Source organism: Paenibacillus sp. EKM301P (assembly GCF_011800295.1).
Lineage (GTDB): Bacteria > Bacillota > Bacilli > Paenibacillales > Paenibacillaceae > Paenibacillus > Paenibacillus polymyxa.
Genome location: NZ_JAALFM010000014.1, coordinates 1 through 92059, shown reverse-complemented (window position 1 = coordinate 92059; position 92059 = coordinate 1). Strand labels below are relative to the sequence as shown.

General features: G+C 47.0%; 78 protein-coding genes and 3 riboswitches. Of the genes, 46 read left to right on the top strand and 32 right to left on the bottom strand.

All coding sequences use genetic code 11. The features are described 5' to 3' along the window. Positions 1-234 precede the first annotated feature (234 nt). Positions 235-393 (bottom strand): hypothetical protein, encoded by a 159-nt coding sequence (locus HFD99_RS22200; RefSeq protein ID WP_016818883.1) that lies wholly within the window; start codon positions 391-393, stop codon positions 235-237. Positions 394-687: 294 nt separating this feature from the next. On the opposite strand from HFD99_RS22200, the gene HFD99_RS22195 reads away from it, so the two are divergent. From HFD99_RS22195 to HFD99_RS22175, 5 genes are all read left to right on the top strand, one after another. Then, a complete protein-coding gene (locus HFD99_RS22195) occupies positions 688-2019 on the top strand; it encodes an extracellular solute-binding protein (protein ID WP_025363800.1) in 1332 nt (443 codons plus the stop codon). A 231-nt stretch (positions 2020-2250) separates the two neighbouring features. After that, positions 2251-3141: a carbohydrate ABC transporter permease gene (locus HFD99_RS22190; protein WP_025363801.1), complete on the top strand. Its 891-nt coding sequence runs from the start codon at positions 2251-2253 to the stop codon at positions 3139-3141. A gap of 5 nt (positions 3142-3146) precedes the next feature. After that, positions 3147-3980, top strand: coding sequence for a carbohydrate ABC transporter permease (locus tag HFD99_RS22185; RefSeq protein ID WP_375761834.1), 834 nt, complete (start codon positions 3147-3149; stop codon positions 3978-3980). A gap of 30 nt (positions 3981-4010) precedes the next feature. Continuing rightward, the gene (locus HFD99_RS22180) at positions 4011-5807 is read left to right on the top strand and encodes a sensor histidine kinase (protein WP_025363803.1); all 1797 of its coding nucleotides are present in this window, start codon (positions 4011-4013) and stop codon (positions 5805-5807) included. Continuing rightward, a complete protein-coding gene (locus HFD99_RS22175) occupies positions 5788-6972 on the top strand; it encodes a response regulator (RefSeq protein ID WP_025363804.1) in 1185 nt (394 codons plus the stop codon). The genes HFD99_RS22180 and HFD99_RS22175 overlap by 20 nt, the downstream gene beginning before the upstream one ends. Before the next feature lie 72 nt (positions 6973-7044). On the opposite strand, the gene HFD99_RS22170 is transcribed toward HFD99_RS22175, so the two are convergent. Then, the gene (locus tag HFD99_RS22170; protein ID WP_123796664.1) at positions 7045-7950 is read right to left on the bottom strand and encodes a LysR family transcriptional regulator; all 906 of its coding nucleotides are present in this window, start codon (positions 7948-7950) and stop codon (positions 7045-7047) included. 161 nt (positions 7951-8111) lie between these two features. Here HFD99_RS22170 and HFD99_RS22165 point away from each other — a divergent pair, with 161 nt between their 5' ends. From HFD99_RS22165 to HFD99_RS22140, 6 genes are all read left to right on the top strand, one after another. Then, complete coding sequence (locus tag HFD99_RS22165; protein WP_123796665.1) at positions 8112-8702, top strand: flavin prenyltransferase UbiX; 591 nt, start codon at positions 8112-8114, stop codon at positions 8700-8702. 28 nt (positions 8703-8730) lie between these two features. Then, positions 8731-10149 (top strand): non-oxidative hydroxyarylic acid decarboxylases subunit C, encoded by a 1419-nt coding sequence (locus tag HFD99_RS22160; RefSeq protein ID WP_025363806.1) that lies wholly within the window; start codon positions 8731-8733, stop codon positions 10147-10149. 41 nt (positions 10150-10190) lie between these two features. Continuing rightward, a complete protein-coding gene (locus tag HFD99_RS22155; protein ID WP_016818874.1) occupies positions 10191-10415 on the top strand; it encodes a non-oxidative hydroxyarylic acid decarboxylases subunit D in 225 nt (74 codons plus the stop codon). Between the two features lie 71 nt (positions 10416-10486). Next, positions 10487-10948 (top strand): pyridoxamine 5'-phosphate oxidase family protein, encoded by a 462-nt coding sequence (locus tag HFD99_RS22150; protein WP_031462682.1) that lies wholly within the window; start codon positions 10487-10489, stop codon positions 10946-10948. Between the two features lie 163 nt (positions 10949-11111). Continuing rightward, positions 11112-12272, top strand: coding sequence for a serine hydrolase domain-containing protein (locus HFD99_RS22145; protein WP_123796666.1), 1161 nt, complete (start codon positions 11112-11114; stop codon positions 12270-12272). A gap of 172 nt (positions 12273-12444) precedes the next feature. After that, positions 12445-14781 carry an Ig-like domain-containing protein gene (locus HFD99_RS22140; RefSeq protein WP_123796667.1) on the top strand — a complete coding sequence of 779 codons (2337 nt, stop codon included), beginning with the start codon at positions 12445-12447 and terminating at the stop codon, positions 14779-14781. A gap of 80 nt (positions 14782-14861) precedes the next feature. Here the strand turns inward: HFD99_RS22140 and sdaAA are convergent, their stop codons facing one another. Continuing rightward, positions 14862-15761 (bottom strand): L-serine ammonia-lyase, iron-sulfur-dependent, subunit alpha, encoded by a 900-nt coding sequence (sdaAA, locus tag HFD99_RS22135; protein ID WP_123796668.1) that lies wholly within the window; start codon positions 15759-15761, stop codon positions 14862-14864. Beyond that, the gene (gene sdaAB, locus HFD99_RS22130; RefSeq protein WP_016818869.1) at positions 15751-16440 is read right to left on the bottom strand and encodes an L-serine ammonia-lyase, iron-sulfur-dependent subunit beta; all 690 of its coding nucleotides are present in this window, start codon (positions 16438-16440) and stop codon (positions 15751-15753) included. The genes sdaAA and sdaAB overlap by 11 nt, the downstream gene beginning before the upstream one ends. Positions 16441-16651: 211 nt before the next feature. After that, positions 16652-16766, bottom strand: a riboswitch (glycine riboswitch). Positions 16767-16980: 214 nt separating this feature from the next. On the opposite strand from sdaAB, the gene HFD99_RS22125 reads away from it, so the two are divergent. The 7 genes from HFD99_RS22125 (at position 16981) to HFD99_RS22095 (ending at position 25638) form a co-directional block, all read left to right on the top strand. Further along, complete coding sequence (locus HFD99_RS22125; RefSeq protein WP_123796669.1) at positions 16981-18585, top strand: DUF6359 domain-containing protein; 1605 nt, start codon at positions 16981-16983, stop codon at positions 18583-18585. 331 nt (positions 18586-18916) lie between these two features. After that, on the top strand, positions 18917-19948 hold the full coding sequence (locus HFD99_RS22120; RefSeq protein ID WP_123796670.1) for an ABC transporter ATP-binding protein: 1032 nt from the start codon (positions 18917-18919) through the stop codon (positions 19946-19948). Beyond that, the gene (locus HFD99_RS22115; protein ID WP_090891398.1) at positions 19926-20852 is read left to right on the top strand and encodes an ABC transporter ATP-binding protein; all 927 of its coding nucleotides are present in this window, start codon (positions 19926-19928) and stop codon (positions 20850-20852) included. The genes HFD99_RS22120 and HFD99_RS22115 overlap by 23 nt, the downstream gene beginning before the upstream one ends. 14 nt (positions 20853-20866) lie before the next feature. After that, on the top strand, positions 20867-21835 hold the full coding sequence (gene opp4B / locus HFD99_RS22110; RefSeq protein WP_167441003.1) for an oligopeptide ABC transporter permease: 969 nt from the start codon (positions 20867-20869) through the stop codon (positions 21833-21835). A 37-nt stretch (positions 21836-21872) separates the two neighbouring features. Further along, complete coding sequence (locus tag HFD99_RS22105) at positions 21873-22772, top strand: ABC transporter permease (RefSeq protein WP_017427176.1); 900 nt, start codon at positions 21873-21875, stop codon at positions 22770-22772. 43 nt (positions 22773-22815) lie between these two features. Then, the gene (gene opp4A / locus HFD99_RS22100) at positions 22816-24636 is read left to right on the top strand and encodes an oligopeptide ABC transporter substrate-binding protein (protein ID WP_123796671.1); all 1821 of its coding nucleotides are present in this window, start codon (positions 22816-22818) and stop codon (positions 24634-24636) included. 42 nt (positions 24637-24678) lie between these two features. Then, positions 24679-25638, top strand: coding sequence for a LysR family transcriptional regulator (locus HFD99_RS22095; protein ID WP_025363816.1), 960 nt, complete (start codon positions 24679-24681; stop codon positions 25636-25638). A gap of 27 nt (positions 25639-25665) precedes the next feature. Here the strand turns inward: HFD99_RS22095 and HFD99_RS22090 are convergent, their stop codons facing one another. From HFD99_RS22090 to HFD99_RS22075, 4 genes are all read right to left on the bottom strand, one after another. Next, a complete protein-coding gene (locus HFD99_RS22090; RefSeq protein WP_019685912.1) occupies positions 25666-26316 on the bottom strand; it encodes an amino acid ABC transporter permease in 651 nt (216 codons plus the stop codon). A 14-nt stretch (positions 26317-26330) separates the two neighbouring features. Beyond that, entirely contained in the window at positions 26331-26990 is a 660-nt protein-coding gene (locus HFD99_RS22085; protein WP_019685913.1) for an amino acid ABC transporter permease, read from the bottom strand. 71 nt (positions 26991-27061) lie between these two features. Continuing rightward, the gene (locus tag HFD99_RS22080; RefSeq protein ID WP_025363817.1) at positions 27062-27892 is read right to left on the bottom strand and encodes a transporter substrate-binding domain-containing protein; all 831 of its coding nucleotides are present in this window, start codon (positions 27890-27892) and stop codon (positions 27062-27064) included. Between the two features lie 42 nt (positions 27893-27934). After that, positions 27935-28672, bottom strand: coding sequence for an amino acid ABC transporter ATP-binding protein (locus tag HFD99_RS22075; protein ID WP_274597397.1), 738 nt, complete (start codon positions 28670-28672; stop codon positions 27935-27937). A gap of 328 nt (positions 28673-29000) precedes the next feature. Between HFD99_RS22075 and HFD99_RS22070 the strand changes: the two genes are divergently transcribed. Then, positions 29001-29468, top strand: coding sequence for a cupin domain-containing protein (locus HFD99_RS22070; RefSeq protein ID WP_016818857.1), 468 nt, complete (start codon positions 29001-29003; stop codon positions 29466-29468). A gap of 89 nt (positions 29469-29557) precedes the next feature. Here the strand turns inward: HFD99_RS22070 and HFD99_RS22065 are convergent, their stop codons facing one another. From HFD99_RS22065 to HFD99_RS22055, 3 genes are all read right to left on the bottom strand, one after another. Then, a complete protein-coding gene (locus HFD99_RS22065) occupies positions 29558-30223 on the bottom strand; it encodes a class D sortase (protein ID WP_044787800.1) in 666 nt (221 codons plus the stop codon). A gap of 111 nt (positions 30224-30334) precedes the next feature. Continuing rightward, on the bottom strand, positions 30335-33883 hold the full coding sequence (locus tag HFD99_RS22060) for an LPXTG cell wall anchor domain-containing protein (RefSeq protein ID WP_123796672.1): 3549 nt from the start codon (positions 33881-33883) through the stop codon (positions 30335-30337). A 235-nt stretch (positions 33884-34118) separates the two neighbouring features. Beyond that, positions 34119-34199, bottom strand: a riboswitch (cyclic di-GMP riboswitch). 50 nt (positions 34200-34249) lie between these two features. Beyond that, the gene (locus HFD99_RS22055) at positions 34250-35131 is read right to left on the bottom strand and encodes an AraC family transcriptional regulator (protein WP_016818854.1); all 882 of its coding nucleotides are present in this window, start codon (positions 35129-35131) and stop codon (positions 34250-34252) included. A 594-nt stretch (positions 35132-35725) separates the two neighbouring features. On the opposite strand from HFD99_RS22055, the gene HFD99_RS22050 reads away from it, so the two are divergent. Next, positions 35726-36982 (top strand): DUF445 domain-containing protein, encoded by a 1257-nt coding sequence (locus HFD99_RS22050; protein WP_016818853.1) that lies wholly within the window; start codon positions 35726-35728, stop codon positions 36980-36982. A 33-nt stretch (positions 36983-37015) separates the two neighbouring features. Further along, positions 37016-37396: a TIGR02328 family protein gene (locus tag HFD99_RS22045; RefSeq protein ID WP_016818852.1), complete on the top strand. Its 381-nt coding sequence runs from the start codon at positions 37016-37018 to the stop codon at positions 37394-37396. Between the two features lie 99 nt (positions 37397-37495). Here HFD99_RS22045 and HFD99_RS22040 read toward each other — a convergent pair whose 3' ends face one another. Then, positions 37496-38170, bottom strand: coding sequence for an NAD(P)H-dependent oxidoreductase (locus HFD99_RS22040; protein ID WP_045245241.1), 675 nt, complete (start codon positions 38168-38170; stop codon positions 37496-37498). Positions 38171-38354: 184 nt separating this feature from the next. Here HFD99_RS22040 and HFD99_RS22035 point away from each other — a divergent pair, with 184 nt between their 5' ends. Continuing rightward, a complete protein-coding gene (locus HFD99_RS22035) occupies positions 38355-38765 on the top strand; it encodes a winged helix-turn-helix transcriptional regulator (protein WP_016818850.1) in 411 nt (136 codons plus the stop codon). A 69-nt stretch (positions 38766-38834) separates the two neighbouring features. Here HFD99_RS22035 and HFD99_RS22030 read toward each other — a convergent pair whose 3' ends face one another. The 5 genes from HFD99_RS22030 to HFD99_RS22010 form a co-directional block, all read right to left on the bottom strand. Further along, complete coding sequence (locus HFD99_RS22030) at positions 38835-40082, bottom strand: stalk domain-containing protein (protein ID WP_016818849.1); 1248 nt, start codon at positions 40080-40082, stop codon at positions 38835-38837. A gap of 248 nt (positions 40083-40330) precedes the next feature. Continuing rightward, positions 40331-41080: a YcnI family copper-binding membrane protein gene (locus HFD99_RS22025; protein ID WP_123796673.1), complete on the bottom strand. Its 750-nt coding sequence runs from the start codon at positions 41078-41080 to the stop codon at positions 40331-40333. A gap of 31 nt (positions 41081-41111) precedes the next feature. Continuing rightward, positions 41112-42830 (bottom strand): copper resistance CopC/CopD family protein, encoded by a 1719-nt coding sequence (locus HFD99_RS22020; RefSeq protein ID WP_123796674.1) that lies wholly within the window; start codon positions 42828-42830, stop codon positions 41112-41114. A 254-nt stretch (positions 42831-43084) separates the two neighbouring features. After that, on the bottom strand, positions 43085-44935 hold the full coding sequence (locus tag HFD99_RS22015; RefSeq protein ID WP_039268785.1) for a bifunctional diguanylate cyclase/phosphohydrolase: 1851 nt from the start codon (positions 44933-44935) through the stop codon (positions 43085-43087). A 283-nt stretch (positions 44936-45218) separates the two neighbouring features. Beyond that, complete coding sequence (locus HFD99_RS22010; RefSeq protein WP_025363828.1) at positions 45219-45812, bottom strand: DUF5317 domain-containing protein; 594 nt, start codon at positions 45810-45812, stop codon at positions 45219-45221. A gap of 202 nt (positions 45813-46014) precedes the next feature. On the opposite strand from HFD99_RS22010, the gene HFD99_RS22005 reads away from it, so the two are divergent. The 5 genes from HFD99_RS22005 to nfsA all read left to right on the top strand — a co-directional run bounded on the left by HFD99_RS22005 (position 46015) and on the right by nfsA (position 51569). Then, a complete protein-coding gene (locus HFD99_RS22005; protein WP_123796675.1) occupies positions 46015-47244 on the top strand; it encodes a multidrug effflux MFS transporter in 1230 nt (409 codons plus the stop codon). 113 nt (positions 47245-47357) lie between these two features. Further along, entirely contained in the window at positions 47358-47708 is a 351-nt protein-coding gene (locus tag HFD99_RS22000; RefSeq protein ID WP_017427194.1) for a metal-sensitive transcriptional regulator, read from the top strand. A gap of 55 nt (positions 47709-47763) precedes the next feature. Continuing rightward, positions 47764-47964, top strand: coding sequence for a copper ion binding protein (locus tag HFD99_RS21995; protein WP_017427195.1), 201 nt, complete (start codon positions 47764-47766; stop codon positions 47962-47964). 117 nt (positions 47965-48081) lie between these two features. Continuing rightward, positions 48082-50538, top strand: coding sequence for a heavy metal translocating P-type ATPase (locus HFD99_RS21990; protein WP_031462699.1), 2457 nt, complete (start codon positions 48082-48084; stop codon positions 50536-50538). A gap of 287 nt (positions 50539-50825) precedes the next feature. Continuing rightward, positions 50826-51569, top strand: a complete 744-nt coding sequence (gene nfsA, locus HFD99_RS21985; protein WP_013369076.1) for an oxygen-insensitive NADPH nitroreductase — start codon at positions 50826-50828, stop codon at positions 51567-51569. Positions 51570-51745: 176 nt separating this feature from the next. On the opposite strand, the gene HFD99_RS21980 is transcribed toward nfsA, so the two are convergent. The 5 genes from HFD99_RS21980 to HFD99_RS21960 form a co-directional block, all read right to left on the bottom strand. After that, entirely contained in the window at positions 51746-52591 is an 846-nt protein-coding gene (locus tag HFD99_RS21980) for a TatD family hydrolase (protein WP_123796676.1), read from the bottom strand. Further along, positions 52584-53540: an ABC transporter ATP-binding protein gene (locus HFD99_RS21975; RefSeq protein WP_123796677.1), complete on the bottom strand. Its 957-nt coding sequence runs from the start codon at positions 53538-53540 to the stop codon at positions 52584-52586. The genes HFD99_RS21980 and HFD99_RS21975 overlap by 8 nt, the downstream gene beginning before the upstream one ends. A gap of 45 nt (positions 53541-53585) precedes the next feature. Then, positions 53586-54362: an ABC transporter permease gene (locus tag HFD99_RS21970; RefSeq protein WP_044787782.1), complete on the bottom strand. Its 777-nt coding sequence runs from the start codon at positions 54360-54362 to the stop codon at positions 53586-53588. Then, complete coding sequence (locus HFD99_RS21965) at positions 54359-54652, bottom strand: MTH1187 family thiamine-binding protein (protein WP_016818835.1); 294 nt, start codon at positions 54650-54652, stop codon at positions 54359-54361. Before HFD99_RS21965 ends, HFD99_RS21970 begins: the two co-directional genes overlap by 4 nt. 418 nt (positions 54653-55070) lie before the next feature. Continuing rightward, on the bottom strand, positions 55071-56114 hold the full coding sequence (locus tag HFD99_RS21960; RefSeq protein WP_123796678.1) for an ABC transporter substrate-binding protein: 1044 nt from the start codon (positions 56112-56114) through the stop codon (positions 55071-55073). Between the two features lie 195 nt (positions 56115-56309). Continuing rightward, positions 56310-56419: riboswitch (TPP riboswitch) on the bottom strand. Positions 56420-56688: 269 nt separating this feature from the next. On the opposite strand from HFD99_RS21960, the gene HFD99_RS21955 reads away from it, so the two are divergent. The 3 genes from HFD99_RS21955 (at position 56689) to HFD99_RS21945 (ending at position 60781) form a co-directional block, all read left to right on the top strand. After that, complete coding sequence (locus tag HFD99_RS21955) at positions 56689-57123, top strand: pyridoxamine 5'-phosphate oxidase family protein (RefSeq protein WP_016818833.1); 435 nt, start codon at positions 56689-56691, stop codon at positions 57121-57123. 218 nt (positions 57124-57341) lie between these two features. Next, positions 57342-59444 carry a bifunctional 2',3'-cyclic-nucleotide 2'-phosphodiesterase/3'-nucleotidase gene (locus HFD99_RS21950; RefSeq protein WP_123796679.1) on the top strand — a complete coding sequence of 701 codons (2103 nt, stop codon included), beginning with the start codon at positions 57342-57344 and terminating at the stop codon, positions 59442-59444. 275 nt (positions 59445-59719) lie between these two features. Next, positions 59720-60781, top strand: coding sequence for an EAL domain-containing protein (locus HFD99_RS21945; RefSeq protein WP_123796680.1), 1062 nt, complete (start codon positions 59720-59722; stop codon positions 60779-60781). Between the two features lie 149 nt (positions 60782-60930). Here the strand turns inward: HFD99_RS21945 and HFD99_RS21940 are convergent, their stop codons facing one another. After that, positions 60931-62022 carry a hypothetical protein gene (locus HFD99_RS21940; RefSeq protein WP_123796681.1) on the bottom strand — a complete coding sequence of 364 codons (1092 nt, stop codon included), beginning with the start codon at positions 62020-62022 and terminating at the stop codon, positions 60931-60933. A gap of 272 nt (positions 62023-62294) precedes the next feature. Between HFD99_RS21940 and HFD99_RS21935 the strand changes: the two genes are divergently transcribed. Beyond that, positions 62295-63995 carry a glycoside hydrolase family 13 protein gene (locus HFD99_RS21935; protein ID WP_107735161.1) on the top strand — a complete coding sequence of 567 codons (1701 nt, stop codon included), beginning with the start codon at positions 62295-62297 and terminating at the stop codon, positions 63993-63995. Positions 63996-64066: 71 nt separating this feature from the next. Here the strand turns inward: HFD99_RS21935 and HFD99_RS21930 are convergent, their stop codons facing one another. Beyond that, positions 64067-64834: an HAD-IIB family hydrolase gene (locus HFD99_RS21930; protein WP_123796682.1), complete on the bottom strand. Its 768-nt coding sequence runs from the start codon at positions 64832-64834 to the stop codon at positions 64067-64069. A gap of 161 nt (positions 64835-64995) precedes the next feature. Next, positions 64996-65793 (bottom strand): delta-lactam-biosynthetic de-N-acetylase, encoded by a 798-nt coding sequence (gene pdaA, locus HFD99_RS21925; RefSeq protein WP_016818827.1) that lies wholly within the window; start codon positions 65791-65793, stop codon positions 64996-64998. Between the two features lie 268 nt (positions 65794-66061). Between pdaA and HFD99_RS21920 the strand changes: the two genes are divergently transcribed. The 6 genes from HFD99_RS21920 to HFD99_RS21895 all read left to right on the top strand — a co-directional run bounded on the left by HFD99_RS21920 (position 66062) and on the right by HFD99_RS21895 (position 76725). After that, complete coding sequence (locus HFD99_RS21920) at positions 66062-67084, top strand: methionine ABC transporter ATP-binding protein (protein WP_016818826.1); 1023 nt, start codon at positions 66062-66064, stop codon at positions 67082-67084. Next, on the top strand, positions 67081-67746 hold the full coding sequence (locus HFD99_RS21915) for a methionine ABC transporter permease (protein WP_107735164.1): 666 nt from the start codon (positions 67081-67083) through the stop codon (positions 67744-67746). The genes HFD99_RS21920 and HFD99_RS21915 overlap by 4 nt, the downstream gene beginning before the upstream one ends. 480 nt (positions 67747-68226) lie before the next feature. Next, positions 68227-71736, top strand: a complete 3510-nt coding sequence (locus tag HFD99_RS21910; protein ID WP_185093997.1) for an S-layer homology domain-containing protein — start codon at positions 68227-68229, stop codon at positions 71734-71736. 160 nt (positions 71737-71896) lie between these two features. Beyond that, positions 71897-75037, top strand: a complete 3141-nt coding sequence (locus tag HFD99_RS21905) for a hybrid sensor histidine kinase/response regulator (RefSeq protein ID WP_123796683.1) — start codon at positions 71897-71899, stop codon at positions 75035-75037. A 158-nt stretch (positions 75038-75195) separates the two neighbouring features. Then, positions 75196-76347: a response regulator gene (locus tag HFD99_RS21900; RefSeq protein WP_025363840.1), complete on the top strand. Its 1152-nt coding sequence runs from the start codon at positions 75196-75198 to the stop codon at positions 76345-76347. Between the two features lie 225 nt (positions 76348-76572). Next, positions 76573-76725: a hypothetical protein gene (locus HFD99_RS21895; RefSeq protein WP_016818821.1), complete on the top strand. Its 153-nt coding sequence runs from the start codon at positions 76573-76575 to the stop codon at positions 76723-76725. A gap of 163 nt (positions 76726-76888) precedes the next feature. On the opposite strand, the gene HFD99_RS21890 is transcribed toward HFD99_RS21895, so the two are convergent. After that, positions 76889-78658 carry an alpha-glycosidase gene (locus HFD99_RS21890; protein ID WP_123796684.1) on the bottom strand — a complete coding sequence of 590 codons (1770 nt, stop codon included), beginning with the start codon at positions 78656-78658 and terminating at the stop codon, positions 76889-76891. Between the two features lie 150 nt (positions 78659-78808). Here HFD99_RS21890 and HFD99_RS21885 point away from each other — a divergent pair, with 150 nt between their 5' ends. Genes HFD99_RS21885 through HFD99_RS21865 form a run of 5 tightly spaced genes read left to right on the top strand, consistent with a single transcriptional unit; the run spans position 78809 to position 83331 of the window. Beyond that, positions 78809-79483 (top strand): response regulator transcription factor, encoded by a 675-nt coding sequence (locus HFD99_RS21885; RefSeq protein ID WP_167441002.1) that lies wholly within the window; start codon positions 78809-78811, stop codon positions 79481-79483. Further along, positions 79483-80913, top strand: a complete 1431-nt coding sequence (locus HFD99_RS21880; protein WP_123796685.1) for a sensor histidine kinase — start codon at positions 79483-79485, stop codon at positions 80911-80913. The genes HFD99_RS21885 and HFD99_RS21880 overlap by 1 nt, the downstream gene beginning before the upstream one ends. 59 nt (positions 80914-80972) lie before the next feature. Then, entirely contained in the window at positions 80973-81890 is a 918-nt protein-coding gene (locus HFD99_RS21875; RefSeq protein WP_019685946.1) for an ABC transporter ATP-binding protein, read from the top strand. Continuing rightward, complete coding sequence (locus HFD99_RS21870; protein WP_039276671.1) at positions 81887-82603, top strand: ABC transporter permease; 717 nt, start codon at positions 81887-81889, stop codon at positions 82601-82603. Before HFD99_RS21875 ends, HFD99_RS21870 begins: the two co-directional genes overlap by 4 nt. Further along, positions 82603-83331 (top strand): ABC transporter permease, encoded by a 729-nt coding sequence (locus HFD99_RS21865; RefSeq protein WP_123796686.1) that lies wholly within the window; start codon positions 82603-82605, stop codon positions 83329-83331. The genes HFD99_RS21870 and HFD99_RS21865 overlap by 1 nt, the downstream gene beginning before the upstream one ends. A 106-nt stretch (positions 83332-83437) precedes the next feature. On the opposite strand, the gene HFD99_RS21860 is transcribed toward HFD99_RS21865, so the two are convergent. After that, positions 83438-84394 carry an L-lactate dehydrogenase gene (locus tag HFD99_RS21860; protein ID WP_016818814.1) on the bottom strand — a complete coding sequence of 319 codons (957 nt, stop codon included), beginning with the start codon at positions 84392-84394 and terminating at the stop codon, positions 83438-83440. 538 nt (positions 84395-84932) lie between these two features. Between HFD99_RS21860 and HFD99_RS21855 the strand changes: the two genes are divergently transcribed. The 3 genes from HFD99_RS21855 (at position 84933) to HFD99_RS25825 (ending at position 86949) form a co-directional block, all read left to right on the top strand. Continuing rightward, complete coding sequence (locus tag HFD99_RS21855) at positions 84933-85748, top strand: MerR family transcriptional regulator (RefSeq protein WP_123796687.1); 816 nt, start codon at positions 84933-84935, stop codon at positions 85746-85748. A 146-nt stretch (positions 85749-85894) separates the two neighbouring features. Then, positions 85895-86716, top strand: a complete 822-nt coding sequence (locus tag HFD99_RS21850; protein WP_107735171.1) for a serine/threonine protein kinase — start codon at positions 85895-85897, stop codon at positions 86714-86716. 113 nt (positions 86717-86829) lie between these two features. Next, complete coding sequence (locus HFD99_RS25825; RefSeq protein ID WP_013369112.1) at positions 86830-86949, top strand: hypothetical protein; 120 nt, start codon at positions 86830-86832, stop codon at positions 86947-86949. A gap of 175 nt (positions 86950-87124) precedes the next feature. Here HFD99_RS25825 and HFD99_RS21845 read toward each other — a convergent pair whose 3' ends face one another. The 3 genes from HFD99_RS21845 to HFD99_RS21835 form a co-directional block, all read right to left on the bottom strand. Beyond that, positions 87125-87304 (bottom strand): hypothetical protein, encoded by a 180-nt coding sequence (locus tag HFD99_RS21845; protein WP_080561121.1) that lies wholly within the window; start codon positions 87302-87304, stop codon positions 87125-87127. A 91-nt stretch (positions 87305-87395) separates the two neighbouring features. Next, positions 87396-88943 (bottom strand): gluconokinase, encoded by a 1548-nt coding sequence (gene gntK, locus HFD99_RS21840; RefSeq protein WP_123796688.1) that lies wholly within the window; start codon positions 88941-88943, stop codon positions 87396-87398. A gap of 238 nt (positions 88944-89181) precedes the next feature. Then, complete coding sequence (locus HFD99_RS21835; RefSeq protein ID WP_123796689.1) at positions 89182-89877, bottom strand: GntR family transcriptional regulator; 696 nt, start codon at positions 89875-89877, stop codon at positions 89182-89184. A gap of 193 nt (positions 89878-90070) precedes the next feature. On the opposite strand from HFD99_RS21835, the gene map reads away from it, so the two are divergent. Continuing rightward, the gene (gene map / locus HFD99_RS21830) at positions 90071-90817 is read left to right on the top strand and encodes a type I methionyl aminopeptidase (RefSeq protein ID WP_013369117.1); all 747 of its coding nucleotides are present in this window, start codon (positions 90071-90073) and stop codon (positions 90815-90817) included. A 388-nt stretch (positions 90818-91205) separates the two neighbouring features. Here map and HFD99_RS26105 read toward each other — a convergent pair whose 3' ends face one another. Next, positions 91206-91472, bottom strand: coding sequence for an SDR family NAD(P)-dependent oxidoreductase (locus HFD99_RS26105; protein ID WP_103042123.1), 267 nt, complete (start codon positions 91470-91472; stop codon positions 91206-91208). 391 nt (positions 91473-91863) lie between these two features. Further along, on the bottom strand, positions 91864-92059 hold a 196-nt coding region (locus tag HFD99_RS25820; RefSeq protein ID WP_238797260.1), incomplete at its 5' end, for a hypothetical protein.

Below are 92059 nucleotides of genomic sequence, written 5' to 3'. Positions count from 1 at the left end.
GCCGATGGTACTTGGACCGCAGGGTCCTGGGAGAGTAGGACGTTGCCAAGCAACAAGTAAAGAGGACCATGATCTTACTGAGATCATGGTCCTCTTTTGTATAACCGATTTATTTATCGGTCACCTGAACGGCTCATGCCATGCCTTTGGTTAGAAGTACTACAATACTCTGGTTGTTCCTTGTATAGTGCTGCTTGATGTGCTGTTTTAACTGAGATCCAGCACTGTGCGATGTTAATCTATTTCAACCTCTTCTGTCTGGAGGACACTTAAGGCTTGAAGTTTACGGGTAATTTCCTTTTGCCACTTTGTATCTCCGACTTGTACGGCAAGATTGAGAAGATCCAAATAATCATCGATATGCAGGGAGGTTTTACTAAAAGCTTCTTTCACTGCGGTCCTGCCTCCTTTAAAGTCTATGTGTATTTATCATTTAATAATGATAATCATTATCAAATAAAGATCTTATTCATATTATGCCTGTCTTCTAGATAAATTGCAAGTTATGATATGAATGAATTTTGAAGCACGCAAATGAGGGCTTAAAAAAACAAACCCTTCTCCTTAAGTTCACGCATTGTTCACGTCTTTTCTATGTAACATAATGAAAAGAACAAGCGGGCATTGAGTGTCCACCGACTAGGAGGATAAATTGCGCAATGCTTCAACCAGAGGAGGAAAAGGAACATGAGCAGAGTAAAAATGAAAGCGTTTGCCGTTGTGGCGGCGGGCGCCTTGGCATTGACGCTGGCAGCTTGTAATAACGGACAGAGCGCAAGTCCGGGAAATTCAGGGGAAAAGGGTGGAGGCAATGTAATGAAGGATGTGACGATTACCTTTCAAAACATCAATCCTGATCCGAGCACCCCTTCATACAAAATGATAAAGCAGATTGTAAGTCAATACGAGCAGGATCATCCTCATGTCAAAATTGAATTGGATTCGCTAAATACAGATCAGCAGAAGCTCAAGCTGAAAACACAAGCAGCAGCGAAGGAAGTACCGGATATTACGATTGTAAATCCGGCTGCACAGATGAAGCCATTCGTAGATGCCGGGCTACTGGCACCATTAAATGATGTAGCTGATAAAGAGGGGTTAAAAGATACGTTTCAGGATGGCCTTCTTAACTACTATAGCTTCGATGATAAGCTTTACGCTTTTCCGGATGGTAACAATATAGAAGTGGTCTTTTACAATAAAGAACTGTTCGAGCAGGCGGGAATTCAAAAGTTGCCGACCACCTTTGATGAGCTGATAACAACGGTGAAGACACTGAAGGCAAAGGGAATTACTCCAATTGCTATTGGGGAAAAGGATTCATGGACCGGTTCCCTCCTTTTTATGAATATTCTGTTGCGTACAAATGAAGGACCAAATTTCCTCAATGATGTGCTGGATGGCAAAAAGACGTTTAACGACCCGGCTTTTGTGGAAGCTGTGGATGCATTTCAGGAATTGGTGCAGGCCGGGGCTTTCCCTGATGGAGCTACATCTATTGACTATAATGCAGGCGGTAATATTTTTAAAACAGGGAAAGCTGCGATGTATATTATGGGCACCTGGGAAACAGGTTCTATTGATGCCTCCCCAGTAGCGGGTAAGGTCGGAGCGTTTCAATTCCCTACGGTGAATGGCAAAGGGAATGTGAATGAGTATGTCATTGCGCCGGGTAGCGCGTTTGCGGTATCTGCGAATAGTGAACATTTACAGGAGACGAAGGACTTTCTGCACTATTTTATTACAGAGATGCCCAAGATTCAGTTTGATCTGAAGAATGCAATTGGCAGCGGTCAGAAAATGAAAGGCGATCTGAAGGAAGCGGGTTATTCCGAGTTAGCCATTAGTCTCAATGAGCTGTTCAAAAATGTAAAAGGAGGGGACCTTGCTTTTGATAATACGATGAATCCGGCTATTGCACAGGCGCATCTAAGTAGCATTCAAAACCTGTTTGTACAACAAGAAGACTCTGCGCAAGTTGCGAAGGAACATCAGAACACTTTTGAAGCGAATAAATAATTGAGAATTTTGCAAACATCCAATAGGTGACTTCCAATGAAGAATGTATAGATCGAAATGGCCTAGTTCGTCTAGATATTGCACTTTGGAGCGACTGGAATCGAATTTTACGAAATCCTGGAGTAGCAGACTTGAGGGGAGGGAGCGAAAGTTCCCTTCCCTGATTCGGAATCACATATGGCTAAGCATTCCCAGAAAGATGCTCCGAATCAACACAAAGGAGATTAGAGCATGAATGTACTGAAGGTGCCGGCACGCACGATTGCCGTTTTCGTGCTGCCCTGCCTGTTGCTGTATACCTGTATGGTATTTGTTCCGATTTTGGTATCTGTGTATTGCGGGTTGCTGGATTGGAACGGGATTGCAGAGGCGAAGTTTGTGGGGCTGACTAATTTTAAGCGTATTTTTACGGCCGATCCAGTGTTCTGGCCGTCCGTGAAGCGAACGATGATGTTCGCTGTATTTTCCATGCTGGAAATTCCGCTCTGTCTGCTGCTGGCCATTTTACTCAATCGTTATGTGCGTAAGGCAAATACACTGGTAACGATGTATTTTCTGCCGGTCATTCTATCGGTGGTTATTATTGGCCAGTTGTGGAAAACGATCTATAATCCGGCCTCGATGGGTGGGATGTTGAATGGTATATTGATGGCGGTCGGACTGGAAAGCTGGACACGCTCTTGGCTGACAGAACCGCAGATAGCAATGTATGCTCTATATTTTGTATCGTTGTGGCAATATTTTGGCTACCATTTGCTTATCCAGTTTACTGGGGTACAAAACATACCCAATGAGCTGTATGAAGCAGCTAAAATTGATGGAGCAGAAGGATTCAAAGCAGACCGTTACATTACGTTGCCACTCATTGTGCCTATTTTCAAAATATCTATTGTATTAGCCTTTATCGGGTCCTTGCAATCGTTTGATTTGATCTGGGTGATGACGGGGGGAGGACCAGCCCATGCGACGGATACAGTATCCACGTATATGTACAATATGTCCTTTTTATCTATGAAATACGGGTATGGCAGTGCATTGGCTTCGTTTCTCGTAGTAATCTGCTTGTCATTTACAATTGTGATAAATTTTGTTTTCAAACGAATCGAAAATAAGGTAAGCTAAAGGGGATGGGACTGTTGAACGCTTTGAAAAAAATGGGGGTTTTCTCCCTGTTGGCCGTCTTAGTGGTCACCCAGCTGTATCCACTCTTTTGGCTGCTGACCTATTCGTTGAAGACGAATGAAGAGATATTAAGTTCAAGCTTCTTTGCACTCCCTCAAGTGCCCCAGTGGCACAACTACCAGGAAGCCTATGAATCAGGGAGCTACTTGCGTTATTTAGGAAACAGTGTGCTGGTGACCGGGGTTACAATGATGTTTGTCATTGTATTAAGCTCGATGACTGCTTATGCAATTACACGTTTTCGCTGGCGTTTCGGGGCTGTTGTGCTGACATTGTTTTTGGTCGGGATGATGATCCCCATGCAAGCTACACTGCTACCGCTGATGGTGATGTTTAAAAACGTCCATATTCTGAATACGTATTTCTCGCTGATTTTACCCTACATTGCTTTTCAGACACCGATTGCGGTCTTCATCCTATCCGGCTTTATGCGGTCCATTCCCCACGAAATTGAAGAATCCGCCTACATTGACGGAGCGAGCATCTATCGTATCTTCCGCAGTGTAATCTTACCCATCTCGATTCCGCCTATCATGACAGTGTGTATTTTAACTTTCATTAACATCTGGAATGAATACATTATGGCTGCCACCTTTATCTCGTCCGAAAAGCTAAAAACTCTCCCTTTCGGCGTATATACGTTCGTCAGCCAGTATTCTGTGAACTACGGCAACATTGGTGCTTTTTTAGTCATGGGAGCCTTACCGGTCATTATTATTTATTTTGTCCTGTCCGAAAAAATCACCAAGGGCATGGTTGCAGGAGCGGTTAAAGGATAGGCGGCCGATGCGAAAGGAGCGCACAGAGGTATGATGCGCCGTTTTCAATCCATTCAATACCGCTTGTTTGTTCTGTTCCTATTGAGCATGTCCAGCATTGTGCTGGCGGTCAGTCTATTATTTTACAACCGTACTACGGTGCAGTTCCATGATAAGATCAGTGAGCTTGCGCGTAAAAATGTATCTCAGACGGCAGGATTGTTCGAATTGCTACTCGACAGCTATAACAGTCTCTCCAAGTCGATCAGCAACAATATGGATTTGGTTCGTCTGCTGACGACAGATCATAGTGATTTACCTGCTGTCAATTACATCAACGAACGTACGATTACGAATATCCTTGGAGCCATCTACTATTCGCGCGAGGATCTAATCGGCATTCATGTCATCACAGACACAGGCAAGGTATACAATTATGGGAATTATATGAATGTCATTGATACTCATTACGAGCATACGGAATGGTACAGGGAAATTCGAAGGTCGGCAGGCAAAATTGCATGGCTGGGTGTTTATCCTCACTCTGTCATCGACCAAGTGGAAACCAGGCCTGTGTTTGCATTTGGACGGCAGCTCTATGATCTGGATGAACACAAGCCGATTGGTATTGTTCTATTTGAGGCTGAACCGCGTTCAATATTGTCCGCTCTCCACAATTTACGGCTGAGCACTAATAGTCAGGTCTATCTGTTGGGCCATGAAAATCGAATTGTATCGGCTACTTCTTCTGATCCACCACCAGATTTGCGAAATCTAGAGCCACAGGTCCCGGAGGAGGATGTAATTGTAGATCGGAATAATGAGAAAGTTGTAATCGCTTCCAAACTTCCGTTTGCCGATTGGTCGGTGATTAGTGTGACACCCAGCGAGGATCTAAATGTGGAACTGGCTCAAACTCAAAGGTACTTATTTATCGTGGCACCTATACTCATTATGGTATCGGCGCTAATTGCGTCTATCGTCTCCAGGGGCATCTCCCTTCCGCTCAAACGAGTTATTCGGGAAATGAAACGGGTAGAGACAGGCAATTTCCGCCACACGGTAAACATCGAATCCTATGAAGAAATCAACCAGTTGGCTACCTCTTTCAACCATATGGTAAGGCAGATTGCAGAACTGATTGAGTTGGTGCGTATATCATCGGTTAGCGAGAAAAATGCGGAGCTACACGCTCTGCAGACGCAGGTTAATCCACATTTTCTGTACAATACGCTGGATATGATCTATTGGATGCTGGATGAAAAGGGGCAGGATCAGCTCGGTGAGGTGGTTCTCTCCTTATCCCATATGTTCCGTTACAGCAGTCACTGGGAAGAGGGAGCCGATGTGAGCCTTCGGGAAGAAGTAGAGCAGGTCGGTCACTACCTCACCATTATCCAGGCTCGGCTGGAGGGCAGGGTATCTGTTGACGTCCACATTGAAGAACGATGGCTGGATATCCGTTTACCTAAAATGACCTTACAGCCGTTGATTGAAAATGCGGTGAAACATGGGCTGGAGCCTCTTCATGCAGATACAGGTGGCACACTGCTCGTCAGAGCGGAGGAGTATGGCGGTGTATTGAGCCTGCACATCATCGACAACGGTGTAGGGATGGAATATGAACGATGGGGGGTGGTCCAGGTCGCTTTGGCAGAACCCGGCAAACAGGCGGGCAGCGGGCAGGCGGGAGGCATCGGCCTGCAAAACCTAAATTTACGGCTACGGCACATGTTCGGAGAAGAGTACGGCCTACGGATCTCCAGCGCACCAGGGGCCGGAACGACAGTCACTGTAAGTGTGCCTCTGCCACAGAAGGAGGAGAAACATGAATATTCTGATAGCTGACGATGAGAATATGATTCGACAGGGGATTCGGCGTACTATTGGCCAAGCACTACCAACCTGCGGCATTCATCTCGCTGCTTCCACCGAGGAAGCAGCAGGCATTCTGGCGGAGCATCCTGTAGATATTGTATTGACCGATATCCTCATGCCCGGTATGGATGGTCTGGAATTCATGCGCATTTCCAAGCGAAAGCATCCTCATCTGCAGTGGGTTGTCATTTCGGCCCATTCCGACTTCCAATATGCGCAAAGAGCAGTAAAGCTGGGTGCCAAAGACTACCTGTTAAAGCCGATAGGTAAAAAGAAGCTACTGGAATGCATTGAAATGTTAGCAGCCGAAGCGCTTGTGGCCTCGCAACAGGCGAACGAGGGCAGGCTTCTTAAATCCAATATGGTTTATTTGCGTGAAGCTGTTTTCCAGCGTTATGCGCTCGGACTGGATACGGGTAAGCTGGATATACAGCCCTTCGTCGAAAATTATCCAGAATTCCATCTTTTTATGGTTCGCATGGAACCTGATCACAAGCAGACGCATTTGGAGCATTTTATGATTGAAAATGTACTGTCCGAGCTCATTGAGGCTGGAGGCAGTGGCTTTGTCGTTAGTCTAGACCGCCATAGTCTGCTGGGGATTGCAAGGTTAAGGGATGAAGCAGAGGCTGCACGGCTAGAGACGTTGCTTGAATCCCATTTGAAGCGTTATGTCAGAGTGCCTCTGCAAATTACACGTTCAGGTGTTCACCACAATTTCTCATCCATACCTGAAGAGGTAGCGCGACTAAGACGAACACCAGAGGAGATTGCAGCCGCAGCAGCGGATACAGGAGAATGCCTCCGCAAGGGTATGCATACGGTTGATGTAGCATTGCAATATATTCGGGCACACTTTACAGAGGAGCTGTCACTGGAAAAAGTGGCCTCAATCGTATTTTTAAATCCGGTGTATTTCAGCCAGTTATTCAAGCAAAAGACGGGACAAGGCTATAAGGATTACGTTATTTCCTTGCGTATGGAAGAGGCAAAGCGGCTGCTAAATGATCCTCATCTGCGGCTGGCTGATATTTCCGAGCGGATTGGATATCAAGATATGAGGCATTTTACACAGGTATTTCGGCGCAAATGTGGAATGACTCCGACCGAGTATCGGCATCAAGGAGTTAAATAAGTTGGTATCAACGACCGAATGAAGGAAGTTCATACAGCATCAGACTGTTTCAGGAGTAGAGCGGTAGAGCATCTACTCGGGAACAGTCTTTTTCGTGTCTCCAGCTTGTAGCAGTTCAACAAATTTGCGAGCTGCATTGGATAAATAACGATCCTTGCGCCATACGACGGCAGGCTGTGTGAAAGGGAATGGCTCCTTAATGGAGAGTGTGCGAAATCTGTCCCCGTATTCTTGTCCCAAGCCAGCGTCTGGAATAATGGTAATTCCCATGCCTGTGGAAACGAGCGAGAGAATGGTCGATATTTCTGGACAGTCCAATACGACGCGCGGAATAAGATGGTGTTCCTGAAATTTGCGGATGACGGTTTCGTATAGTCCGTATCCTTCTGTTCGGCGTCCCAACAAGAGGTCATAGCTGGCAGCTTCCTGTAATGTAATTTCCCCACTGGGATGGCGATCTGCCCATTCACACGGAAGAACCGCAACAAAAGAAACGCCCTCCAGTTCAATCGTATGGTACGATTTGTCGTCTACCGGAAGCAGCAGCAGGGCCAGATCGACTTTATTTTGATGCAGCAGCTCTTCCAGATGATGTGTGTCTCCGTGTCCTATTTTAACGTATACCTCTGGATAAACCTGATGAAAGTGACTGAGTTGTTCAGTAATCAGAGACATGCAGGCGGATGACGTGCCTATGGCAAGTGTGCCGGTTACTCTGTTTTCAAACTCCCCAATTTCTCTACAGGTGTCCTCCATTTCAGCCAATAATCGTTTGGCGCGTGTATACAGTGTATATCCGGCCTCGGTAACTTCCCACTTCTTTCCTTCACGGTAAATCAGCTTTACACCAAGCTCGTCCTCCATATTTTTGAGTTGTTGACTCAGTGGAGGCTGGGCCATGTTGAGCGTTCTGGCGGCCTTGGTGATTTGCCCTTCCTCCAGGATGACGCAAAAGTATTGCAGATGCTTCAAGTCCACTGGGGATTCCTCCTCATTTCTAAACAACGCTTCGATTTAAATACTTTTAAAGTATGCATTACATATATTATATATATTTTTCGTGTGCAGGGAACGGGCGTATAATTTTTGACAGTAATGCATGGGTGAACATAAAACGATGGGATGGAAGGAGGGGACATATGAAGAAAATCATTGTAGGAATATCGGGAGCGACAGGGTCAATCTTTGGTATCCGTATATTGCAACAATTACGGGAGGCTGGAGTCCAAAGCCATCTGGTGCTATCCCCGTGGGCTATTGCCAACATTCCCTATGAGACAGGCTACACGGTGAAGGATGTGGAGGCAATGGCGGATACAGTCTACTCGTATAAGGATCAGGCCGCACGTATTTCTAGCGGCTCCTTCCGGGTAGATGGTATGGTCGTCGCTCCTTGCAGTATGAAGACTCTTGCCTCTATTCGTATCGGTATGGCGGACAACCTGCTTACCCGATCAGCGGATGTGATACTGAAGGAGCGAAAGAAGCTGCTGCTCATGACCAGAGAAACACCATTAAGCAGTATCCATCTGGAAAATATGCTGGAGCTGTCACGTATGGGCGTGATGATCCTGCCGCCGATGCCTGCCTTTTATAATCATCCTGCAAGTATCGAGGAATTAGTGGATCATATTGTTTTTCGCGCATTGGATCAGTTCGGTATTGTCACAACCGCAGCCAAACGCTGGGATGGGATGAAGCAGAATGACTCCAGGCTGCACCAGAATTGAGAAATCGAAAGACGAAGGAGAATGAATGATGGCTTATAAAGACTTTCGCGATTTTCTACACACCTTGGAAAAGGAGGGACAATTACTCACGATCAGCGATGAGGTAAAGCCGGAGCCGGACCTCGCAGCAGCTAACAGAGCATTAAACAATCTTGGAGATAAGACGCCTGCTCTCTTTTTCAACAACATCTATGGATATACGGATGCTCGTATTGCAATGAATGTGATGGGCTCCTGGCCCAATCATGCCCTCATGATGGGAATGCCCAAAAATACGCCGCTCAAGGAGCAGTTTTTTGAATTTGCCAGACGCTATGAACAATTTCCGGTGCCAGTGAAGCGGGAAGAAGCCGCTCCTTTTCATGAAGTCGAAATTACGGAGAATATTAATTTGTTTGATATTTTGCCGTTGTTTCGTTTGAATCAGGGGGACGGAGGGTTTTATTTGGATAAAGCAATTCTAATTTCACGCGATCTGGATGACCCGGACACCTACGGTAAGCAAAATGTCGGCTTATACCGGATGCAGGTGAAAGGCAAGAACCGTTTGGGCATCCAGCCTGTACCACAGCATGATATTGCGATCCATATCCGTCAGGCTGAGGAGCGTGGCGAAAATCTGAAGGTGGCTATTGCCCTGGGATGTGAGCCTGTGATTACAACGGCTGCTTCTACGCCGCTGCTGTACGATCAATCCGAATATGAGATGGCGGGCGCCATTCAGGGCGAGCCTTATCGTGTGGTCAAAGCGAAGGATGCAGATCTGGATCTGCCTTGGGGAGCCGAGGTCATTTTGGAAGGCGAAGTGTTAGCAGGTGAACGTGAGTATGAAGGTCCATTCGGTGAATTCACAGGTCACTATTCCGGCGGTCGCGCGATGCCAGTCATTCAGATTAATCGTGTATATCACCGCAAACAGCCTATCTTTGAGCATCTGTACATCGGGATGCCTTGGACGGAAACGGATTATATGATCGGTGTGAATACAAGTGTACCGTTGTTTCAGCAGCTTAAGGATGCTTTTCCTAATGAAATCGTAGCTGTTAATGCCATGTATACGCATGGGCTGGTCGCTATTATTTCCACGAAAACCCGGTATGGCGGCTTTGCGAAGGCTGTGGGAATGCGTGCGTTAACGACTCCGCATGGATTGGGGTATTGCAAGCTGGTGATTGTGGTGGACGAGGAGGTCGATCCGTTCAATCTGCCGCAAGTCATGTGGGCTTTATCCACCAAGCTTCATCCAAAGCATGATGCTGTCATTGTTCCTGGCTTGTCTATTTTACCGCTTGACCCCGGCTCTGATCCGGCAGGTATGACGCACAAAATGATACTGGATGCGACGACACCTGTAGCACCGGATATTAGAGGCCATTACTCGCAGCCGCTCGATTCCCCGCTGGGTGTAGCGGAATGGGAGAAAAAGTTGAGCCAAATGCTTCGCTAAATATTTTTAAAAACAAAGAAAAATTAAAGGAGTGCTGACAGATGCATATTTGTCCCCGTTGTGAGTCCAATCGTTCAGAAGTCGTTTCCCATTCGCCGGTTAAAGGTGCCTGGGAGGTTTTGTTGTGCCCTGTATGCCTGTTCACATGGCGAACCTCAGAACCGGATAGCATTACTGATCCAGCAAAGTATAAATCGGCGTTCAAGGTAAACCCCCAAGATATTCCGGATGCTGCTCATGTTCCTCCTATTCCAGAGCGGATATAGGGTCGTTCGTAAGTAGCCGTAATTTATGGTATTTTGAAGTTATAGGCCAAATGTAAAGGGGATTATACTTCATGCAGACGCCAAGGATCGGTAAGGAACTGTTCACGCTGCTGAACGGCAAGGAGTTGGAGCACAAGCAACAGGAAGCAATGATGCTGTTGACGGTTACGGAAGATCAGTGGCCGCACATAGCAATGATTAGCGTGGGTGAGATTGTAGCGCTGGACGAGGAAAATTTACGTCTGGCACTGTGGCCCGGTACGACCACGACGGGCAACATAATCCGTACGGGGAAGGCGACGCTCGCGGTCTTCACCGGCGGGCAGGCGCATTATGTGCGGTTGTCGCTAGAACATCTGTCCGCTTTGCGTGAAGCCAAGCATGTGCGTGAGCGATTTGCGGCACGGGTTTTCGCAGCTAGAGAAGATTCGGCTCAATATGCGGATATCTTGACAGGTGTCACAATTCGCCTCAAGGAGCCGGAATCGGTGATCAATCGCTGGAAAGAGACGGTGGCAGAGTTGTTGGTATAAAGCTATCTGATGATGACAAATCATCTTTGTAATTACCAAGTTTACCGTTAAAATAGATGCAAGGGAATAAGCGCTTACAAGGAGTCAGGTTGAGCTTGTTGGAACAGGAATTAGAGCGTGAGGGGAAGCTTGTTTCTTTTGAAGGAAAATAGAAGGGATGAAAATGTCTCGTTTTGACAAGGTAGATCAGCTATTGCAACGATTCTTAGCGAATGGACCGGCAGGGTGTGGTTGTGCCATTGCACAAAATGGTCAAGTGTTGTATGAAGGTTATCATGGATATGCTGATGTGGAAACTCGGAAACCGATTACTGAAGATACCGTGTATCGCCTGTTTTCCATGACAAAGGTTGTTGTATGCGCGGCTGCCCTTATGCTGTACGAACGCGGACAATTTTTATTGAATGAGCCTTTGTATGAATATTTACCTGAGTATCGTGATTCGTATGTATTCAAAACTGCTCCTAACGGGTACACCTACATGGATAAGGCGGATAACCCTATTTTAATTAAGCATATATTCAATATGAGTGCGGGGCTTCCTTATGCTTCCGAGTTTTCAGAAACAGGAAAAGCTATGCACAAGGTCATTACAGCTTTAAAGGAAAAGCAAGGGAAATATGACCTGCGTACAGAAATTAAAGCGCTTTCTAAAGTTCCGCTTGCATTTGAACCGGGAACACGATGGTTATACGGATATGGACATGATCTTGTTGCAGGTCTAATTGAAGTCATTTCAGGTAAATCATTAGGACAATTTTTGAAGGATGAAATCTTTGATCCACTTGGAATGAACAATACAGGTTACCGTTATCGTGGAGATATTGAATCGCGGATGGCCTCCATGTATCAACGGACAGACGCCGGAAAACTTGAAAAAATTGAAGGTTTCTTGGATGAACATCATCAGCCAGATGCTATATATGAAGGTGGAGGCGCAGGCTTATATTCGACAGTCAAAGAATACCTGACATTTTCACAAATATTGTCAAATGGCGGCATGGTAGACGGTGTGAGGCTATTGGGGAGAAAAACCATTGATTTAATGCGCACAAATCATCTGAGTACAGCCCAACTATCGGATTTCACCAATTCATACCATACAGGTTATGGCTATGGACTGGGCGTGCGTACGTTAATGGATAAAGCGGCTGGTCATGCAAACAGCTCGATTGGGGAATTTGGCTGGACGGGAATGGCAGGCACATGGGTTTCTATAGATCCGAGCGAACAGTTCTCCGTCGTTTATATGCATCAGCTTGATCCCAATATGGAAGAGTATCACCATTTGAGAATACGTGCAGCAGCTTATAGCTGTTTGTAAAAGTAAGGGTATATTTAACGATTTGATCTTCGGTAATACCGATTCTAGTTAATAAGGACCAAATTTTCTTTAAAGTCTAAACTATTCTTTTCCATATGACGACATAAAACGTAGGTGTAGGGATTTTGCGAAATCCTCAATTTTTAGCATTGAAATGGGAGGGAATTAGATTTTGAAGAATAGATGGTCCGGATTTCTGGCGTTGGTCATCCTGATTTCAAGTTTTACATCATATGCAGGGTTTGCATCTGCAGCAGATGCGGTGCTTTCCAAGATTGTCCTTTCCTCCAACGAGGTAACTTTGCAGCAGGGAGATACGGCTGCGCTGACGGCTACGGCTGTTTTTAGCGATGGGACGACCTCGAATGTAACCGTAAGCACGGATTGGAAAAGTGATAATACAGCTATCGCTACAGTGTATAACGGTACGGTTTCAGCCAAAGCTGAAGGGGAAGCGACCGTGGTAGCGACCTATAAAGAGAAGGTACAATCGGTTCAGGTACATGTTACGAAAAAGGTTAAGGCGCTGACATCCAATGTACAAAGCCTGAACTTACGTTCGAGCGGCACAGGACAGATTGATTTGACAGCGACTTATAGTGATAATACGACAGCTCAGGTTTCAGGTGATGCGACCTGGACCTCGGATAACCAAAAGGTAGCGACTGTAGTTAACGGATTGGTTACTGCTCAGGGAGCAGGTACAGCTAATATTAAGGCTGTTTATGGTCAACAGACTGTAACGATTGCTGTACAGGTAGAGCAGGTTAAACGTCTCGATGTCAGTTCATCAGAGGTTTCTCTTTTGTTGAAGGATACAGAGAAGGTTAAATTGACAGCAACGTTCCCGGATGGATCGGTACAGGACGTGACAGAGTCTGCTGAGTGGAGCTCCAGCAATGCAGCTGTGGCAGATGTACTGAAAGGCACTATTACCGGCTATAGCGCGGGTAAGGCGACGATCACAGGTAAATATGGCACGATGTCCGCTACGATTGCGGTGGATGTAGATCAGACGAATAAGCTGAAAGCCAGCGAAACCAATATTTTCCTACGTTTGGATGAATCTAAAAAAATTCAGGTATCTGCTGTCTACCCGGATGGAACTGTAACGGATATCACAGATAAAGCTACTTGGGCATCAAGCGATGAAAAAGTTGCAACGGTGAATAAAGGAACGATTATGGCCATTGGAGCGGGTTCAGCTACAGTGACTGCTAAGTATGGAGATAAGACAGTTTCGATCAAGACAGATGTCGAAACCTCTAGATTTCTGGATTTGAGCGAGGACAAGCTGAGCTTGAACGCCAAGGAATCCAAAAAGCTCAAGCTGACTGCAACGTACGTAACAGGTACGGAAGAAGATATCACAAGTAAGGCAGAGTGGAAATCCAGCAATGAAGATATCGCTTTTGTCAGCGCGGGGGAAGTCACAGGTTATAAAACAGGTGAGGCTACGATCACAGCTTCTTATGGCGGCAAAACAGCTACAGCTACAGTATCCGTAAATGTGCCTGGTGATCTGTCTCTGTCCTCCAAAACGGCAACGATTGATATTAATGAGGACTATACTGCAACTCTGACGGCTACTTATGCGGATGGACGCAAGGAAGACGTGACACAGGATGCGGAGTGGGCTTCAAGCGCGGAAGATATTGCTTCTGTGTCCAAAGGAACGATTACGGGTAAAGCAGCCGGTAAAGCGGTTATTACAGCGACCTATAACGGCAAAAAACTGACAATTAACGTACAAGTGGGCCTTGTGGACCGTCTGGAAACAGACTCGCGTGTAATTGCGCTTGGTGCTCAAGAAACAAAGCAGCTGAAAGTAACAGGCGTTAAGAGTGGTGGCACAAAAACAGACGTAACCAAGGACGCCACTTGGACTACTAGTAATGTAAAAGTAGTTGAAGTTAGCGAAGGTTTGATTAAAGCGAATGCAAGCGGTAAGGCAACGGTCACTGCTTCATATGGCAAGCAAACCATTACGTTTACGGTAGAAGTGGACGTAGCGCAAAAGATTGAAGCGGATGCCATTGCGTTATCACTAAAATCCGGGGATCAAAAAACGATTGCGATTGTAGTTAAATCCAGTGATGGCAAAGAAAAGGATGTTACAACCCTAGCTGAATGGAAAACGTCCAACTATAAGGTAGCCACCGTCAAAAAGGGTCAGGTTACCGCGGTCAGCTACGGTAAGGCTAACATTCAGGCGAAGTTTGGCGGTAAGGTGATTAGCGTACCTGTTGATGTTGATACGCTTAAATACCTGCAAACGGACGAAGTCGCCTTGACTTTGAAGGCAGGGCAGCTGGCCAAAGTTACGGCTACAGCCACGTATAAGGATGAGTCGGAGAAGGATGTTTCCAAACCTGCTGTCTGGTCCTCGTCCAGAATTATTGTTGCGACCGTCAAAGACGGCAACATTAAGGCACAGGGCAAGGGCAAAGCTGTAATTACAGTGAAATATGCAGGTAAAATGACGAAGGTACAGGTAACCGTTCAGTAATCTGTTAAAATGAAAAGAAAAAGAGCAAGCATACGTCTAGAGACGATATGCTTGCTCTTTTATTTTTTAAAGCTTAGAAGCTACGATTTATTCTTCTTGGTTGATGTGTTGCGTGTCAGTGATTCGGTCAAACGCTTGCCAGTGGGTGTCTGGGCCAAGCCGCCTTTGGCGGTCTCGCGGTGATTCGACGGCATCGCGCTGCCGACTTCAAGCATTACGTCAATGACTTCGTCAGACGGAATGGCGCTGCGCACACCCGCCAAAGCCATATCCGCTGCGGCAAGTGCGGTCACGGCTCCCAGCCCGTTGCGCACGATGCACGGAATCTCGACGAGTCCGGCGACGGGGTCGCAAATCAGACCGAGCGTGTTCTTGAGCGCTAGGCCTACGGCGTGAACGGCCTGCTCAGGTGTGCCGCCGCGTAGCTCGACCATAGCTCCAGCGGCCATCCCGATGGCTGAGCCAATCTCAGCCTGACAGCCTCCCTCCGCGCCGGAAATGAAGGAATTGTTGGCGATGACGTAGCCAATGGCTCCGGCTGCGAACAAGCCGTGCACCATATGCTCATCATCCCAGCCGAACCGCTCCTGCGCACTAATGAACACACCGGGGATGACTCCACAAGAGCCAGCAGTGGGCGTAGCCACAATACGCCCCATGGACGCATTAACCTCCGACACGGAGAGCGCATAAGCCATGGCGAGTGCAGAGGCGTCGCCGGAGCAGGTTTCTCCTGCCCGCAGATACTCGGCCAGACGCTTGCCATCACCGCCCGTTAATCCACTGCGGGATACGGTGTCTTGCGTCTGACCACGATGAACGGCCTCCTTCATGACTTCATAATAATCAGACATTTGGCGGAAGATTTCTTCTTCCGTTGTATTCGTCTCTTGTACCTGCTCTTGAATCATCAGGCGGCCAATCGTGGTGGATTCCTCCGCGCATATGGCGCTGATTTCATGCAGATGGCTAAATCGCATCAGATTCAGCTCCTTTTTTCAAATTAATCATTTTAATTTCGTACATATGTGGTAAGGATCGTAGTTTTGCGATCAGTTCAGCCGTAGGAGGACTGTCCGTTTCGATGGCGGTAAGTGCTTCTCCATCTCGGCCTTTGCGATCCACATGCATATAGGCAATGTTAATGTCGGCAGCGCCGAGTGCTGAAGTCACCGCACCTAATGTGCCGGGCTTATCCGAGTGAAGAAGCACCAACGTAGCCAGCTCCCCGGTCAGGTTGACTCGGAATTCGTTGAGCTGCTGGACATGGATGCTGCCGCCGCCGATGGAGGAGCCCAGCAGTGTGCGCTGATCCTCACCCTTCCACAGTTCAAAACGGACGGTATTTGGATGGGGCGCGGGTAGTCCGCTGACGGCAAACTCCACGGCCATTCCAGCCTGCTCCGCCCATTGCTCGGCATCTGGAATTCGGTGGTCGTCTGTATCGTAATTGAGCAGGCCTGCGATGAGTGCTAGGTCTGTACCGTGTCCTTTGTAGGTGTCGGCGAAGGAGCCGTACAGTGTCATGCGGGCACGGTCCGGCTGCATCCCGAGCCAGTGACGGGCAACGCGTGCAAGCCGCACCGCGCCTGCAGTGTGTGAACTGGAAGGTCCGGTCATGGCCGGACCGATAATGGAAAATACATCTTTGAAACGCATGGTGTGGCCCCCTGTATGTTCTAGTACCATAGTATATGGTATTTCCGCGTTTGTGCGCAGCTATGACGGTTCCTAATGCTGACGTACAATGTGAGCGCAAAAAAGGACAGGATAAGGAAGTTTCCCTTATCTCTGTCCTCGTTACCTGAGAGTTTCGTGCGGTGTCCTTACCGCCTTACCCCTTGGGTGGCTTGCGCTCTCTCCAGAGTTGCGTCAGATGACGATACATGGACCTGAGAGATTATCCGCCAGCCGGGTGCTGACGTCTTGCTCCTTCGGTGCCGCCAGCGTGTAAGCCCCTGGACAGACTCTCCCGTCATCTTCATTCGCGTATACCGTTCTACATATCTTTCTTAGCGTAATGTATGCCGTGCTCGGTGTCAATCGCAGGTTTCAATTTTTACATAAACAGGCGAGTTTCCGATAAAAAAGATTAAAATTTACATAATTATGGATGAAATCAGGAAGGAATTAGAAGATTGACAGCTAATCTGATAGAGGACAAGTACATTTATGGAATTATAGGAGGGATATTGACGTATGGTAAAAGGCTTGCGGTTCACAGGTTCACGCTTGAAAGGGGTGCTGCATCTAGCAGCGATCGTATCGCTGTTGATTGGGATCCTCGTTCCATTCGGTCAGGTCAAGGCAGAGGGAGCATTGACAGTAGACGAAGCACTTCAGCGCCAAGGCAGTGGAGGTACAGTGACGGTGGAAGGCTACATCGTCGGACATGCTACCGGATCGAAAACAGCTAATTTTTCTGCTCCGTTTGCGAATGATTTTAACGTACTGATTGCCGACCAGGCCAATGAACGTAGCACGTCTAATCTATTGGATGTGCAGCTGACATCTGCGTACAGAGGGCAATTTGGGTTAACAGGTCATCCTGAACTGGTCGGCAGCAAAATTCGCGTGACAGGTACGCTTGGTGCCTACAATAATTTTGGTGGAGTAAAAAGTCCAAGCGCTGTGGAACTGGTGAGTGGAAGCGAGCCGGGGGAACCAGGTGAACCTGGCGAACCTGAACCTGGCAACCCGGGTCAACCCGGTACTACACTGCCGGATGGAAAAGGCAAAAAGGTGCTGTTCGATAATACGCACGCACAGACGGCTGGTGCAGCAGATTGGGTCATTGAAGGCGCCTTCTCCGACTTTGCTAATGGATTACGTAATGTAGGCTTTACTGTGGATCAATTGAACCGCCCTATTCCTTTTACTTATGGAGAACAGGCCATAACCTATGATAAGCTGCGCCAATATGATGTGTTCATCATCGGTGAAGCGAATGTGGCCTTTAAGGCATCCGAGCAGGCTGCCCTGCTGCAATATGTGAATAACGGGGGAAGTGTCTTCTTCATCTCCGACCATTATAATGCCGACCGTAACAAAAACCGTTGGGATTCCTCCGAGGTTATGAATGGCTACCGTCGTGGAGCCTATACTAATCCGGCCAAAGGCATGACTGCAGAAGAAGCTGCATCGCCGGCGATGCAAGGATTAACAAGCTCCGATTGGCTGGCGACCAACTTTGGTGTTCGTTTCCGTTATAATGCGCTTGGCGATGTAAATGCTACGGACATCGTAGCCGCAGATCAATCCTTCGGCATTACCAAGGGTGTACGCTCGATTGCCATGCATGCGGGATCTACGCTGGCTATTATTGATCCTACCAAAGCCAAAGGAATTGCCTATATCCCGACAGGTACAAAAAAATGGGGCAATGCAGTAGACCAAGGAGTCTATAACGGCGGAGGCCGTGCGGAAGGTCCTTATGCTGCGATCTCCAAGGTGGGTCAAGGCAAGGCAGCATTTATCGGTGATTCTTCCCCTGTAGAAGATGCTACTCCGAAATATGCGCGTGAGGAAAACGGACAGTCGAAAAAGACATATGATGGTTTTAAGGAAGTAGACGATGCCACCATCCTAGTGCAAACGGTTCAATGGCTTGCGTGGAAGCAGGACTATACGAAATTATCCGATGTGGCAGGTTTAACGCTGGATCAACCGACGAAGCTGCTGCCGTTTGAAGAGCCTGCGGCTTCCACAGAACCGCAACCGGAGCCTTGGTCTGCTCCAGCAGCAGGCTACAAATGGTACGATCCAAGAACGTTCAAGCCGGGCTCCTATGGAGCGGCTTCGTAATAAACGCAAAAAATAATTCAGTGTGATTGGTTGGTGCTAGTTAGCCGTTTGGTCCTCTGTAGGGGATCAAACGGCTTTTTTGTGATGAAAATTAACCTGTGGTTGGTTATTTTATTACATTTTGTGCCAGGAAGGTCGCGCTACGGCTGGATCATTGATTTTTTAAATGATGTTGATAGCATAATCTTAATTGATATATCCATATACTGGTGATAGGATGTATTCAAATTATTCCGACAAAAACGGTATGTAATGTTTGTGGAAGGTTTTAACATCAAACATGGTGAGAATAAGCAGGACAAGACCATGGAGAATGGAGGAAGCGCGCGCATTGAATATCGAACCTGTGTTGGAGATTAAAGGATTATCCGTGTCTTTTCGCATCAGGAATCAATATCACCCTGCAGTCGATCATCTGGATCTGACGCTCAATCCTAATGAAGTGCTGGCTGTAGTCGGAGAATCCGGTTGTGGCAAAAGCGCGCTGGCGCTTTCCATCCCACAATTGCATGACATGGAGCGGACACGTGTCGAAGGAAAGGTTCTTTTTAAAGGCACGGATCTGATCCGTCTCTCCTCAGGGCAAATGAATAAAATCCGCGGAGCGGGCATTGGCATGATCTTTCAGGACCCGCTGACAGCACTGAACCCGTTAATGAGCATTGGCAAGCAGATCGAGGAAAATCTCGATTATCATACGTCCCTATCTACGAAGCAAAAAAGGGAACGTGTACTGGAGCTACTGGAAAGCGTGGATATACCCAACCCCGTACGTGTGTATGAACAGTATCCACATGAACTTTCAGGAGGGATGCGCCAGCGTGTGATGATCGCGATTGCCATAGCTTGCCGACCCTCACTTATTATTGCAGATGAGCCGACGACTGCGCTCGATGTAACCATTCAATCGCAAATTCTTGACTTGCTCAAACAGCTTCAACAGGAGACTGGAAGCGGAATTATTCTGATTACGCACGATCTTGGCGTTGTGGCCGAAGTAGCTGACCGTGTGGTGGTCATGTACGCCGGAGAAATCGTGGAAAGCGCTGATGTTTTTGAATTATTCCGGCATCCACAGCATCCGTATACGCGTTCCTTGCTAGCCTCCATGCCGGGATCGCATACCAAGGGAGAATCGCTGCATGTCATTGGTGGCATTGTTCCCTCATTGCAAGATATTCCTCGCAATAGCTGTCGCTTTGCTTCGCGTATTCCCTGGATTCAGCAGAGAATGCATGAAGACCATCCCCAATTAAAAGAAATTTCCCCCGGCCATTGGGTCCGCTGTACATGTTACCAGCATTTTCATTTTGAAGACGAAACAAAGGGAGAGACTGCTCATGGCACTACTGGAGCTAAATGATTTGAAGGTTCATTATCCGGTGCGCGGTGGCTTTTTCCAACGTATCGTTGACCAGGTAAAAGCAGTGGATGGCGTGTCGATCAGCATAGAGGCAGGCCAAACATATGGGCTGGTAGGAGAATCCGGCTGCGGAAAAACGACGACAGGCAGGACGATTATCGGCCTGAATAAGCTGACGAGCGGACAGATTCTTTTTAATGGAAAGGACCTTGCGGCTTTGAGTCGGAATAACCGCCATCCGCTGCGTAGAGACATTCAGATGATTTTTCAGGACCCCTATTCTTCGCTTAACCCGCGCAAGCGCGTATTGGATGTCATTGCTGAACCGCTGCGGAACTTTGAAAGGCTGAGTAATGAGGAAGAGCGGCGAAAAGTGCAGATGCTGCTGGAAAAGGTCGGCTTGAACGCTGATGCGGCCTACAAATATCCGCATGAATTTTCCGGAGGCCAGCGGCAACGGATCGGGATTGCGCGTGCGCTGACATTAAATCCAAAACTGATTATTGCTGATGAGCCGGTATCGGCGCTTGATGTTTCTGTGCAGGCACAGGTGCTTAATTTTATGAAGGATGTGCAGCGAGAGTTCAAATTGACGTATTTGTTCATTAGTCATGACCTGGGTATTATCCGCCATATGTGTGACCAAATCGGCATCATGTACCGAGGTCGCTTAGTGGAACAGGGAAGCGAGCAGGACATTTATGAGCGTCCACAGCATTTGTATACCCAGCGGCTTATTGCCACCATTCCCAGTATTGATCCTGCGAAGCGGCTAGAAAATGCTCGAAAAAGGCAGAAGCTTTTATCCTCTTACAAGTCAGAGCTGCCCAAACATTTAGATGCGAGTGGAAAGCCGTTTGCACTAAAATCAGTAAGTCCATCCCATCAAGTCGCGCTACCTTAAGGGAGGTACAGAATATGTGGAAATTTACAATGCGCCGGCTGCTGGTTATGATCCCTCAACTTTTTGCACTGAGTGTGCTTATATTTTTCCTAGCTAAGGCTATGCCAGGGGATGCCCTGACAGGGCTTATCACTTCAACACCCAATCTGAATCCGGCTGCACTGGAAGAACAGCGGCAAAAACTGGGACTCAATGACCCGGTGTGGGTGCAATATGGGAACTGGCTTGTCCAGCTTGCTCATGGGGATCTGGGCAAATCTTATGTACATAAAATTAGCGTTACCGATTTGATTGGCAGTCGTTTGGGGAACACGTTCTTTCTGGGTGTAGTGATTCTGGTTCTGACGTATCTGATCGCCATTCCGCTGGGAGTACTCAGTGGTCGGTATCAGCATAGTCTGCTGGATAAAACCGTGGTGGGGTATACCTATCTCAGCTTTGCAACACCTCTGTTTATACTCGCGTTGCTGCTGCTGTACGTGTTTGGATTCAGGCTTGGCTGGTTTCCAACCAGCGGCAGTGTGGATGTAGGAGTGGAGCCGGGGACATGGTCATATTACGTGAATAAGTCGTATCATCTCATACTACCGGCGGTTACAGGCGCATTGCTCAGTACGACGGCTACCATTCAGTATTTGCGCAATGAGGTCATTGACACACGTCTGAAGGATTTTGTGAAAACAGCGCGTTCCAAGGGGGTACCCGAAGGAAAGATCTATTCCCGTCATATTTTCAAGAACTCTTTATTACCCATTGCTGCTTTTTTGGGCTACGACCTGACGGGTGTGATTGCCGGCAACATTTTCCTGGAATCTATTTTTGGTTATGCGGGATTGGGCCAGTTGTTTCTTCAGTCTATCACCCAACGGGACTTTTCAGTCGTGAACGCGCTGGTCATGATCTCTGGCTTCTTGGCACTATTAGGAACCCTTTTATCTGATGTCATCCTGAGCAAGGTCGATCCACGCATTCGAATTGAATAGCGAACAAATCTAGAGAAAAGGAGGGGTTATGGTGTCTATGCAGGTGGAGGAGGTCTTCTCGCCGGAAATCATTCGTAAATCACCATCCAGTTGGTCTGTACTGCGTCGTGAGCTGGTACGTGACAAAATGGCCTTGATTTCCATTGGATTTGTGGCTCTGTTCTTGATTTTTATATATGCCTCTGTCCTGTTTGTCAATCAGGATGTAGTCACGACGGTCGATTTGGGCGCGATCCGCGAAGCTCCCGGCTCAGTGCACTGGCTGGGTACGGACCGAGCGGGCAGGGATATATTCGGCCAGCTGGTCATTGGGGCCCGCAATTCCTTTACCATTGGCTTTACGATTACTTTGTTATCCGCCGCCATTGGCTTGACGCTGGGCTTACTGGCTGGGTTTTATGGAGGAATGGTCGATAACATCATCATGCGAATCATTGATTTTATTCTGGTGCTTCCATTCTTGATGCTGGTTATCGTATTTGTCAGCATTGTGCCCAAAAGTGGCATAGGGTCCTTTATTTTCATTATGACCGCCTTTTTGTGGATTGGAAAAGCGCGCCTGATCCGGGCCAAGGTACTGTCGGAGCGGGAGCTGGACTACGTGCAGGCTTCCAAAACCCTTGGCACACCCAATTGGAAGATCATCTGGTTGGGTGTGCTGCCCAATCTCAGCTCTGTTGTGATTGTTAATCTAACGCTCAGTCTTGCAGGAAATATCGGGATTGAGACCGGGCTTTCCTATCTCGGCTTTGGCTTGCCAGAATCAACTCCAAGCTTGGGTACACTAGTGAGTTATGCCAATGACCCGGATGTATTGCAGAACAGCTGGTGGATGTGGTTGCCTGCCTCACTGCTTATATTAGTGCTGATGCTGGCGATTAATTTTATCGGTCAGGCGCTCAAACGTGCCACGGATGCCAGACAACGATTGGGTTAAACCAAAGTTCAAGGATAAGGACAACGACAAGGAGGGGTTTACAATGATTAAAAGCTGGAAAAAAGGAATTTTGCCTGTTCTATCTGCCATTTTGGTGCTTTCTTTGGCCGCATGCAGCGGCTCGCCTTCCACTTCGAGTGGAGCAAAATCGTCTGACGGTACAGGTGGGTCAGGGTCCGACAACAAGCAGGTGAATACGACTGCGCTGGCAAAGGCGGTCAAGAACGATAAACCCCCGATTAAGGGCGGCATCATCAATTATGCACTCGTGTCCGACACCCCTTTTGAAGGTATTCTGAATCCTGTATTTTATGATGGAAATCCGGATTTTGAAGTCTTCCAGTTTTTCTACCCTTCCATGTTTTCGATTGATTCCAATCTGAATATTGACGATAAAGGAGCGGCGACGATTTCCTTTTCCGCAGACAATAAGGCGGTGACTGTCAAAATTGATCCCAAACTGAACTGGACAGATGGTAATCCCGTAACGGCAGAGGACTATGCCTTTTCCTATGAAGTGATCGGTAACAAAGACTACGAAGGTCCGCGTTATGATAGTTTTATGACCAACATTGTAGGGATGGAAGATTATCACGCCGGCAAGGCCAAAACCATTTCTGGCATCAAGGTGCTGAATGAGAAAGAGGTTACCATTCATTTTAAGGAACCTAATCCTTCGGTAAAGTCGGGACTCTGGTCCACACCACTGGAGAAGAAGGTATTTCAGAACATTCCTGTGAAGGACATGGCCGGATCTGATCCTGTCCGTAAACATCCGATTGGCTATGGGCCATTCAAAATTAAATCTATGGTCACAGGTGAATCTGTAGAATTCGTCAAAAATGAAGATTATTTCCGCGGTGCGCCCAAGTTGGATGGCCTTCATCTGAAGGTGGTGAATCCGAATGTCATTACCGAGGCGTTGAAAAGTGGAGAAATCGACTGGGCCAGCTATCCGACCGCCCGTTACAATGAGGCCAGTAATCCGAAAAATGTACAGTTTCTCGGTCAGGAGGAATTGTCTTATAGCTATGTAGGCTTTAAGCTGGGCAAATTCGATCAGGCCAAGAGTCTGAATATCATGGACCCGAACGCCAAGCTGGCGAACAAGTCATTGCGTCAGGCCCTTGGCTACGCGCTGAATAATGAGCAGGTTGGCAAGCAGCTCTATCATGGGCTTCGGACTCCTGCGACATCCCTGATCCCGCCCGCCTTCAAGGGATACCATGATGTGAATGCGAAGGGCATTGCGTATGATCCAGACAAGGCGAAAAAGCTGCTGGACGAGGCAGGATATGTGGATACCAATGGAGATGGATACCGTGAGGACCCTAAAGGTAAGGAACTGGTGCTCCATTATGCAGCAATGAGCGGGGATGCGACAGCTGAATCGCTGGCGAAGTTTTATTTGCAAAATTGGAAGGATGTCGGGCTTCATGTCGAACTAGTGGACGGTCGTCTGCTTGAGTTCAATTCTTTCTATGACCGTGTGCAGAAGGATGACCCTGGCATTGATATTTTTGGCGGCGCATGGAGTACGGGTACAGATGTAGACCCTAGTGGGCTGTATGGACGCGGAGCCAGCTTTAACTACTCGCGCTTTACCAGTGAAGAGAATGATAAGCTGTTGCAGGAAGGGGTGTCTGTGAAAGCCTTTGACGACAATTATCGTAAAGATATATACAACCAGTGGCAGGCGTATATGAGCGAGGAGGCGCCCATTGTACCGACGTTATTCCGTTATTCGCTGGAGGCAGTGAATAATCGGGTAGCCAATTACGATATTACCCGTGGCAAGGAGTACGATGCAGACGTGTTTGCGAATATTACGTTGACTTCGGAAAAAGCAGAAGTAGATCAATAATCTAAAAAAAGCGCAATAACCTGCGAAGAAGCGCGAACCGGAATGATCCGATCTCGCGCTTCTTTTGACCTGTCCATGCAAACATTCTTGGACTTTCGAAGGGAGAGAAGGAAGACGGAAATACGTCAGCTTCAATACTTCATTGCCGTATGCGAGGAACTGCATTTTACGAAGGCTTCGGAAAAGATCGGTATCTCTCAACCCACACTTAGCTTACAAATTAAGGCGCTGGAGGAGGAACTGGGCATGACGCTCTTTGACCGCGCAGGCAAGAAAATTAAAATGACAGATGCCGGTAAACTGCTGCTACAACACAGTGCCCATGCGCTCAAGGGATTACAGCAAGCAAAGGCATCCATTGAGGAGCTGCGTACCGAGCAACGCGGAAGTTTACGGATTGGTATCGCATTACCTGAGCTGGAGGAGCCTTTGCAAAAGATGCTTGCCCATTTTCATCGGTCATTTCCTAAAATCAGCTTGCACATCTGCCCATTCTTTGATGTAACAGAACAGCTGCTGGATAACCGTGTGGATGTTGGCATCACCCTACACTCGGGTACAGATGAAAGGCTTGTCCGGCTTCCTCTTCGCACAGAGAACTACTGTCTTATTGTCCCGGTAAACCATGCATTTTCCAACCGTTCTTCCATTATGCTGGACGAATTGAGGCATGTACCCTGGGCGATGCAGCCAGAATGCCATCCCGGTAGGAAGCTGATTGAGAAATGCTTTAGTGATCGCGGGTATCCCTTTGCAACCGTCTTGGAAACTAATTCTATAGCTTCAATCCTGCGCTGGGTGCAGGAGGGACTTGCCGTAACCTTACAGACGAAGTCCCTTGCGGCCGAACTGGATCGTTCGCATTTTTGCACGGTGCCTATTTTGCGTGGTGCGCCTCAAGGTCAGCTAGAGTTGATTTATCGATCTGACCGTTACCAGGGAGAAGCAGTGAAACGATTGATAGATAAGATACAAGCTGTGCTGACAGAGCGCTCCAACTAATGGCAACCCTGATGAGTATCAGAAGCCTTAATGTGTACGAACCTCCAGCCTGCGTGCAATCAGTGACATACTGTAATTAACGGCAAAGTACAGGAAAGCGGCGAACAGCAGAGCTGGAATGACAAAGGATTGATTTTGTCCACCGACGATCTGAATGTTATGCGTCAGCTCCGGCAAACTGATAATGACAGCCAGTGACGTATCCTTAAATAGGGAAATGAACTGGCTGACAATCGGGGGTACCATGCGACGAAGCGCTTGGGGCAGAATGATATGCCATAAGGTTTGAGAATAGCTTAGACCGGAGGAACGTGCGGCTTCCACCTGTCCTTTATGGACCGAATTCAGACCACTGCGCACAATCTCGGCGATCATGGCTCCCTCGAAGATTGACAGTCCTGTGATGGCTGCCCACTTGAGGGAAATTGAAAATCCGATGGATGGCAAAACCATGCCGATGAAGAAAATAATGAGCAATAAGGGCAGATTGCGAATCAGATCAATGATAAAGGCTGCAACCTGTGAGAGCACAGGTAAGCGGGTATAGCGCAGAATGCCGAATACGATACCAAGAGCGAAGCTGAATATGATAGAGTAAATGGCAACTTCCAGCGTGAGCAGGAAGCCCTCCAGTATAAAACGCACATTAGGCCATACAAACAATCCGCTGAAATCCATACGGGCTTCCCTCCTTAGGATGTTTTGGACAGGCGTCGCTCCATATAGAGTACAAGAAAGCTGAGCGGAACCGTCAATACAAGATACAGCAGCGCCGTGATCGCATAGACTGTGATGGGCAGGAAGGTATCCGAGTTAATGAGATCCGAGTAATACATGAGATCCAGTCCGGCCACAATGGCCAGCACGGAAGAGTTTTTGACCAGATTGATGAATTGGTTGCCGATTGCAGGCAGTACAATTTTGATGGCTTGCGGTAAAATAATGCTGATCATCGTCTGGTTGTAATTCAGCCCGGAGGACCTTGCCGCTTCAAATTGTCCTTTGGGTACAGATTGAATGCCGGCACGTATAGCTTCTGCAATGAAAGAGGCTGTGTACACAGTCAATCCAAGCGTTCCAGATACAAAGCCATCCAAGGGGATGCCCAAAGTGGGAAGACCGAGATAAAAAAACAGTACGACAATCAGCAATGGAATATTGCGGATGACCTCTACATAGACAGTACCGATCCAGTTTAGCCATTTAAAAGGCGCAATTCGGAAGATGGCAATGATAGCGCCCAGAATAAAGCTTCCGATCAAGGCAATAACACTAGCTTGAACAGTATGAAGCAAGCCCTCTCTAAAACGGTCGCCATGATCGAGAAGTACGTTGATATCAAAAGTAAGCATCTACGGGTATACCTCCTTATCCAGAGCTAAGAAAGGAAGGAGCACGCAATCGCGGCTCCTTCACAAGATCATTATTCGGGTTTAACCCCAAGCCATTGCTCATGCAGCTTATCGTATTCACCATTGCTTTTCAGTTCCTTGATCGTATCATTAATGGCTTGCAGCAGTTCGGTTTGTCCCTTCTTCACTGCAATACCGTAAGGTTCCTCTGTGAAGTTCCCGCCTACTAGGGTATAATTCGGATCTTGCTGTTGCATGCCAAGCAAAATAGAGTTATCGGTAGTCAACGCTTGCCCTTTACCTGCCTTGAGGGCATTGAAGGCATCTTGATAGTTTTCGAACTCTAAAATCGTTGCTTTAGGCGCTTTTTCGCGGATATTTTTTGCGGAGGTAGAGCCTTTAACAGCGAGCACCTTGGTATCGGGAGTCAGGGACTCCAGACCTGTGATCGGGCTTCCCTTTTTCACAAGCAGGGATTGCCCTGCATTAAAGTAGACATCGCTGAAATCGACCTGTTTTTTGCGTTCATCCGAAATGGTCATCGTGGCGATAATAGCGTCGATGTCCCCATTTTGAAGTAAGGTGATTCGTGTTTTGGACGTGACTTCCTTGAGCTCAAGCTTGGTTTCATCACCAAAAATATGCTTGGCTACAGCCTTGGCGATGTCGATATCAAAGCCCTCGACCTTACCGCTAGCCGGGTCTTTTAGTCCGAACAACTTGGTATCGTACTTCACCCCAATGACCAGCTTGCCACGCTGTTTGATGGCTTCCAGCCCGTTGGAAGCTGCTGCCTCATTTCCTGACGTTGCTGCTTCTTGCTTGCCTCCACAGCCTGCCAAGACGAGCAGACAGGATAATGCAACCAGCACCAAAGTACTCCACTGAAATCTTTTTCTCATCAAGATGATCCCCTTTCGATTTTTATTCCATTAATAGTCTGTTTAATGATGAATCAGACGGCTCAGGAACAGGCGAGCCCGTTCTTCACCCGGATTCTGAAAAAACTCAGCAGGTTGGCTGTCTTCCAGGATCTGTCCTTTGTCCATAAAAATCACGCGGTCTGCCACTTCACGGGCAAAGCCCATTTCATGAGTGACGATGACCATCGTGATGCCCTGATGGGCAAGCGAGCGCATGACATCCAGCACCTCTCCGATGGTTTCGGGGTCCAGGGCTGAAGTAGGCTCGTCAAACAGCATAATTTTCGGATTCATCGCGAGTCCACGGGCGATCGCCACCCGCTGCTGCTGTCCACCGGACAATTGGGCGGGGTAGCTCTGTGCCTTTTCCTCGATTCCGACACGCTTCAGATAGGTGAGGGCTGTTTGAATAGCTTCTTCTTTCGGGATGCCCAGTACCTTCATCGGTGCCAGTACAATGTTCTCAATCACCTTTTTGTGGGGATACAGATTGAAATGTTGGAATACCATCCCGATATTGCGACGGAAGGCGTTAATATCAATCTTTTTGTCATGCACAGGGACATCGTTAACGATTAGCTCCCCATCGGATATCGTTTCCAGACGATTGATGCAGCGAAGCAGGGTGCTTTTACCTGAGCCGGAGGGACCGATGATGACAACGACCTCGCCCTCCTTAATCTGAAGATTGATGTCTTTAAGTACATGAAAGTGACCGTAATGCTTGTTGACATTGCGAAATTGGATCAGAGAGCTCACCCCTTTTTTTGACTTGAATACATCGCTTAGTAGACGACTGACATGATTAAGCTCTATTAGAATTTCAAAATTTCTCTCATGATACTATAAGCTTACAATAAAAAACAAGATTTTATGTCAATAAACTTTACGTTAAATATGTTTTTGAATGTATTTTTACTAGTTTAATGTTATTTTTATGATGAAAATGAGTATGTATCCACAATTTAATGTCATTAAATTTGACATAGTTTATTGATCTTCGACATGCAGAGGGAGAAACGTGACAAAAGCAGCGCTATGTTTTACAGTAGGGGAGAAGGAATTTAGGGTAAAGGAAGGATAGACAATGACGAAAGCTATTTCACCGCTAGTCACGGCATTGGGCATGGAGCCCCATCCAGAAGGCGGCTGGTACAAAGAGATGTGGAAGGCCAATTTTCAAATTCCGAAGCCTGTACTGCCGGATGTGTATTCCGGTCCGCGCTTTGCAGCTTCGTCTACGTATTTCTTGCTGCATCCGGGTGAGTTCTCCGAGTGGCATGTGGTCCATTCTGATGAGCTGTGGCTATACCATAGCGGAAGTCCTATAGAGCTAAAATTGGGTGGAAGCGGAGAAGAACCTGGCGAAGAAACGGTAATTATCGTTGGTGCAGATGTGGAGGCAGGACAACATCCACAAGCACTCGTACCAGGAACAGTATGGCAAACGGCACGTCCGCTGGGGGATGAGCCTGTGCTGGTAACCTGTGTTGTTGCACCAGGATTCCACTTTGATGATTTCAAGCTGATTGCCAAGAATTCAACTGAAGCATGATGTGAACTATGGCGGGTGTATTTCTGTAAACGAGCAGGAATAGCCCGCCTGATTTATTTTATCCATAGGAATGGGCGATTTAGCTAGGTTTAGGTGCTTAACTTGGCTTGAACAATGAGACGATGGGTGGGATTCACGAGAGGGTCGCATGTAATTAGCGTGAGCAGCTTATGGTTTTTGAAGCTTTTCAGAACAGACACGTCCATTGGATCGACTACCTTTATACTGTAAACTTTATACATATACTGGCTACCTTGAGCGTTAACAACAATTTTATCTCCAATCTTCAGTTCATGAAGACGATTAAATAAACGTCCAGGAGTACGGGCTCGATGAGCAGCAATAGCAGCATTCCCCACTTGTCCCAGCTTTCCCGTTTCCGGCATATGTACTGCCGCATATTTCATATTTTTCCTCGTCGCGCCTTCCAACACGGGGAGCTTTAAAGCAATACGACTTATGCTAATAGTGGCTATAGGAGTTTGTTCATTAACGCTGACATTGGGAGCGGGGGATGGAAAGGTATGTTGCCGTGCCTCACTAACCGGAGCTTCCGCTACCCGAGTGGACAAGCGAGCATAGCTGTCTGCAAGACTAGAAGGCAATACCGAATTGCTTTTTTCTAGTGATAACTCCGCTGCTTGTAACAGCTTGTGTTGTTCTCGATCCTCATTCCATTCGGTCGCTTTAGGAAACAAAATAAAGAGTAAGCCCAACCCAATAAACAGATAGGAAAGTTTACGCAGATTCAGCAACCTCATCTCCCCTAAGCAATGTACGGATGATACATACTTTGAAAAAAATGCCCCATTTCCGTCTCATTCCACTCGGGAATGAGACGGAAGATCAGGGCAGGTAGATTGCATTTATTTTTGGTTTGTCCGTCTAAATTTTAAAAATACGCCGCTTATAATCATGGCAATGCCTGCCAAATAAAACGGAACGGGGCTACTTTCACCTGTTTGGGGCAACTGATGCACTGCAGGTGGCTCCTCTGGCTCTTTCTCCGGATCATGGAGACGGATTTTAGGTTTGGGCTCGTCGTTCGGCTCCACTGGAGGAGACGGATCTTGATGAGGCATGACGGCTGGCGGTTCAGGCAGTGCTTTGGGTTCCTCCCGGGCTACTGGCGGCGGTGTAGGTGCGGGTTCCTCCTGTGGAGGGACTATGTCCTCCGGAGGCCTTGGCAGTGACGGAGGAACGGTTATAGATGGTGTCACGGGCACCTCGGGATCTTTATCATGTTTTTTCCCGGAGCCTCCCGCTGGGGGAGACGGCTCTGGGTGGGGAGGTGTGCCCGGGTCTACAGGTGTTTCGGGTTCGTTTTTCTTTTCTTTACGATTGGTGATCACAACCCTCTTTATGCCAGAGCCTTGTTGGGGTGCTGCGTCTATTTTGATCTCAAGCTTACCCTCCGTTATTTCATACCCCTCCGGTGCTGCCAATTCTTCCAAAATGTAATCGTCATGAAGTAAGGAGGAAAAGATGATTTTGCCTTCCACATTGGTCGTTTGTATAAGCGGTGCTCTTTTTTGTCCCTTATCATAGAGCGCAAACCGGGCGCCAGGCAGTACTCTGTCGGGAGCATCCTGATCTACCTTGGTCAGCTCAAGGGTTTCGGTTACGCCCCCACCAGAACCGGAGCCGGAAGACGTTCGTACGATGATTTCCTGACTGGTTTCCCGCAGTTCTGTCGTCAAACGATCTCCTGCAAAAGCAACCTTGTTGCTCACCTTAGCTTTATCCTCAGCATGAATGAACGATTGATATTCAAGAATAAAAGCAGTGGAAATATCCTTGGCAAAAGTAAGCTCAAAAGTTTGCTGACCCTGAGTGTCTGTCTTGATGTGAAGCCAGTAATCTCGGTTTTTGATTAATTCGGTGCCCTTGGTGGTATTTCCATTGGCAGCCATGATTGCAGAGTATACATGAAAGGAATCCTCAATTAAGATTTGGTTGTTGCTAGGCTGATCGACTATTTTAGCGTTGGACACATGTGATTGTCCTTCATTGATACGAATGCTCCAGTCGATCTTATTTCCATTTTGTGCGCCGGCCTTAGACACATATTCCCCGCCATGAGGTACCGTAACTTGGGCTGCCCAATCGGAGACGGTTTTTTGTCCATCCAGTAGAAGAGCGCGATTATGAATTTCCTTTTCAATCAATTCTCCTTCCAATGAAGTTTGAAAGGTAATCCAGTACGGAGTCTGTATCGGCTTCTTGAACTGGATACGCAATTCATTACTATTTTGTTTAGTGGGAGGAATAATTGTATATTGATCTGCCGGGATTTCAGCCCCTTTTTGTACGCCATCCCACCATCCCAGCAAGGTCATATCGTATACTTTTACGGAGCCAGGCAGTAACCTCTGACCTTGCAATAAGACATCTCTCACTTCCGCATGATTCAGGATCTTGCGATTATAGTTGGCTTTAATATCCCAGGTAATGAGTTTGGAGCTCGCATCATAGCTTCCTTGCTTGGCCCCATTCCGTTGTGTCATAAAGTCCGGCCAGATCGGGCATTCCACCTCATGCGATGATGTTTCACCATTTTCATATTGATAATCTATAAAGGATTTGTTGCGAAATTCGGGCTTCGTCGTATCTGTTTTCCAATCATTGTTGTAGAGAGTTGAATATTTGATCGTATAAGCTTTCTGAATCGTTTTATGAAAAATAAGTGTAAACCCTTGTTTATAGTCCGCTGATCGTGGAACTAGCTCATAATCCATGGGCGCGAGTAGTTCCGTTGTACCGTCAACACTTTGAATTTTCAGGGTGTCGGGCAACAAGGCGAGGCCCCCATTAGGGAACACATCCTTAATGACAATATTTTTCATGGTGTATGAGTCTGTATTAATGGTGATCACCCAAGGTATGACTTTCGTGTTGTAATTGGGCGTGTCATACATTTTAGTCATAACTCCGCTTGTGATTTCCGTCGATATGATCTTCTGGGTTCCATCTGTGGTGATGATGTTTGTAATTTTTTCATCTTCATAGACGCGGCCTCTAGCCTGGGTCTGATATCGGATGGTATAGGCTGAATCTACATCGAAGTTGAATTGAAGTTTGAAGCCGTTACGGTCGGGATAGTCAACCGGGATGACGGTGTACGCCCACGATGGAAGCTCCTCCAGTGTATTTCCCTTAAATACTTTCAAAGAACCGGGCAGCAATTTTTGAGTTTTGTTGAAATGATCAATTAAAAGGGCTTTGGCTTCGGGGATTTTTGTCTCGCCAAAGTTATATCTTATGGCCCACGAGAGTGTTTGTGTGGCATGATCATACTTTTCAACTTTTTTGGACAAAAATTCACCACGCTCCACCTGAACTGTAGCGGTGGCAGCAACGTTATCTATCGCATCTCCTGAAAGCGTCGCTGTGTTGGAAAAGCGAGTTTCGTTGCCAGTAATGCGGGTGGAGTATTGGATCTGATAGGCAGTGCTAATGCTAGCATCTTGAAAACGAATTGCAAATCCGGTCCCGGCTTGATCCGATTCAATGGCGTATTTACTCGCATTCACTAGGTCTTTGACAACGGTCGTGCCATCGATATTGACTTGCAGATGATAGAGTCGGATAGAGCCTCTCACGAGTTCCAGTCCTGAAGGAGTTGGATCGGTAATGAGGGCGTGTTTAACGGTGTTTAGCTGTTTGTTCACATCAATGGCCCAGTCGATCTGGTGGGTGCCATTTATTTTTCCTTGCTTGCTTAAAGTTGGCCCTGACTGGGGTTTCACATTTACGATGACCGTTTGAACCCCGCCCTTAATTGGAATCGCAATGATGACTTCTGTGCTGCCTTTCACCGTTTCTTTTGTGAATTCGGTTTTAATTTGCAGTTTGCCGCTGACATGGGAATGGTTCTCTACATATTGGTTAAAGGTCATGATGACCTTACCCTGACGATCTACTGTAAAGAACCCCACGGTCCCGTCTGTAGTCACTAGCGGAGATGAGATATCAGTGTAGATGACAAACTGTTCTGGTAAGTGAAAGGTGAAGGTATCCCCTGCTTTATAAGCATCGTCAGGAAGCTCCCATTCATAGCCAAGTTGGATGGCTGATCCAATGTCGAACGTACTACCTGGATTATATACCGCATCAATGACACGTCCGGCTTCGTCCGTTAGAATCAACTTCGTTAGTATACTCTGGGGAGCTGCTTCCTTTTGAGACTTTGAATGAGCTGCTCCTTGCACGGAAGGGACAGTGTTTGGCGGAACCTCCTTAGGGGGTTCAGGGTTTGGGACCGCATATACAGCATCCGTAACGGTTGTAGGATCGGATACAGCACTGTGCGGCAGTTCAGGGGCAGGAGGATCTGCGTAAGCCAGTGTGGTGCTGAAAAAGCTTTGGACAATGAGCAATAAGGCAATAATCATGACATTTATTTTGGTTCCCATGCTCCAAGTGATTCTCCTATTCATCGTAATATGGCAAGCTTCGGCGATTATGTTGTGTTATATTGTTTTCCTTCCCTCCTCCTAGTTCGAAATTAGTATATTCAGCATGCTAGGTTGACATGACTACCCCAACAGAAAAAAACCTTGATCATAGTGATCAAGGTTTTTTCTTCGAGAGAGGTATAGCAATTTTGTGATGGAGCTATGTAAAAAGGCATAATAAAAAGCTCGTTCACCTGGTAACTGGCTGCCATCCGAGTAGGAAGGCCCTATAGTTTTGCGTCACTGTCTTTCGACAGCTTTGCCATTAGCTTGAATAGCTTGTGCGTCTATCGTCTATCAAACGGAGTACAGGAGACCTCCTATTTACAGTTTGGAGCGGTTTCCCCATTTTTTACGGAAGGAATGAGGTGTTTCCCCTACATGTTCCTTGAATAGGTTGATAAAATGGCTCGTATTGGGAATCCCAACGTACCTTGCGATATCCACTATGGATATGTCACTGGTTTTAAGCCATCCCTGAGCGGCTGTGATCCGGACATTAATGAGATAATCAATTGGAGAAAATCCAATCTGTTTTTTGAAATTTTTAGCAAGATTAAATTTGTTTAGGTTGAACATGTCTGCCAGCGAGTCCAGCGTAATTCGCTCACAGTAGGACTGGTCCAAATACTGCTGCACCTGACGTACTTCGCTGAGTGTTCCAGCATTTACATACCGATGATCATAAGGATGCTGCAAAATATACGTCAGTATTTCACCAATGAGTCTGGACGTTAGCAGCTCGCCGGAAAGGCTTCGATCAGACTGCCCGCAGATTAGTGCATGCAGCTTGTCTAATATAACATATGGATTGTGCAGGGATATTACCGGTTTATTATGCTTGGCAAATTGTTCGTAAAAATGTTCGATCAGGTTGCCGTACAGGTATAAGCTGATAAACTCCCAGGCTTCATCACCGGAGGTGCTGTATTGTAAATATTCATCGCAATTAATAAAAAACAAATCATGAGGCTTTAAAATATACTTCTTGTCCCGGTACAGTAATTCTCCCTTACCAGACAGCGTAAAAACAAGCAAAAAGGAGGTGAGTTCTTTCCTTTCTATTGTAAAATCAGAGGTTTTTTGGAAATAGCCTAATTCCTGAATATATAAAAGGGATTGCTTGGCAAAAGCGGAGGGAGTGCGCACAATTACGACAGGTTCGCCGTTCCAGAGGCCCTCGGTGTTTTTTTGGTCTGTTGTCATATTCAATTCCTTTACAAAAAAGCAATTTTATCTAGCTTATCTTGGTTTGATTTACCAATATATAATGGCTGATTAAACATGATTTACTATTTAATAAAAGTTTATTTTATCACATTAAATATGTCTATATATCAAATTATGTGTGTGAGTTTTATAGAAGCCCCGCTTCTTATGGATATTCAACCTGGTTATCCGTATAAAAGGTCGAATATTGTTGAAAGAATTCTGAGGTCATCATGGATTCAAATCCTTTCTGGGGTCAAATATAGGATAGTGTTGAAAAAAATATCTTACATGCCCATTCAACTTTTCCATTCACTTCTCCTTTCGGTTTAAGAAATTTAGGACTTGGTTCTGATAAAATGGTTCGTAAGGCTTATTATTGAAAATGAGATTTTGGACCCAGTGTTGTGATTTGGTTCACGAACATGAATGTAAAAAAGAGAGATATATGCATAAAAAATTACGCAAAAAATGTCCTTATGTGTTGAATTATAAGTGCTCTCAACTTTGGAAATTACACAGGCAATGATATGATGGGTAATATATGTATAGTTGCTTAACTTATCGATAGTCAGTTTGGAGGATTACAGGATGGAAAAACCCAAAAATACGAAAACCGCAGCGGCTTGGTCGCTCGTTATTCTAGGGGCAGGCTTTGCAGCCACCGTGCCCTTCCAGCAATATGGCTGGGCTCGATTGTTAGCCGGAGCCTTTGAGGCAGGACTTGTAGGGGGACTGGCAGACTGGTTCGCTGTCACAGCATTGTTCCGTCATCCGCTAGGCATCCCGATACCACATACGGCGCTTCTCCCTAAAAATAGGGACAAGCTCACGAATGCATTGGTGAATACGGTGGAAAATAACTTGCTGAACAAAGACAGCATTGCTTCTAAAATCGCGGACATTCGTTTGGCGGAGCTGATGCTGGGCGGTGTGGAAAAAGGATTGCGTACACCAGAAGCAGCAGCATCGATAGATGTGCTCGCCAAGCGGCTCGTCCAGTCGCTCCCGCTCGCGGAATTGGCTCCGATTATCGTGGCTGAGATCAAGCGACAGGTGACGGACATCGATGCCGGACCACTACTGGAGGCGCTTGCCCGCCAATCCAGTGAGAAGGGCTATGATATTCGTGCACTGGATTACACGCTGGAGCAGGCGGAATCCTGGCTTTTGCGACCGGAAACAGGCTATACACTTGGCACCTTAGGGATGCAGGCTGTCAGTGGTTTGCAGGTGAGCGGGCTGATGCAATTTGCCTTGAACGCCTTCCTCGGCTATCTGAACGAAGAGCGCATGGGTGAAATGATTCGTCATTTCCTGCTGGATCAGGTAGCAGAGCTGCAAAGGGAAGAGCATCCGCGCCGTCTGGCAGTGATCGACGGTCTAAGAACACAGGTGACCCGATTGGCAACGAAGGATACGGTTCAGGAAGGGCTGAACGGCTGGAAGGATAGCCTTATTGAAGCTTGGGAAGGCGAAGCGTCCGTGCTCGGTAAAATGGAAGAGCTTCGTACCCGCTTATTGAACTATATGGAAGACGAAGACTATGTGCCGACCTACATTTTACCGTTACTGGATCGGATGCTGGCTGATTTAAGAGGGAATACCGAATTGCTGGACAAAATTAATGCACGAATCGTGGAAGGAATTACTAGTCTCGTGGAAGCCAATCATAGCCGGATTGGTAACCTGGTGCGCGAAAATGTAGACAAAATGGATAACAAATCCCTGATTGCACTGATGGAGGACAAACTGGGACAGGATTTGCAGTGGATACGTATTAACGGCGCAGTAACAGGCTTCCTGATCGGTATTGTACTGACAGGTATCCGTATGCTAATCCAATAATACAGAAAAAGCTACAGATAAGGTTGTGGAAGCATGAGGCTTTGGCATGAACAATTGATTGGCAAGCTGCCCCGTCCCCAACTGTTGGGACAACATCGTGAGTGTTGTGCCCTGCGGGGGAACGGGTGGGGAAAGCCACACGCCACAGTGAATTATGTGTTCGACTATCACCCCATGCTGCTGGTACGCTATCATAAGCTCATTATGGACGAAATGAAAAGCAGAGGATACAATGTTGATCCACTATGGGAACAGCCATTGTATCGTGGTAAGCAGTGTGAACCTTGGGAAGCGGAGCTAGGCGAGGAACTGGCAGGCGCGGACGCATATGTGGAGCATGATGACGAATATATGAAGGAGTGCCTGGATAACCTGGCTTCCAAAGGAATTTTAATAGAGATTGAAGTGATCTAAAAAAGCGGGCTGCGGTGTGTTCATCATTCAGATGAAGCGCCGTAAGCCCGCTTTTTAGATGCTTTAATGTCCAAGGTTTGGAAGGGTATGAGTCGCAGGTTACAGGACCCAACGTGTAACTTTCTCCAGTGGTTGTCTGGATTTTTCCCGCTTGGGTTCATGAGCACGATAACCGAAGGCAGCGATGACTGAAATATCCAGCAGCCCGTCCTCCAGCAGGCCTTCTTCCTCCAAAATGGCATGCACCTGATCATAGTTAAAGCCTTCAATCGGGCAGGAATCAATGCCGATCTGAGCTGCCGCTGTCATCATATTACCTAAGGCAATATAAGTTTGCTTGGAGGCCCAGTCGAATAACGTGCGTTCGTTTTCCAGCAGGCGTTGGTTTTCACCTTGGAAAATCTTATAGCGGCCTGGTAGGGAGGCAAAGTCTTCGTCAGACATACCCTTCACCTCTTTATACATGTACTCCACGTAAGGTGAATCATAACGGACATCCTTACGTGCCAAAATCAAAACGACATGGCTGGCCGCTGGGATCTGCTTTTGACCACCACTGGAAACCGCAGCCAGTTTTTCTCTCAATGCCTGATTTTGTACGACTACAAACTGCCAAGGTTCAAATCCTACGGAGCTTGGGGAAAGTCGTCCAGTTTCGAGAATGAATTGAAAATCCTCCTCCGGTATGATGCAATTAGGGTCGAATTCTTTCGTGGCATGTCTGAATAGAAAGGCATCCAGAATTTCCTGTTTTTTAGCTGATGTATTGGACATGAAATGTACTCCTTTAGATTTGGGTTTAGTTGGTGCTCCATTGGTTTTCTGCTACTATAATGAGAGTTGATATCGAATATATAGTCATCATATAGAAAGTTTTTTGCGGGAACAAGTACGCACATATTTGTACCTTGTAGGTCTGGGGCTATTAGTCTACAACCTGTAGAAAGAAGGGGAATACATGGCACAGGAGATGGAACATACAGTTAGCGTTAATTTTGGGTGTCCTGTCGCGACAACTGTTGGGATTATAGGCGGCAAATGGAAGGGGGTCATCTTGTATCATTTGACCACAGGACCACGGCGCTATAATGAAATTCGACGGACCCTCCCTAATATTACACAGCGGATGCTAACCTTGCAGTTGCGCGAATTGGAGCGTGATGGCATCGTGCACCGTGAGATTTATAACGAGAACCCACCGCGTGTGGAGTACTCGCTTACCCCGTTGGGAGATACGTTAAGACCGTTGCTGGATTTTATGAGAGACTGGGGTGTCTTCTACGGAGAACAGGGTTGCGAGCCTGTGGCGACAACTTCCAAGTCAGGCAAGCATTTTGCTAAAATAGACATGAAAAAAGCCCACCGATGATTTCATAGCAGACGCATGAGAATCATTAGCGGGCGGAATAAGAACGGGATATCTTTATAAAATATAATCTTATTTAAACTCGATGGCTTCGTTCATCTGTGCCCAGGCTGTTTCTCCGATGATGCCCAGACGCCAGATCGCGATTCCTTTGAGGTCATAACGTTTGGCTAAACCGATCTTGGCGTTAACGGTGCTGTCTTTTTCGCTACCCATTGAAATTCCCAAAATGAGCTTATCCCGCGAGGTTTCCTTCAACGCCAGTTTTATGGCTTCGTCCACTTTATCCAATGGCTCAGGCGTAGATTTTTGTCCGTAATCATAGGCCATGATGATCAGATCGTCCGCCAGATTACCCAGCGTCTTGTAATCATAACCAGTGTAAGAGCTATTCAGCGGATGCAGAACGACGGTGAGCTTGAGTCCCGCTTGATGCGCTTTGGCCGATAACTTTTTAATAAAAGCGTTGTAATCAGAACGAGCTTTGGCCTTATCGCCGCTCCAGCCTAATCCTTCAAGATCTAACGTAATGCCCTTGAACTGCTTATCGGTGGCAGTGCTGACGATTTGGGAAATGGTTTGTTCTTGAAGCTGCGTATTTTCCAAAACCTTGGTTAGCTCATGATTACCGTCTACAGAATAAACCATCAGGTAAGGGGAAGTCCCCTGGCTATCTGCTTCTTGTAGAATAGACTCAGGCGTTACAGCTCCAGCGGCTTGAGGCCATTTATATTCTTTGCCGGTCGTCGTGAACTGTCCGTTTGTATCAATTCGGCTCCAGCCGAAGGCAACGGCATTAAAATTCGGTATTTTGGATTTTTGGTCAAAGGAAGACAGCGCATAGAAGCCTACAGTATACATAGCTTCACGTGGCGATGTAATAGAGACTGTCCGTGTTCCCTGATTCCAGTTGACTGTGGCTCCAAACTGTTGCCCGAAAAAGCCCAGCGGAATCATCGTGCTGCCGCGCACGGTTTGCGGTGCGGCTGTTAGTTGAACGGTTTGTCCGTCTACTGTGGCATTGCGGCTCCCCATTTTGAGAACTACCTGCTTGGTTGCACTGCCTTGCGTTTTGGTAGCGGTGATGCTTTGGCTGGCTTGATCCCATTTCACTGTAATGCCCAGAGCCTCAGAAATAGCGCGAAAGGGAACCATCGTCGTGCCGTCCATCATGGCAGGCTGTACAGGGAACGGCAATGGATATCCGTCCAGCATGATGCTGATCTTACTCGCCTCCGCTTGTGCCATGGGGCTATAGATGCCCGCTGCGGTACTCAGAAGGATAACGCTAGATAACAAAGCCTTATTTACGATTTTCATCCTATGATCTCCTATGCTCAATAGATTGCAATGCTATCATGTTAGAATCGTGAGGTTTCTACCATTTTACCAAAAAAATGATAGATAGGTGAATGTGAAATGATAGGATGAGATAAATCTGAGTATGTATTTAAGCTGAATAGTATAAGAAAAACATCGTTATTTTTCATATAAAAAAAGCTGACACCTTTTAAAACGGTGTCAGCCTTTTCTTTTTAAAACAGTTTTATATTTTATTGTAACCCCGATTACTTGCCGCGCTTGAGTGCAATGCCTACTGCTGCTGCACCAAGCACGACTGCTACGATCGAGAGGACAAGTGCTGTGGTTTGTGCAGCAGAGCTGGCTGGAGCAGAAGCAGCAGGGGCAGCCTCAGCAGCATTGTCCGAGGTAGGTGCGGTGCTGCTGCTATCTTTAGCCGTATCTGTGCTTGCATGACCCTCTGCGGTGCCTGCCGAATCATGTCCGCTGTCTGCGGCAGGAGCAGGAGTTTCCGGTGTGGCATCCGCCGTGATTGTAATAATGGAATGAGGATTGTTACTTCCTTCATCGCCTGTCCATTCCACAATACTTCCGTCACTGTAATATTGGAAGGCGTCCCAGGCTGCTGCAGTATTCTGATCTGCATTTTGTGCTACAAAGCTGAAGCGTTGGTACTGACCCGCTTGAATTCCGTCTTTTTCGGACGTCCAGGTGACGGTAGTTATTTTGCCAGAGCTGTCTTTTTCGGTGGCTACCTTCCATTCCGGTACTGGCTCGTATTGTTTGAAAACGACCTCTTTGGGAATTTTCAAGGCCACTTTAGTGGTTGGAATGTTTTTTTCCACAGGCACTTTCAACGTGTACGTTTCCCACGCATTAGGTTGTGAAACAGAAGGCTTGACCGTCACATGCGCACTGGCCATACCTGCAAAAAGCAAGGCACCAGCCGCAATTAAACCCATGGAAGTTGCTAACCTGGACAACCTGGATTTTGCTGTTTGAATCGTTGTATTCATATTTATTTCGCTCCTTTTAAGAATAAAATAATTATTTTTTACCTTCTACTTGCAGAGTGAATTCAGCATCAACCGCATCGAGTGATGCTGTCAGAGCATGTACTTTTACCGCCCATGTTCCTTCGGAGGTTATCAATTCCTGACTGCGGAAAGGCTGTTGCTGCTTCACGGGCAAGACAAATTCCTGTTGATCTTGGTCAGGATTAGCTGGGATAAGCGTTAATGTGACCTGCTGGATTCCTGAAACGGCAGCCCCCTTGCTATCCTGAACGGATACCTTAAATTCATTGCTGCCCACAGCATTAGGGCTGACTGCCAGTGTAACGCTGTATTCGCCAGTAGTGCGAGTCTCCTCAAACGGTACAGCAGGTGCCTGGCCAGGTGACAGGTGAGTGAGCACCGCTGCCAGTAGCATCACGAGCAGACCGACGGACAGCTCGGCACGCAATCCTCCGGCGGCTCGCTTGCTCGCCGCCGCTTGCCGAGCGCTGCGAAACTGGCTGGCTGCGAAGACCAGCATCACTAGCAGTAGCGCTGCTTTACCAAGCAGAACGAGTCCATAGGATGTGTTCAGCAGCATGGAGGGAGCTGGAATGTACAGCACCGCTCCATAGATACCAGTGGCGAGTAGCGCCGCCACCATAGCCATGCCCCAGCCAGCGAAGCGGCGCAGGACCGTTTGTCGCAGAGTTGCCTGCACGGATACAGGGAGCTCCAATCCGGCAACAGGCAGGCACACCACCATGACGGCAAGTGATCCGATCCAAAAAGCTGACGCTGCAAGATGGACGAAATCTGCCACAATGGCTGGAGCCGGGTGGGTGGCTGCTGCCGGATGCCCGACAAAGGCCTTGGACAGCATGAGGCTCAGCGTGAGTAAAACGGAGCTGTAGCCCCAAACACGGCGCTGGCGATCAGAAATGCTGGGATCGATCGCATAAATTAGCGTTACGCTTAGAAGCAGCACGAGAATCATCTGGATAAACCAGATTTGCCCTGCTCCCGTAAATTGAAGAGCTTCTCCCAGAATAGGGAGTGAGAAGCCCTCCCCGATGGAAACTCCGGCATCCCAAGACGCCTGAAGCGGTAGGCTAATTAAAATGACAGCAGACGTTATGCCGTAGCCGCTCCAGAGCAGCTTAGTCCAACGGGGTAATGTGTCAGAGGGTCGATGACTAAGCGTCTGCTGTTCACTGCGATTCTTGGCTCGGTTTATGCTCGGTAAGAGGAACAGTCGGAAACAAATCGCTCCAAACAGCAGCGATAACCCTATGTAAAGGAGCCAACGGACAGCAATTAAGTCGATTCGTGATGTCCCAGAGCTTTCAGAAGGGGTAGCTTGATCGGTATACGCATTGGAACCGCTACCTACTTGAAATGGAATCACTCCATTGACTGGGTGTCCATCTGCGGACAAAGCTCTCCAAGTGATGGTGTAAATTCCATTCTTCACCCCTGGAATCAATTGGATCTCCATGGTGGATTGGTGCTCTGGATTGAGCTGTGCTTTTCCTGTGTCGACCCGCTTGCCTGTTTCATCAGTCACTTTGATGGACATGAAGGCAGACTGCAAATCTTCATTGAAAGTGATAGTCACCTGAGAAGGGGACTTGTCCAAAACCTGATTTTCGGTCGGGCTGGATTCAACGACAAATGCATGAGCCCACGATGAGTGAGGAAACAGGAACAGAAGAGGGAGACACAGCAATAAAAGACAAGCCACACGGGCTGGTCTGGACAGGTACAACATGCCTGTGAAGTCACCTTCTCTCGATTACTTGAAGCGAGGATATCCTCATTTGTAGCATTTTATACGGACAAACCAATTCCTATCTTAATCATAGTGCATATAGCGTGAATAGATGGAGCGAATTATGACATTTATATGAAATTTGAAATAATGAGTATGATGCAAAATGCCGCTCTTATGAAAAGTCCCTACTGTGAAAGAAATCGCCTGGATTTCTTTCACAGTAGGGATAAAGTGGAATAGTGTATGAGACATTAGATGCCTGCTTCTATAGACTGCGTGAAAGCAGGTTGCTTATGTTGAATATATTGGATAAAAATAGCCGTTAGATCGGGATCGAATTGGCTCCCCGAACAAGTACGCAATTCTTCGATGGCCTCCTCGAATGTTTTGGTCGGTTGATAGGGACGTTCTGTTGTCATCGCGTCAAAAGAGTCGATGATCGTCAGCATCCGACACAGCCTTGGGATTTGCTCGCCCTTAAAGCCAAACGGATAGCCTCCCCCGTCATAACGTTCATGATGCAGCTCCACAAAAGGAACTAAATCTATGAATCGTTCATTGGCTTCGACAATACGTTTGCCCCACATGACATGAGCTTGTACCATCCGCCATTCCTCGCTAGACAGCTTCTCTTTTTTATTAAGAATATTCCAGGGTATTTCCAGTTTGCCAATGTCGTGAATGAGGGCTCCCAGTAAAAAACGTCGCTTATCCTTCGGACCGAGCTGAAGCACATCGCTCATGTCCGCTGCATATCTGAATACCCGTTTGGAATGCTTGAAGGTGTTAATATCCTTGTACAAGAATAGATTAAGCTGCTGCTCCAGATCACGAATATCCTGTCCGAGATCGACCTCGCGTTCCACTTCATTTAGACTGCCGTGTGTATGAACGATATTTTTGCCCTGTTTCTTGGCATAGTACAGTGCTTTATCCGCTAGATCGACCAGCTGTGATTTGTCGTAGATGTCAATGCGGCTTTGTGCAATGCCTGCGGAGAAGGACAGACACCCGTGTGGGAAAATTTCAACTCCCTCGTAACGGGAATCATTCAGTTTTTTTCGGATAGCATTGACCTTTTCATAAGCTTGTTCAGCAGTATGATCGGGCATAAGCAAAGTGAATTCTTCTCCACCATAGCGGGATACGGTAATATGAGTACCGAACGTTTCCTTTTTGAGAAACTCACCGAGAAACCCCAGTAGCTGATCGCCCTTGAGATGACCGAAGTGATCATTGTATTTTTTGAAATCATCAATATCAATCAGCGCCAGACTTAGGGGAGTATTCTGCGATCTGGATGTATTTAGTTCAGCTTCAAGTGTATTTTCAAAGTAGCTGTGATTGTACAGCCCTGTTCTGCGATCCGTGTTGGCTTTTTCTTCAATCTCACGATACATCGTGAACATTTGCTTGAACGCGTGGGATAAGAGCATGCTTAGCCCCAAGAACAGCAAAAGTCCTAAAATGCCGTTGTAATAAATCAGCGTGGTCAAGACCAAAGACAGGATGAGTGTACATAAGTATACAAGCAGGGATTCTGCCAAAAAAGCCTGTTTGAGCTCATTGAACGACCCTTTATATGCGATATAGAAGTAGATGCCCAAGGTGATTGTGTTTACCGTAAAGTAGCAGATCAATGCGAGCAGGTAGGAAGCAAAATGGTCCTCGTTCAAGGCTCCCTGCGTTCCGCCGCTTAGTTCGAACACGGTTGACGACAGGAAAATGGAAAGTGCGTAAATGGAAAAATTGACGGCATGTTTCCACCAGGACAGTTCTGTATGCCGAAACGCAGCAATGATCACATTGAACAGCAAAATCAAAATGGCAATTTCAGTGCCATGCACAAAAATACAAGCGAGGTACACGGAGGAATCCATGGACTGCTTGTTACTGGCTGGTGGCAACTGGAATGTAAAATGCTCCAGAATCAGAACTGCTCCCAACAGGGAATAGATCGTGACCCACTCTGTCGTCGAATAGTGCAAAAAGGACCAATGGTTCGTATACAAGAGAACGATCAGGCCTACCATACACATGAAAAATACGTATATTCCCGTCGTGGTAACCCGTTCTTGCAGCTTTTTTAATATACTCATCATTTTTTCTCCTGCCTTGTCGTATCTTGATGTCAAAGCTACCAGGGGTGAATGGGATAATTTACAATTTTGTAATCGAAAATTTCACATGAAAAAACAGGCCGGAATCCAGCCTGTTTTGTTGAGCCTGTGCTTCCTTTTTTTCTTTATCGGTGACTAGCCTCCAATTTTGTAACCGGAAGTCAACGCGATTACGACAGAAGCAACGATAATAGCATTGATAATCACACGGGAGTATTTCAAGTTTTTCATACGGTTCCCTCCCTTCCTTGGAATAAGCTCTGAACTAGGCATGGTGGGGGTTGGTTTCTTGTTGATTATCCTTATTTCTTTTTACGACCATCACATTTTGGATAAACAGGAACATCCCGAAGTTCATGACGACATCTCCAATACTAATCACCTGCGTGCGGGGATAGGGCTTGGAAAGGGGAATGATGTCACCAAGCAATGATAAACGTGTGCTCGCATCCATCATGTAATGTTTCGAGATGACACTGCCGGATTTAAGCATATCTGTATAATAGGGACCCAGTACTTCAGAAGCGCTCAGCGAGACCGGCATCCTGCCGCCATTCACTGCCATAACGATAAAATTCATCAACACGCCGATTAAAATAAGCTTGAATCCTTTATGATGTCTGTTCAACCAGAGAAATATCAATCCGACCACGTAGACTCCCATAAATAGATACCCATTAATGGCTGCCAGCCAAGCCCACTTTTCCTGAGCATAAAAAATAATGAATTGAACCACCAGCAGCAGGGGGAACATCCAACCGGCTACAAGGCGAATATGACTGAAACGGATCAGACCTTGTCGCCAGCCTCCTCTGAACAGGCCTACAATGAGACCCAGCAGCACTCCATCATAGACCATTATCATTCTCCAGATTCTACAATTTTTTTGTTTTGGTTACCGTGTAATTCGACCTGAAATTGGTAAATTCCTGCCTGATTTATAGCAATTTTGAAAAAAAATCGCGGATTAGCGTGTAATTATTCGAAGCCAGATGAAATGAATGATATCATAATATATTGAAGTCATTATTTATATTTTAGTGAAAAGGATGATTATTATCATGAATCGGTTATCCAATACGGTAATGGTTGCCGCAGATATGACCAAATCACGAATATTATGGATTGCCTTTGTTCTGGGTGCATTAAGTGCCTTCGGACCATTGTCCATAGATATGTATTTGCCGTCACTGCCTACATTAGCCGACAATTTGCATACGACTACTTCGCTGGCGCAGCTTAGTTTGACAGCCTGTCTGTTGGGACTGGCCGTTGGTCAGATCGTTGCTGGTCCGCTTAGCGATGTGAGGGGGCGCAGAGGACCGCTGGTGATCTCGCTTATTCTGTACGCCGCGGCATCGCTGTTATGTGTGTTTGCTCCAAATATCGCTGTGCTCATTGCGCTTCGCTTTATTCAAGGGCTTACGGGATCGGCGGGGATCGTGATTTCCAGAGCAGTGGCCCGTGATCTGTACTCGGGCAAAGAATTGACACGCTTTTTCTCACTGCTCATGCTGGTGAATGGTGTGGCTCCCATTGCTGCACCTGTGCTGGGCGGTGTCATTTTGAATTTTGTTTCCTGGCGCGGTGTTTTCATGGTGCTGTGTGTAGTTGGTGTGGCCATGCTAATTGCCGTTGTATTGGGCCTTCCAGAAACGTTGCCAACGAACCGTCGTTCATCCGGTGGCTTGAAGCAGACGCTGGGAACACTCGGTCATCTATTTGCAGATCGGCGCTTTATGGGTTATGCCCTCTCGCAGGCACTGATTACAGGGGCTATGTTCGCGTACATCGCTGGCTCGCCTTTCGTGCTTCAGGATATTTTCGGGGTTTCTCCTCAGACGTATAGCATCATTTTTGCGGTGAATGGTTTGGGTATTGTACTGTTTTCCCAGTTGACGGGTAAACTCGTGGGTCGATTTAGCGAACGACAGTTGCTCTTGTCAGGTCTGGTGATTGCGGCTGTAGCCGGGATCAGCTTGCTTACCGTAGCTTTTACCGGAGGCCAATTGTTAGCTGTATTAATTCCGATGTTTTTTGTCGTATCCTGCGTAGGTATTGTGAGTACAACGACGACTTCACTGGCCATGCAGAGTCAGCAGCGTTCCGCAGGCAGTGCGTCCGCCATGCTTGGCTTGCTGCCTCTATTGCTGGGCTCCATCGCTTCACCGTTGGTAGGCTTGGGTAGTGGAACAACCCCCGTACCGATGGCGGTTGTTATTGCTATAGCTGAGCTTGGTGCGCTGTTAAGCTTTGTTGTACTTGCCAAGGAAGCACGCTCAAAAGTGTGAAACAAGGCAAAATGGTGACATTTTTCAGGAATGTTGACATACCCCATGGGGGTATATTATGATGGGGATATATTAAATGCATGAGTGCATTACACCACACAGGAGGCTGATGTATGGCTGAGGAGCAACCTGTTTCCCACACTGAAGTCCACGGGACTCATTGTGGAACAGATGGGGAGAAGACAGTTAGAAAAAGTCATCATTCGGCGGAATTCAAGAACAGCCTTGTATCCCGGTTAAACCGTATTGAAGGGCAGGTACGCGGGATTAAGGGCTTGATTGAGAAGGACACTTACTGTGACGATGTGTTGAACCAGATTGCGGCTGTTCAGTCGGCCCTGAATGGTGTCGGCAAGCTACTGCTGGAAGGGCATATGAAAAGCTGTGTCATTGAGCGCATGCAGGCAGGAGAGCAAGAAGTGATTGATGAGCTATTAATTACGGTTAAGAAGCTAATCCGTTAAAAGTAGTAGATATACACATTATGGGTATGGACGTACCCTTGAGGAGGAAACGAAAATGGCACAAGTTACATTGAACGTAGAAGGCATGAGCTGCAATCATTGCGTGAAAGCCGTAGAAGGAGCTTTGGAAAAAGTAGGCGCTACCGGCAAGGTCAGCCTCGAAACGAAACAAGTAAGTGTAGAATATGACGAATCCAAGCTGAGTGTTGAAGCGCTGAAAACAGCCATTGAAGACCAAGGCTATGATGTTGTTTAAGATTAAGATGCTGTATGATGCGTGAACAGGTTTGTTCGAAGAAGAAGCTTCCTTGTAAGGAGCTTTTTCTTTTTGAACACAATATACCCCACTGGGGTATGTAGAAGGAGGACTACCATGGAAAACCGTGCGACCGACGGTGATAAGCATACAACGCTTCATATTACGGGGATGTCCTGCGCAGCCTGCGCAAGCCGTATTGAAAAAGGTTTAAACCGAATAGACGGAGTGGCGCAGGCTAATGTGAATTTGGCATTGGAGCAGGCGTCTATATCCTATGACCCCAAGCAGGTGGAAATCCCTGAATTCCGCGATAAAATTGCTTCTCTTGGTTTTGGAACTGTGAGTGAAGAAGCCAATTTGAATGTGACGGGCATGACTTGCGCAGCCTGTGCAGCTCGAATTGAAAAAGGATTAAACCGAATACCAGGCGTAACAGGTGCTACGGTTAATTTGGCGATGGAAACAGCTCATGTGGAATATTCTGCTGGGAGTACTACGGTTAGTGATCTGGTAAGCAAGATTGAACAGCTGGGCTACGGAGCGATCCCACAGAGTGCTGAGGACAATATTGCGGATGTTCGCAGTAAGGATATCCAACGTAAAAAATGGAAGTGGATAATATCGGCAGTGCTGTCGCTTCCGTTATTGTGGGCGATGGTGGCTCATTTTTCCTTTACCTCATGGATTTATGTACCAGAACTGTTCTTGAATCCATGGTTTCAACTTGTATTGACAACACCCATTCAGTTCATCATTGGATGGCAGTTTTATGTGGGTGCGTATAAAGCGCTTCGCAACGGCAGTTCAAATATGGATGTGTTAGTTGCACTGGGTACGTCTGCGGCTTATTTTTACAGCTTGTACCTTACCCTGCGTCCGTCTGATGTCATGCAGGGAATGGCGGGAATGCCTGTCATGACCATGCCAGAGCTGTATTACGAGACAAGCGCGGTACTCATTACGCTTATTCTGGTCGGTAAATGGTTCGAAGCGGTAGCCAAAGGACGTTCGTCTGAGGCGATCAAGAGCTTGATGAACCTACAGGCGACAACGGCACGTGTGGTACGTGATGGACAAGAGCTAGATATACCGATTGAACAAGTGCGTGTGAAGGATATCTTTATTGTGCGTCCAGGGGAGAAAATTCCCGTCGATGGTGTAGTCGTGGATGGGCGTTCGGCAGTGGATGAATCCATGTTAAGTGGCGAGAGTCTTCCGGTTGAAAAAGGAGAGGGTTCCCCAGTCACAGGAGCCACGCTCAATAAAAACGGAGTACTTCGTATCCAGGCTGAGCGTGTGGGTGGTGATACGGCGTTGGCCCGTATTATTAAGGTCGTGGAAGATGCGCAAAACTCCAAGGCCCCGATTCAGCGGATTGCGGATCAAATCTCGGGTATCTTTGTTCCCATCGTAGTTGCTATTGCCGTGATGACGTTTCTCGTCTGGTTTTTCCTTGTGACACCGTCTGATTTTGCAGGATCATTGGAGAAAATGATTGCAGTTCTCGTCATTGCTTGTCCTTGTGCGCTCGGATTGGCTACCCCAACGTCCATTATGGCAGGATCGGGACGTGCCGCTGAGTACGGTATTTTGTTCAAGGGCGGCGAGCATTTGGAAATGACCCGTTCGGTCAACGCAGTGATTTTGGATAAGACAGGTACGGTTACGAACGGCAAGCCAGAGCTAACGGATGTTATGGTTGGCGCAAGCAGCCTGGCTGAAACGGATTTGCTGCGATTGCTCGGTGCGGCAGAAAAAAGCTCGGAGCATCCGCTGGCAGAAGCTATTGTAAAAGGGATTGCTGATCGAGGTATTGAGCTAGTGAGCCCGACGGATTTTGAAAATATTCCGGGTTATGGTGTGAAGGCCTCTGTGGAAGGCAAGCAGGTATTGGTGGGCACACGCCGGTTAATGAGCAGGGAAGGCATCGCGATTGATGACTCAACCGAGCAGCAAATGAATGAACTGGAAGGCGCAGGGAAAACGGCGATGCTTGTCGCTGTGGACGGTTCCTATGCCGGATTAGTGGCCGTCGCGGATACAATTAAAGAAACGTCACGAGAAGCTGTGGCCCGTCTGCGGGCGATGAACATTGAAGTCATTATGATTACGGGTGACAATGAAAGGACGGCGCGGGCCGTTGCCGCCCAGGCGGGAATTGAACGGGTGCTGGCGGAAGTGTTGCCTGAAGGAAAGGCCGAAGAGGTAAAACGACTTCAGGAACAGGGCAAGATCGTAGCCATGGTCGGGGACGGTATTAACGATGCGCCGGCGCTGGCTACAGCTCATATAGGGATGGCAATGGGTACGGGTACGGATGTGGCCATGGAGGCTGCCGATATTACGCTCATGCGTGGTAACCTAAATAGCATTCCGGACGCGATCGAAATGAGCCGGCGGACCATGACAAACATACGGCAAAATCTGTTCTGGGCGCTCGGTTATAACGTGATCGGCATTCCGATTGCTGCTTTGGGCTTTCTTGCTCCATGGTTGGCGGGAGCGGCCATGGCATTCAGCTCTGTTTCGGTTGTGCTGAATGCGCTGCGTCTCCAGCGCGTGAAGCTGTAAATGTTTTGATGTATTAGGCAGACGCATATTGCTGGATATTTGTAGCGAGATCATTTTGTAATTAGAGCAAGTACGCACAATTTTAGCTTTGTGCGTACTTGCTTTTTTGTTGTGTATTTCATTTATTTAATTCATGCAATCCCTCTTCATCGCGTCAGGTTGCTTATCATTGGCGAAAGTTTCATAATATTTGTAGGAGTGCCATGCAAGTATGCAAGAACCTTTTCGTGTACTCACAGCTTGAAGCAGATAAAGAGCTTATATTATGGATTAGGAGTGAAGCCGTCATGAATGATACGATTTCCTTGTTGATGAACCACCGGTCTGTGCGAAAATTCAAGTCAGACCCCATTACCGACGAGCAGCTCGCAGCTATTGTGGCAGCTGGCCAAATGGCATCCTCGTCCAGCAATGTGCAGGCATATACCGTTATTGCCGTTACCGAGCCTTCCTTAAAAACAAAACTGGCCGAGTTGGCAGGAGGGCAGGCTTATGTTGAGCAATGCCCTACATTTCTGGTGTGGTGCGCAGACCTGTATCGTTTGAAGCAGGTGACGATTCATCATCAGCCAGGCCAGCCTTCCTACGAAGGGTCCGTCGAAAATTATACGGTTGCAACCATTGATGCCGCGTTAGCTGCACAAAATGCAGCGGTGGCCGCTGAATCACTCGGCTTGGGCATCGTTTACATCGGGGGCATTCGTACTAAAATAGCAGAGGTATCCGAGTTGTTAGGGTTACCAGAGCTGGTATATCCAGTGTTCGGTATGTGCATTGGTGTACCGGATCAGGAAACGGGCTTGCGTCCACGACTTCCACTGTCCGGTGTTTTGCATATGAATGGTTACGATAAAAATCAGACGATGAAAGCTGTAGAGGTATACGACCATACATCAGCTGAATATCTGAAGGAACGTACGGGCGGTCAACGCTCTACACCTTGGTCTGAGCAAATGGCGACGAGATTGACCGAGCCAGCGCGTTTGCAGTTGAAGCCATTTTTGGAACAGAAGGGTTTCTTGAAGCAATAAAGTGGAGCAACGTCAAAAAACGTTGCAATGGATGAGCCGCATTTGAGCAACACGTGTATGTAAAATTACAAGAACCTCCTTAATTACGCATGATAAAGTTTCGCGTATATAAGGAGGTTCTTTGCTTTGACTACAAGTTATGGTTGTGAGCCTTTTAGTAAATAGCTGATATGCCTTTATGAATTAGACAGGGAGTAGAAGCGGCTCGTATTATCATAAAACAATTGACGGACAGTAGCTTCATCTTGACCGGTCAGCTTGCTATACTCGCGAATGACCTCGGCAGTCATCCGTGGATGTGTCTGCTGTCCGGTAAAAGGGCCCTCGAATGGCCATGGGCCGTCTGTCTCTGCCATGACCTGATTAGACGGATACTGCCTTGCCAAACTGCGGATTTCTTCTTCGTACAGGAGATCCGGTGTGAAGGACACATAATAGCCATTACGGGCCATACGTTCGGTCGTGGCGGCAGAGCCCTTGAACCAGTGGAAATGCGCCTGCGTAACGCCGTGACGTTCCAACAGGTCGCAGGCCATGTCTGCATCTTCATAAACGGCGTGCAGCACGATGGGCTTGCTATGCTTGCTTGCAAACTGGATAAAACGCTCCAGTAGCACTATGTAGGGAGCGAGGTAAAAAGCATCTCCGTTGCGTGAGGCTTCCAGCCGATTGTAATAGGGCAAGCCGACTTCACCCACCGCGACCATCTGCTGTACATGTTCGTCCATCCAGTGGAACAACAGGTCAAGCTCGGCTTGTGATGGCAGAGCCTGTTCTGGATGAAAGCCGAAGGCTGGACGTACTAGCCTGGGCCAACGCTCAGCCAGGCGCAAGTTGGCTTGACTGGAGGCGAGATGCATGGACACAGCTACGATGGCTTCTACATGGTTGTCGACAAGCGAAGCGAGCAATAGCTCCTGTTGTTCAGGTGGGTAACTGTCTACATGAATGTGTGCGTCGATTAAGGGAACAGTTGCTGCGACGTTCAATCTCAATGCAGGGTGCACATTCCAATCATTCATAATGGTTTACCCCGCCGGCAGAGGTGTTTTTACGGACACTTTCAGCGGTGTCCATATCGCCGTCCAGTTTGTGCTTTTCCTCACGCATCCAGCCAGTCATTGTCCGCTTCCATTCCATAAAGCGTGGATCGAGGGTGATTTCTTCCCTACGCGGGCGAGGAAAAGGAACGTCTACGACATGCATCACTGAAGCAGGTCGCGCCGACAGCACATAAATGCGGTCGGAGAGCAACAGCGCTTCTTCAATGCTGTGGGTAATGAACAGCACAGAGCGGCGGTTCTTCTCCCACATCCGCAATAACCATTGCTGCATGTCTGCACGTGTCAGCGCATCGAGTGCGCTGAACGGCTCATCCAGCAGCATTAATTCCTGCGGGCTAAGCAGGGCGCGGAGAAAGGCCGCACGTTGCTGCATGCCACCAGATAGCGTATGCGGATACGCCTTCGCGAACTTGCCCAGCCCAACCTGCTCAAGCCATTGCAAGGCTTCTTTGCGCCGTTCACGTTCGCTGACGTATCGGGACTCTGCTACTGCATCATCCTTTCGCGGTGCGTTTTCCTGCCCGAGTAGTATGTTGTCCAGCGTGGTGCGCCAGGGGAAAAGGGCGGGCTGCTGCGGCATATAGCTAATATGACCGCGTTCACCAGTCACGTCCTGTCCATGCATACGAATACGTCCCTGCTGCGGCTTGAGCAGCCCGCCGATGATGTGAAACAGCGTACTTTTGCCACTGCCTGACGGACCAATGAGGGAGACAAATTCGCCTGGCTTAACGGTAAGGGATACATCCTGTAGTACAGGCAGTGAGCTTCGCTTTTCCCGGAAGGCGAGGCTGATCCCGTCCAATTCCAAAGCAGGAGGAGCAGGTGTCATTACCTGCGGTTCTCCGGCTTGTTGCTGTTCATCAGCCACAGGTGGTGATGTCAAGTCCGTCGGATGCAGACTCATATGTGCCACGTCCTTTCATTAATGCTTTAATGCAATATGTGGAGGCTATTCTTGATCAGGCTTCCAGCGCACCAACCATTTCTCCAGTAGTAGAATAACGACAAACATCAGTAAGCTGAGTGTAACAATAATCCCGATAGCGGCAAAAATGAGATCCGTACGATAGGCAGATTTTTGCAGCAACATATAATATCCAATTCCTTCACTGGCCCCAATCCATTCGGCAATAATCGCGCCCATCACACTGTAGGTAGCAGCGATTTTAATGCCAGAGAAGACTTGTGGCAGGGAGTGTGGCAGCTCCAGCTTCATAAAAATAGCCCTGCGGCTTGCACCCGACATCCGCATGTAGTTCATCATCATACGGTCTGTCCGTGTCAGCCCGTCCATGGCTGCTACAGCCACGGGAAAAAAGCATACTAATGTAATGACCATAAGCTTGGGCAGCACGCCAAAACCGAACCATACCATGAGCAACGGACCGAGGGCGATAATCGGAATGTTTTGGCTAAGGATCAGGAGCGGGTACAAAGCAGATTTGAGAAAAGGAATCGTATGAAGAACGATGGCGATCAGCAGTCCCGTTGCTGTCCCTATAGCAAACCCCGCAAGCGTCAGGCGAATCGTAGCCCATGTATGGGCACCAAGCAACGCCGACTGCGCCATACCCTCTTGTACGATTAGGGATGGAGCTGGCAGCAGCCAGGATTCAATATGTAAATAGGAAACCGCTCCCTGCCAAGCCGCTAAAAAGAAGAGGACCGCCACAAGGGGCGGCCATACGCTTTTCCACCAGGATGCGTTCTTGCCTTTCGGATTCATGGGCGATACTTCTCGGTCAGCTTGTTCATGCTGATACCCTGTGGGTTATGTGCAATTTTGATCTGTGAAATGACGCTGGGACTTCCAGCTTCCGTCAAAGCCTCGTGCATTTCTTTAACCACTTTCAGCAACTCGTCGAGCTCGCCCTCCATGGTCGTATCCAATGGATTCACCTGATGTTTGACACCGGAACGCTGGATGACCTCAATCGCCTTGTCTACATAGGGGTAAGAGTCTTCGTTATTAGGTGTTTTAGGGATTACTTGAATGCTGAGCAGTGTATTAGCCATGTGAATTTCACCTGTCCTTTATTGGAGTGTTAGTAAAAAAGATATGGTGGTTTAAGGTGGGGAGACCGCTTCGCTTCTTCAGATTCAAATGAACCGCTCCGCTACCAACCGCCTTAAAAGCAACTTAGTTTTAAAGCTAGGTTGTACAGTATTTTGTACGGTATTTTCTACATAAGCGCACCTGTTTTTGCGCTTAGATACTATGAGACTAGAGAAATAAACCAAGTGGAACGAGAACGAATTGGACGGAATGGTGCTGTACAAGCAAAACGGTCGCTTTTGTCCCCGGATTTCTACCCTGCTGAGGGCTTTATTCGAGAAATCCGGGGGCGGTGGCGATGGGAAGCATCATCCGTCCGCGTAGTGGCGCTTCGTTCACTTCTCTAGTCCAGTCTTATTTAGCGTTTTAACAAAATGATCAACGCTTGGGCAAGAAGTCGTTTGTGAAGGCCTTATCGACTTCCAAAGGTTTGCTGAGCAGCTTGCGTTCATACATCCAATCCGAGTAGTTTTGCCATACCTCTGCTTTTTGTAAACCCCATTGCGTGGCATCGTCCTGATAACGCGGGCTTAGCCATTTTTGGCTAGCAAGTACCAGTTTTTTGTCCAGCTCTGGCACAGCTTTAGTTAAGATATTCGCCGCTTCTTCTGGATGGGCGATAGTGTATTCATAGCCTTGTGCAGTAGCGTCCATGAACGCTTTGACTAGGTCAGGATCGTTTTTTATCGTCTGTTCATTGCTCACAATTACAGGTGTATAGTAATCGAGACTTTTGGAATAATCTTTTACATACAGCATATCCAAGGGCTCGCCTCGAAGCTCGGCCTCAATCCCGGTCCATGCGTAGAAAATCCAGGCAAAGTCAATATCCCGCTTCACGGCTGTAAAATAGTCTGCATTGCCCATATTGACGATTTTCACTTTGCTCACATCACCTTGGTCTGAATCCATGATGGATTTCATGACCGCTTCTTCTACAGGAGAACCCCAGCCGCCGTAGCTTTTACCCTCGAAATCTTTCGGGCTTTTAATTCCGCGGTCTACCGGAGCTGCGAAGCCAGAGGTGTTATGCTGAATCACCGCAGCGATGGATACGAGCGGTACGCCTTGGATACGAGCCTGAGTGACGCCTTCTTGATAGCTGATACCAAAAGGTGCAGCATTCGAAGCAACCATTTGGTCGGCTCCGCCTGAACCTGGTTGAACAATTTGGACATTCAAGCCTGCTTTTTCGTAAAATCCTTTGTCCTTGGCGACATAGAGTCCCGTGTGATTCGTATTGGGTGTCCAGTCGAGCACGACTTTAACATCTTTGAGCCCCTTTGCCGAGGTAGACGTTGAAGTGTCGGCAGCAGGAACCTCCTTTTGAGATGTAGGGGGATTGCCGCCGCAAGCGGTCAGAGTCATAGCCATGAGCCACAGACTGATCAGACCCAGGCTTAACATTTTCATGCGCTTCATCGTTGTGTTCTCTCCTTTTTAATTACCCGTTATCCGTCCAATCAGACAGTTTATATTCCCCATTTTCACAAAAATCACATCTGCCGGAAGCAATCTTTCCAACAACTTTATCTTCAACAAAAAAAGCGTCCCGAGATTCCGGGACGCTTGCGCTTGTATATACCAAAGTAAGGGATGTCCTGTTTTAATAAAAGGCACATCTTGCTTAAGCATTCCTACGCTGGCATTACCCAGATCAGGTTGTAAGGGTCAGTGTCTTGGGACACACTCTCAGCCGGCCGATTCCAGCACCCCTGGCATTGTATGGTTTAATGGGTTCGTTTATTCGGGTTTACTACGACGATTATATGCCTTGAAAGCAGGTCTGTCCAGCCTTGAGGGAGCGCTCACGGTTCATTTGTCGAACGACAGGGTACACTTTTACTGTGAGCTTTGATCTGAAAATGGACATGAATCATTCAGATCTGTTTCGGTCATGTTATTTTCAGAACAGCTACACTGTATGTTTAGGAGAGCTGGTGCCAAGTGGCATAGCCCTATAGAATTCTAATTCGTAAAAAGGAGTTGTTGTACTGTGGGTAAAACGGAGACACTGGATCGCAGTCAGCTGGAACAAGCCATTGTGAAGGCTTTGGATAACAACAAATTTTGCTCGTTAGGTACGGTTGAGGGCGGAAAACCGAAAGTACGCTATATGGCCCTTTTTAACGATGGAATGAACATTCATCTGGCGACGGATCGCAAAACACATAAAGTGGATGAGCTAAAGGACAATCCGAATGCTTATCTGTTGCTGGGCTATGAAGTGGGTGGCACGAAGGAAGTCTTGGAAGTGGAGGCTACCGTCCAGATTACAGCTGATGAGGGGTTACGCAAACAAGTGTGGAATGATTCTCTGAAAAAATGGTTTTCCGGACCAGATGATCCCGATTATGTCATCTTAGACGTCAATCCGACTCGTATTGAGTACGTGGGTCAACAAACGGAGCGCCAGGTGTGGACGAAATAGAAACAATATAAACGAACAAGCCAGTAAATTTCCAACTTTTTCAGGAGATTTATTGGCTTTTTTTATACGCAAAATAATTATTTTTTCATAAATATTTTAAGCAAATGACTACTCTTTTGTCTGGCGTTGGATTAAAATAGGAATGGTGGGTTCAAAGCTTACATATATGTGCAAAAGTATGTATATGAGGCATACACCTTAATGAGGAGGGGTATATTTTGTTATTTCGTAAAAATTGGTTTAAAGGGTTTACAGCAGCAGTTGTAGCTTGTAGCCTACTGGTGTTTTCAGCCGCTCCATCCTGGGCAGCTAGCAATTCTCGCGATAGCGCTACGGTGAATTTGCGGATCATGGAGACAACGGATATTCATGGAGCGCTCATGAATTATGATTATTATTCGGACAAAGAAACCAACGAATATGGCTTGATTAGGACAGCAAGCTTGATCCAACAAGCGCGTAGTGAAACAAGAAACAGCATGCTGTTCGATAACGGTGATTTGCTGCAGGGCAATCCATTAGACGATTATATGGCCCGCAACAAAACCTTTGAGAAAGAAGGCGGTGTTCATCCGGTCTATAAGATGATGAACTTGATGGGCTATGATGCGGCTACTGTCGGCAACCACGAATTTAACTACGGTCTCGACTTTCTGGACAAATCGCTCAAGGGTGCTGATTTTCCTTACGTAAATGCGAACGTTTATGTTGATAAAGGGGGGCAAGCTACTAAAAATTATTTTACCCCTTATCAGATTCTTGATAAAACAGTAACAGATGAGAAAGGCGAAGAGCATACACTCAGAGTGGGTGTTATCGGTCTAGTAACACCTCAAATTATGCAGTGGGATGAAGCTAATTTGAAGGATAAGGTCGTTACAAAGGATATCGTGGAAACAGCCAAAAAGTTTATTCCACAAATGAAAACAGAAGGTGCTGACATTATTGTTGTGCTTGCACATACAGGCTATGAGGATGTGCCGCAAACACCAATGATGGAGAATGCCGTTAAGTATTTGAGCCAGGTGGACGGAATTAACGCGATTCTGTTTGGGCATGCTCATAAATCTTTCCCTGGCCCTGATTTTAAAGATATGAAGGGTGTAGATCTGGATAGAGGAACCATTAATGGCGTGCCGGCCGTGGAAGCTTCTTCATGGGGTAAGGATCTGGGGATTATTGACCTGAGCCTGGAAAAGAAGAAAGACGAGTGGAACGTAATCAACTCTCAGTCTCAAGTGCGTCCAGTTGTGAGTACTACCAATCAGTCTGTGCAGTTTACTCCTGAATTTAAACTGATTGATGCGATCAAAGAAGAGCATCAAGGAACGCTGGATTATGTTCGTCAACCTGTCGGAACAACGACTGCACCGATTACCAGCTATTTTGCATTAGTACAGGATGACCCGTCCATTCAAATTGTGACAAATGCACAGAAATGGTATGTTCAAAACCATCTTAAAGGAACCGAATACGAAAATCTTCCCGTATTATCGGCAGGCGCTCCATTCAAAGCCGGTGGTCGCAACGGTGCCGAGTATTATACCAACATTCCTGAAGGTACAATAGCGATTAAAAACGTGTCCGATCTGTATGTGTACCCGAACACGGTTCATGCTGTAGAAGTTACTGGTGCTGAAATTCAGGAGTGGCTAGAGTGGTCTGCGGGTCAGTTCAACCGCATTGATCCTAGCAAAACAGAGGAACAATCATTGATCAACAAAGATTTTCCAACCTACAATTTTGATGTGATTGACGGTGTGAATTACCAGATTGATGTAACTCAGCCTGCACGATATGATGCCAAGGGAACTATTATTGATTCTTCAGCCCATCGTATCAAGGATCTGCAATACAATGGGAAGGCTATTGATCCTGCACAGAAATTTATCGTTGCGACCAATAACTATCGTGCTTCCTCCTCCAAACTGGCCAACCCAGATGGCAAACGAATTGTGATGGCAGCACCTGATGAAAGTCGCCAAGTCGTTGTTGATTATATCCGTACGAACGGAACGATTAATCCGTCAGCGGACGGCAACTGGTCTATTGCTCCTTTTGGTCAGGCCAAGGTTACCTTTGAGTCCTCTCCTGATGCCAAAGACGTGCTGGCCGGAAATCAACAAATTTCATACTTGAGCAGCGCGGCAGACGGGTTTGCCAAATACAGCTTGAAAGCTGGCGCTAAGCCTAGTGCAGCAACGACCTCTGTGAAGGAAGCTGCGGCACCTGCGAAAGCAACCGCGAAGCCAGCTGTCAAAACAACTAAGCCTGCGGCTGCAAAACCAGCTAAAACAACGAAGCCAAAGGCGTCCAAGTAACTTGGGATTTTAGTTTCCATATCCATAACAGAATGAAGCAGTAAGTCTCTTTAAACAAGAGATTTGCTGCTTTTTTTGATGCCCAATACAATAGTACCGTGTTTATTATGAGTGTAAAAAAGGCTTTGTTTTTGTCGAATATGTACTTAAGTCCTAAGTTGTTGTTCGGAATAAGCTTATTTTTTGTCAAAACACGTAATTATATAGTACTTTTGTTCTAATTGTTTGTGATATAATGGTGAAAAAACCGGGAAATTGTTCCGAGGAGGACCATTATGACTTGCAGCAATTGCAGCATCATATTACCTATTAAGGATCAAGGATTGCTGAAAATTAGGCATTCTAGGGTGTCGCTTACTCCAGCATTAGAGGGCTTGGGTATGCTATCGGAACAAATGAAACCAAAACATTGGTGTGAGGATAACATCGTGTTTCGCTACGACAGCCGTTCACAGTTGGAACAGTTGGTTAACGGACTGGCTCGTCTGCCGCAGGAGTGCTTGGACCGAATGCAAGTTGTGGTGACTGGTTTGCAACATGTTGAGGGATTTGAGGACTGGCTTTTATTTAGTCAATTGCAAGCTCGACTGCAACATCCGGATCTGGTGAGTATTATTAAGAATCAAAACTTTACCAGCCATATGCAACCTATTGTTGACTACAAGCTGAATATCATCGGCTTTGAGTTTTTGCTGCGTCCATCACAGCCCGATAAGTCTTTTCAGCCTTTCCGACTGTTTGAAGTTGCTCGTGAAGCTGGCTTGCATGCTCATTTGGATCGCTCGGCTCGTATTTCCGCCATTGAAAAAAGTGCGACATGCCTTCCGACGGGAATTAAACGATTTATTAACTTTCTCCCTTCAACTATTTATAATCCGACTTATTGCTTGAATCACACCTTTGAGACAATTGATCGGTTATCCATGAATACGGAGGATTTTGTGTTTGAGGTCGTAGAGACGGAAGAAATAGACGACCTGAATTTTTTGCATCAAATCTTTGAACAATATCGTACACGGGGAGTTTCGGTGGCACTGGACGATGTAGGGGCAGGCTATTCTACGACAGAGCTTATGAATTGCCTCCAGCCCGATTATGTTAAAATTGACCGCAGTATAATTGATGGCTGTCACAGTAACAGTGATCAAAAACGCCAAATTACTGGGATAGTGGAATCCGCTTTTCGTTTTGGTGGTCAGGTGTTGGCTGAAGGTGTAGAGCAAATGGAGGATTTTGAATTTTGTCGTGATGCAGGTGTGTCGCTAGCCCAGGGTTATTTGTTTGGTAAGCCGGAGCCTACTCCACCATCCAATTTTATACTTAGTAGAGTAGTGTAATCTGAAATAGCGTATTCTATAAAGAAATCGACACAAATAACCCGATGATCTATGGTCACCGGGTTATTTGATTTTTTAGAACAATTACATCTTAATTATATTCTTTGCACTATTGAGGCGACCCATGTGTCCATCTAATGTTATTACGATTATAGTGTGATCACGTATAAACCCAGCGGAGTAGTCGCGCTACCTGCAACCATGAAGCTAAGAGAATAGCTCGACTGGCCAGGCGGGACGCGGATGTCAGTCAGTCGGCATACCTTGGTATTATCTTGTAGTAAGGGGATACCGTATACATGACGATCTATGCGTACAGACCCGGCGAATGCACCTCCACGTGGATTAGCGTAGATTCGTACGGTACGTACCTCACTACTGTGATTAACGATAGGAATGGTTGCGTTATATATTGTTCCGAATTGTCCGCGATTATCAAGCGCAGGCCCCAGCTCGCTGCGTTCCCCTGTAAACAGTAGATCGGCAGGAGTTTCGCCGTTCAGTTTCTTAGTGGCACATGCTCGGTAGTTGGCGCTTTGTCCTACTACATACTCCGGCATACGCGCATTTGTTTCAGAAAAGGACCATACGCCCCGTGGATGCGCCTGTGGCGGGGGTACAGGAGGGAGCGCATCCTCATGAATCTCGCGCAGATCAGTCTGCGTATCTTTGCTGACTACGGTGCGAATCACATAGTCCAGCGTACCGTGACCTTCGGCATATTCTACCGTGAGGTCATAGATGAATCCAGCCAGCGATCCTACGAGTAGCTCAAATTCCTCCAGCAAGGCGGTGTCTTTGCCGAATTTGTGACGGTCTACTGGCTTTAGACGTTTCATTGTACCTGCCAAACAGCTTTTGGCAATAGATTGCCCGACATCAATAATCCAGTTGCCATCCTCAGGTACAATCTCCAGGGCACGTTCAATATGGCGTACTTCCAGGCGGGCCGTGCTTTTATTCTCTATGGTGATGCCCAGTTTAACAGGGCTGTCGATTTTGTTATAATGCCAGCCGAAAATCCGGTGCTTGACTGTCCGGGTGGTGGTGCGAACCACATCATGCCACAAAGTGGCTTGCTCGGTAGGTACCGTCACGTGGGTAAGCGTCTCTGGGTTATCACTAAGCATCAGGCGGCGTGTTCCCCCCTCCGTGGCTGACTCCACATCCACATGGATGTTGGGCGGGATCACAGCTGACTCCACAATCAAATCCTTTGGCTCCTTGGGTCGAAGGTTCATATCAATTCCTCCCTAAATTCAAGAATGGCACCGCTTTTGGTTCAAGTATATGGGTAGTTCATAAATATAGGTAACGCCAAGTCCATGTATACAACCTGTTTTTCAAAAAAATAAATTAAAAAAATATATCGTAGGCTATAGCAGCTCTGCTTGTGTACCTAAGCAAGCTTACAAGTCCCTCATTTCCCTGCACCGACGATTCGCATACAGGTATTGCGTGTATGTTAAGAGCATAAGCTATTGGATGTACAGAGAAGATACAGGAGGGAAACATGCCTAAAAAAATATGGTGGAAGGAAGCTGTTGTTTATCAGATATACCCGATCAGTTTTCAGGATTCTGACGGAGACGGAAAAGGGGACCTGCGCGGCATTTTGTCTCGGCTGGATTATCTGTCTGAGCTGGGTATTGATGTGATCTGGATTTGCCCGATATATAAGTCGCCCAATCATGATAACGGATATGATATTAGCGATTATTATGCCATTATGGATGAGTTTGGAACGATGGAGGATTTTGATGAACTCCTTCATCAGGCGCATGAACGAGGTATCAAAATTATGATGGATTTGGTATTAAACCATACGTCGGATGAGCACCCGTGGTTCACGGAGTCACGCTCGTCCAAGGATAATCCGAAGCGGGACTACTACATATGGCGAACAGGCAAAAATGGCGGATATCCGAACAACTGGGAATCGTATTTCTCCGGTTCTGTATGGAAATATGACAAGCTTACAGACGAATATTACATGCATCTATATTCCGAGCATCAGCCGGATCTGAACTGGGAAAATGAAGAGATGGTGGGTGAACTCTATCGTATGGTGGAATGGTGGTTAAAAAAGGGAGTCGATGGCTTCCGCTTTGACGCTATTGCCCATATTGTCAAAGCCGAAGGACTGCCGGATGCGCATAATCCTGACAAACAAACCTTGGTGCGTGCCTATCAGCTCTTTTCCAACCTTGAACAGGTACATGTACTTCTACGGATGCTGAACGAAAAGGTACTGGAGCGTTATCCCTTAATGACGGTTGGTGAAACGTCCGGTTTAGGGCCAGAGCAGGCACTGGATTATGTGGGAGATCAGCGGCATGAGCTGAATATGGTGTTCCAGTTTGAGCACATGTTTATTGATGCCCAAGGGTTAGGAACGGAAAAATGGAAGTACAAGTCGTGGACGCTGGTGGAACTGAAAAAAATAATGAGTAGTTGGCAGACGGTGCTTCATCAGGAAGGATGGAATGCCAATTATCTGAACAATCATGATCAACCGCGGGCTCTCTCGCGTTTTGCGAATGATGGCCAGTACCGTGCGGAATCAGCTAAAATGCTGGCAACCTTCACACATATGCTTGAGGGCACGCCTTATATTTATCAGGGTGAAGAGATTGGAATGACGAATATTGCCTTCCCGTCGATTGATGATTATCGGGATGTGGAAACGTTAAACTATTATGAGCAGCAACGAAAGGTCGGTGAGCCGGAGGAGCAGATTATGGCCGCGATCTGGCGAAAAAGTCGGGATAATGCACGCACTCCCATGCAGTGGAATGCCGGACCTGCAGCCGGATTTACCGATGGAGAGCCGTGGATGAAAATTAATGATAACTACACGCACATTAATGCAGAGGCGGAAAGAAATAATCCGAACTCGATTTTTCACTATTATCGCAAGTTGATTGCTCTGCGCAAACAACATGAGGTCATAGTCTATGGCGAATACAAGCTGTTGTTGCCACTTGATACAGAACTGTATGTATTTGCGCGCATGCTGGGACAAGAGCGTTTGCTAGTCATTCTGAATTTTTTTGACCGTGATCCAGTGTTCCACTGGCCCGACGGTGAGGAGTTTCCTATCGCCAAGGCGGAGTTGCTTCTCTCCAACTATGAACCGGTAAAAGGAGAAAATTTGCACGCTTTGAAGCTGCGCCCTTATGAAGCTAGAGTGTATAAGCTAACCTTAAAATAAATGTTCGTTATCCTTAAGATGATAAAAGAAGGGGAGGCTCATAGAGGAGCCTCCCCTTCCTTAGCGTTGGACTACACAGTTACTGTTTCAGCCAATTCACGTATTTTAGCGATAATCCGTTCTTCTTGATTTTCCCCCTCATTAGGGATAGATTCAGTCGCGTAGGCAGCCAGTTCAGCATGATGATGAATCATGACGGCATGGTGTGCCTCTTTGAACATTGGAATATCATTCGCATCATTACCAAAGGCGATAAATTGACGAGGCTGCACACCTAGCTTCTGAAGCGCGTTCCATTTATGGATATTCTGTGGGCTAATGTCCAGTACCTGTTCATTGCGGTGTTGATGAATGACCACACCCAGCGGTAGAAGCTTAGCAGCCAAGCCTTCCATATCGTCAGCAGTTAAAATGAGTATTTTTACAATAGATTTCAGGGCCGCCAAAGGCAGCTTTTGCGCCAACTTGCTAACATCCACATTGTTGAGTATGGGATGATCAGCTGGGCCTGTATAAGCATAATCCCACTCACTGTCAATCAAGTAGGTAGCTCGGTGTTCCTCCAGCAGTGGGAGCAGAGCATTCTGTACTTCCGGAAGAAAGGACTCTACGTATTTTACACTGCCATTTTGGGAGATCATTGAGCCGTTACCGCCAATCAGGGTATAGTTGTGAAAGCGTTCAGGAAGTACAGGCAGCATGTCGCGGATTGGTCGTGCCGAGGCAAAAATGACTTCATGTCCCGCTTGAGTTAACTGTTCCAAACAGCCTGCAATCTTATCCGACACACACTGCCCCTTGAAGCAGATCGTCCCATCCAAATCAAATACAAAGTGCATAATAGATGTACCTCCAAAAAAGTGCTCTCCAAATCGTTTCTTACGTCATTATATCCATGACCTTCCTTATTCGTAAACTAAAAAGCCCGATTCACACTGTCTGCTAAAGCAGATATGGATCGGGCTGATGACGGTATTAAGTCATTAAGTTAGAGCTATTTTTAGTGATAATGCTTAACTTTAAGGTCATCCAGGCTTTTGAACTCATATCCTTGCTTACGAGCCTCGTCAATGATCGAGCCAAGTGCCTCGGCATTATCCTTGGATACGGAATGGAGCAAAATGACCGCTCCAGGGTGGAGCTGCTGCATAACTTGACGATAGGCATAGTCTGTCCCTCGCTGAATATTCGTGTCCCAATCCTTGTAGGCTACCGACCAGAACACACTCGTATATCCGGCTTCTCGACAGGATGCCAATGCTTTTTCATTAAAAATGCCGCGTGGTGGCCGGACATATTTCATTTCCTTTTGCCCGGTCAGTTCTGCAGATGCAGTTCGTACCCGATCCAGCTCAGATCGAATCTCTGCCGAAGAGATGGTGCTCATATCAGGGTGGCTCCATGAATGGTTTCCGATGATATGGCCTTCACTCGCCATGCGGCGCATCAAATCCGGTTGGTCTTTTACAAAATGCCCAGTAACAAAGAAGGCGGCCGGAACCTTTTTTGCTTTCAATACATCCAGTACCTTGGGAGTATATCCATTTTCGTAACCGTTGTCGAAAGTAAGAAATAATTCTTTCTTAGTCGTATCCCCCAAAAAGATGCCGCCTTGTCTTTCAATCAGGTGCATAAAGCCTTCTTGTGCGATGGAGGGCAGCTCGCCTCCTTTGCTTTTTTTAAACCCAAAATGATACGGTTGTCCGTCCACAGCTTGGGTAGCTGATGCCGATTCTCCCATAACTGTGGACATTCCCATCATTGCAATGCATAGCCACAAGGTCAATATTCGCTTCATCTATGTTCCTCCGCTTCCGCCCCGGTTCGGGTAAGATGTGTATACTTCGGCATATTCCATACCATCTGCAATATCATGTTCATTTATGCAAAGAAAGAAATGCTTGCACCAAACTTAAAACACATATTGACATCAATATAAAATCGAAGTAGTATACTCTATAAAACTTACTAAAATACTCGGATTTAATTCGAGTATTCATGCCATAGGAAAGAAATCAACTCAGAGAGATCTTACATACTTGATGGAGCGGAAGGAGTTAGGAGCTATGATTGAACTTAGGAATGTATCCAAAACCTATGTAAGAAAAGGCTTAAGCATTCAAGCGTTAAAAAATATAAATATCACAGTAGATAAAGGAGATATCTTTGGTTTTATCGGATTTAGTGGTGCAGGGAAAAGTACGCTTATCCGTTTGGTCAATCGTCTGGAGAAAGTAACGACTGGTGAGGTTCTTGTCGAAGGGGAGAGCTTAAATGCCTATTCGACCTCCGGGCTGCGAAAAGTAAGGAAAAAGATCGGAATGATTTTTCAGCATTTTAATCTGCTGGAATCGAAAACAGTATTCGAAAACATTGCCATTCCATTGGTGTTGCTCAAGCGCAACAAGCGGGAAATTGAGAGGCGTGTAACAGAGTTGCTGGCATTCACAGGATTATCGGATAAGGCAAATAGCTATCCCAGCGAGCTTTCCGGCGGGCAAAAGCAGCGTGTCGGGATTGCGCGGGCGCTTGCGAGCAACCCGTCCATTTTGCTCTGTGATGAGGCAACCTCGGCACTTGATCCGCAGACCACGCAGTCTATTCTTGATTTGCTTCGCAAAATCAACAAGGAATACAAGATCACCATCTTGATCATTACCCATGAAATGTCGGTGATTCAGCGGATTTGCAATAAGGTGGCCGTCATGGAAAAGGGAGAAATCATTGAGCAGGGCAACGTGCTGGAGGTATTCGGACAGCCGAAGCATCCAACGACGCAAAGCTTTGTACGCACAGTTATTCACGATCAAGTGCCGGATAGTGTGCTGCAAACGTTCGAGCAGCAAGAGTCGCAACGCATCTACAAGCTGGAATTTATCGGACAGGCAGCTTCCGACCCAGTGGTTCATGAATTGATTCGGAAGCACGATATCCATGTGAACATTTTGTTTGCCAACATGACGGAGATTCAAGAAACGACGATTGGCTATATGACACTTCAATTGCGCGGTGAGCAGCATGCCGTTCAGCAGGCTGTTGATTTTATCAAGAGCAAAGGAGTTCATATTCAGGAGGTGGAGAGTCTATGATGATTACAGGTACCACGATAACTTGGGATCAACTGTGGGAAGCTTTGTATGAATCCGTGCTCATGGTCAGCATATCATTATTTATTGGTGCTCTGATTGGTATCCCTATCGGTATTTTACTCGTCGTCACCCGTTCAGGCGGAATTTTGGAGAACAAATGGCTGTACAGTATTTTAAATCCGATCATTAACATTGTTCGTTCCTTACCGTTTATTATATTGCTAATCGCGATCATTCCGTTAACCCGTCTGATTGTGCATACATCCATTGGGACCAGTGCGGCAATTGTCCCCTTAATTATTTATATAGCACCTTATATCGGTAGGCTGGTCGAAAATTCGCTGTTGGAGGTCAATCCGGGGATATTGGAGGCAGCAGATGCGATGGGAGCGACTCCCTTTCAGGTCATTCGATACTTTTTGCTGCCCGAGGCATTCAGTTCTCTGATTTTGTCGTTAACGACAGCCGCCATTGGACTGATTGGTGCAACGGCTATGGCTGGTGCGGTCGGCGGCGGCGGCATTGGCGATCTGGCGATAGCGTACGGCTATCAACGTTTTGATACGCTGGTTATGCTCATAACCGTCGTCATTCTAGTCGTGTTTGTACAAGGGGTTCAATCCTTGGGCAACCTGCTTTCCCGCAAAGCACGCAGGGGTTAATGAACAAAACGGATATTCAACATATGTAGTTGGCATGTTAGGTTTTAGCATTATTCCATTATCCAAGAGCATCCTCGCTCATTATGAGCAAATTGCAAATATTTAGATTTCACCTCCTCATTTCTGATCAAGAACGCCCTATATCAATGGATAGGGCGTTCTTGTCATTTCTTATATTAGAACGCTCATAGCGTCATTTTCTACCGCCTCACCCATCCACGCTAGTTCTGTCTAAATAACCATTCGCAGCAATAAATTAAATGAATACAAGCATATTAGGCCATGTGTAGTTAGCTCCAAGTCAAGCAATATTCTACGAAACACGTTGTATAGGTCTAATTGTTCAGAATCGGTTCAGTGGGATTTCATATAATTCTTTTAGCATAGTTCCTTGGTTGCATAAATCGTAGAACTAAACATGACTAAAGCCTTTGATATAACAGGATATATGCCAATAAATAGCGTCTAGGAGTGAAAATATTGAAACTTGTAAATCGAAATAAATGGATTGCATCTGCAATGGTGCTGGGGATTGCTTCAGGCTCCATTGTATCTCTGCCTTGGATGGGTGGCGCCCAGACTGCTTATGCAGCGACAGCAGATACGCAAAGTGAAACTGGATTTGTAGCACAAGCTCGCACTTTGGGTTTGATGACAGGTGGTAATCAGGGCGATTTTATGGCACAAAAGAATTTGACCCGCGCCGAAGCGGCTAAGATTTTGTGCAGTCTGTTCCAGTTGGAAGTTAACAATCAGCCGCAAACTTCTTTTATGGACGTATCCTCGGATGCATGGGGTGCTCCCTATATTGAGGCTGTACGTGCAGCCGGGTATATGACAGGCAACGGAGAACTGTTCCGTCCGGGGGATGCCATTACCAAGGAAGAACTGATCGTATCGCTAGTACGCGCAATGGACTTGCAGGATGCAGGTAATGCGGACGCACAGCAAAATGCAGTTCAGGTAGCTCGCAATTATGGTCTATTATCAGAGGATGCTTCTGCAACAGATTTGAAAAATCCGTTGAACCGGGAGAGTGGTGCGGAAGTATTTGTTAGCCTGTTGGATCATCCAGTAGGGGAAGTGAAATCAGAGGGCAATACGGTTCGAATCGGAAATATCCCTTACCAGCTGGAAGGATCTTTGCAAGGTTTGTTCGGTGAAAATAATAAAGCGGTATTAAAAGGGGCAAAAATCGATCTTAACCGTAATTTGCGTACACTCACAGGTGTAAATAAGCTGGAAATTAACGCAGACGGTGGCGTATTTGACGGTAAGGGTGTGTCTTTTGATGGACGCCTAATCGTCAATGGTTCGGTAACCTTGAAAAACATGTCCTCCACAGGCGTATTAGAAATCAAAGGCTCAGGTACCCAGCCGGTATCAGCCATTTTGGAAAATACGACATGGTCTGGTGTTGAGCTTGGCTCTCAAGATGCACAATTGACAGCAACCGGGACGACAAAGATTGACAACTTGACGCTGAAAAATGATGCATCGATCGTGACCGAAGGTAATGCCGCGATTAGTCGTGTTTCATTGCAACAGGGACTTGGCAAGCTGTTGGTTAACGGTAGTATTGGTTTGCTGGATGCATCTCAATATGTGGGCGTTCCTTTTATTACGTTGGCTAAGGGAGCAGCAATCAGCCAGCTTAACCTGCCGGAACAAAAACAGCCACAGGATGTTATTATCAACTATAATGCGATGAAAGAAGCTGTTAGTCTCGTGAATGGTACGACGAAATCGTCCTCTACTGGAGCGGTTGTCACGGATACAGACAGCAAAGATAAGAAAAAACACAACAGTGACATTATCAGCGTAGACCGCAGTCGGCTGGAGACAGAAGTCCATGCAGCCAAAGAACTGCTGGAGCGTGCAGGCGAGGGTGGAACGGATCAAGCACTTTACCCAGCCGGAGCGAAGGAAAACCTGTCCATAGCCATCCATCAAGCTATGCTGGTACTAAACAATACAGCAGCTACACAAGTAGAAGTAGATCAAGCGCTCAGCACATTGAAACAGGACGTTTCTGTGTACACAGCCTCAGCCACAGAACCGGTGATTGGAACACAGGAATTAACTAGACTGATTCAGTTAGCTTCGACTACCCTTGAACAAAACCGAATGATTGGTGACGAATTTCCGCCTCACTGGGATGACTCACTAAGTCAAGCGATTCGATTTGGCAACAATGTGTTGGAAGGGAATGCGCCTCAGAACATTGTGGATCGGGAAGTAGAAAGCTTGGGTCGAGTAATCAAGGTATACAAAGCATCAGTAAAACTCAGAGATGCCTATCTGCATTTTCTCGATGTAACGGATCGTGTGGAGAATTTGAAAACGGACAAAGCGCGTTACAAGTCCATAGTGAGGGAAGGATCAAAAGTATATCTGAATCCATTATCTACAACTGAGCAGTTGGAGGAATGGACACAAAAAATAGAAGGTGCCACAGAATCATTCCTAGCACTGCAAGCAGCGGACTTCTCAGTGCTTAAAAATACTTTACAAGAAGCGCAGGTTATCTACGATCAGAGTGGTTCTCAAAATACTGAACTAGACAACCTCATTCAGGAATATACAGAGAAGATGCACACCGCTATGACGCAGCTGGATGTATTGAACTTGAATATGGAGCTGAGTCAAAGGCTTGCGGAATTCACTGCGCCAGTGCCTGCTACAACTCGGGAAAAACTACAGCAGTTGGTTCAAGATGTTCAACTCAAGCTGCTGTCTAACCCTGTGGCTCGTAATTACTTGAATACGGAAATGCAGCTTTTAGATCAACAAACAATGCAAGCCCACTTTGCACTCATGTTTCCGCTTACTCCCGAGGAGCAATTGGTGATCTCTTATAACCAATTAAGTCAGGCTAAAGAGACCTATATTGAAAAATATAACGAGAAAAGGCTACAATTGAGACACGAAATCATTGAAATGCAGACATCGATCAATGAAGTTTTGTTGCAAAACTCAGGAGCGTTAAGCGCTGAAGCCCAACAAGCCCTGTCTTTTGCTTCAGAGCATGCCTCCATCTTCTTGGGGATGTCCAGCTTTGAATTGCAAGACATTGTTCCCGTATACGAGGAGCTGCAACGGGTACAGAGCCAGTATGCTGCACCAATAGCAGTGGATACCATGTTGTTAAATTTCAACATAAGTATAGCTAATAATGAAGTTCAGACGTTCGGTCGTCATTATACCGAACAAGATAACGTAGAACTTCAAGGACAAATTAATCAGGCAAACCTTGTGCTTAATACTCCGTATATTACACAGCTTCAGGTAGATCAGGCTAACACAGATTTGATTACGGCGATTTCGAACTACCAATCCAAATGGATCGTAACTGATCTTGACATCCAAGAGCTCAAGAACATTGCGAACAATCTGCTTACAGTAAATGGTACAGATCCTACGACGGTCTACTTTCACAGAGTAGTGGATGCATTCAATCGTCTGGACCCGTATTATCCTATGCCGGAAGTTAAGAAAAATTATATGAATCTGGAAGATGCGATTCAGGAGTATAAAGATTTTATAGACAGCCAGCAACAAAGTAGTGGTGGAGCAACGCCGCCAAGCGATAGCAGCGGAACAGGAAGCGGCGACAGCAGCGGTGGAGCAACGCCGCCGAGCGATAACAGCGGAACAGGAAGCGGCGACAGCAGCGGTGGAGCAACGCCGTCGAGCGATAACAGCGGAACAGGAAGCGACGACAGCAATGGTAGAGCAACGCCGCCAAGCGATAGCAGCGGAACAGGAAGCGGCGAGAACAGCGATGGAGCAACACCACCAAGCGATAACGGCGGAACAGGAAGCGGCGAGAGCAGCGATGGAGCAACACCACCAAGCGATAACGGCGGAACAGGAAGCGACGACAGTAGCGGTGGAGCAACACCGCCAAGCGATAGCACCGGAACAGGAAGCGGCGACGGTTCAGGGTCGATTCCTGGCGGTGGCAATGATGACGGTTTGATTCCTTAATAGGAAAAGTTAGGAACTACAAGGATGTATAGAAGGGGACGATTCCGCACAGATTTTATCTGCGGCGGGCGTCCCTTTTTGTATGGACAACGCTTCTAATGTAGCTGGATAGAATAACCGATACAAAAAGATAGACGTTATTGAAAAGAGCGGGGGATTTATGAAAAAACAGGGTGTTTTATTTTTTATTATACTTCTGCTTGCGGTTGCGTTGCCGGTGTATCCGTTAGTGTCGGGCGTATTATCCGGAAACAGTCATTGGAAAGCTCACAACGGTGTTATTGATTTGCGTAATTGGGACCCCGACAAGGAAGGCGCTGTACAGTTGGGAGGAGAGTGGGAGTTTTATCCTAATCAGCTTTTGCAGCCTTCATCTTTTCAGGAAACGCGAGATCAGGATTGGGGAAATCGTCGAAACTCCTCCAAATTGGGATCAGGCACCGGATCTTCCGCCAAAATTGTGGATGTGCCTGGTAGATGGAATCAGTGGATGCCTGGGGGACAGGCGACTGGATATGGTACCTACCATGTTCGTGTACTTTTACCTGAAAAATTGGAAAATCTGTACGGCATCCATATGCAAAACATTCGCAACTCTAGCCGAGTATGGATTGATGGAGCAGAGGTGGGGGCAAGCGGTATTCCCTCTGTTTCGGCCGAAAAAGGCAAACAGGGCAACGCCCCCTTTGTTGGATTTGCTGCAATAGATGGACATGCGACTGATATTATCGTGCATGTGGCTAATTATAGCTATTCCTCCGGGGGAATCATTTATCCGCTGCTGTTTGGTGATTATGCCAGTATTACGCATAGCCGGGAAGTAGCGATGGCAGAGGACACCGTACTGGTCGCAGGATTTTTTATCCCTACTGTATTTTTTATCATGCTGTACCTTTTACGTAAAAAAGAGAAGGCCTTGCTTTACTTAGCATGTTTTTGCGTCGCGGCAATATTTTACATTCTGACACATGGAGAGAAGCTGCTAGTCTGGGGAATGCCGGATTTGCCTTATGAATGGATATTGAAAATTCAATCGTTCTCTTCGACGCTGTTCTACTATTTTCTGATTCGGTATGTTCATCTTACGACACAGATTGTTATGAATCGGATCGTGCTGCGTCTCTATAGTATTACAACCGCACTGATGCTGGGTATGGGGCTATTGTTGCCTACACTGGTACTCTCATCCTTTGAAACGTTTATCCTTCTTTTTGGTGTAGTCAGTGTGGGATATGTATTACTGATCCTAATTCGTGGACTTGTTCAACGGACGGACGACGCTGCACTGCTAGTCATTAGTATTATGAGCATTCTTATGATTGTGGTGACCAGTTTTGTGTATGTTCTGGGATGGGGAGATGTACGTGGGGTAACAGCCTATGAAATGCTCATATTCGTATTGGCTCAAACGCTGCTGCTGGCCAAACGTTTTGTACATTCGTTCATGGAGGTTGAGAACCTATCACGACGTTTGCTAACCCTGGATGGGTTAAAGGACGAATTTCTGGCGAACACGTCACATGAGCTGCGTACTCCTCTACATGGAATTATTAATATCGCTCAATCCATGCTAGACCGCTATGGGACACAATTTAATGAGCCGCAAAAGCACAATTTGGCCTTGATTGCGAATGTAGGGCGCAGGCTTTCCTATTTGATTAACGATATTTTGGATTTTTCTAATTTGAAAAATGGAAGATTAGCCTTAAACCGCCGGCCTGTAAACGTACAAGCTGCAGTGAACTCTGTGCTGGAGGTATTGGGTCATTCGGTAGGTAAGAAAAAGCTCCAATTCGTCAAAGAATGGCCTAATTCGTTGCCTAAGGTGGATGCAGATGAACATCGCCTGAATCAGATCTTATACAATTTATTGGGGAATGCGTTGAAGTTTACGGAGGAAGGCGAAATCGTAATCTCTGCCAAGACCAGGAACCGCGAAATGGAAATTAGTGTGAAGGATACCGGACCAGGTATTGCCCCAGACCATCTTTTGCACATATTTGAACCTTTTAACCGAGGGGCGAATGCTGAGGACGAAGGATATAGTGGAACTGGGCTTGGGTTAGGCATAACCCGTCGTCTGGTGGAGCTGCATGGAGGCCATATCCGAGTAGAGTCCAGATTGGGTAAAGGTTCGACCTTTTATTTTACACTGCCCTTAGCGGAGACTGGTACGTCGGCACATGAAGCTCAAAAAAATGTTTTGTCTGAGGTTATATTGCAGCCTGGTGTGACCTCGAGTCAGGATGTGAATCCGCTTGAAGAAGATGGATTGGAGCAAGTGAGGAATGTTCCTTACAGAGTGCTGGCTGTAGATGATGATGAGGTTAACCTTCGGGTGTTGAAGGAGCTGTTATACACCACAGGTTGTAGTGTGGTGGCTGTGGAACATGCTGAGGAGGCGCTTCAGCTGCTGAATAGCCGTACCCGATTTGACCTAGTCATTACGGACTGGATGATGCCAGAAATGTCCGGTATTGAGCTGTGCCGACGGATTCGCGAACGGTATTCTCTCTCCGAACTACCCGTGTTGCTGCTGACGGCACGCGACCTGCCCGGCGATATCCGTGCAGGCTTCATGGCTGGAGCCAATGACTTTCTACGTAAGCCTGTTGATGCTGAGGAATTAAAGGCGCGTGTGCGCACCCTGCTGAACATGCGCCATTCGGCAGAGGAAGCGGTGCGTTCGGAAATGGCCTTTTTACAGGCACAAATCAAGCCGCACTTTCTGTACAATGCATTAAATGTCATTGTTTCGACCGTAGCGGTAGACCCGGACAAAGCAGCGGAGCTGCTTATGGAGCTGAGCCAGTATTTGCGGGGAAGCTTTGATTTTCAGAACAGGGAGAATACAGTTCCGCTATGCAAGGAACTGGAATTGGTAGAATCGTATGTGGCATTGGAAAAAGCCCGTTTTGAAGAACGTTTGCAGGTGACTATAGAGGTAGGGAGGAACATCCGGTCGCTGATCCCGCCATTAAGCATTCAGCCCATTGTGGAAAATGCAATACGACATGGTGTAATGCGGCGGGCCACAGGTGGAACGGTGCGGGTGATTGTACAAGAGGCTGGAGCCGATTTTGTGATCAGCGTGACCGATGACGGCGTAGGGATTCCGCCAGAGCGACTGCGACACTTACTGTCGGAGGAGCATGTATCCTCCAGTGTGGGGCTGCGTAATATCCATCGCCGTCTGATTCATATGTATGGAGAAGGATTGCAGATTGAAAGCAATCCTATGCAAGGGACGACGGTAAGCTTCCGTGTGCCGGAAATGACCTTATCTCGCCCTAGTGAATGAATAAAAAATACAGTGCATCTGCCGAAAAAAGCTAATGTCGCGCCCGAGTTTATACGATATATAAAATATAAGAAATTAAAAATCGGATGGTAAAGCAGACAGCTTGGTCATGGAGCATTGTAATGGATGGTTGCAGCAGGAAGGGAGCGCGGACACAGATGAAGGCGATATTGATTGATGATGAGAGGTCGGCACTAACCTACTTGGAACGGTTGCTGGAGGCGGACGGACGATTAACGGTCATGGGCAAATATACGTCTGCACAAGCTGGGTTGGATCATCTGGCGGCAGAACGTGTGGATATTGTTTTTATAGATATCGGAATGCCGGAGATGAACGGACTGGAGGCCGCCGAGTGGATTCAACAGCTGGACTCGCATATTCATATCGTCTTTGTGACTGCGTACTCGGAATATGCTATTGAAGCATTCGAACTGCAAGCACTGGATTATTTGTTAAAACCTGTTCATGCCCGGCGGCTTAATAAAACGTTGGATCGGATTGTAGCCACGCTGGCAGATTCCCGTCCTTCCAGCTCGGTCGTCGCAGCAGAGCAATTACCCAAAGTGCGTTGTTTTCAAAGGCTTGAAATTTTGGAGGATGGACAAGGAGCCGTGGGAGCAAAGCCATTCAAATGGCGTACATTAAAGTCGCAGGAGCTGTTCTCCTTTTTACTACACCATGAAGGGGAATGGGTTAGCAAGGAGCAATTGCTGGATGCGCTGTGGCCCGAATATCATTTGGACAAGGCTGTTGTTCATCTACATACGTCCATTTACCAAATTCGCAAGGCGCTGAAAGAACGGATGCAAGATACGAAGCTGGAGTACAATCTGGATCGCTATCGTTTGAACCGTAATGGCTGGGTTACAGATGTGGAGCTATTCGAGCGGGGAATTTCCGAATGGGCGGCATCTGGCAACGGCGGTACGCCGCGTATCGAGAGCCTGTTGGCTCTGTACCGTGGCAATTATCTGGAGGAACACGATTACCCATGGGCGTATGCAAAAAGAGAAAAGCTGCGCAATATGTATCTGGCATGTGCTTCAGAACTGGCTAGAGAAGAGCTCCGTTCAGGTCGTGCCCGGCAGTCCGTCCAACGCTTGCTCAACCTACAGCAGCGGGAACCTTATTCAGATGATATCTGCGGTTTGCTGCTGACTGCTTATGCCCAACTGGGAGAGTATATAGCTGCTCAAAAGCATTATGAAAGCTTCGTCAGCTTACTGGAAGATGAGTTGGGTATTGAGCCGCAGCAGGTGACACACCAGTTGTACGTGCAATTGAAAACACAGACGCTACCTGCGTAGACTGTTGTACTGTTTCAGGTAGCCGCTCAAAAACCGCTTCAAAAGGTACTTCATTTGAAGCGGTTTTTTTGTGTGGATAAAATCATTTTAATCGCCTCTTTTCGCTATGATCTGATATTCGCCGAGACCTGCTTTTTTCAGCGGCATATGCATATAGCATATCTCTTCACAGTTAGGTCATATTGAGAGGTTTATAAGCCACGAAGACTTAAGGAGGCCATGGCATTGGGAAAAAGGAGACGAACTGGCTTTAAGGGCAAAAGAATTAGGGTGGACGTTAGACAATCTTCTTCAGCTCACACAGGGCAAGGCGGTAACCCCATTTCGATCAATGCTTCGGATGTTGGGGTAGTAAGAACAGATGTCAAAAATAAATAATCAGCTTGTGCAAAAGCTACATCCTCGACGTAAAAAGATCGCCGGCAACAAATTATCTAACTTGTTCCCGGCGATCTCGTTTTTTGCCATAGTCGGCAGGTGCTTTCATCAGCATCCGCGCCTACATAACTTATGCCTTTCTTCTCGTCTTCACACCACCATCTTAAGCAGGTTTTACTGACCGGGCAGGTGCTGCCTTCAGCACAGCGTATCCGTAGGGTGGAAGCTCGACATGCAGCCCCTCCGGTCCTACGGACCACTGGCTTTCGCCAAAGGCTACCTCCCATTCCTGCTCTGGAATAGACAGTTCAAAAGTGTGATGCTCATCGGAACGGTTGAATAGCACAAGCAGCACTTCTTCGTCGCTGCGGCGCTCGTAGGCGAGTGAAGCGCCTTCCGGCTGTGCCTCCAGGAAAGTGATGCTTCCTTGATCACGAAGGACAGGGTGTGCCTTGCGAAGAGCGATCAGCTCACGATAAAAGTCGAACAGCTCGTGGTCCTGCTTATCGGTGTCCCACTCCATGCACTGGCGGCAGCCTGGATCAGCATCTCCATCCAGACCGACCTCATCGCCGTAAAAAATGCAGGGCGCACCCATGTACGTGAACTGGAACAAAGCAGCCAGCCGCATCAGTCGCTTGTCGCCCCCGCACAGTGTCAACAGGCGCGGTGTATCATGACTATCCAGCAGATTGAAGGCAACCTCGGATGCCTGTTGTGGATAGCGGGCAAGCTGTCGCCCAATGGCAAAGGCAAAGCTCTGGGCATCGGTCACTTTTTTGACGAAAAAATCATTCACCGCATAGGTGAACGGATAATTCATCGTCGCGTCGAATTGGTCCCCCTGAAGCCATTCAGACGATTCATTCCACATTTCACCCAAAATATATGCATCTGGATTAGCCTGCTTGACCGTCGTACGGAATTCACGCCAAAAGGCGTGATCCACCTCGTCTGCCACGTCCAGCCTCCAGCCGTCGATACCGATCTCTTCAATCCAATGTTTTGCCACATTCAGTAGGTACTCTTTTACCTCAGGATGCTCTGTGTTCAGCTTGGGCATCATCGGTTCTAGCCCGAATGTATCGTAGGTCGGTGTGCCATCGTTCACTTCCAGTGGAAAGCTATGGACATGGAACCAGTCCTTATAAGGAGAGGCTTCACCTTTCTCCAGTACGTCAACGAATGGCTTAAAAGTACGCCCCGAGTGGTTGAACACCGCATCGAGCAGGACCCTGATTCCCCGGTCGTGGCACGCCTCCACCAGCCTTTTTAATGTCTTTTTATCCCCGAAGTGCGGGTCCACCTCCATATAATCCTCGGTATCATATTTATGATTGGTCGTCGCCTTGAAGACAGGGGTCATATATATGGCGTTAATCCCCAACTCGCTCAGGTGATCCAAATGATCCAGAATTCCTTGTAAATCACCACCGAAAAAATTGTCCTTTTGCGGTGTGCCACCCCAGTCCTCAGCACCTTCCGGGCTAATGGAGGGGTCGCCGTTGGCAAAGCGTTCCGGGAAAATCTGATAAAAAACAGCATCCTTCACCCATGCAGGTGGCTTCAATATATCAATCGGATTTAGAAACGGGTATTGAAACAGACTGTCTGCATTTTGAGGCTCCTCGGTGGTGAAATCGTTCTCGTTCATCCAAATTCGTTCCTCGCCGTCTTCCAGCAAAAATCCATATTTCAGCCGACGGTGAGTAGGCTTTACAGTACATTCGTAGTAATCGAACCTGCCATCGGTGGAAAATTTAGACATCGGAATAAGCTGCCGAGTACGATCCCAGTCGTACTTATCTACGGTAAGAACGTGAACAGCAGTCAGGTCATTTTTCTTTGTACGGAGCCGTAAAATTATCGTTTCATCATCATAACCAAAAGCCCAATTACGTTTCGGGTGGTGGTATATCGCTTCCAGCAGCATCAGATAGGCCTCCTTGTTCACCTGCATTCAAATTTGAAATTGTGAAGCGTATGTCGTATAAGGTAGTTATTAACCTTTTTAAGTGGGTTATGTACCATAACTGCTATAATGCCCATTACATAAAAGAAAAACGATAAGTAGGTGTCTATTATGAAAACAAATGTGCTATACATCGAAGATGATCAAGATATTGGTGCTTGGACGCATCAGTATTTGGAAGAGCGGAATTACGCTGTAACCTGGCTTCGCAGTGGGGATGGAGCTGTGGAAGCAGCTCGCGCGTGCCGACTCGTGATTTTGGATGTGATGTTACCCGGCCTGGATGGGTTCACCATTGGGAAGCGGCTCAAGAAAGAGTACCCGGAGCTTCCCATCCTCATGTTGTCTGCCCGTACGTCCATTGATGATAAGTTACAAGGACTGGATTTTGCTGACGATTATATGACAAAGCCCTTTCACCCCGACGAACTCATAGCACGTATGGAGATTTTGCTGCGGCGTTCAGGAAGTGTGTCCGAAGAATCTCTACAACTGGGGCATCTGTCTGTGTTTCCTCCAGATAATCGTATTGTGAATCGTGATACCGGGGAGGAAATTACGCTAACAGGCAAGCAATATCATATTTTTGCTTATTTGCTGCGGCATTTGGGCCAGATTATGACGAAGGAACAAATGTATGAGGCAGTCTGGGGAGATCCGTATATCGACGGAGACAAAACCTTAATGGTCCACATTCGGCACTTGCGGGAAAAGCTGGAGATTGATCCTGCGGCACCCCGCATCATTGAGACGATCCGTGGTGTAGGTTATCGGGTGAAAGCATAATGAGCGGTATGCGTAAGAGGTGGGCATGGTGGCGTCGCAGCTCCCGTCCAGCCCAGAGAGGGCGGTTTCGTAATTCACTGTTGTTCCGCTATTTGGTCATTATTGTGTTGGCTATGATGTTGTTGCCCATTGTATTGCCTGTTACAACCTTGATATATAGCATACTGTTGAATTTGCAGACGGATATCAAGCCTAAGAATCCTTACTATCCCTCTACGACCCAAACTGAACATAGCTGGCATCGAGAAGCTATCGCCTTGAAGGGAGCTAGTCCAGAGCAAATTTCAGCCCATCTGCGCAAAATACAGCAGGATATGTTCCCAGATTCACAAATATTTTGGGTCGATACCGCAGGGTTAACCAGACTGGAGCTACCGACACAACCTAACATTCCAAAACAATGGAGTGCGGCGCAAGCTATAGCTTTTATGAAGCAAGCCAGCTCTGAGGGGCCGTTTACGGTCGTGGCCTTTATTGGCGGGGGCAAGGATGATGTGAATCAGGGCTATATGGTATTAAAAGTGCCCCGTTCGTTCTTTGAACATCCGACTAGTGACAATGGCATGTTGATGTATTATCTCCTTTTTATTCTATTGGTTCTGGGGGCTTTTATATTCGTATCGCTTCTGTTTTTTGGAGGCATTCGGCGGAGACTGCTGCGGCTTCAGGCCGCCATGTCACAGCGAGGCGAGGATGGATTGCCCATCCTCGTTGCTACCGGACGCCCGGATGAAATCGGCAAACTGGAAGAGTCGTTTAATCGGATGGTTGAACAGTTGGCAGAGAGTCGAGGACGTGAGCGTCAGGAGGAGGAACTGCGGAAGAGACTAGTCGCCGATCTGTCACACGATATTCGAACACCACTTACGGTTGTGCGCAGCCATCTGTATACCCTGGATGCGGAAAATCTCAGCAGCAAAGGGAAGCAGTCGATTACACTGATGGAAAATAAGTTAAAGGACCTTGGGAGTCTGATCGACAACTTGCTAACCTATAATCTGCTATCCAGTGGCAAATACACCATGAATAACGAGCCGCGTGATATCTTGCGGCTGGTGCGCGAGTGTGCAGCCAGCTGGTACCCAGTGTGGGAAAAGGAAGGCTTTGAAGTGAATATCGACCTGCCTGAGCATAGTTTGGTATGGAATGTCGATGAGCAAGGCTTCCGCCGTCTGCTGGACAATCTTTTTCAAAATGTAGTTCGGCATGCCGCCTCCGGTCGATATATCGGTATTCAAGTACAGAAGGATAACGGAAGAGAGGCATTGGTCATCACAGATAAAGGCCCGGGAATGGAACAACAATCCAGTGAAAAAGGAGCTGGAATTGGCCTGGCGATTACAGAGCTTTTGGCGCGTGAAATGAATTTGGAGAGGGAGATTTCTAGTTCATCAGCCGGGACGCAAATCCGTTTTTTAAACAAAACTTAAACTCAGAGTTCCCTTGGCTTTAAACTTGGCACGTTACGATAGGTGTCGAGGTGAGGAACTTGAACGAAACAATTATTGAAACGAACAGTCTCAGCAAAATATACAAAGGCCGCGCCGCGGTTAATCAGCTGGACCTGAAAATAGCGCGGGGAGATATCTACGGATTCCTCGGACCGAATGGAGCAGGGAAAACGACAACAATCCGCATGCTGCTTGGGCTTATTCGCCCAACTCGAGGAACGATCCGTATATTCGGCAAAGATATCCGCAGACATAGACTCGATATATTGCGTAAAGTCGGTTCGTTGGTAGAGTATCCTTCATATTATGGTCATTTGAACGCCATCGAAAATCTGGAGGCTATCCGTCGTATTTTGAATGTACCGAAAGAGAACATTGCGGAAGTATTGGAGGTCGTTCGCCTGACCAAGCACGCCAAACGCTCGGTTAAAGGCTACTCGCTGGGCATGAAGCAGAGACTTGGTATCGCAGCAGCCCTGCTCGGCAATCCCGAAGTGCTAATTCTGGACGAGCCCACGAATGGTTTGGACCCCGAGGGCATTCAAGAAATGCGCGAATTGATACAGGCGATGCCCAAGCAGCGGGGGATCACTGTACTGGTATCCAGCCATCTGCTGAGTGAGGTAGAGCATATGGCTAATACCGTCGGTATTATTCGTGAAGGGCAACTAGTCTTCCAAAATACGATTCACAATCTTCGACAGGAGTCCGCAGGGGGGATTCGGATTGTAGTATCGGAACCCGAAGCAGCCCAATTGATTGCACGTGAACAGGGCTATCATTCAGTGAAGGATGGGTCAGCACTGAATTTTGACAACATGAATGATGCGGCTGTTGCGCTGCTGGTCAGAAGATTGGTGGAAAACACACATGCTGTATATCGTGTAGAGGAACGCCGCAAATCGCTGGAGGATATGTTCATGCAGGTGGTGGGCAAAGGAGGGGGTTCCCTATGATGCTGCGAGTGCTGACAGCGGATCTGCTCAAAGCACGCAGAAAGGGAATATGGTTCCTGGTATTCCTCGGTCCCCTTGGGCTGGTGGCCATGCAGGGACTGAATTTCGGACTCCGCTATGATTATCTGATTCCGCGATACAAGGGTCGCTTATGGGAAAGCTTGATGGATAACATCGCGTTGTTTGTCCCCCTTGCGCTGGTGCTTGGAGCTACGATGGTCGCTTCCATGTTGGCGAATGTGGAGCATACATCTAACTCCTGGAAGCAGCTGCTGGCTTTGCCTATTTCCAAATTTAGTGTTTATATGGCAAAGCTAACATTAGCCATTGGAATGCTGTGCGTGTCCTGCCTACTTTTGACGATTGGGACTTGGACATTAGGAATGCTTCTTGGCTTTGGGGGAGAGCCTGCACCGATAGGGGAGCTACTGCGGCTCGGATTTTGGCCCTTGGGCGGCACGCTGCCTATACTCGTATTGTTGTTGTGGCTAACGGTCACGTTCCATAATCAAGCGCTACCTGTAACACTGGGCATTACGTTAGGCATTGGGAGCTTGTTTGCTTCCCAGTTGTCCGAATGGTTTCCGCTGGCTTGGCCGCAATTCGCATGGGTTGCGCCACAAGCGTGGATATTTGCGTCCATCGGATGCGGAACAGGTGCAATTCTCAGCCTGCTGACCGCAGCTCATTTTAGTCGAAAGGATGTGGCGTAATGCTTGGAGGATACGTGCGGCTACTTTCTGTCGAACGCATGAAAATAGCAAAATCGCCCGTCTGGCTGCTTGCGCTCGTCAGTCCAGCGATTGCCGTCCTGATTGGTTTGCTGGCGAATCCAGGAGGAAACTGGCTGTTGCTGCTGGCGGCTATGCTTACAATACATGCAATGCTGTTCCTGCCGATGCTGACCGCCGTGTTTGGGTCTCTAGTCTGCCGATTCGAGCATGGGGGCGGCGGCTGGAAGCAGTTGATGTCGTTGCCGTTGTCTCGCACGGGGTTGTACGCAGCCAAGCTGACCATCATTATGGCTATGGTCGGACTGACTCAGCTGCTGTTTGGAGTAGTGCTGCTGGGTGTTGGAACTGTGCAGGGAATGAGCGGACCGATTCCTTGGGCCGCAATCGCCCAAAGCCTGCTTGCAGGCTGGGTTGCTTGTCTGCCGCTGGCTGCCTTGCAACTGATGGTGTCCTTTTTGTGGTCTAGCTTTGCTGCACCGCTTGCTTTGAATTTCGTCTTCACCGTGCCCAATATGCTGGTCGCCAACTCTCAGACCTATGGTCCATACTATCCATGGACACAGCCTCTATTGGCGATGATGCCGAGCGGGGGAGACAATTTCGGGGCGTTCATGGTGCCAACGGATACACTTTTGATAGTGGTACTGGGTAGCTTTGTCGTGTTTGCGTTTGCTGGCCTGATGATATTTCGTTATAAAGAGATATAAGACGAAATGTGGAAACTGCAAAAGCTCCTTATCCTAAAAAGAGGGTAAGGAGCTTTTTGGCTGTGCTGCAGGTTCGTGTTCTGAATAAGACACTTACTCTATGGGCTTACACTAAGCCTGAAATAGCACGAATATTATCGCTGATCAGGCGGCAAGAGGCGTCAAACTTGGCTTGTTCTTCTGGACTCAGCTCAAGCTCGATGACCTCCTGAATTCCTCTACTGCCGATGATTGCTGGAACGCCCGTGCAGACATCAGTGTGTCCGTACTCGCCGTCCAATACGGCAGAAATTGCTATAATTTTACCATCGTCATTCAAAATGGAACGGGTAATGTACGCCAGCGCATTGGCAATACCAAAATAAGTGGCACCTTTGCGCGTGAAAATCTCCCAACCGGCATCCCTTGTTTTACGGGCGATGTCATCCAGATCAACGTGTCTGAATCGTTCCTTATGCTGACGCAAAATGTGCAAGAGCGGCTTGCCGCCAATCGTAACGTGCGACCAGGCCACGAATTGGGATTCGCCATGCTCGCCCAAGGCATACCCCTGTACACTGCGTGGATCTATGGAAAACACCTCAGAAAGCAACGTCTTGAGCCGGGATGAGTCGATAGAGGTGCCCGTGCCGATCACCTTGTTGCGCGGCAGACCGGATATACTCTGCACCAGATAAGTAACAATGTCGACAGGATTAGCGGCAATAACGAAAATACCGTCGAAACCGCCCTCCATAATAGCTGTTACAATCTCTCTGGTGATATGCACGGCATCGTCCAATACAGATAGGCGGTCTTGACCCGGTTTAGGATTGGACCCAGCCGTTATAATCACAACATCCATATCCGTGCAGTCTGCATATGTGCCTGCACGGACCTTGGTGCGTGTAGACGTAAAATCCATACAATGGGACAGATCCAGTGCATGGGCCAAAGCCCGGTCATACGTGCGGTCAATCATCATGATTTCGTCACAAATGGACTGATTGACCATTGAGTAGGCACAGCTCGAACCGACCATTCCCGCGCCGACAATCGCTACTTTCCTTGCCTTCCCCTTCATTTATGTTTCCTCCTCGTTCCAACGAACGTTAATATGCTACAAATTATGCCTGAAATCCATTTTACGTTACATAACATAACATATTGTTGATCTTTTGAAAATATCCATTTTTTTGTCCTCATTCCGATAAATTAAAAAAGAACGGTGAATAGGGGGAGCAATTTAGGATTAATCAAAGAATAAGTGTAGATTATCCATATTCTTTTATTGGAAGACAGGATGTAAGTTATCTATTTATTTATAAGTGGTTTCCGTATAAATCATAACATGAGCCATATCCATGGAAGAAAAGTTTACGTAACAATATTGGGAGTATGACATTTATGTGACGTATCTTAATGAGTCTCAAGAGTATACAGTGCAGGAGCATTCTTAGCGATGTCGCTTCTTGTATTTTTATAATGTATTCGTTTATGACAAAGGTTCTTAGTAGTCTGCAATATTAGAACTTTTTTGCCAAAGGATTTCCAATGGTTTCCGCGAATTCTACATATACAAGCTTATTTCTTTCCATACCATCCGGGGAGGTAATGATTAAATGGAAGAAAGCAAGTCGACGACGGAAGCAGCAAAGCAACTGGGAATCGGGGCGAGTACCCTTCGTAAATATGCAGCGGCGCTGGAGGAACAGGGATATGTGTTTCAACGTTCCGCTAATCAGTCAAGAATGTTCAGTGCAGAGGATGTTGAGTGCTTGAAGGTGATGCGGAGGGCGTTGCGTGAGCAGCATATGACAATGGAGCAATCCGTTCAGGTGGTACTTGAGAGAATAACCGCTCCCTTCCAATTGGAGGATGAAGAATTCCGCTTGCCACCCATCTCGGATGCTGAGTCCCTGACCGCAACCTGGCAAGAAATAATGGCGGCGGCTGAGGGTAGAGAAGAGACGGTTATGCAGGAGCAAGCTGCTGCTACGGTTGAGCTGACAGAGATAGAGGATGAAATGAATGTTCAGGAGCTATCAGAGGAACCCATGCAGTCGCAGGAACAGTTCCAGACTTTGACCCCAACCATGGAGTATAGATTGGAGCAAGTACCTGTATCCGTACAAACGCAGGAGTCCGTAGAACCACAAGAACTGGCGCAGATGCAGGATATGGTGCAAACCGCTTTGTTGGAAATGCGGAGCCGTTTGGAGGAACTGGAAGCAGAGCACAGCCGTTTGGTGGAGAAGAATGTTAGCTTATCTAACCAACTAGAGGACCATAAACGTTGGATGAAAGAAAGGGTCGAGGAAGAACGGGATCGGCAGTTAATCACTAATCTACGTACCTATCAGGGCCGGCAACGCAAAACGCGCAGTTCGCTGTTGTCCTGGCTCGGTCTGACACCACGTAGCCGCAGAGAGGCATAACGATCATTATCTTGTCTAATAAGACCATCAGACCTACCCGGCTCTGATGGTCTTTTGGCGTGGATGATATAATAACGGAATACAAGAATACAAGGACAAGTCGCATAGGAAACGTGGCTGCGGCATGTATAGGAAAGGATCTAAGTATGTTTGCTTGGTTGCGGAACATTTATGAATCATGGATAGATTATCCCAAACAGCCTGGTGATTTGCTGAGCGGACGTTATTGTGTTCGTTCGCTTTTAGGCATGGGTAGCTATGGTCTAACCTACCTCTGTCTGGATCGGCACAGCGGACAGGAGGTGGCGGTCAAACTGCCCAGACCGAGCAAACGAGCGCAGGCAGTTCAGCTATTGCAGCGCGAGGCTCACATTATGCGAAAGATGGAGCACCCTTATATTCCAAAGTTGCTTGAAATTGACCAACATTCGGACGGAATGTATATGGTCATGGAATACGTCTCCGGTATGACCTTGGAAGAGCTTATCTTTGAACAGGAGCGTTCCTTTACGGAACAGGAATGTATCGTCTACATTTTAGAGTTAATGGAGCGAGTTCTGCATGTGCATGAACGGGGATACATCCATCGCGATATCCGTATCCCTAACGTAATTCACCGCGAAGGGAAGCCGTACCTAATCGACTTTGGGCTTGCTCTGGCCGTGGGAGAACGACAGGAGGATGTATTCACCGAAGCCATGCTGGAAAAGCGCGCACCTGAGCGACAAGATGTCGCCTTCTACAGCGATTTGTATGATGTCGGGCATTTCATGCTTTTTATGCTGTATAGCAGTTATGAGCCTCAGCCGGATCAACCCCCTGGAAGTTGGCAGGAAGAATTAATGCTGAGTCAACCTGTGCGTCATATACTGGAGCGGCTTTTTCAAATTCGTCCACGTTATGAACATAGTCGACAGTTTATGCAGGAGTTGGAGGAAGCATTGTTGCAGTTAGAGGTTAATCCATAACTTTAATCCCTAAAAATAAACAGGCATTCGCCGCAAAAATGGGGGAATGCCCCTTACGCATTTGACTAGGTCTACATACAATGATCCTGAAATGAGCGAAGGGAGTGTTGTAAATGAGTCATATGTGTGGAGTAGGCGGTATGGGTTGCGGCGTAGGAGCCTGGACCTCTGTAGGAGCGATTCTGGTACTGTTTATTTTGTTGGTGATTATCTCTAAAACCCTATTTCTGTAATTTAGGTTATAGCCGATTTCCTGTAAAATGCACTGATGTTGCTCTGCATAACGAAGGGCGCACAACAATAAAGCGAAGGCCCTTGATGAGAAGGGGCTTCGCTTTATAAGCTTAAGGAGCCTGTGGCTTGCTTCTTGTGTTACGTTGTACTCCGCCACTGCTTTTTGTTGTGTGGCTAGGAACTGGAGTAGTGACGGCGTTTATCCTTGTAATATCGGTGACCGTTATGGCTGTTCTTGTATCCGTCTGATGAAGAATGGCGTCTACGGTCGTAATAACGATCTGAGCTGCTGTATCGCCGCTTATGGGAATGAGAGGTGGAATGTAGCAGGCGGTGCAGTAATTTTTTGAGCATCGTCTAATCCTCCTTCTTATCCTATCCAACTGACATAGACAGGTCTTATAAAACGATAATACGCAACAGTGTTAGAACAGGTTCCGCTAATTTAAGATTGTAGGGACTTGGCCTGAAATTCTGCAATATCCTTGAACTCTTCTTCAAATTTACGTGAAATGCGAATATAGATCGGCAGTAAATCGCGATAGATATCTACGTGCTCTGCCGCAGGTTTATGCTGATGAGTGGTGCCGATCATACCGGATACTGCGTCTAGCGAATAAATTCGTCCTAACGCGTACAAGCCTAGAATAGCTGCACCTAGACATGAGCTTTCCAGACTTTCGGGAATAATGACTTCCTGATCAAAAATATCCGCCATGAGCTGTCTCCACAGCTCCGAGCGTGCAAATCCACCCGTGGCGTGAATGACAGACGGTCTGTCAATGACTTCCTCCATAGCGAGCATGACTGTATACAGATTGAACAGTACACCTTCCAGTGCGGCGCGAATCATATGCTCTTTTTTGTGCCGCAGGGACAGGCCGAAGAAGGAGCCACGCGCATTTGGGTCCCACAGAGGAGCGCGTTCGCCAGATAGATACGGAAGGAAAAGCAGACCGTCCGAGCCTGGACGCACCTGTTCTGCGATTTGGGTCAGCACATGATACGGATCAATTCCTAAGCGTTTGGCAGTTTCCACCTCAGAGGCTGCAAATTCATCCCGTATCCAGCGGAACACGATACCGCCGTTGTTCACCGGGCCGCCGATGACCCACAGCTTTTCGGTCAAGGCATAACAGAAAAAGCGCCCCTTCGCATCGGTGAGAGGCTTATCAACTACAGTACGGATGGCTCCGCTGGTGCCGATGGTAACAGCGACAACTCCAGGTTTGATTGCATTCACACCGAGGTTGGACAAGACACCGTCACTGGCCCCGATCACAAAAGGGGTCGTCTCCAGCAGGCCCATGTCACGTGCATAGGCTGCGTCCAGTCCTTTTAGCACATGAGTTGTCGGTACCAGCTCGGACAGCTGCTCCTTCGTCACACCTGCAATAGTGAGCGCTTCCTCGTCCCAATCCAGCTGCTTCAAATTCATGAGTCCGGTAGCAGAGGCGATCGAGTGATCCACGACATATTGGTGGAATAACCGGGCAAAGACATATTCCTTTATAGAAATGAACTTGTACGTCTGGGCCGCTACATCCGGTAAATCTCGTGTAATCCACATCAGTTTTGTCAGCGGTGACATGGGGTGAATGGGCGTTCCCGTGCGTAAGTAAATATCGTGTCCATTGTATTTATGTTTGAGCGCTTCAGCCCATTTGGCACTACGATTATCTGCCCACGTGATGGAGGCGGTCAGTGGTTTACCGTTCTTGTCCACCGCCAGTACGCTGTGCATAGCCGAACTAAAGGAGACGAACAGCACATGTTCGGCGGGTACTCCGCTTTGTGTCATGACCTCTTGCACCGTCTCTACGACAGCTTTGAGAATATCTTCAGGGTCCTGTTCTGCCGCATCTGGCTCAGGTGTATGGAGTAGATAGCCCACATGATGCTGCGCGGCAATATTGCCGTTTTCTTCAAAAAGCACTGCCTTGGTACTGGTCGTGCCAATATCGACACCGATCATATATCGGGTTTCAGTCATATTCATTCTCCCCTTCACTTACCTTATTAGCTATTATCGTTAAATTAACACATCCAGCAGTATAATCAAACCGAATGCGACTAGGGAGAGGATGGTTCCATAACATTCAAAGAGTAAAGGTGCTAATATGTATAGTTAATTGTATACTTGTCGACAATTTAGTCTGAAAAGAGAACCGCGTCAGTTGGAGTGGGCATAAAGACGCGATACATTTGGCTCTTTGTCGGGTATGTTCCGGCTAGGATAATGTTCTTCTATAGGAGGACAAAACACTATCGTTAACCGCGTTGCGAGTGTCTCGGTAATGTTCCTCAATGAGTCGGGATAATTCTTGCTCATTTCCTTGTTTTAAAGCATTTGCAAAGGTGCGGTGCTTGTGAATCGTGACTTGAGATTCTTCGATGTTAGACGCAAAACGTTGTTCTGTCGCAGCCAGCATAACCGTCAGGATCAACTGTCTCATACCATTCCAGGTATGGAGAATACGGGTATGGCCTGCTTCCAGAACCAGAGCTTCATGAAAATTAAAATCCTGAAGTGAAAATTCAGCGATATCTCTGTGCTTGAGAGCGACTTCCATTTTGTCGATCATCTGATTTAAAGTGTTTACCAATATCGTATTATCCCTATGTACATACCTTTGAACAACAAAATGCTCAATCAGTATTCGTACGTCGAATAGCTCCTCCATATCATCGGGTGTCATGCCGATCACAACCGCCCCCATGCGCTCCAAGCGGATAAGTCCTTCGCTTGAGAGCACTTTAATGGCTTCACGCACAGGAGAACGGCTGGTACCAAAATCGGTAGCAATCTGATTTTCAGATAGAACAGTGCCGGGTGTCTGCATACCACGTATAATCTGAAGTCGGAGTTCGCAAGCAATCCTCTCTCCAAGCGATGCGCCCTGTAACCAGGTTGTTGGATATTTCATAGAATACTCCTATCTTGCAAATAATTTTGCATACTTGTATACAAATTATGGAGTATTATAAACCCCGTTTAAGCCCTTGTAAACGGTATCAATTGACATCGGTTCCATTTCACTGCTTTTAGCGTTACAATAGAAGCAGAAAAAAAGAAGCAGTGAAAAGTGGAACGAACATGGATAAGAAGGAGAACATTTAATGATTATCATTAAAACCAAAGAACAAATTGAAAATATGAAAAAAGCCGGCGAAATTTTGGCTGCTTGCCACCGGGAAATTGCTAAAATGATTAAGCCAGGTATTACGACACTGGAAATTGACGCCTTTGCAGAATCATTTATGAAGAAGCACGGCGCAACGCCGGAGCAAAAGGGTTATAACGGCTACCAGTTTGCAACTTGTGGTTCCCCTAATGATGTGATTTGCCACGGCTTTCCGAACAAAACACCATTGAAGGACGGCGACATCGTGACGATCGACATGGTTGTGAACCTGAATGGCTGGCTGGCAGATTCCGCTTGGTCGTATGCGGTGGGGAATGTGTCTGAGCAGGCCCAAAAGCTGTTGGACGTTACCAAAGAGTCTCTGTATAAAGGGATTGAGCAAGCTGTTGTTGGTAATCGGATCGGGGATATTTCCCATGCGATCCAAACTTACGCGGAAGCGGAAGGCTTCTCGGTCGTACGCGAATTTATTGGGCATGGCATCGGGGAAGAAATGCATGAGCAACCGCAGGTTCCGCATTACGGACCTCCGCACCGTGGACCACGCTTGAAAGAGGGCATGGTTATTACAATTGAGCCGATGCTCAACACAGGCACATATCGCAGTAAAATTGATGCGGACGGCTGGACCGCACGTACGTTGGACGGTGGTTTGTCGGCACAATACGAGCATACGCTGGCAATTACAGCAGACGGTCCTATCATCTTGACCCAGCAATAAAAGCAGGCATCCATCAGTAACCTACAGACTAGCGAACTAAATGAGTTAGACCTATTACAGAAAAGAGGCTGTCCAGAGGACAGTCTCTTTTGCCACGTGCATTCTAAAAAGAATATTCTGACGCGGATTTGATTCTGTTAATGGCCCCATATCCCCGTTTCTGCATGTAGTGAGGATGACCGGACTGACAGCCTATAGAAGAAGGTCGTTTTTCTGATGAAGAAAAGACGAACCTGGCACTGAGGTACGGGGGATATAGGGAAATGCTGACGGTGATGGGAAAGCGTATATGTGAAATGTAAAGGATTCTTTTTTGGGGTAAGTAATTTTAAAAAGCACCAAGCCGCCATCAATCGTTAACGTAGATCCAATTATATAGGAAGTTTCGTCAGAGAGAAGCCAAGCGATACCTTTTGCAACTGTTAAAATCGCCAGATGGCTTCAATTGGTACAAATACAGCATAACTGCTAGCACTCCTTGATATTCAACTGCCCTATTAGGGTGTCGTGGAGCTACAGGATTGATACGAATGCCTTGACTTGCATAATCAAGCGCAGTTGCATTGGTAAGACCTTGAATTGCATGTTTTGATGCCACGTAAGCACTGTATGCCAGAAATGCTTTCAGACCAACTATTGAAGAAACGTTGACAATTGATTCTCTGCAAGCATTTGTTGGATCTCAATTTTCATGCTCCAATATACACCTAAATGCATTAATTTTTATGGTACTCAAAAACAAGGTCATTATCTGACTTTAGCTAATGGTGCTTGCTCTAAAGCACCGCCTGCATTATTGATCGCCCACTCTAGGGGCCCGTAATATACCTAATCGCTATGCGTGAAAAGCATTTTTCAAGTGCAATAGATCCAGTCAAATACTCACGATAATTATAATGAAGAAAAACAAATTCAAAAGTTTGATGGATACAGTAGTAGAGCCGACTTTCAAAAATCAGTTAGCGGTATTTAATTGGTATTTTTTACATGTTGTAATCAGTAAAGCGAAGTGGTATATTATTTGAGCTGACAATAAAACAGCCGTTTCAAAAGAGAATAAGCAGGGTGAAATGATCTTCGAAAAAAAAGAAAAAAATAACCCTTGCATTTTTGAAATGAACATGATATGATCTTATAGCTGCTGAAAAACGCAGTGAAAAAGAAATTGATCTTTGAAAACTGAACAACGAGTGAGTACGGATTTTATTTATAAAATCCAATGCTGAAATTTTGGTACATGCC

Excerpts from the sequence above, each read along its gene's own strand:
- HFD99_RS22185 (WP_375761834.1), top strand. The coding sequence starts at position 3,147 with ATGGGACTGTTGAACGCTTTGAAAAAAATGGGGGTTTTCTCCCTGTTG.
- HFD99_RS22045 (WP_016818852.1), top strand. The coding sequence starts at position 37,016 with ATGAGGCTTTGGCATGAACAATTGATTGGCAAGCTGCCCCGTCCCCAA.
- HFD99_RS22105 (WP_017427176.1), top strand. The coding sequence starts at position 21,873 with ATGCAGGTGGAGGAGGTCTTCTCGCCGGAAATCATTCGTAAATCACCA.
- HFD99_RS22180 (WP_025363803.1), top strand. The coding sequence starts at position 4,011 with ATGATGCGCCGTTTTCAATCCATTCAATACCGCTTGTTTGTTCTGTTC.
- HFD99_RS21965 (WP_016818835.1), bottom strand. The coding sequence starts at position 54,652 with ATGGCTAATACACTGCTCAGCATTCAAGTAATCCCTAAAACACCTAAT.
- HFD99_RS22090 (WP_019685912.1), bottom strand. The coding sequence starts at position 26,316 with ATGGATTTCAGCGGATTGTTTGTATGGCCTAATGTGCGTTTTATACTG.
- HFD99_RS21975 (WP_123796677.1), bottom strand. The coding sequence starts at position 53,540 with ATGAGTCTGCATCCGACGGACTTGACATCACCACCTGTGGCTGATGAA.
- HFD99_RS21900 (WP_025363840.1), top strand. The coding sequence starts at position 75,196 with ATGAAGGCGATATTGATTGATGATGAGAGGTCGGCACTAACCTACTTG.
- HFD99_RS22030 (WP_016818849.1), bottom strand. The coding sequence starts at position 40,082 with ATGAAAATCGTAAATAAGGCTTTGTTATCTAGCGTTATCCTTCTGAGT.
- HFD99_RS21940 (WP_123796681.1), bottom strand. The coding sequence starts at position 62,022 with ATGAACCTTCGACCCAAGGAGCCAAAGGATTTGATTGTGGAGTCAGCT.
- HFD99_RS22050 (WP_016818853.1), top strand. The coding sequence starts at position 35,726 with ATGGAAAAACCCAAAAATACGAAAACCGCAGCGGCTTGGTCGCTCGTT.
- HFD99_RS21935 (WP_107735161.1), top strand. The coding sequence starts at position 62,295 with ATGCCTAAAAAAATATGGTGGAAGGAAGCTGTTGTTTATCAGATATAC.
- HFD99_RS21930 (WP_123796682.1), bottom strand. The coding sequence starts at position 64,834 with ATGCACTTTGTATTTGATTTGGATGGGACGATCTGCTTCAAGGGGCAG.
- map (WP_013369117.1), top strand. The coding sequence starts at position 90,071 with ATGATTATCATTAAAACCAAAGAACAAATTGAAAATATGAAAAAAGCC.
- HFD99_RS22115 (WP_090891398.1), top strand. The coding sequence starts at position 19,926 with ATGGCACTACTGGAGCTAAATGATTTGAAGGTTCATTATCCGGTGCGC.
- HFD99_RS22095 (WP_025363816.1), top strand. The coding sequence starts at position 24,679 with ATGATCCGATCTCGCGCTTCTTTTGACCTGTCCATGCAAACATTCTTG.
- HFD99_RS22000 (WP_017427194.1), top strand. The coding sequence starts at position 47,358 with ATGGCTGAGGAGCAACCTGTTTCCCACACTGAAGTCCACGGGACTCAT.
- sdaAB (WP_016818869.1), bottom strand. The coding sequence starts at position 16,440 with ATGCGTTTCAAAGATGTATTTTCCATTATCGGTCCGGCCATGACCGGA.
- HFD99_RS21885 (WP_167441002.1), top strand. The coding sequence starts at position 78,809 with ATGAAAACAAATGTGCTATACATCGAAGATGATCAAGATATTGGTGCT.
- nfsA (WP_013369076.1), top strand. The coding sequence starts at position 50,826 with ATGAATGATACGATTTCCTTGTTGATGAACCACCGGTCTGTGCGAAAA.
- pdaA (WP_016818827.1), bottom strand. The coding sequence starts at position 65,793 with ATGAAGCGAATATTGACCTTGTGGCTATGCATTGCAATGATGGGAATG.
- HFD99_RS21990 (WP_031462699.1), top strand. The coding sequence starts at position 48,082 with ATGGAAAACCGTGCGACCGACGGTGATAAGCATACAACGCTTCATATT.
- HFD99_RS21870 (WP_039276671.1), top strand. The coding sequence starts at position 81,887 with ATGATGCTGCGAGTGCTGACAGCGGATCTGCTCAAAGCACGCAGAAAG.
- HFD99_RS22035 (WP_016818850.1), top strand. The coding sequence starts at position 38,355 with ATGGCACAGGAGATGGAACATACAGTTAGCGTTAATTTTGGGTGTCCT.
- HFD99_RS21960 (WP_123796678.1), bottom strand. The coding sequence starts at position 56,114 with ATGAAGCGCATGAAAATGTTAAGCCTGGGTCTGATCAGTCTGTGGCTC.
- HFD99_RS21845 (WP_080561121.1), bottom strand. The coding sequence starts at position 87,304 with ATGCTCAAAAAATTACTGCACCGCCTGCTACATTCCACCTCTCATTCC.
- HFD99_RS22190 (WP_025363801.1), top strand. The coding sequence starts at position 2,251 with ATGAATGTACTGAAGGTGCCGGCACGCACGATTGCCGTTTTCGTGCTG.
- HFD99_RS21880 (WP_123796685.1), top strand. The coding sequence starts at position 79,483 with ATGAGCGGTATGCGTAAGAGGTGGGCATGGTGGCGTCGCAGCTCCCGT.
- HFD99_RS22055 (WP_016818854.1), bottom strand. The coding sequence starts at position 35,131 with ATGACAACAGACCAAAAAAACACCGAGGGCCTCTGGAACGGCGAACCT.
- HFD99_RS22015 (WP_039268785.1), bottom strand. The coding sequence starts at position 44,935 with ATGATGAGTATATTAAAAAAGCTGCAAGAACGGGTTACCACGACGGGA.
- opp4A (WP_123796671.1), top strand. The coding sequence starts at position 22,816 with ATGATTAAAAGCTGGAAAAAAGGAATTTTGCCTGTTCTATCTGCCATT.
- HFD99_RS22195 (WP_025363800.1), top strand. The coding sequence starts at position 688 with ATGAGCAGAGTAAAAATGAAAGCGTTTGCCGTTGTGGCGGCGGGCGCC.
- HFD99_RS22175 (WP_025363804.1), top strand. The coding sequence starts at position 5,788 with ATGAATATTCTGATAGCTGACGATGAGAATATGATTCGACAGGGGATT.
- HFD99_RS22080 (WP_025363817.1), bottom strand. The coding sequence starts at position 27,892 with ATGAGAAAAAGATTTCAGTGGAGTACTTTGGTGCTGGTTGCATTATCC.
- HFD99_RS22025 (WP_123796673.1), bottom strand. The coding sequence starts at position 41,080 with ATGAATACAACGATTCAAACAGCAAAATCCAGGTTGTCCAGGTTAGCA.
- HFD99_RS21855 (WP_123796687.1), top strand. The coding sequence starts at position 84,933 with ATGGAAGAAAGCAAGTCGACGACGGAAGCAGCAAAGCAACTGGGAATC.
- HFD99_RS22125 (WP_123796669.1), top strand. The coding sequence starts at position 16,981 with ATGGTAAAAGGCTTGCGGTTCACAGGTTCACGCTTGAAAGGGGTGCTG.
- HFD99_RS21865 (WP_123796686.1), top strand. The coding sequence starts at position 82,603 with ATGCTTGGAGGATACGTGCGGCTACTTTCTGTCGAACGCATGAAAATA.
- HFD99_RS22160 (WP_025363806.1), top strand. The coding sequence starts at position 8,731 with ATGGCTTATAAAGACTTTCGCGATTTTCTACACACCTTGGAAAAGGAG.
- sdaAA (WP_123796668.1), bottom strand. The coding sequence starts at position 15,761 with ATGCGATTTAGCCATCTGCATGAAATCAGCGCCATATGCGCGGAGGAA.
- HFD99_RS22070 (WP_016818857.1), top strand. The coding sequence starts at position 29,001 with ATGACGAAAGCTATTTCACCGCTAGTCACGGCATTGGGCATGGAGCCC.
- HFD99_RS21995 (WP_017427195.1), top strand. The coding sequence starts at position 47,764 with ATGGCACAAGTTACATTGAACGTAGAAGGCATGAGCTGCAATCATTGC.
- HFD99_RS21970 (WP_044787782.1), bottom strand. The coding sequence starts at position 54,362 with ATGAATCCGAAAGGCAAGAACGCATCCTGGTGGAAAAGCGTATGGCCG.
- HFD99_RS25825 (WP_013369112.1), top strand. The coding sequence starts at position 86,830 with ATGAGTCATATGTGTGGAGTAGGCGGTATGGGTTGCGGCGTAGGAGCC.
- HFD99_RS21890 (WP_123796684.1), bottom strand. The coding sequence starts at position 78,658 with ATGCTGCTGGAAGCGATATACCACCACCCGAAACGTAATTGGGCTTTT.
- HFD99_RS21850 (WP_107735171.1), top strand. The coding sequence starts at position 85,895 with ATGTTTGCTTGGTTGCGGAACATTTATGAATCATGGATAGATTATCCC.
- HFD99_RS22040 (WP_045245241.1), bottom strand. The coding sequence starts at position 38,170 with ATGTCCAATACATCAGCTAAAAAACAGGAAATTCTGGATGCCTTTCTA.
- HFD99_RS22150 (WP_031462682.1), top strand. The coding sequence starts at position 10,487 with ATGCAGACGCCAAGGATCGGTAAGGAACTGTTCACGCTGCTGAACGGC.
- HFD99_RS21920 (WP_016818826.1), top strand. The coding sequence starts at position 66,062 with ATGATTGAACTTAGGAATGTATCCAAAACCTATGTAAGAAAAGGCTTA.
- HFD99_RS22155 (WP_016818874.1), top strand. The coding sequence starts at position 10,191 with ATGCATATTTGTCCCCGTTGTGAGTCCAATCGTTCAGAAGTCGTTTCC.
- HFD99_RS21905 (WP_123796683.1), top strand. The coding sequence starts at position 71,897 with ATGAAAAAACAGGGTGTTTTATTTTTTATTATACTTCTGCTTGCGGTT.
- opp4B (WP_167441003.1), top strand. The coding sequence starts at position 20,867 with ATGTGGAAATTTACAATGCGCCGGCTGCTGGTTATGATCCCTCAACTT.
- HFD99_RS21980 (WP_123796676.1), bottom strand. The coding sequence starts at position 52,591 with ATGAATGATTGGAATGTGCACCCTGCATTGAGATTGAACGTCGCAGCA.
- HFD99_RS21945 (WP_123796680.1), top strand. The coding sequence starts at position 59,720 with ATGACTTGCAGCAATTGCAGCATCATATTACCTATTAAGGATCAAGGA.
- HFD99_RS22085 (WP_019685913.1), bottom strand. The coding sequence starts at position 26,990 with ATGCTTACTTTTGATATCAACGTACTTCTCGATCATGGCGACCGTTTT.
- HFD99_RS21915 (WP_107735164.1), top strand. The coding sequence starts at position 67,081 with ATGATGATTACAGGTACCACGATAACTTGGGATCAACTGTGGGAAGCT.
- HFD99_RS22165 (WP_123796665.1), top strand. The coding sequence starts at position 8,112 with ATGAAGAAAATCATTGTAGGAATATCGGGAGCGACAGGGTCAATCTTT.
- HFD99_RS21860 (WP_016818814.1), bottom strand. The coding sequence starts at position 84,394 with ATGAAGGGGAAGGCAAGGAAAGTAGCGATTGTCGGCGCGGGAATGGTC.
- gntK (WP_123796688.1), bottom strand. The coding sequence starts at position 88,943 with ATGACTGAAACCCGATATATGATCGGTGTCGATATTGGCACGACCAGT.
- HFD99_RS22010 (WP_025363828.1), bottom strand. The coding sequence starts at position 45,812 with ATGGTCTATGATGGAGTGCTGCTGGGTCTCATTGTAGGCCTGTTCAGA.
- HFD99_RS22145 (WP_123796666.1), top strand. The coding sequence starts at position 11,112 with ATGTCTCGTTTTGACAAGGTAGATCAGCTATTGCAACGATTCTTAGCG.
- HFD99_RS21835 (WP_123796689.1), bottom strand. The coding sequence starts at position 89,877 with ATGAAATATCCAACAACCTGGTTACAGGGCGCATCGCTTGGAGAGAGG.
- HFD99_RS22005 (WP_123796675.1), top strand. The coding sequence starts at position 46,015 with ATGAATCGGTTATCCAATACGGTAATGGTTGCCGCAGATATGACCAAA.
- HFD99_RS22020 (WP_123796674.1), bottom strand. The coding sequence starts at position 42,830 with ATGTTGTACCTGTCCAGACCAGCCCGTGTGGCTTGTCTTTTATTGCTG.
- HFD99_RS22060 (WP_123796672.1), bottom strand. The coding sequence starts at position 33,883 with ATGGGAACCAAAATAAATGTCATGATTATTGCCTTATTGCTCATTGTC.